Below are 115,343 nucleotides of genomic sequence, written 5' to 3' on the forward strand. Positions count from 1 at the left end.
CAAAGTCACTTTTCCCTTGACAAAGTAGCCCCAGGTACGCGTAGACCACATCCGGGTGAGTGACCGTGGGTTGATGTACACCGGGAAGCGAGGAACGAGTCAAGCGCTTGGCAATCTGGGTATGGGAAAGGAGCAAGCCAATGAGGGCAAGACCGGAATGAGCGGTCAGCATCTCCACGGACTGATCCAGTTGAAAACGTACGGGTTTCATCAATGGCACCTCCGGGGTGAGTTAAAGAAATACGGGAATTCTTCCCTTTTTCCTTATTTTACTTTACCGGCGGCTCATTTTCTAACTTTTCTATGATTTCATTTCACGGATTCAGGCTGTTATTTATGGTAGGATAAAATGGCAAAATCGTATTCGTTTGGAGCGTTCAGGTATGCAATGACGCGATTAAGGGAGGAGCTTTTTCCATGTCAGCATCCACGGTAATACAGCAATGCGAATTGGCGCGGGGCCATGTGGCGCAGGCAGCAGGCCAACTGGAGCAGTTTTTGAACGGGCATACGCTGGCCCAACTGGCCGGCGGGCGGACAGACGAAGAGACATTGGTTTTTTACAAAGGGCTGCTGGCGGATTTCCGGCATTTGCTCGTTTTTTCAGAGGTCAGCTACGAGCGGCTCGGCGTAGCGCTGCGGCGGGCGAATTTCGAACAGCCGTTTGCGGAGAAAGCGCTGTATGAGCTGTATCATCATTGCGTCCATGCCTTCTTCAATCCGAAGCATGAAGCGTATACCGAGGATGGGCGGTATGCGTATACCGGCCGGGAAGCGATCCGCTTCCGCATGACCCCCGACCCTGAGGTGAAGAGGCTGGTGCAGGAACTGTCCCGGCTGTTCGAAGAGCTTCGGGAGGAGCTAAGCTATTACGAGAGCGATTATATGTCAGAGCGGCGAATGCAGCTTGCCCAATGAATGGGCCAAGCTTGGCCGGCGGACAGCCGCACAAATAACGGAATGATAGTCAATGACGCTTCGGGTTGGAACGGAGCGTCTTTTTGTGTTGGAAATGGTATGCCGGCACGGCATAGGGGCGGCGGCGGCAGGACATCCTGTGTAACGGAGGTGACTGACATGAGTGACAAGCCATTGGTGAATTGCAGTGTATCCAACTGCAAGTTCTGGGGAGATTACCGCTGTCAAGCCAGCGAGATTATGATCGAAATCGATAAGCATGCATCCGCCAATTTGAAGTCGGAATTCGGCGAAGAATATGGCCCCCACAAAGATAAGGCTTCCAAATCATCCGCAACCTGCTGCCAAACGTTTGAACCGAAGTAACAGAAGGTACGGGAGGTGCATGGGATGAAAGCGAAAGGCCGCCGCCACAAAAAGAACCGCAACCGTGAACCGATCGCGCGGGATACCGAATTTTCTGCCGAAGCAGGAACTCTGTCGCCTCGGGAGGCGATAAACGCTGACGTTGAGAAGGAACGGGGAGAAGAAGTCGATCATTTTTCGGGAGTGGGCGCTGTCGCCGTAGGGTTTTCTCTTCTATCGGTCATCATGTTTCCATTCGTGCTTGGCCTGAGCGGCATAGCGCTTGGAGGTCTGTCGTTTTTGCAAGGGAGCCGTTCCTTGGGGATGATCGCCATCATCGTTGGTATTTTTGCCATCGTGCTTCGCCTGATGCTGCTGGCATCCATGTAATCACACTCTGTTCAGGGCTTGTAACCGCTGTGGCGGGGACAAGCTCTTTATCATATAGAATGAAAAGTCCAATGCAAAAAAGATGGTGCGATCCGCCGAAAACGTGTAAAATAACAAGTAATGTCGAAGTTGCAAGGGGATCAACAACGGCGGAAGCGGGGATAGTGGCTGCGCTTCCCATGCTGTTTTGATCTTTTTTGTTTAAAGGAGGATTTGCTTGAAAACATCAACGGCGTCAATGCTATATTTTGATCATAGCGCATCCACGCCTCCGCATCCGGACGTCATTCGGACGATGGCGGAAGTGATGGAGCAGATATATGCCAATCCCTCTTCGATTCATCAAATGGGAGGCCAAGCGGAGCAATTGGTCCGGCGGGCCCGCGAAGTCGTGACCGGCGCGTTGAACGCGTCTCCGTACGACGTCATTTTCACGTCCGGGGCGACCGAGAGCAACAACCTCGCCATATTGGGAACGGTGCGCGCTCTTGCCGGGGGCCGCTCGCGGCATATTATCACGTCGGCTGTCGAGCATGCCTCCGTCTACGAATGCTTCCGGGAGCTGGAGCGGGAGGGCGTCGCCATCACCTATTTGCCTGTCGATGATCATGGGCGCATCCGTCCCGAGGAGCTGGAGGCGGCGATCCGGCCGGAGACGGCGCTCATTTCGCTTATGCATGTCAATAATGAGACCGGCTCGGTACAGCCTCTTGCCGAGGCAGGCCGCATCGTGCGCGCCCATCCGGGTATCGTGTTCCACGTGGACGGCGTGCAGGGCCTGGGCAAGCTGCCGGTCGATCTGGAGGGGTGGGGCGTGCATTTGTACAGCCTCTCCGGGCATAAAATCCGGGGACCGAAAGGAGTCGGGGCTTTGCTGCGGCGGGGACATGCTCCGTTGAAGCCATTGTTCGCAGGAGGAGCGCAGGAGCACCGTCTCCGGCCGGGCACCGTCAATGTGCCGGGCGTGATCGCCCTGTCCAAGGCGGTCCGTCTCGCTGTCGAAGAGCAGCAGGCGAATTACGAGCGCTGGTCCGAGCTGCGCGGGCTGCTTCTACGCCGGTTGGAGCAGTTGGAGCCGCTTGTGGTGAACAGCCCGCCGCTTCCCTTTGCCGCGCCGCACATCGTCAATCTGTCGTTCCCCGGCATGAAGTCCGAAGTGGTGGTGCACGCGCTGGAAGAAATGGGCGTTATCGTCTCCACCCAATCGGCTTGCTCTTCCAAGCTGCACCAGCCGAGCCGGGTGCTGATGGCGATGACGAACGATGCGGAACGCGCGGCGAGCGGGCTTCGCATCAGCATGGGCGCCGATACCGATGAGGCAAGCATCGGCCGGCTGGCCGACGCATTGGCGGAAGTGACGAAGCGGCTCGCTCCCATGCGGACAAGCCGAAGATAAACAGGGGAAAGGAAAGGACCGAACCAGCTATGAATTACGATATGATACTTCTCCGATACGGGGAATTGGCCATTAAGGGAAAGAACCGCGGCAGATTTGAAAAAGCCGCTTACCAGCATGTCAAGTTCGTGCTGGCGCCGTTCCCGCAGGCCCAAATTATCCGGGTGTACGGCCGGATGTACGTGGAATTGAACGGTGAGCCGATAGATGAGGTGGTTGGCGCCCTTCGCCGGGTATTCGGCATCGTGTCGCTAAGTCCGGTCAAGAGGGCCCCTTCGGAGCTGGAACCGATTGTGGAGACGGCGCTGCAGCTTATGGCCGAGATGAATCCGGGGGAAAACACGACCTTCAAGGTCACGGCCCGGAGAGCCTGGAAAGACTTCCCGCATGGATCGCAAGAAATGAACCATCTGGTGGGCGCGCCGATTTTGCGCACATATCCGCAGCTTACCGTCGATGTGCGCCAGCCCGATATCGAGCTGCATGTCGAGGTGCGCGAGGAAGGGACCTATCTGTTCAATGAGGTGATTCCGGGCGCGGGGGGCTTCCCGCTGGCATCGAACGGTCGGGCCATGCTGCTGCTGTCCGGCGGAATTGACAGCCCTGTTGCCGGGTACCAGGCGCTGCGCAAAGGTTTGGAAATCGAGGCGATTCATTTCCACAGCTATCCGTTTACGAGCGAACGCGCCAAGCAGAAGGTGCTGGATCTGGCCCAGGTGCTGGCCAACTACGCCGGACGGATGCGGGTGCACCTCGTCCCGTTCACCGAGATTCAGACGCGGCTGCATCAAGATGCGCCGGATAATTTGATGATTACGCTCATGCGGCGGGCGATGATGCGAATCTCGACCCGGTTGGCCGAACAGCGCAAAGCCGGGGCCCTTATCTCGGGGGACAGCCTCGGGCAAGTGGCAAGCCAGACTCTCGGGAGCATGAACGTCATCGGGCGCGTGACCGATTTGCCGCTTCTGCGTCCGCTCGTCACGATGGACAAGACTGAAATTATCCGCATTGCGGAGCAGATCGGAACCTATGATCTGTCCATCCTGCCGTACGAGGATTGCTGCACCTTGTTCGTGCCGAAATCGCCTTCCACGAATCCGAATCTGCGTGTCGTCGAATATGCCGAGCATTCGTTGAAGGATTATGAAGCGCTGCTGGAAGCGGCGGTGGAACAGACAGAATCCCTCGTCCTGCGGGCCGGCGCAAGCCCTGACCAGGCGATTGTCCTCTCCGGGCCGGAACGGCAAGATTCGCCCGAAGCGGAAGCACCCGGCAAGCCGGACAGCGCGCCCGCCCGGGCGGATGATTGGTTCTAACACGCAAGACAGGATTCTCATGCGGTTCACGCGCAGAAAAACGTCATAGCCTGTCTCCTCTGTTCATACATGTAGTAGACAGGGGGGGACGGACTGTGGACTCGTTATGGATTATAGGGGAAATACTGCTGATTAATATGGTGCTGAGCGGAGACAATGCGGTCATTATCGCGATGGCTTCCCGCCATCTTCCCGGCCACTACCGCCGCCAAGCGGTATGGTGGGGCGTGGGGGGCGCCGTGCTGATGCGCTGCGTGCTTACGGTGGCGGCCGTCACGCTGCTGCGAATCCCGCTGCTCCAAGCGGCTGGCGGAGCGATGCTCTTCGCCATCGCCATCCAATTGTCCGCCTCGCCCCGCCAAGAGCCGGATGCGATGAGAGAGGATGGCTCCTTATGGACGGCGATCCGCACCATTTTGATCGCGGATTTCGTAATGAGCCTGGATAACGTGCTGGCTATTGCGGCCATTGCGAAGGGGCGAATGGAATTCGTGATCCTCGGCATTGCCCTCAGCATTCCGCTTATCGTGTGGGGAAGCACGATCATCAGCCGCTGGCTGGAGCGGCTGCCGCTGCTCATGTATGCGGGAGCCGGAATTCTGGCCTACACCGCCGGGGAGATGATTGCGTCCGATACGCAGATCATCGCCTGGTTAGACCGGCCGGGACTTCGCCTGGAAGAGAGTCTTCCTTGGGTAATGGCCGGATTGGCATTGCTTCTCAGTGTATTTTTTCGCGGCAAGGGCAAGATCGGAACAGAATAACACCCGTATGGTGCGATGATGCGGTGCCTGAACACAGCCGCTGCCCTCTTCGGGGAACGGCTGTTTTTTTGCGCCGTTTGCGGATTTTGCAAATTTTCAGGTGATGGTGGTATTTTTCCTGACTTTCATATACACTAGAAAAGATAAAAATGAACCGAACGCCGCACCCTGTTTAATCAAATCGTAACCATGATGCATGGAGGTATTGTCGAATGGGCAAAAATCAACAATTAATCGGCATCGTTATCTTCGCTGCAGGCTTATTTATATTGTTGGGAAAATGGGGAGTCTTTGCTTTTATCGGCGGCACCTTGTGGCCGCTCATCATGTTTCTTGCCGGATTGGGCGCGTACGCTCTCGTTCGGGCCAGAATCGCCCCGCCCGTTACGATGGTGCCTGCCGGCATGCTGACCGTGTACGGCATCCTGTTCATGCTGACCCATTGGATTAGCGCCGGCCTGTTCACGTGGCTGTGGCCTCTGCTTCTGATTGGGGTAGGGATAGGCCTGTACGGTTATTATGTGGAAGATCCGCTCCATCCGCGGAACGCTTGGCTCGGTTCGCTGTTGTTCGGCGGGGTAGGGATCGGCTTTTTTATCCTGATGCTCATGATTACAATCAGCCTCTACATGATTGCGATTGCGCTTATCGTGGTTGGAGCCGGCCTCGTGTTCGGCCGCTTGGGCCGAAGATATTAAGATGCCGCAACATGTAGAACACCATTCCGTCCGAGTAGAAACGCCGCCTCATTCCGGCGTTTTTCTTGATGAATCGCCTTGTTCGCCTCGCCGCGGACGAGGCCGATTCCAATGCTTGTCATTCACATCCAGAAGGGAAAGGTTCAAGTATGCAAGATCGACAAAACATTCGCAATATCGCTATTATCGCCCACGTTGACCATGGCAAGACGACGCTCGTGGACAAGCTTCTCCAGCAGTCCGGAACGTATCGCGAGAATGAAGTGGTGCAGGAACGCGTCATGGACTCCAACGATCTGGAGCGTGAACGCGGCATTACGATTTTGGCCAAAAACACGGCGATTACGTATAAAGATTACTTGATTAATATTGTGGATACTCCGGGTCACGCCGATTTCGGCGGAGAAGTGGAGCGCATTATGAAAATGGTCGACGGGGTGCTGCTGGTCGTCGATGCCTTCGAAGGCTGCATGCCGCAGACGAAGTTCGTGCTCCGCAAAGCGCTGGAGCATAATCTGACGCCGATCGTCGTCGTCAACAAGATTGACCGTCCGAATGCACGGCCGCATGAAGTCATTGACGAAGTGCTTGAATTGTTCATCGAACTCGATGCCAATGACGATCAGCTCGATTTCCCGGTCGTCTACGCATCCGCTCTGAACGGGACGTCGAGCTTGACGCCAGAGCAGCAGGACAGCAACATGCAATCGCTCTATGATACCATTGTGGAGCATATCCCCGCTCCGGCGGAGAACCCGGATGAGCCGCTGCAGTTCCTGGTTACGCTGCTGGACTACAATGAATATATGGGCCGGATTGCGATTGGGCGCGTGAACCGGGGCCGCATCCGCCAGGGGCAGTCCGTCGCCGTCATCAACCGCGAGGGCCAAGTGAAGCAGGCGCGGATTGAGAAGCTGTTCGGCTTCCAAGGATTGAAGCGGATCGAGCGCGATGAGGCCGGGGCCGGTGATATCGTGGCCATTGCCGGAATCAAGGACATCAATATCGGCGAGACGTTGGCCGATCCGGCGCATCCGGAGGCGCTGCCTGTCCTTCATATTGACGAGCCTACGCTGCAGATGACCTTTCTGGTGAACAACAGTCCGTTCGCCGGAAGAGAAGGAAAATGGATTACGTCCCGCAAGCTGCGCGAGCGGCTGATGAAGGAACTGGAGACCGATGTCAGCTTGCGGGTGGAGGATACCGACAGTCCGGAGGCCTTCATCGTCTCCGGGCGGGGCGAGCTTCACCTGGGCATTCTGATCGAGAATATGCGCCGCGAAGGCTATGAACTCCAGGTATCGAAGCCGGAGGTCATCGTAAAGGTGATTGACGGTAAAAAGATGGAGCCGATCGAGCGGCTCGTGATCGACATTCCGGAAGATTGCACCGGTCCGGTCATGGAGAGCTTGGGCACCCGGCGGGCCGAGATGGTCAATATGATCAATCATGGGAACGGCCAGGTCCGCCTGGAATTTCTGATTCCGGCCCGCGGGCTGATTGGATACCGCACCACCTTCCTGACGCTGACTCGCGGCTACGGCATTATGAACCATGCGTTCGACCATTACGGTCCTTATGTCGGCGGCCAGGTCGGCGGACGGCATCAAGGGGTGCTGGTCTCGACGGAGACGGGCACAAGCACCCTGTACGGCATCTTGTCCGTCGAGGATCGAGGCGTGCTGTTCCTGCAGCCGGGCACCGAAGTGTATGAGGGCATGATCGTGGGCGAGCATAACCGCGACAACGACATCGTCGTCAACATCTGCAAAGAGAAGGCCTTGACGAATGTCCGGTCGGCGACGAAGGACGAGACGGTGCGCATGAAGACGCCGCGCCAGTTCTCGCTGGAGCAGGCTCTGGAATATTTGAACGATGATGAATACTGCGAGATTACTCCGTCCACGGTCCGGCTTCGCAAAAAAATTCTGAACAAGAGCGAACGCGAACGGGCAGAAAAAGTGCGCAAAATGTCCGAATCCCATGTATAATGGGATTTGGACAACATTGGAAAAGGAGTGACCCTCGATGCAAGCGTGGCTGGCATCCCATCCATATATAAGCTACGTGCTTATTTTTGCGTTCATGGTGTACATCTTCAATAAAGTGTTCCGTACGCAGCAGAAGCTGCCCTTGCTCAAAGAAATTTTGGTGTATTTGTTTATGGCGGTCGGGGCGTTCATTCTTCTTATTTTCCAGATCGACAAGCTGCCGATCGTGCAGTGTCTGTCCGTGGCTGTCATCTTAATGTTCATGGTGCGCATCCGCTACTTCGTGGAAGAGCGGCGGCGCAAAAAAGAAGCGAATAATCAAGGCTGATTAGGATTGACCCGCTGCCGTGAAGGCAGCGGGCATCTGAACAGAAGGGACGAGGGCGCATATGATGAAGCTGCCGGTTGCGCTGTTCAATTGGCTGCAGATTAAGATCGTGGCGGATGCCCGCCCCGAGGATGGGGCGGCGAAGGAGACGGTTGCTTTTTTTGAAGATATTTTGCGCGAAGATCATCGGCTGGGCTTCGTCGCCGCGGAGTGGAGCGAGGCGGAGGACAGCTATGTCGTAACCTATGAGCGGGACGGGGCCTCGCATTCCGAGCGGTTCGAGCGGGAAGAAGCGGAACGGCTGTGGAAAGACATTGAAGCGAATCCGAAATACAACGAGTAACGATTAACATGATGTGGAGGAACTATGAATTCATCGACACCATTGCCGCCGAGAAAACAACAGAGCGTAAAAGCAGTTTCGGCACGCAAAGGCATGCCGAAATGGGTAAAGGGCATTCTCATTGCGATTATCATTTTATCTCTCGGCGTCATCAGTTACGCCGGATACATATTGCTGTATGCGAACAATAAGCTGGATGAGATCTCCACCGCCAAGGTCGGAGGAGAGGGAACGAGCACGGTTCAGGCCACGCTGACGCCGAAGAGCGAGCCCTTCTCGTTCGTGCTGCTCGGGCTGGATTACCGGCCGGAGCTTCCGGGGAAGCGGACGGATGTGATCATGGTCGGCGCGATTCATCCCGACACCCAGGAAGCGGTGCTCGTGTCGCTGCCGCGGGACACGTACTTCAATATTCCGGGTTACGGACCGGATAAGCTGAATCATTTTTATCCTAACTTCTATGTGATGAAAGAGCGGGGCACCTTGGACAGCGAGACGCCGGAAGACGAGATGAGGGTGATGCTCGGCCAATATTTAGGCATCGATCTCGACTATACGGCCGTCATTAACTTCAAAGGCTTCGTCGACCTGGTCGATGCGGTCGGCGGCGTCGATGTCAATGTCGATCAGGATATGTGCTACGTTGACAAGGAAGACGGCACCAATATTAATTTGAGCAAGGGCTTTCAACATCTGGACGGCAAAAACGCGCTCGACTTTGTCCGTTACCGCAAATCGAACTGGCGATGCAGTCCCCAGACGCCGGGAACGACCGATTTCGACCGCAATAAGCGCCAAAATGCCGTGCTGAAGGAGATCGTCAGCAATATGCAGTCGCTGGGCGGCCTGACGAAGGCGACGGATGTCATTGACGCCTTGGCGGACAATTTCACGATCGATATGCTGCCTTCCCAGATTCGCAGCGCCCTGACCACGTATATTACGATTGATAAGGATAATATCCATTACATCTCGGTCGACGGAGACTGGAAGAGTCCTTATATTTATCCGTTCGAGAATAAATTGGAAGAGGCCAAGCAGGCGCTGAAGGACATTCTGGCGGGCAAATCGCTGAAGGAGCCGGCCGTTCCGGAGGGGACGACGGATCCGGTGGAGACGCCTGCTTCCCCTTCACATGCGGCCTAGCTATACAAGTTGTGTGCAATTTTTGCATCTCAGAATAATACAATAGAATGACAGGGAGCGAACTTGTGTAGGAGGTCGAAGCCATGCCGAAGCAGCCAGCCGCGATGCATAATGGACAGCAGGATAGAATGCCGAACATGCCGGCAAGCGGCATGCTGCCGCCCGAGGCCGACCAAGGCCTCCAGCCGGCGCGCGCCTGTGGATGGGGCGAGATCGGCACCCATGCAAAAAGCCTAGTACATACTAGGCTTTTTGCTGCATTTAGGAACGCTTGGCTCCTGCCCGGTCTGGAACGGCAGCGGACGCGTCCTTATCCAGACTCTGGCCGCTGCGCCTGACGGCTGGCCGTTAACGGGCCTGCTGGGAGCGGGCTCCGTCCGTAGGGCCCGGTTCCGGCGCATTCGACTCGATCTGCTTGACGTCATTCGGAATTTGCGGAACGATGCGTCCCACAATATCGGCGAGCTCGTTCGCGAAGCCGGATATCGGCCGGCCCTGCCGAATATCGGCGGCCATCTCGCGCAGTCTTGCATTAATGTCCATGTCGGCCGTCACCAGCGCGTTGGCGCCATATTTATCCTTGCTCAAGGCTTCGGCCACGGAATATTTCACCGTTCCTACCCGGGAGCGTTCCATCCCGGAATCGACATCAATCCCGACGATCGCCGTGTTTCCGAAGACGACGCAATTCGCGTTCTTGACGCCGGGAACTTTGCGGGCCAGATCGGCCAGATGTTGGCTTACCGCCCCCGCGTCTTGAATGTTGCGCTTGCCGTCCTGGATCGGCTGAGCCTGCCCTCCCGCGTAACCTCCCGGTGTCGCTTGCCTGTTCGCATTGCCGCATCCGGCGAGCATTCCTATGATCACGATAGCAACCAGCAATCTATGCATCACGTATCAACCTTTCCTTTTGTTTGACCCTCAAAGAATGAGATTTCCGATTGAGTATAGTGTGAACGGCCGCGGCATTTTTTATGTAATGCAAAAATGAATCGCCATGCCCTCCCTCTTGGAACGGTCTGTTCGGCGAAAGGAGAATCCAATGAGCAAAATATTTGTATTGGATACTAACGTGCTGCTGCATGATCCGAATGCGCTGTTTGCTTTTGAAGACAATGAAGTGATCATTCCTGCCGTTGTCCTCGAAGAAATGGATTCCAAAAAACGAAATGCCGATGAACTCGGACGCAATGCGAGAACAGTGTCGCGGCTGCTGGACGGCCTGCGGGAACACGGTCATCTGCATCATGGCGTCCGTCTCCCCAACGGAGGCACGCTGAAGGTGGAATTGAATCATCGCAGCTTCGTCAAGGTGCAGGAGATGTTCGGAGAGGTATCGAACGATAACCGCATACTGGCCGTCGCCCTGAATTATCAACTGGAACAAAAGAATGCGGAGCATCCGGCGGAGGTCATTCTCGTCAGCAAGGATGTGCTTGTCCGGATTAAGGCGGATGTGCTTGGATTGCATACCGAAGACTATTTGTCCGACCGGACGGTGCAATCGGAGGATGAGTTATACAGCGGGCTCTTCTCCGTTCATGTTCACCCCAGCATTATCGATGAATTCTACTCCTGCCGCGTGCTTCATTTGAAGCAGCTCGGCCTGCGGCTGCATCCGCATCAATTCGTCATTTTGAAGGACGAGATCGGCACGAGCAAATCGGCCTTGCTCAAGGTAAATGCCGAGGCCACCAAGCTGGAGCCGCTCTATCTGAGCAATGATCCGGTATGGGGAATTACGGCGCGCAACGCCCAGCAGCGGATGGCGCTCGAACTGCTGCTGAGCGACGACATTCCTCTGGTGACGCTGACCGGGAAGGCGGGCACGGGGAAGACGCTTTTGGCGCTGGCCGCCGGGCTGATGAAGGTGGAAGATGAACGGAAGTACAAGAAGCTGCTGATTGCGCGGCCGGTCGTGCCCATGGGGAAGGATATCGGATATTTGCCCGGCGAGAAGGAGGAGAAGCTGCGCCCGTGGATGCAGCCGATTTACGATAATCTGGAGTTCCTGTTTGACACGAAAAAATCCGGGGACATCGACAAAATCCTGGTGGGCATGAACAACATTCAGGTGGAGGCGCTGACCTACATTCGAGGCCGCTCTATTCCGGGACAATTCATTATTATTGACGAGGCGCAAAATTTATCCAAGCATGAGGTCAAGACGATTGTCTCCCGGGTCGGAGAAGGCAGTAAAATCATTCTGATGGGCGATCCGGCGCAAATTGACCATCCGTATCTCGATGCGGCGAGCAATGGCCTGACTTATCTGGTGGAACGCTTCAAAGCCGAGGCGATCAGCGGCCATGTGACGCTTGAGAAAGGGGAACGATCGCGTCTTGCCCAGATTGCGGCCGATTTGCTGTAAATCTTCAAGACCGTTGCAGCCGGCGCGTCACAGGCTGGACAGGAATGGCTCGGAGCCAAATAGTGCTCCGGGCTTATTATTTTTGCCATGAACGCACTCCGGGGTAAGGACAAGGTAGGCCAACGGTGCTACAATAGATATCAGGAGAAGTGAGGTACGGACGGAAGGGAGAGGGCAATGCCGCAATTCAAAAAAACGCTGGTTACGATCATGATGGTCTTCGTCTCGCTGCTGTTGTTGTTCCAGTTCAGCGGCAGCGTCCCGCAGCAGGCGGTGCAGGATGTCTCTCCGGACACTGACGTGAAGCCGTCGCCGGATAACGCGGGCCCCAAGCCGTTGAAGCAATTGAAGGTGGCGGTGCAGCTCCCGCCGATGTCCTTCATCCAGCTTCGGCGCTTGAACCAGATGTTCATGGACGAGACCGGCATTTACGTCGAGCTGGCGAACAGTTCCGCTCAGCAGGTAGAGGAAGAGTGGCCGAAGGCGATGCAGATAGAGCAGAGCGCTGATATTTTGCTGCTCGACAGTGAATCGGTCATCCCGTATGCTCAAAAGGGCTGGATTCTGCCGCTGGATCCGTCGATGAGCGGGGGAGACGCGGTTCCGGCATGGCTAAGCGACCGGGTGCGGTGGAACGGGTACGCCTGGGGCATGCCGGTTCAATTAGATCCTTATGTGCTCGTGTGGAACAAAAATATAGTGAAAACCGCCGGCGGCTCCACCGTTCTGCCCAGCGATTGGAGCGGGTGGAAGCGGCTGTTCGACGAGAATGCGCCGGCAAAGGCCGAGACGCCGGCGGAAGCGCCGGACAATCTGCCTTCGTCCGGCATCATTCCGCCGCCGGCCATCTCGCCGGAGGCGGGCGATCGGCTGCCGCAGCAATGGTTCGCGTGGCACGCGGAGGATCACCGGGCTTTGCTCTCGCTTTTCTGGAGACTTGGCTTGCTTCATCCGGAATTCGTGGCAGCCCCCGGGGGCCCGGAATGGGCCGGGAGGCAGGCAGACAGCACAGAGGCCTCGGAGGTCCGGTGGAAGCAGACGCTGCCGGAGCTCGAGCCGTATCTGGCGCATTTCCAGCCTTGGAGCGCAGAGTCCAGCCACATGGATACGTGGGAGAAGCTGAAGGCGGGAGAGATCGCCTTCGCGATCGTCCCGTATTCGGAAGCGGCGCTGGAAGCGAGCGCCCCGCTGGCCGTCGAGCCGGCCGGGGAGGCTTCGCCGCCGGCGGGACAATGGGTCGCGAGCCGCAGCTATGTTCTCGCGTCGCATACGGAAGCGGAGCAGGAGGCGAGACGCTGGATCGCTTATATGACCCAATGGTCTGTCCAGCAGGAATGGCTTGATACGCTGTCCGTCCTTCCCGTTCATGAGCAAGCGTATCTCTCGCAGAGCGGCGAGCGGCTGCTGCCGGAGCCATTTCGGCCGAAGCAGGAACGGAAACGCCATGTATACAAGGAGGCGGAAGGGCTGGAGCGATGGTCCGGGGCCGCCGGCCGCTGGATGGCCGGGCAGCTCGCGACGAAGCAGCTGCAGCTGGAATGGAGTCGGCATATGAACGCAGAGAGTCAGAGCACCAACAAAACAACCATCAACCGGCAATGAAGGCTGCGGTTGATGGTTGTTTGCGTTGCTTACCATTTCATGGACAGATTGACCGTAATCCGCTTGTCTTCCACGATGACATCGGTGGCTTCGATGAACGAGACCAGCCGCTGCGGATAGAAGCCCAGATCGAATTCCTCTTCCAATTGCAAGCGGGTCGTATCCGGCAGCTCCAGGCCATTGAACATCAGGCGGTCGACATGGAACAGCATCATATTTTCGGGCTCGCTCTCCAGCGTATAATGGCCTTGAACGAAAACGTTCAGTCCGGCGCTCTCCCCTTCGGCGGATACCGAACCATCCTGGAAGCGGAAGGAGAACTGTTCGAAAATCGGATCCTGCTCGCGCAAAAACTGATTCAGTTCTTCTTCTTGGATCGTAATGGTATACTTAGTACCATCGATTTGCAGATTGCCGCCTTTTTTCACGAATTCCGGCAGCTTCTGCATCGCATCGGCCAGGGCGCGGAAATGGCGACGCACCTCATACATGCCGATGTTCTGCCAGTAGGAGGTGAACTCCTGGATAAGCCGGCTCATCGCTTCCGGATCGCTGCTGTTCGCCAGATTGGAATCAAGCTCCCGCTGCAGGGCGTCCACCCTGTCGCGCTGCCGGATAAGCTGTTCCTTGACCTGCGACAATTCCCGTTCCGTGCGGGCTAACGTCTCGCGAAGCCGATTCAGATTTTGCAATTGCTCGGAATACGCCTCCAATATTTCTTGGTCGGTCTTGAAGAGGAACTGATAGTAATCGAACAGCAGCCAGATGGAGTGCTCGTCCGAGGCGGAGAGCAGAGCCTGAAGCAGCATGTCGCGCTCTCCCATATAATAGGCGCGGAGCACGCGGCCCGCCTGCTCCCGTTTCAGATCGAAGGCGGCCGCCTGCTTGCGCAGAGCGTCTTCCGTCTGGCGGCGTTCTCCCGCCGCGGCCGACTCCTTCGCGGCGATGCGCTCGATTTCTTTGTTAAGCTCGGTCACCGACAAGCTCTGCTGGAGCAGCTTGCGCTCCGCTTCGGTCGGTTCCTTGCTCCAGCCTGTATGAACGGTCGGTTCCGCACGAGTGGCACCGGGCACCGCAATGGAGAAGAGAAGTATGAATGCGAGTCCCAACAGCGCATAGCGCGCACGCTGTGCCAGTGACATCGGGTTCCCCCCTTACAAACGGTATGCACAACTCATCGTATGTCTCGTCCGGACGGGATATGACCTCTTTCCCGGCTCCGTATGCGGGGCGGGACAGGAACGGGCCAACGGCCATTCCGCCGCTGCATGACCCTGCATCGGGCCGCCAGCAGGGCCCGGCAGGCACAAATCCCGGTCGAGCATGGTCTATTTTTTGCATGAATAGAAAGGATGGTTGCCATGTCTCATTATCCTTCGAATTCCATTCTCATTCAATATCTAATTGATCGCATCCGCGATTCCGCCAAGGCAGCCATTCCCTTTTCCGCCTTCATGGAAAGCTGCCTGTACCATCCGGAAGGCGGCTATTACATGTCGAATCGCCCCAAAATCGGCAAGGAGGGCGATTTCTATACGAGCTCGGACGTGGGGAGCGCGATGGGGGAGATGATCGCGGTCTATATTCAGCGCCAGGCAGCAGAGAGAGGCTGGACGCCGGACACGTTCACCATCGTCGAGTGGGGAGCGGGCAACGGCCGCCTGGCCGCACACATCAACGAGCGCCTGCGCCGTGATCGCTGCAGCGGCTGCCGGTATGCCATCGTGGAAGCGAGTCCCTATCATGCGCAGTTGGCCAAGGAGCGGCTGAGCGGCGAAGGCTTTCCCGTCTCCTGGTGGACGGAGGCCGATTATCGGCGGGAGGCGGGCAGGAGCCGGCTCTTCGTCCTCGCGAACGAGCTGTTGGATGCGTTCCCGGTCGAGCGCATCCGCGCATCCGGCGGACAGATCGAGCAATGCTTCGTGGTCTGGGAGGAAGCGGAGCATAGCTTCCGTCCTGTCTGGCTTCCGGCAGAACCGGAAGTGCTGCGGTGGCTGAGCCGCTATCGGATCGAGCTGCCGGAAGGCCGGATCTGCGACGCCGGCATCGCCATGAGCGGCTGGCTCGGAACGATGCTGCGTCAGGCCTCCGACGCGGAATTCATCTTCATCGATTATGGCGACATAACGGAGGAATTGACGTCGGAGCATCGCGTCGACGGGACGCTGATGTGCTATCACCGGCACCGCGCTCATGACAATCCGTGGATTCATATCGGCGAGCAGGATATAACGGCCATGGTCGATTTCAGCGTCTGTCAGCAGGCCGCCCTCGAAGCCGGTGCGCTGATCCGGAATTACTTGACCCAGCAAGCCTTCCTCCTGGAGCAAGGTCTGCTGCAGGAACTCGTCGATCATGCGCAGCCCGATCCGTTCAGTCCGGAAGCGCGGCGCAACCGGGCGATCCGGCAGCTTCTCCTGAGCGATCGGCTGAGCGAACGGTTCCGCGTCCTGCTGCTGGCCCGGGAGGCTTCCGCATAGCCGCCGGCGCGGCAGACGGCAGCGGAGGCGGCCTGAACATAAAGAACGGCCGAAGCCCGAAGGCTTCGGCCGTATCTGTTATGTGCTGCTCATCAGCAGATCCTGAATCGTCACCTCGGCGTATCCGCCTTAGAACGGCTTGCCCATTACGAATACGGTCCAGTAAGAGAAGCCGGTGAAGCATACAAGCATGTACCCCCAGAACAGAAGTATATATGTACGCTCGGACAATTTCAGATATCCCAACAACACAAAGAAGGCGGTCTGCATGAAGAAGAGCAGAGCCATCTCGATCATGTCTCCAGCAAACGCCATTAGACCGATGACTAATGTCCAGAAGCCGAGTACGCGATACATTCGTGCCACGATTCATCCTCCTCTCGTTACGATCGGTCCCACTTTTCTAATGATATTATAGCGTTCGCAATTGGTTATGTAAACGATTAACCGTGACGAAAAACCAAATAATTTGTTCAGATCTTCATAAATGTGATATAAAGCATGGACACGCACACGTATGTTTCCTAGGGAAAATGGATATACATTTTAGTATCCGATAGATTCTATGAAATCTAGCATGGGCATAGAGATGGAATAAGCGGTTATTTCAAGCGGCAGTATACTCCGCTCCAATAATCGGATGGCGAACGCGGCGTAGCTGCTTGCGACCGATATGAATGATGGAAGTCGTTAGGAGGTTATTTCATGACAGCAATAAGGCAAGATGCATGGACCGCAGATGATGATTTGATTTTAGCGGAAGTTACACTTCGGCACATCCGGGAAGGCAGTACCCAGTTGGCCGCTTTTGAGGAAGTGGGAGAAAAGATCGGACGCACGTCCGCGGCGTGCGGATTCCGTTGGAACAGCTGCGTCCGCAAAAAGTACGAGGCGGCGATACAGCTGGCCAAAGCGCAGCGGCAGAAGCGCAATTATTTGAAAAAGCAGCCGCTGGGCGCTCAGGTCGCTTCTCTTGCGCTGCAAGAGGGAGAAGACAACGATTTGAAAGGCGAGATGTTGACGGAAGAATCGTTGTCGATGGACATGGTTATCCGCTATTTGCGCCAGATGCGCAACAATGTGCAGGAAATGACCCGCCAAATCAAGCATATGGAAAAAGAGCTGCAAGAAAAGGAAGAATATTGCGCTCGACTGCAGCGGGAAAATGAGGAGCTCTCCAAGCAAGTCAACGTGGTAGAGACCGACTATCGTACGGTGAACGATGATTATAAAGCGCTCATTCAAATTATGGACCGTGCCCGCCGACTGGCTATCCTGAGCGAGGAAGACGATGATGTGAAGACGCGGTTCCGTATGGACGCGAACGGCAATTTGGAGCGAATCGAATAGGAGCCGGCTTCCGTCCCCGGCAAAGGCAGGACGGCGCAAGGAAAGCACCTGGCGAGAGAATTCTCTCACTTGGCGCTTTTTTTGTGTTTTTGGTGATTCTTTGATATAACAAGGACACTGATAGTGCGTGTTCAATCATTCATATATAACGAAAACGAGCCGATAGAGGATCGGAGGAAGGAGAGGGAGGAACATGATTGTCGATATTATCGGGGGAGGCGCGCTTGGCCTCTTGTTCGCGGGACGGCTGCTGGCCGGCAGGAAGGCCGGGGTCCGGCTATGGACGCGAACGGAGGAGCAGGCGGAGAGAATCCGCGCCGAAGGCTTCGAGGTGGTGGAGATGTCGGGGGAGCGATCCCGTTATAAAGGGATAGAAGCGTTCCCGCTCCAGCTGGCGCCAGGCCGGCTGAGCCGCTATGGCTGGGAGGCCGGGATGGTATGGCTGTTCGTGAAGCAGACGCATATCGGGCCCGAGCTGCTCGCCGCGTTGGGGGAGATGCCGCGGCAGCCTAACGCCACCCTCGTCTGCTTCCAGAACGGGGTCGGCCATGCCGAAGCGTTGACAGAGGTATGGCCTTCCCGCTCGCTTGCGGTCGCGGTTACGACGGAGGCCGCCGCCAGAGAGGGTCTGAACCGGATTCGTCATACCGGATCCGGAGCAACCTGGATCGGCCCGGCCGCGGCTGAGGAGGATGCGCGGGCTCAAGCCTTGAATTTTTCCTGCATTTCTGCGAAGAACTTGTTGGAAAAGGCAGGAATTGAGGCGTTTGTGTCGAACAACATCGAAGACATGGTCTATCAAAAGCTGCTCGTCAACGCCGTCATCAATCCGTTGACCGCGCTGCTGCGCGTCAAGAACGGCGAGTTGCTGGACGAGGCGGAACGGATGGAGCTTATGCGCGATTTGTTGGCTGAAGCGGCCAGGGTCTACCGGGCCGCCGGCATCCCGGTAAATGAAGAGGACGCATGGAAGCGGATTTTGGACGTGTGCCGCCTTACGGCCGGCAACACCTCTTCCATGCTGCAAGATATATTGGCCGGCCGCCCGACGGAATGCGAGGCGATTACGGGCGCGATTATTCGGCTCGGCGCGCGCCATGGGGCCGGGACCCCGCTGCATCAGACGATATACCGCCTGATCCGGGCTGGCGAGCCAAGACACCGCTAGCATCTACTTCTTCTGTCCAAAGGAGTGAGTCACACCGCCCATGTATACCATTTTCGTCTTTTTATCGGCATTGCCGTTTTTTCCGTTCATCATCGTGTGGATTGCCGGTTCCTACTGGGTCAGGCCCAAGAAAAAAGCATTCATGCTGGCGATGGACGTGACGACATTCTTCCTTATTGCATCAGTCGGGGGCCTCTTTAATACGGTAACAGGCTCCTCCGCCGGATTCTATTGGATCTGTCTCATGCTGCTCCTTGCCATCGGCTTGCTTGGCGGCCTTCAGCACCGCAAATACGGCCAAATTCATGTCCAGCGGCTGGCGAGGACGATCTGGAGACTGGCCTTCTTCATTCTTAGCATCCTATATATCATCCTGCTGCTCATCGGCATTATTGCATATGTCGCGAGCGTGTAGCCCCTTCGGGAAGCAGGCAGCGCCTCTTTGACGTACCCAAGCCGCATTGTGTACAATCGAGACGATAGACAGAGGAGGCGGCTTACATGACTTGGCCTATATTGAACATACCTGTACAGCAATCATTGGCAAGACGATACATAGATCGGGACGAAGCGATTATCGAATCGCTGTATGAATACCATCCGGATCGCGATTGGGAGGCGCGCGTCCGCTGGGTGGATGAAGCGGCGCATCTGCGGGCGGATCGCAAGCGGCTTGTCTCCGTCCTGCGCCGATATAACAAGGCAAGGAACGATTATCCGGCCGTGACGGAGTCGCTGGATCGGCTGGAGCGGGACGACGCGCTCGTCGTCGTCGGGGGACAGCAGGGCGGCTTGTTTACGGGCCCGCTGCTCGTCGTTTACAAGGCGATATCGATGATCCGCATGGCCAGGGAGGCGGAGGCGAGACTGGCCCGTCCGGTCATTCCGATCTTCTGGATCGCGGGAGAGGATCATGACTTCGATGAAGTGAATCATGCGTACTTCCTCACGCCGGAGCCTTCCGTGACCCGGGTTCGGATCGAGAAAAAGGAGGGAACGCGCGCGCCGGTCAGCAGCATTCGGCTGGATGAGGAGCAATGGGAGGCGGTATTGAACGAGGCAGACGCCCTGCTTCCGCCTACGGAGTTCAAGCCGGCGCTGATGGAGCGGGTGCGGGAAGCTTCCGCCGGCCTCGCGTCGCTAACCGACGCGTGCGCCGTGCTGCTCGGAAGCATGTTCGGAGCATACGGGCTCGTGTTCCTCGATTCGGCCGATCCGGAGCTGCGAGAGGTCGAGGGTCCGATGTTCCGCAGCCTCATCGCGCAGAATGACCGGCTGAGACAGGCCTATGGCGACAGCGAGCGCGAGCTGGCCTCGCGCGGCTTCCCGACTCAGGCGGACCGCGCCGGTAACGGAGCGAATCTGTTCCTGATTCACGAGGGAGAGCGGCATCTGCTGTTCAAGGAAGAGGGAGGCTTTACCGACCGGCACCGAACTCTGTTCCGAAGCGAGGATGAACTGATGGCTGCCGCCGAATCGGCCCCCCATCTGTTGAGCAACAACGTGCTGACCCGCCCGTTGATGCAGGAATATTTGTTCCCGGTGCTGGCCACCGTCCTTGGTCCCGGCGAGATTGCGTACTGGGCGCAGACGAAGGAGGCTTTCCGCGCGCTCGGCATGCGGATGCCGTTGCTTTGGCCGCGTATGGGCTTTACCTGCCTGGAAGGAACCGTGAACAAGCTGCTTGGGAAATATGAATTGACGGCCGAAGAGATCATCGGGCATTATGAGGAGAGGAAGGAAGCGTGGCTGAAGGCTCAGGATGAACTGGGACTCGATGCGCGGTTCGCTTCGCTCCGCCATGATGTCGATACCCGGTACGAAGAACTGCTCGCCCGGCTGAACGAAGCGCTTCCCGCGCTTGGCCGGCTGGGGGATACGAACCGGGCGAAGGTGCTGGAGCAGATCGACTTCCTCCACCACCGGGCGAAGGATGCGCTTCAGAAGCAGCACGAATCGGGGCTTCGCCAGTGGGAGCGGATGAGGCTGACGCTCTATCCGCAGGATCGGCCGCAGGAGCGCGTCTACAATATGCTGATGTACGCCTGCCGCTATGGGGACGGCTGGTTCAAGCCGCTCATGGAAGCTCCTGTGCTGTGGAACGGGGAGAACCGCCTGGTTGTGCTGTAACAATGGCCGCCTATCCGGGTCAACGGGCGCGCCTCTGCTGAATACGATAGCTATAACAGGAAGGGAAGGGTGTAGAGGATGAGTCAGACAAAAGCAGCGGACCAAAGCATCATCCGCGATATTGCATTGGCCCCTGAAGGGCATTTGAAGATCGATTGGGTGCAAGCCCATATGCCGGTGCTGAACCGGATTCGCAAGCAATTCGAAGCGGAACAGCCGTTCAAGGGCTTGAAGGTGGCGATCTCGCTCCATCTGGAAGCGAAGACGGCTTACCTGGCCAAGGTCGTGCAGGCCGGCGGCGCCGATGTGACGATTACCGGCAGCAATCCGTTGTCGACGCAGGACGATGTTTGCGCCGCGCTGGTTGAAGACGGCATTACCGTCTATGCGAAATACAATCCGGAACCGGAAGAGTACAAGCAATTGCTCCTGCGCACGCTGGAGACGAAGCCGGACCTGATTATCGACGACGGCGGCGATCTGATCTCGATTCTGCACTCGGAGCGTCCCGATCTGCGCGAGCAGGTGCGCGGCGGCGCCGAGGAGACGACGACAGGCATTCTCCGTCTGAAGGCGATGGAGAAGGATGGCACGCTCCAATTCCCGATGGTGGCCGTCAATGACGCCTTCTGCAAATACTTGTTCGACAACCGGTACGGCACAGGCCAATCGGTGTGGGACGGCATCAACCGGACAACGAATCTCGTCGTGGCCGGCAAGACGGTCGTCGTCGTCGGTTATGGCTGGTGCGGCAAAGGCGTGGCGTTGCGTGCCAAAGGCCTCGGCGCGAACGTCATCGTGACGGAGATTGACGCCATCAAGGCCGTCGAAGCGTATATGGACGGTTTCACCGTGCTGCCGATGAGCGAAGCGGCCCGCGCAGGCGATATTTTCGTCACGGTCACGGGGAACCGCGATGTCATTCGCGGCGAGCATTACGACGTGATGAAGGATGGCGCGATTTTGTCCAACGCCGGGCACTTCGATGTGGAAGTCAATAAGCCGGAGCTGGAAGCGCGCGCGCAGAACGTGCGCACGGTCCGCAAAAATATCGAAGAATACAAGCTGAAGGACGGACGCAGCATTTATCTGCTGGCGGAAGGCCGTCTCGTCAACCTGGCAGCGGGGGACGGGCATCCGGCAGAGATTATGGACATGACATTCGCCCTGCAGGCCCTGTCGCTGAAATATGTGAACGAGCACTACGAGCGCATCGGCAGCAAGGTTGTCAATGTGCCATACGAACTGGATGAGCAGGTCGCCCGCTTCAAGCTGGAGTCGCTCGGCATTTCGATCGACACGCTGTCGGCTGAACAGCAATCGTATTTGGCGAGCTGGCAAGAGCATTAACAGCCGCATTACGGCCGCCCGCTTCTTTGCTTCACGGAAGGCAAAGAAGCGGGCGGTTTTTTGTATGTATATCAAAGGCCGCACGCCCGCAACATTTCATTTCCATATTCCGTTAGGAAAGGTACAGATTGCGAAGACATCCAGAGCGGTTCGGAAGAAGATGTGCCACATAAAAGGGGGAGTATGGGTGATGGCAAGTATCGGGTTGAGGAAGGCAAGGGAAACCGAAAAGACGCCGGAAGGCCGAATAAGGCGGCTTGCCCGCTTCGGAGCGCTTCTGCTCGGGTCGCTTCTGCTGGCGTTGGCGGCCGGCTGCGGAGCCGTCTCGTCAGATCAAGCCTCCGAGGCCGAAGCAGTCATGAAACAATCGGAAGCGGCAATGGATGAGGCGGAGAGCCCGTCGCCTGCCGGAGCCGGGTTTGCCAAGCAGGGTGAAGCGAGCTTCGTCCCGGCCGACCGGAAGCTGATCTATGAGGCAAATATCCGGATGGAGGTTAAAAACTATGAAGCCGCCAAGCAGCGGCTGCAGCAATTGGTCGACCGCTCGAAGGGATATGTGCTGCAGTTCTCCGATCAACAATCGGAGAGCGAGCGCGGAGGCTCTTTCGTCATTAAGGTGCCTGCATCGGGATTTACGACTTTCCTCGATGAGCTGGGGACATGGGAAGCGCTCGATTATCACCGCGAATATTCGGCCAATGACGTGACCGAAGAGTATGTCGATCTGGAAGCGAGACTGACGGCGCGGCGCGCCATGGAAGCCCGGCTGCTGGCATTCATGGAGAAGGCGACGATTGCGGACGATCTGGTCCAGTTCTCCGGCGAGCTCGGTTCCGTGCAGTCGGAGATCGAGCAGATTGTCGGGCGCAAGCGGTATTTGGATAATCATGTGGCCATGTCGACCATAAATATGAGACTGTATCAGCCGGTCAACGCTCCTGTCGTGCAGGGCTTGAAAAACGCATTTGGAACCCGGATGGCGAATACGCTCGTTCAAAGCTGGGAGACGCTGGTCCAGTTCGTTCAAGTCCTCATCTTATTTTTGACGGCGCTGCTTCCTTTTGCCTGCGCCGCGGCCATCGCCGGCGTTCCGATCTGGCTGCTTGCGAAGCGAAGAAGAGGCCGCCGGCGGCATCCGCACGCGCCCTTCCCCGGACAGGCGGGCGAGCCTGAACGCGCGGGAGCGGGTCCGGAGCCGGCGGAGGGGGCAGACGGCAAGCCGGTAACGGGCGGCCGGACCGCTGCGGAAGCCGCGCTGCCGGGAGCCCCTTCCGAACCGGCGGAAGCGGGGAACAGGGACAAGCGGCCGAGGGAATAAGCGCTGAAGCCGATACCGGGAACAAAAAGTAATATGAAATAAAAATCCTGCTGACAAGCAGGATTTTTTATGTTTACGGCGAAGTATTCTTTTGTTGTGGGGGAAAGTGGGGCATCGTGGTGGATTTAGGGGGAGGAGTGGTGGCAGATGTTCATGGGTGAATATCAACATATCATCGATGACAAAGGCCGCCTGATCATTCCCGCCAAGCTGCGTGACTCCTTGGGCTCCACCTTTATACTCACGCGTGGCCTGGATCAATGTTTGTTCGTCTATCCGATGGAAGAATGGGGGCTGCTCGAACAGAAATTGAAGGCACTGCCCTTGATGAAGGCGGATGCGCGGGCGTTTACCCGCTTTTTCTTCTCCGGCGCCACCGAATGCGAGTGGGACAAGCAGGGCCGGATCAACATTCCCGCCCACCTGCGCCAGCATGCCAAGCTGGACAAGGAATGCATGATTGTCGGCGTGCAGAGCCGGGTGGAGATTTGGAGCAAGGACGCTTGGGAACAATATATGCAGCAGTCCGCGTCCACCTTTGAGGAAATAGCCGAGACATTGGTTGACTTTGATTTTTGAGAGGTTGTTCAAAAAGTCCGCTTTTGAACTTCCATTTCCAGGGGTAGCGAACCGTGAAAAGATGAAAGACAACATAGACGGGAACAGGAAAAACTGGGAGGAATAACATGTGTTTCACCATATAACGGTGTTAAAAGAGGAGGCTGTGAACGGGCTGAATGTGCGCCCTGACGGCATCTATGTCGATTGCACGCTGGGAGGGGCAGGGCACAGTTCGGCCATTGCATCCAAGCTGTCCGCGGACGGCCGGCTTATCGCGCTCGATCAGGACGATTGGGCTTTGGACAATGCCGCGAACGTGCTGGCTCCCTACCTTGATCGGGTAACGATGATCAAGACGAACTTCCGCCATATCGAGGACGCGCTGCGTCAGGCGAAGGCTCCGCTTGTTGATGGCGTGCCGCAGGTGGACGGCATTCTGTTCGACCTCGGGGTATCGTCGCCGCAGCTTGATGAAGGAGAGCGCGGCTTCAGCTATCAGCATGACGCGCCGCTGGACATGCGGATGGATCGGAGCACTTCGCTTACGGCCCGCGAGATTGTGAACGAGTGGTCCGAAGAGGAGATCGCCCGCATCCTGTTCGAGTATGGGGAAGAGAAATTTTCTCGCCGCATCGCCCGCCGCATCGCGGAGGCGAGGGCGGATCATCCGATCGAGACGACCGGCGAGCTGGCCGAGCTGGTCAAGGCCGGGATTCCGGCGGCTACCCGAAGGACCGGAGGCCATCCGGCCAAGCGCAGCTTCCAGGCGCTCCGCATCGCCGTCAACGACGAGCTGGGGGCGTTCGAGCAGGCGCTCCATCAAGCCATCCGTTGCTTGAAGCCGGGCGGAAGGGTCGCTGTCATTACCTTCCATTCCTTGGAGGATCGGATATGCAAGCAGACATTCAACCAATATATGAACCGCTGCACTTGTCCGCCGGATCTGCCGATGTGCGCCTGCGGCAAGCAGGATATTTTGACATTGCCGAAGCGCAAGCCGATTGTTCCGAGCGCGGAAGAGTTGGAGCGCAATCCGCGTTCTCGCTCCGCGAGATTACGGGTTGTCGAGAAATTGTAATGAAGGGGAGAGCAGAAGATGGCTTATACTCGCGGTAATTTGGCCGTCCGGCCGGAGAGACAGCAGCAGCCGAGGCCCAAGGTTCGCCAGACAACGAAGACCGTCGTCCGCAAGAACACATTGCCGACGAGGGAGAAGCTGTTGTATCTGCTGACCATTCTATTGTGCACGGCCGTAGCGCTCGTTCTCATCGGGCGATATGCCCAGATCTACGACATGAACCGGAAGATTCAGAATTTGAAGCGGGAAACGGTATCGCTGCAGGATCAGACCTCCGTGTTGAGAGTAGAAGTCGAAAAGCTGTCGGACTGGAAACGGGTAGAAGAGATCGCGCGGAAGAACGGGCTTGTATTTCCCGAGACGCCGTTAGAGATTCAAGTATACAAACAAGCTATAGGGGATTGAACGAGGGATGAAGATGGTCAAACGAATCAAGTTGCGCACGTTGACAATCGGGGGCTTATTCACCCTCTTTTTTATTGTCATCGTGACTCGTCTGTTTTGGTATCAGGTGTGGAATCAAGATTTCTGGATGGAACTGGCGAAAAATTCGTGGTCGACCGAGAGAACCATCGAGCCGGTGCGCGGAACGATCTATGATCAGAACGGGGAAGTGCTCGTCATGAATGCCCCTGCGTATACGGTCGCGGTCAACCCGGGCTTGATCCAGGAGTTAAAAACACAGGCTAAACTGGTCGAGCAGGATATCGACGTGGAGCGGCTTATCGTCCAGGAGCTTCACAAGGTGCTGGGCAAGCCGGAGAACGAGCTCTATGACATTGTCCGCAAAAAAAATCCGGAGACCGGAAAGTACCTGGTTCATCGCGAGGTGCGGAACGAGGGCTGGAAGATCGAGGAGGAGACCGCGCAGAAGCTGCGCGATTTCACCGAGTCGCTCAAGGAACAGACCAAATTGCAGGATATCGGGCTGTATCTGATGCCGGAGGTAAAGCGGTTCTATGCCAAAAACAACATGGCCGCGCATGTCCTTGGCTATACCGACAAAAACGGAAAACCGGTCGGCGGCATCGAGGAGCTGTATAATGATCAATTGGCCGGCACGGCCGGGGCGATCCAGTACGAGAAGGACCGGATGGGCAACAAGCTCCCGAAGGCGTCCGAGATTTACACGCCGGCCCGGGACGGGGACAATCTCTATTTGACGATCGATCGCACGATCCAACAGTATATCGAAGAAGAGATTCGGAAGGTGTACAATGAATATTCTCCGCATACGATTACGGTTATCGCCGCGGATCCGAAGACGGGCGACATTTTGGGCCTGGCGAACAGGCCGTCGTTCAATCCGAATGCGTACTGGGATTTTGACAATGAGCGCGCCTTTTTCAATCCGGCGGTGCAGGGCGGGTACGAGCCCGGATCGACCTTCAAGATCGTAACGCTCGCGGCGGCGGTTCAGGAAGGCTTGTTCGATCCGGATGCCTATTTCCAATCGGGGAAAATTTATGCGGGCGGACGCCCTATTCACGACGTCAATACGACGTGGGGCACGATCACCTATCTGGAAGGCTTGAAGCGTTCCAGTAACGTCGCCTTCGTCAAGCTCGGCTTCGAGATGCTGAAGGAGGAGCGGTTCAAGTCCTACATAGACAAGTTCGGCTTCGGGCAAAAGACGGGCATCGAGATTCCGTGGGAATACGAGGGCTTCGTTCAGTTCACCTATCCGGCGGACGTCGCTGCCGCGTCATACGGCCACGGCCAGATCAAAGTGACGCCGATTCAGCAGATTATGGCGGTCTCGGCGGTGGCGAACGGCGGCAAGCTGATGAAGCCGCATATCGTGAAGAAGATCGAGGACCCGGTGACCGGCGAAGTGACAGAGCGGGAGCCGGAAGTGGTGCGGCAAGTCATCGAACCGGAGATTGCCAAGCAGGTCAGCGAGTATTTGGAGCAGGTCGTCGCAGACCAGGAGATCGGCACCGGGAAGAACGCGTACATCGAAGGCTACCGGGTCGCGGGCAAGACGGGAACCGCGCTCAAGGTTATTAACGGGGAGTACGACTCTACGCGCGCGGTCGTATCCTTTATTGGCTTTGCCCCGGTGGAGGATCCCCGGATCGCGCTCATCGTGGTCGTCGACGATCCGCAGAAATATTGGGAGGGCGGCGGCTTCGTCTCGCCGATTATTTTCAAAAATATCGTCTCCAAATCGCTGCGCTATATGGGCGTGCCGACGTCCCATGAGATGAAGCCGGGCGAGGCGGGCAAATCCGAAGGCCCAATCCGGCTGGTCAAGGCGCCGAACATCCAGGGGCTGAAGCCCCATGAGGCGAAGAAGCGCCTGGCCGAGCAGGGCATCGTCTTCCAGACGGTCGGCGCTGGCAAGGAAGTGAAGCGCCAATTCCCGGCGCCGGGCGAATATTTGGGCTCCGGCCAGCGGGTCTACCTGCTGACCGATGAGCCGGAAAATCTGAAAATGCCGGATATGAAAGGCAAATCGCTGCGCGATGTCATGGAAATCGCCTCGCTGCTGGGCATCGAGGTGCGGATCGAGGGCGAAGGCTACGTGACCGAGCAAAAGGCCTCGACAGACAACGGCAAGCGCGTCGTCGACCTAAAATTGGAGCCGAGAAGGCCATAGCTTGTTCTATCCCCTGGTTGTCCCGAATAGGTTGGTTATGAACCCAAGTGGGACAAAGGAGGGGTTACCGTGAAATTATCCAGTGTCACGGTCCGCAAGCGGCTGTTCATCGGCACCGGACTCGTGTCTCTTGGCTTTCTAGCGCTCGTCGTTCGTCTTGCCTATGTCCAGCTGTGGGAGGGCGGGGAAATTACGGCCAAGGCGGAGGAACTGTGGCGCAGAGACATCCCGGTTACGGCCAAGCGCGGGGAAGTGCTCGATCGGAACGGGGTGCGTCTCGCCTATAACGTGACTTCGCCGACGATTATGGCCGTTCCCGCCCAGATTCAGGATGCCGCGGCGACGGCTGCCCGGCTGGCGCCGGTGCTGCAAATGAAAACGGAGGATGTCGAACGGATGATTAAGGTACGCAAGTCTATCGTCCATATTAAGCCGGGAGGCCGCAAAATATCGCTTGAAACGGCCCAGCAGGTGCGGGAAATGAACTTGCCCGGCATTGTTGTCGCAGAGGATAATAAAAGATATTATCCCTTCGGGGATCTGGCCTCCCATATTCTCGGCTTCACCGGCATCGACAATCAAGGGCTGACGGGCATCGAGCAGAAGTACAATGACGCTCTTAGCGGGCTGCAGGGAAGCGTGTCTTATCTGTCCGACGCGAAGGGCCGCCAGATGCCGAATTCCTCGGAAACGTACGCTCCGCCGCGGGATGGATTAAATTTGCAATTGACGATTGACAAGCAAATACAGACAATAATGGAGCGGGAACTTGATCAGGCGATGCTCGAATTGAAGCCGAAGCATATCATCTCGATTGCGATGGATCCGAACAACGGCGAGATATTGGCGATGGCGAGCCGCCCGAATTATGAACCGGCGCGGTACAAGGAATATTCCTCGGAGGTGTACAACCGCAACCTGCCGATCTGGATGACGTACGAGCCAGGGTCTACTTTCAAGATCATTACGCTCGCCGCGGCGCTTGAGGAAGGCAAGGTCGATTTGTACAACGAGCATTTTTTTGACCCCGGGAGCATCGAGGTCGGGGGAGCCCGGCTCCGCTGCTGGAAGAGGGGCGGCCATGGGAGCCAGACCTTCCTCGAGGTGGTCGGCAATTCATGCAACCCCGGCTTTGTGACGCTGGGACAGCGGTTAGGCAAGGAGACGCTGTTTGAGTACATACGGAATTTTGGCTTCGGCCAAAAATCGGGCATTGACCTGAGCGGGGAAGCGACGGGAATTCTGTTCAAGCTGAACCGGGTCGGACCGGTCGAATTGGCGACGACCTCGTTCGGACAGGGCGTATCGGTGACGCCGATCCAGCAGATTGCGGCCGTGTCGGCGACGATTAACGGAGGGAAGCTGTACCGTCCGCATGTGGCGAAGTCGTTCGAGCATCCCGAGACGGGGATGATCATCGATGAAGTCGAGCCGGAGATGGTCCGGCAGGTGATCTCTCCCGAGACGTCGGCGAAGGTGCGGGACGCGCTGGAGCATGTCGTCGCCCAAGGCTCGGGACGCAACGCGTTCATCGACGGCTACCGGGTCGGAGGAAAAACGGGCACGGCGCAAAAGGTTGTGAACGGACGTTATTCGCCGAATGAGCATATCGTATCTTTTGTCGGGTTCGCCCCCGCGGACGATCCGAAGATCGTCATCTATACGGCGGTGGACGATCCGCAAGGGATTCAGTTCGGGGGGCTGATTGCCGCTCCTATCGTCAAGCGCATCATGGAGGACGCGCTCCATTATATGGGAGTGGAACCGCGTCAGAAACAAGTACCCCGCGAATATAGATACAATGAGACGCCGATTGTGGCGGTTCCCAATCTGGTCGGCAAGACGTTGACCGATATTTACGAAGACATGAACATGAACTTTCAACTAGCCAAATCCGGCACGGGCAACACGGTCATCCACCAGGCGCCCAAGCCGGGAACCCGTGTGGAGCGGGGATCGACGATCCGCATCTACATGGGCACGGAGACGGAGGAATAACTATGCAGGAAATGCGATTGTCCGAAGCATGCAAACGAATGCTGAATGTGAAATATACAGGAGACGAAGCTGCGGTGGTGACCGGATTGGCGGTCGATTCGCGCCAGGTTCGGCCGGGCGATCTGTTCTTCTGCATCTCGGGCACGGCGGATGACGGCCACCGTTATGCGGAGCAGGCCGTGGACAAGGGAGCGGCGGCGCTGGTCGTGGAGCGGGAGCTGCCGCTTGCGGTTCCCCAGATTATCGTCCGTCAGGCCCGCCATGCGCTGGCGGTGCTGGCTGATGCCTTCTACCGTTCGCCGAGCCGGGACTTGAAGCTGATCGGCGTGACGGGAACGAACGGCAAGACGACGACGACTTATCTGATAGAGCGGATTTTGTCGGATGCCGGCCGCAAAAGCGGCGTGATCGGCACGATCGAGATGCGCTATGACGGACGCAAGCTGCCGATGTCGGGCACGACGCCGAATGCGCTTGAACTCCAGCGTTCGCTGCGGGATATGGCCGACTGCGGCGTGGAGGCGGTCGCCATGGAGGTGTCTTCTCATGCGCTCGACCAGGGCCGCGTGGAAGGCTGCCGCTTCCGGACCGCCGTATTTACGAACCTGACTCAGGATCATCTCGATTACCATGAGACGATGGAATCGTACCGCGACGTCAAGGGCTTGCTGTTCTCCCGGCTCGGGAACACGTTCTCCGAGCAAGAGGCGGAGCGTTCCTATGCCGTGCTGAATGCGGACGATCCGGCATCGGCGCATTTCGCCAAGCTGACCGCCGCAGAGACGCTGACGTACGGCTTGTCGGCGTCCGCCGATATTCGGGCGGAGGACATCCGCATGAACGGCAAGGGAACGAGCTTCCGCGTCCATACGTTCCGCGGATCGGCCGACGTGCAGCTTCGCATGGTCGGCAAGTTCAATGTCTGCAACGCGCTCGCCGCCATCGCGGTTGGGCTGATTGAAGGCATCGCGCTGGACGACATTTGCGCCAGCCTCGAAGCGGTGCCGGGCGTGGCCGGACGTGTCGAGGCCGTGGAGGCCGGGCAGCCGTATACGGTCATCGTCGATTACGCTCATACGCCGGACGGCCTCGAGAATGTGCTGCAGAGCGTCAAGGAATTCGCGGAAGGCCGCATCATTTGCGTATTCGGCTGCGGCGGGGACCGCGATCGGACCAAGCGCCCGATTATGGGCCAGATATCGGCCCGGTATGCCGACTACTCCATTATTACGTCCGACAATCCGCGCACCGAGAATCCGGACCGGATTCTCGAAGATATCGAACGGGGGCTGACGGAGATGGAGGTCAGCCGCGACCGTTATGAATGCATCGTCGATCGAAGAGCCGCCATTGCGAAGGCTATTGATATGGCAAGCCCGAGCGATGTAGTATTGATTGCGGGGAAAGGGCATGAGACCTATCAAATTATCGGCCGCGAAACCTTTGATTTCGATGACCGCTTGGTAGCAAAAGAAGCGATAAGGGGAAAAGTGCAGTGATAGAGACAACCTTGGAACATATAGCGGAGCTGTGCGGCGGCGCGTTGGCGGATCCGTCCGCAGGCTCGGCGGAGGTGCGCGGCGTATTTACCGATTCCCGCTCCGTGCTGCCCGGAGGGCTGTTCGTTCCTCTCGCCGGCGAACGATTCGACGGCCATGCCTATGTCGAGGAGACGCTGCGCGCCGGGGCGGCCGGATCGCTCTGGCAGGCGGATCGGGCGCTTCCCGGCGCTTCCGCGCCGCTTATTATCGTGGAGGATACGTATGCGGCGCTGCAGCGGCTGGCCGCCGCTTATCTCGCGGAAACCCGGGTTCAGGTGGTCGGCGTTACCGGAAGCAACGGCAAGACGACGACCAAGGATCTGGTGGCGTCCGTCTTGTCGCAACGATATCGGGTACATAAGACCGATGGGAACTTCAACAATCATATCGGGCTTCCGCTGACGGTGCTCTCGATGCCGCCGGAGACGGAGATTGCGGTGCTCGAGATGGGCATGAGCGGCCGGGGCGAGATCGAGCTGCTCTCGAAGCTGGCGAGACCGGACGTGGCCGTCATCACCAACATCGGGGACGCTCATCTGCTGCAGCTCGGCAGCAGGGAGGAGATCGCCCGGGCGAAGCTCGAGATTACGGCCGGGCTGCGTGACGGGGGGCTGCTCGTCTGCCACGGGGACGAACCGCTTGTCGATCTGGCGCTGTCCGAACGGGAGCCGGAGGATCGCATCCGCTTGCTCCGCTTCGGGCTGGGCGAACGATGCGAGCTGCGGCTGTCGCGCATGAACGGCGACGGCAGCGGCACCGTATTCGCCGTGCCTTCCGCCGGCGGACAAGGCGAGGCTGTCTTCCGCATCCCGCTGCTGGGGCAGCATAATGTGATGAACGCGATGGCCGCTCTGGCGGTCGGACGCCGCTTCGGCCTGACGGACGAACAGATTGCGGCCGGACTGGCCGGGGCGCGCATCAGCGGCATGCGCTTCGAGCGTCATGTCACGCCGCAAGGCTGGATCGTAATGAATGACGCATACAATGCGAGCCCGACCTCGATGAGGGCGGCCTTGTCCGTGCTGGCCGGCATGAAGGGCGGGCGGCGCATCGCCGTGCTCGGCGACATGCTGGAGCTGGGACCGCAGGAAGCGGCGCTCCATTACGAGATCGGAGCGGAGCTACGCCCGGATAAGGTCGATCTGCTGCTCACGTACGGCGAGTTGGGCAGGCATATCGCCGAAGGAGCCCGCCGCTCGCTGGCTGCCGAGGCCGTGCGCCCGTTCCAGGATAAAATATCCTTGAAATCATATTTGAAGGAAGAAATAAGACCCGGCGATATCGTGCTCGTCAAGGCATCCCGGGGAATGAAACTTGAAGAAGTTGTAAATGACTGGATCCGTAACACGGATTCGTCTGTGGGGCCACGGGAGGTGTAGGGATTGGACTTCAAATTGATGTTAATGACAATGGGCGTATCTTTCATCTTGGCTGTCATCCTCGGTCCGCTAACCATTCCGCTGCTTCGCAGGCTCAAGTTCGGACAGCAGGTCCGCGATGACGGCCCGCAAGGCCATTTGAAAAAAGCAGGCACCCCTACGATGGGCGGCGCCATTATTTTGCTCGCCTTCACGCTTGCTTTTCTGAAATTTTCGGTAACCGACATTGATTTTTATGTGCTGCTCATCGCGACGCTCGGCTTCGGACTGATTGGATTTCTTGACGATTATATCAAAATCGTGTTCAAGCGTTCGCTCGGCCTGACCGCGAGGCAGAAGCTGATCGGGCAGCTGGCGTGCTCCGCCGTCATTTGCGTGCTGCTGTGGCAGTCGGATCACAGCACCGTGCTGGCGGTTCCGGGCACGTCGTGGGGACTCGACCTCGGTTGGTTCTATTATCCGTTCATCATTTTGATGATGCTGGCGATCAGCAATGCGGTCAATTTCACGGACGGCCTGGATGGCCTGCTGTCCGGCACCAGCGCGATCGCGCTGGCGGCCTTCGCGCTGATCGCGATGCAGCTCTCCGAGATCGCGGCCGCGGTATGCGCGGCAGCCATGATCGGCGCCGTGCTCGGCTTCCTCGTCTTCAATGCGCATCCGGCCAAGGTGTTTATGGGCGATACCGGCTCGCTCGGCATCGGAGGCGCCATCGGGGCGATCGCCATTTTGACGAAGACGGAGCTGCTGTTCCTCGTTATCGGCGGCATCTTCGTTATCGAGATGCTGTCGGTCGTGATTCAAGTCGTCTCCTTCAAGACGCGAGGCAAGCGCGTATTCAAAATGAGTCCGATTCATCATCATTTCGAGTTGTCCGGCTGGTCGGAATGGCGCGTCGTCATCACCTTCTGGCTCGCGGGCATCGTGCTCGCCGGACTCGGATTATGGATCAACAAGGGGTTGTAGCAGATGGAACATCCAGATACGTACCAAGGAAAGCGCGTCGTCGTTCTCGGCCTGGCCAAGAGCGGCGTCAGTGTGGCTAAGACGTTTCATGAACGAGGTGCCCTCGTAACCGTCAATGATAAGAAAGAGCGCCACAAATGCCCTGAAGCTTCGGAGTTGGAAGCTTTGGGCATTTGTGTTGTATGCGGCCATCACCCGGATGATCTGCTCGATGCCAGCGTCCGGCTCGTCGTCAAAAATCCGGGCATTCCGTATACGGCGCCGCCCGTCCGCCAGGCGATCGCGCTCGGCATCGAGGTCGTGACCGAGGTGGAGGTCGCTTATCATCTCAGTCCGGCGCCGATTATCGGCATCACGGGCAGCAACGGCAAGACGACGACGACGACCTGGGTCGGCAATATGCTCGAAGCGGCCGGGCTTCGTCCGATCGTCGCCGGCAATATCGGCACGCCGCTCTGCCAGGCGGCCGAAGAAGCGAGCGCGGACAACGTGCTGGTCGCCGAGCTGAGCAGCTTCCAGCTCAAGGGGACATCCGCCTTTCGTCCGCGTGTCGCCAGCTTGCTGAACATGTCGGAGACCCATTTGGATTATCATGGGACGATGGAGGATTATGTCCAGTCCAAGGCCCGCTTGTTCCGCAATATGGCGAACGGGGATGTCGCCGTGCTCAATGCGGACGATGCGGCCTGCCGGACGCTCGCTCCGGAGATCGGGGCCCGAATCTGGTGGGTGTCGTCCACGCAGCGCGTCGAATGCGGCGTATATGTAGAGCCTCCCTATCCGGCAGGGTCCGGGGAAGGGGAGGAGGAAGATCGTCAACTGGTGTACGCGGATGAAGCCGGGCAATTGCATCCGATCATCGGCGTGCGGGAGATCGGCCTGCCCGGGCGTTACAATGTGGACAACGCCTTGGCGGCCGTTGCGATCTCGATTGCGGCGGGCGCCGATCCTGCGGCGCTGGCGGAGCCGCTCCGTTCGTTCCGGGGCGTGGAGCACCGGCTCGAATACGTGGGCGAGGTGAACGGCGCATCGTACTATAACAACTCCAAGGCAACGAATACGAAGGCGACGCTGATGGCGCTGGAGGCGTTCGAAGCGCCGGTCGTCCTGATCGCCGGCGGCCTGGACCGCGGGCTCGATTTCCTGGAGCTCGTTCCGGTGCTGAAGGAGCGGGCCGCCGCCGTCGTCACGATGGGCCAGACGAGAGAGATTTTGGCCGCCATCGCCGCGAAGGCGGGTTTAACGAACGTAGCGGTCGTCGACAATGTAGATAATGCATCGGAAGCCGTATCGGAAGCGGTTCGTCTGGCGGCCGGATATGCCAAGCCTGGCGATGTCGTGCTGCTGTCGCCGGCTTGCGCGAGCTGGGATATGTTCCCTTCCTATGAAGAGCGCGGACGAATGTTTAAGGCGGCGGTGCATAGTCTTTAAGTAGGGGGGTGTTCAAGCCCCTACATTGTCCAATGAGGTGTACCGCAATGGTCAAAGCACGGACCGCTCCCGATTTGTGGCTTATCGGATCCATTCTCTCTTTGCTGGCGATAGGAATTGTCATGGTATACAGTGCCGGCGCCGTCATCGCCTTTCACGATTACGGCGACTCGTTCTATTTCGTCAAGCGGCAGCTGCTGTTCGCCGTACTTGGGCTGGCTGCCATGTTCGTCACGATGAACACCGATTACCGGATATGGGCCCGTTATGCGAAGGTCGGCTTGCTGATCTGCTTCGGGCTGCTCATCATCGTTCTTATTCCGGGCATCGGGGACGTCCGGGGCGGCGCCCGAAGCTGGCTTGGCATCGGATCGTTCGGCATCCAGCCTTCGGAATTCATGAAGCTCGGCATGGTTATCTTTCTGGCTAAAATGCTGTCCGACGAGCAGACAAGGATCGAAAGGTTCATGACCGGTCTGCTGCCGCCGCTTGGGGTCATGGGGGCGGCGTTCGGGCTCATTATGCTTCAGCCCGATCTTGGGACAGGCACGGTCATGATGGGCGCTTCGCTGCTGCTCATTTTTACGGGAGGGGCCCAGATCAAGCATCTGGCCTCGCTGGCCCTCGTCGGGGCGGCCGGGTTCGTCGGCCTGATTCTCGCGGCGCCTTACCGTTTGCAGCGCATCACCGCGTTTCTCGATCCGTGGCAGGACCCGCTCGGCGCGGGGTATCAGTCGATCCAGTCGCTGTATGCGATTGGCCCGGGCGGATTGGTCGGCCTCGGATTGGGGGCAAGCCGCCAGAAATACAATTATGTGCCCGAGCCGCAGACCGATTTTATCTTCTCCATTTTGGCGGAAGAGCTTGGGTTCATTGGCGGCGTTACCGTATTAATGCTATTCTTAATTCTAGTATGGCGCGGCATGCGGGCGGCGATGACGGCCCCGGACACGTTCGGCAGTCTGTTGGCCGTCGGGATCGTCGGCATCGTGGCCGTGCAGGTTCTTATCAATATTGGCGTCGTCATCGGCTTGATGCCGGTGACAGGCATTACGCTGCCATTAATCAGCTATGGCGGCTCTTCCTTGACATTGATGCTGACTTCACTGGGCATCTTGTTGAACATATCACGTTATGCGAGGTGAACGAGATGCGCGTCGTGCTGAGCGGCGGCGGCACGGGAGGTCATATTTATCCGGCTGTCGCCATCGCGAGGGAATGCGAGAAACGCTATCCTGACTGCACTTTTTTATATATTGGAACCGATAGAGGACTGGAGAGCCGGCTTGTTCCCGAGGAAGGTCTCCCTTTTGCCTCCATCGACATCACCGGATTTCGCCGCAAGCTCTCGTTTGACAACGTCAAGACGGTCATGCGCTTCCTGAAGGGCGTGAGCAAGGCGAAGGCGATGCTGGCCGAATTCAAGCCGGATGTCGTCATCGGAACCGGAGGGTATGTATGCGGGCCGGTCGTATACGCGGCCGCCAAAATGGGCATCCCGACGGTCATCCATGAACAGAATGTCATTCCCGGGCTGACCAACAAGTTCCTCAGCCGGTATGTCAGCCTGGTGGCGGTCAGCTTCGAGCAATCGGCCGCCTATTTCAAGAAGGCGAAGCAGGCCGTCTACACCGGCAATCCGCGAGCGACTGCGGTCGCCCAAGCGAACCGGGAGCGGGGCTTCGCCTCGCTCGGCCTGCCGATGGACAGCCGCATCGTGCTGATCGTCGGCGGCAGCCGCGGAGCCCAGGCGGTGAATCAGGCGATGATTGGGATGGTCCCGCTGCTGAAGCAGCTGCCGGACGTTCATTTCGTCTATGTCACCGGCCAGCATTATTATGAGCATACGCGGGCAGCCGTCCTCAAATCGAGCGAGTCCGTGCGCAATCATCTGCATGTGCTTCCCTATATCGGCAATATGCCGGAGGTGCTGGCCGCGACGACGCTTGCGGTAAGCCGCGCGGGGGCCTCCTCGCTGGCGGAGCTGACATCGCTTGGCATCCCGTCGGTGCTCATTCCTTCGCCCAATGTGACGAATAACCACCAGGAGGCTAACGCGCGATCGTTGGCCGGCGCCGGAGCGGCCATCATGATGCTGGAGCGGGAGCTCAGCTCGACCGCGCTCTTCGATATGATCAAGCGGTTGATGACCGACGAGGAGGCGCGAAGCCGGATGTCGGCCCGGGCCAAAGCGTTCGGCCAGCCGGACGCCGCGGAGCGGGTCGCAATTGAATTGGAACGATTGACGGGCAAGTGAACCTTGCCCGATTTGTGCGTCTCCGACCAGATGCAGCGAGAGCGTCCGCTCTCGCTGCGCACAGGTGCTTCCATGACGTTACAGGGCTGCGGCAAGCGGAGTTAGCCGGGGCTGCCCGGCGAAGATCTGGGCGGCCAGCATGGCGAAGCGGCGGGCCCTTTCCGTCTGGGCACCTGTCACACAACGTGTTACGGCTACATAAGATACCCTATACATCGTGACAGCCAGTGCCGCTTGCCGGACATGGACGTTGCATCGTTCTATCGCGGACGACAGGATGAGTTGGGTTAAGGAGGTTCATCATATGCTGCAGCAATTTATTTCCCGTTATTCGGATTTGAACTTGGGCAAGTACAAGGTAAATGAGCCGCTTGCACCGTATACGACCTGGAAAATCGGAGGTCCGGCGGATGTGTTCGTCGAGCCTGCCGGCAAAGAGCAGATCGTTCAGACTGTCCGGCTGCTTCATGACATGCAACTGCCATGGATGGCTTTAGGGCGCGGCTCCAATATGCTCGTGTCCGACAAAGGGGTGCGAGGCGTTGTCATTCATACCGGGCATGCGCTTGATTATGTCCGGCAGGAAGACAATCTGGTGCATGCCGGAGCCGGGCTTTCCTTCATCAAGCTGTCCGTGCTCACCGGCAATATGGGGTTGTCGGGACTGGAATACGCGGGCGGCATTCCCGGCACGGTCGGCGGAGCCGTCTATATGAATGCCGGCGCGCACGGGTCTGACGTGTCACGAATATTTGAATCTGCTGAGATTGTACTGGAGACAGGGGAATTGGTGCGATACAGAACGGAAGATATGAAGTTCGCGTACCGCCATTCCGTGCTGCACGAGATCAGGGGCATCGTACTGGAGGCGACGTTCCGGCTGGAGCACGGAGACCGGCATGAGATTAAAGCCTTGAACGCAGCCAATAAGGAACGGCGTCTGCGGACGCAGCCGCTGCAAGCCGCATGCGCGGGTAGCGTGTTCCGCAACCCGCCGGGAGATTTCTCGGCCCGGCTGGTTGAAGAAGCCGGACTGAAGGGATTCCGAATCGGCGGAGCCGAAGTATCCACGTTACACGCCAATTTCATTGTAAACACCGGGCAAGCAACAGCGTCAGACGTGCTCACCCTGATGGAGCGCATCCAACAAACGATAAAAGACCGATATGGTGTCGAGTTGGTGCCGGAAGTGTTGGTGGTGGGTGAGCGGTAATCACGGAGGTGATACATTGGACAAATTGGTGATTGAGGGTGGGAAGCCTCTATCGGGAACCATTCGTATCCATGGAGCCAAAAATGCCGCTTTACCGATTTTAGCAGCCGCGATCCTGGCCGACGGTGTCGTCAAGCTCGATAATGTTCCGCAATTACTCGACATTGAAGTAATGCTGCACATTTTGCGCCGCTTGGGCTGTCGGGCCGTTCAAGACGGTTATACGGTCACAATGGATGCAGCCGGTACTCATTCGGTCCATGTGCCGGAAGATTTGATGCGACAGATGCGCTCATCCATTTTTTTAATGGGACCGCTGCTTGCGCGTTTTAAGGAAGTTCATATTTATCAGCCGGGCGGCTGCGCCATCGGCGAACGCAAGATCGATTTGCATCTGCGGGGCTTGCAGGCGCTTGGAGCGGAAGTGGAGCAGTGCGGCCACCGCGTCACATGCCGCGCAACGCGGCTCGTCGGAACGGATGTCCATCTTGATTTCCCGAGCGTGGGGGCGACCGAGAACGTCATGATGGCCGCCGTGCTGGCGGAAGGCACGACCGTCATCACGAATGCCGCCCGGGAGCCGGAAATAACCGACCTGCAGAACTTCTTGAATCAGATGGGGGCCAATGTAAGCGGAGCGGGCAGCGGAACGATCGTGATTGAAGGCGTCAGCAATCTGTACGGGTGCCACTATTCGATCATACCGGACCGGATCGTGGCCGGCACGCTGATGATTGCGGCGGCCGCGACCAGGGGAGCGGTGACGCTGACCAATGCGCATGCGGGACATTTGACCTCATTGATTCATATTCTTCGCCGGGCCGGTGTTCAGATCGCCACGAGTGATGGTATAATCAATGTAACCAGCTTCGGCAGGGTGAAGGCCGTTGATCGGATCGTCACATCGCCGTATCCGGCATTCCCGACCGATCTGCAATCGCAGCTGATGGTGTTGATGGCGCTTGCCGACGGAGTCAGCGTGCTGAAGGAGACGATATTCGAGGGCCGCTTCAAGCATGTGGATGAATTGTCCCGCATGGGCGCCGATATCCGCGTCGATCTGAGCACGGCGTTCGTACGCGGCGTGACTACGCTGTACGGCACGACCGTGGAAGCGACCGACCTCCGCGCGGGAGCCGCTCTCGTTATCGCGGGATTGGCCGCGCAGGGCCGAACGATTATTGAAAATGTCCATCATATCGATCGCGGCTATGACCGGATTGAGCATATATTCAGCCGACTTGGCGCGAACATCGAGAGGTTCGCCGCGGTACCCAAGCTTGACCTTGCCAATGGATAAAGCTACAGCGAATCCCCTCCCCTAACAAGGAGGGGATTGTGGGTGTTACGGCGAACTAACATTTAAGGAGAAAGAATGGAGGGGGTGAGCGGTTGCATTTACGTAGTATTCCCCCGCTTCCAGGGAAGCCGCCGAAGAAGAAGCGCGCAGCTGCGAAGCTCATTTGGCTGCTGTCCATTCTATGCATCGTGCTTCTGGTCGTGCTGTTCTTCCGTTCACCGATAAGCAAGGTGACGGAAGTGCGTTGGATCGGAGAGCATTTCGTGACGAAGGCCGAATTGGGCGAAGTCAGCGGGCTGAAGCCTGGCGAACCGTTCTTCGGGACGAGCGAGGCAACGGTCAGCTCGCGAATTCAAGAAAAATTCCCTTATGTCAAATCGGTGAAGATGGTCAAGCATTTCCCTGGCGTGGTCGAAGTATATGTTCATGAGTATGCCGCCGTCGCCTACGAATTGAGTGCCGACGGGCAGGTTCTGGCCTGTCTGGAGAACGGCACCGTCGTGAAGCCGAGCGCGCAGCTGAAGACCGTGCTGGAGAAGCCGGTTCTGACCAAATGGGACGGACACGCCGAGATGAGAGGGAAGTTGAGCGAGCAGCTGGCCAAGATTCCGAAGGGGCTGCTGGCCGACATTTCCGAGATTAGCTTCTATCCGTCTCCCTCGTACCCGGACCGGATCAAGATGTATACGCGCTCCGGATTCGAGGTCGTCACGACGGTATCGGCGCTGCCCGACAAGATCACGTATTTAAGCGGCGTGGTCGAGACGCAGGAGCCCGGCCGCATCACGATGCTCAAGGCCGATTCGTATATTCCGTATTCCAGCCTGCCGGAGGAACCGGGCGAGATAGGCGCAGAAGAGGAACAAACGGATGCAAATGAGCAAGAAATGGAAAATAATGAGAATAACATGCAGGGTGAACAAGATCAACAAAATGTGGATGAAGAAAAAAACTCTACTCAATAAACGGAATAAATGCTAGAATAAAGTTTATGGTATTTCCTGAACTCCCCTTCTTTTTGATCTGCATTTTTCAGAGTGTGGAAGACAAGACGGACCGGAAGTGGCACATGACAAATGGAAGGTTTTTGTCTTTAAAAAAAGTGTAGAAAAAAGAGGGAATGACCAATCCTTTGTTGAATACATAGTGAGTGTCCGGGGATACAAACATACCAATTGACTGGGAAGTAGGAGGTGCCACGGGTTGAGCAGCAATGACATCATTGTGAGTTTGGACATCGGTACATCCAAAGTGCGTGCTATCATTGGAGAAATTAACAACGGAACGCTGCAAATCATCGGCGTTGGATCTGCTGATTCAGAAGGTATTCGCAAAGGTGCGATTGTAGATATTGATCAGACTGTGCAATCCATTCGTAATGCTGTGGAGCATGCGGAACGCATGGTCGGTATAGAGATTACGGAAGTGTACGTTGGCATATCGGGCAATCATATCGGACTTCAGTCCAGTCATGGCGTCGTCGCGGTCTCGAACGAGGACAGAGAGATTGGCGAAGAAGACATCGATCGGGTCCTGAAGGCGGCCGAAGTCATTGCGCTCCCGCCTGAACGGGAGATCATCGACGTCGTTGCGAAGCAATATGTGGTCGACGGACTGGAGGATATCCATGATCCGCGCGGCATGATCGGAGTCCGCCTCGAGGCGGATGCGACCATTATTACAGGGGCGAAGACCGCGATACATAATTTGACCCGATGCGTCGAGAGAGCGGGGCTGCATGTCAAGGAACTGGTTCTGATGTCTTTGGCCGGGGGGCATCTGGCGCTGTCCAAGGATGAGAAGATGATGGGTTCGGTATTGGTCGATGTAGGTGCCGGCGCCACGACGATTGCCGTGTTCCAGGACGGGACGCTAGCAGCTACTTCGACCCTCCCGATCGGGGGCGACTTCGTCACGAACGATATCGCCTACGGCTTGCGGACGATGTCCGATCAGGCGGAGAAGGTCAAGCTCAAGTTCGGCTGCGCCTGGGTGGACGATGCGCTGGAGGACCAAGTGTTCAAAGTCGTCCGCATCGGCAGCAACGTGGAGAAGGAATTCAATCAAGTGTTCCTCGCGAATATTATTGAACCTCGCGTTCAAGAGATTTTTCACCTTGTGAAGAATGAAGTGAAGCGTCTAGGTTTCACAGAGCTTCCTGGTGGGTACATTCTTTCGGGAGGCACCGTCTCTATGGCTGGTGTGTTGAAAGCCGCACAGGCCGAGCTGCAGACATCGGTTCGGATTGCGGTTCCTGATTACATCGGAGTGCGCGATCCAGGATTCGTAAGCGGTGTTGGCGTATTGCATCATGTGATGCGCTCCGTCCGACCACGCAGTGCAGGTGGCACCAAGAAAGCAGCCGCACGAAAGCCGGCTCCTGCAGAATCATCGAACAAGCCTGGTTTTATCGAACGGTTAAAAAATATGTTTAGCGAATTTATTTAAAGTGTCTTTGACTTCATGCCATCCATGCACAATGAAGGGGAGATGGAGAGCTCATGTTGGAATTTGAATTCGAAATGGAAGCATTAGCCCAGATTAAGGTAATCGGCGTCGGCGGCGGGGGGAGCAATGCGGTCAACCGCATGATCGACAACGGTGTCAAGGGCGTTGAATTTATTACGGTAAATACGGATGCGCAGGCGCTTCACTTTGCGAAATCCGAGCACAAGCTGCAGATCGGCGACAAGCTGACGCGCGGCCTCGGGGCGGGCGCGAATCCCGAGGTGGGGAAGAAGGCGGCGGAGGAGTCCCGCGAGCTGATTATGAACACCCTGAAGGGGGCTGACATGGTCTTTGTCACCGCCGGCATGGGTGGAGGCACCGGAACCGGTGCGGCTCCGGTTATCGCCGAGATCGCGAAGGAATGCGGGGCGCTGACGGTAGGAGTCGTTACGAGGCCATTTACGTTCGAAGGCCGCAAGCGTCTGACGCAGGCGGAGATGGGCATTGAAGCCTTGAAGGAGAAGGTGGATACGCTCATCGTCATCCCGAATGATCGCCTCTTGGAGATTGTGGACAAGAAGACGCCGATGCTGGAAGCGTTCCGGGCGGCAGACAACGTGCTGCGGCAGGCAGTCCAAGGCATTTCCGACTTGATTGCCGTGCCGGGATTGATTAACCTCGACTTCGCGGACGTGAAGACGATTATGACCGAACGGGGTTCGGCCTTGATGGGAATCGGCATCGCCAACGGGGAGAACCGGGCGGCAGAAGCCGCGCGCAAGGCGATTATGAGCCCGCTGCTTGAGACGTCGATCGATGGCGCGCGCGGCGTCATCATGAACATTACGGGCGGAGCGAATCTGTCGCTCTACGAGGTCAATGAAGCGGCCGAGATTGTGACCGCTGCCTCGGATCCGGAAGTGAACATGATCTTCGGCGCGATCATCGACGAGAACATGAATGATGACATAAAGGTTACCGTCATTGCGACAGGATTCGAGCATAAGCCGGCTCCGATGATTCCAGGGCGCCGCCCTGCGAGCAGCGGCAGCGAGGCGAGTACAGAATCCCGCGCTCAAGCGCCGCTTCGTCCGTTCGGCAATGCGCCATCCGGCGGAGATCAGCTGGACATCCCGACATTCCTGCGGAACCGTCCGCGCAACAATAATAACGAATGATGCTGGACGCGAGACGTCTGTCTACCGAGGCAGGCGTCTTTTTGCATGCTTGTCCATGATCATGGTTCGCTTCTCCTCGACAAAAAAAGTAACAATCCCCCACCCACCTTTAGACAGACTTCGGATAGCCGCCTCTATATACTTATCCTTATCTCACGATAGATTGGCGGTACAAAAGGAGGGAGCGCTGTGACCGTCATCTATGCCGATCTCGTATTCGGGCTGAATCTAGCACTGGATTGGACAATGCTGACGATGACCGCCTGGATGCGCGGACTCTCTCATTCCCGCTGGAAGGTAGCGGCCGGAGCGGGACTTGGAACGCTCTATGCCCTCGTCTTGTTTATTCCGGCTTTTCCGCTGCTGTATACCTATGCGGGAAAGATACTGATATCCATATTTATGCTGCTCATTGCTTTTGGATTTCGCAATCCCGGATATTTTTTTAAAAATGTCGCCGTTTTTTATTTCTCCGCCTTTGTGCTCGCCGGCGGCGCCATTGGTATTCAATATATGCTGCAGGATGCCAGGCTGTGGTCGATCGCCCACCGGACCTCGGAGTGGCTGTCCGCCAACGGCCAGCGGATGCAGGCCGGCATGGGGCTGGTTATTGCGGCGCTCCCCGCCTCGTATGGGCTGTTCCGCATCGTCTGGAAATGGAGCAAGCGGCAGCAGCAAGTGGCCCGGCAGTTGGTAACTGTCGATATTCGCATCGGTGACATTCGCCGCCAGGTGACCGGATTGGTCGATACAGGCAATCATCTGAATGATCCGCTGAGCGGGGCGCCGGTAATGGTGACGGAAGCGAGGATATGGGAGGGCTGGCTGCCGGCGGACTGGCTGCAGCAGCTTGGCGCCTCGCAATCGCTCGATATGCTGGAATCGCTAAGCGGCGCGATCGATGTATCGAAGCTCCGGCTGCTGCCCTATCGCGGCGTGAATCAAGGAATGCAATGGATGATTGGCTTCAAGCCGGATGAGATCCGGATTACGACAGAGACGGGGACGCTTCTCTGCGACCGGGCGATTATCGGGCTCGACGGGGGCGTTCTGTCACGGGACGGCGCCTTCCAGGCGATTGTCCATCCCGATATGATCGATACCGGGCAGCAGAAGCCGTCCGAGCCGATTCCGTCCCACCGGGCATCTTGACGCAGGGTTGGGCCATGCGCCGCCTTGCGCAGCTATCGGATTCCCGGCAAGAAGGAGAGCTATGCAGCAAATGCGTTCGGTGATTACAACGTATATAGGAGGAGTAGCCATGCGCTTGAAATGGAAATTGATCATGCAGCTATATTATTACCGACTCTTGTTCTTATTGGGATTGAAGCGCGATGAAATCTATTATATTGGCGGCAGCGAAGCGCTTCCTCCCCCGCTGACAAGGGAAGAGGAGGAGTACCTGCTCTCGAAGCTGAGCAGCGGGGAAGCCGCCGTGAGAGCGATGCTGATCGAACGCAATTTGCGGCTGGTCGTCTACATTGCCCGCAAATTCGAGAATACAGGCATCCACATCGAGGATCTCGTCTCCATTGGGGCGATCGGTCTGATCAAAGCCGTCAACACATTCGATCCGGAGAAGAAAATCAAGCTGGCCACGTATGCGTCGCGCTGCATCGAAAATGAGATTCTGATGTATTTGCGCCGCAACAGCAAGACGAGAACGGAAGTATCCTTCGATGAGCCGCTGAACATAGACTGGGACGGCAACGAACTGCTGCTGAGCGATGTGCTTGGCACCGAGAACGATACGATATACAAAAATATCGAGGAGCAGGTCGACCGGAAGCTTCTTCACAAGGCGCTCGACAAGCTGAGCGAGCGGGAGCGGCTCATTATGGAGCTGCGGTTCGGCTTGTCCGACGGAGAGGAGAAAACGCAAAAGGATGTGGCCGATTTGCTCGGCATTTCCCAGTCCTATATTTCCCGATTGGAGAAGCGAATCATAAAGCGTTTGCGCAAGGAATTCAATAAAATGGTGTGACCGCAATTTTTGCTTGATCCATAGCGAGTTTGCGCTTATCCCTCGCTTGCGGGGAGATGGCGAAGGAATAAAATTGCACCCCGGGGAGATAATGTACATTAATGTTTCACCCTGGGAGGTAGTCACGAATGACCCGAAACAAAGTCGAAATTTGCGGTGTCGATACATCGAAGTTGCCCGTCCTCACGAACGCCGAAATGAGAGAATTGTTCGTGGCTCTGCAGCAGCGGAATGAACGTTCCGCACGGGAGAAGCTGGTCAACGGCAACTTGCGTCTTGTCCTTAGCGTGATTCAACGCTTCAACAATCGCGGCGAATTCGTCGATGATTTGTTCCAAGTCGGATGCATTGGCCTGATGAAGGCCATCGATAACTTCGATCTGGGGCAGAACGTTAAGTTTTCCACCTATGCGGTACCGATGATTATCGGCGAGATCCGGAGATATTTGCGGGACAACAACCCGATCCGCGTATCCCGAAGCTTGCGGGACATTGCCTACAAGGCGCTGCAGGTTCGTGATTCCTTGACCAATCAAAATTCGCGGGAGCCTACGATTATGGAAATCTCGGAAGCGTTGAACGTTCCCAAGGAGGATGTCGTCTTCGCATTGGACGCGATACAGGATCCGGTGTCGCTCTTTGAACCGATTTATCATGACGGCGGCGATCCGATATACGTCATGGATCAGATAAGCGACGATAAAAATAAGGACGTGTCCTGGATCGAGGAGATTGTGCTCCGGGAGGGGATGCGGAAATTGAACGAGAGAGAGAAAATGATTTTATCGATGCGTTTTTTTGAAGGGAAAACCCAGATGGAGGTAGCGGATGAAATCGGCATATCTCAAGCGCAGGTATCCCGGTTGGAGAAATCGGCTATCAATCAAATGCAAAAGCATGTGCGAACATAATCCGGTTACGACCATTTTACAGCCGTCCGCCTTGAAGCGGCGGCTTTTTTTGTGCCGGAGCGCCGGGGAGAGGACATTTTGGAGGCTTCGGACATATATCTATATTATGATCCAAAATAAATGCATAGTGGGGATCCCGATGAAAATATCCGATTTTCAAACGAAAGATGTTATCAATATTGTAGACGGGAAAAAATTAGGGCAAGTTAGTGATGTCGAGCTGGATTTGAAGCAAGGGCGGATCGACGCGATCGTCGTGCCCAGCTACAGCAAGTTCCTCGGCTTTTTCGGGGGCGGCACCGAGCTGGTCATTCCGTGGCGGAACATTGTCAAAATCGGCGCCGATGTCGTGCTCGTCAAGATGGAGGAGGCCAAGGCCTCCCAGCAGGCGGAGGAATATGAGACAACGGTTATGCTTCCGAGATCGTAGGCTTCCGGCCGGAGTTTGTGGTACACTGGAGTTTGAGGTGAACGGTATGGAACCTTTTGTACGACGTCTAGGCGAGAAGCCGGATGAACCGGGCGTGCTCGAACTCGCTGGCTGGATGGCCGACACACCCGGGCTGGCGGCCGGGTTCACGACCCGGCAGGGCGGAGTGAGCCAGGGCTGCTTCGATTCGCTCAACTGCGCGCTTCATGTGCGCGATGCGGAGGAGGATGTCATCGCGAACCGCCGGCGAGTCGCCGAGGCTGCCGGCATTCCGTTCGAGCGCTGGGTATGCGGAGAGCAGGTGCACGGCAATCGCGTGCACGCCGTTACGGAGGAAGACCGGGGCCGGGGCTGGTTCGACCGGGCCAGCGCGATTCCGGATGCGGACGCGCTCGTGACCGATGCGGCAGGAGTGATGCTGGCTTCCTTTTACGCCGATTGCGTGCCGCTTATTTTTCTGGATCCGGTGAAGCGGGTCGTGGCGTTGGCGCATGCGGGCTGGAAGGGAACGGTAACCCGGATTGGCCCGGAGACGGTACATATGATGCAGGAGCGTTATCACTGTTCGATCGAACATATAAGAGCGGCCATCGGACCTTCGATCGGTCCGTGCTGCTATGAGGTGGACAACCGGGTACTGGAGCAGGTCCGAGCGGTATGGAACGAAGAGGATGGCGAGGCGGAACGCCCTGTCCTTCGCTCTTCCCGGCCGGGACATGCATGGCTCGATTTGAGAGAATTGAATCGACAATTGTTGAAGCAAGCAGGAATTTTGCCAACAAATATCGAATGTACTACTTTGTGCACCGGCTGCGATACCGGCATGTTTTTTTCCCACCGCAAGGAGGGGGGAGCAACCGGCCGCATGATGAGCTTTATTGGTTGGAAGAAGGGATGACGACATGACGCTGCAGCAGAGAATCGAAGCTGTGGAACGACGGATACAGGAAGCATGCGCCCGATCGGGGCGCAACCGGGAGGACGTCCGGACGATCGCGGTGACCAAGTATGTATCGCTGGATCGGACAGGAGAGGCGATTGCGGCGGGTCTGAAGGACGTCGGGGAGAACCGGTGGCAGGATGCGGAAGCGAAGTGGATGCGGTACGGCAATCAGGCGACCTGGCATTTTATCGGAACGCTGCAGTCGAACAAGGCGAAGGACGTTGTCGGCAAGTTCGCATACATCCATTCGCTGGACCGCCTCTCTCTGGCGAAGGCGATAGAGAAGCGTGCTGCCGAATTGGATCAATTCGTCCGCTGCTTCATTCAGGTTAATATATCAGGAGAAGCTTCGAAGCAAGGGTTGCCGCCGCAGGACGTCGCGCCTTTCCTCGAAGAGTTGAAGGCATACCCGCACATTCAGCCGATCGGGCTGATGACGATGGCCCCGTATGAAGCGGAGCCGGAGGAGACGAGACCGGTATTTCGCGGTCTGCGCCAATTGCGGGATGATTTGAACGGGACGAAGGCTGAACCGCTTGCCCATCTCTCGATGGGCATGTCGAACGACTTCGAGATCGCCATTGAGGAAGGAGCGACGTGGATTCGGCTTGGCTCCATTCTGGTAGGGAAAGAGAGGGATGAATGATGGGCGTAATGAACCGTTTCATGAGTTTTCTCGGATTGCAGGAAGAGGAAGAAGTCATCGAACGAGAGCAGATCACCCATACGGATGACCAGGAGCTGGAAGCGCCTGCCTTCGATCAGCGCAAGGGCGCAAGAGGGTCCAACATCGTGAGCATCCATTCGCAGAAGGCTTCCAAGGTCGTCCTGTACGAGCCGCGATCCTATGATGAAGCGCAGGAGATCGCCGATCATTTGCGTTCCCGGCGGTCTGTCATCATTAATCTGCAGCGCGTCCGCAATGATCAGGCGCTGCGCATCATTGATTTCCTGAGCGGAACGGTGTATGCGCTGAGCGGCAACATTTCCAAGCTTGGAAGCAATATTTTTATCTGCACTCCGGACAATATCGAGATCCAAGGTTCGATAACGGAGATGTTTGCGGAGGATTTCGAATACACACAAACGAGGTGACCTGCTGTTGCTGGAATATACGATTATTCAATATTTGGGCTATCTATATGAAATCTATACGTGGCTCATCATTATTTATGTGTTGATGTCCTGGCTCCCGAATGTCCGCGAGAGCTTTGTCGGCGAGATTTTGGGCAAGATCGTCGAACCGTATTTGAGCCTGTTCCGGCGCATTATTCCGCCGATTGGCGGCATGCTCGATATTTCCCCGATCATCGCCCTGTTCGCGCTCCGCTTCGTGTATATGGGACTGGTCGCTGTCGTGCAGTACCTGTTCTAGACACAATGATGCGCTCGGCACACTCGGCACAGGAGAATGGCAGAAGGCGGAATGAGGAATGAAGGGTAACGAGAAGCTGTATGTCCACTTCCATCCCGACGAGCGGGAGTTCGTCGATCGCGCGTGGGAGTGGGTACGGCGCGCGTCCGAAGGACATGAGATGAAGCGTACGGACTTTCTGGATCCGAGACAGGCTTATATTACGGCGACGCTGGTCAACCGGAGCCGGGATGTTCAGCTTCGGCTGGACGGCGGCTCCGAGGAGGCAGAGCGCAAGCGGGCCTTGATCGCGCCCGACTATGTGTATGCCGAAGGGGAAGATATGGGAATCTCCGTACTCCAGATCACCTCACCCGACCGGAAGTGGGACGAGCTGGAGCATGGTGATTTTCTTGGCGCGCTCCTTGGATTGGGGATCAAGCGGGAGAAGATCGGGGATATTCATGTCTCCCCCGATCGCTGCCATGTGCTGGTAACGGAGGAGATGGCGCCGTTCATCAATACGCATCTGCGCCAGGTTCACCGGGTGAGCGTCTTGACGGATATCCTTCCTCTGTCTGAATTGCAAGCGGCGCACGCGGAGATGAAGACGGCGAAGCTGAGCGTCGCTTCTTTGCGCCTGGACGGAATTGCTAGCGACGTGTTCCGCTTGAGCCGCACGAAGATCGTGGCGCCCATCAAGGCGGGCCGCTGCAAGGTGAATTGGAAGGTGGAAGAGAACCCTTCCGCTCCGCTTCAAGCGGGCGACGTCGTCTCCTTGCAGGGCTTTGGCCGGTTCAAGGTGATCGATGTGGAAGGGTTGACGAAGAAGGGCCGCTATTGGGTTACGGTCGGGACGTTCACCTGATGATCTTGCGGCACGCTTTTGCAGGAATTTTGGCAAGGGATGTCGAATTGCATATTAATCGCTGCAAGGCTTGTAATTATTAGGAGGTGCACAGCATGCCATTGACACCGCTCGATATACATAACAAGGAATTTAGCCGCAAGCTGCGCGGTTATGATGAAGATGAGGTAAATGAATTTTTAGATCAGATTATTAAAGATTTCGAAGCGCTTATCCGGGAGAACAAGGAACTGCAGAACCATGCGCTCAATCTGCAGGAGAAGCTGGATCACTTCGCCAACCTGGAGGAGACGCTCAGCAAGACGATCATTGTCGCTCAGGAAGCGGCCGATGAAGTGAAGAACAACGCGAAGAAGGAAGCTCAGCTCATCCTGAAGGAAGCGGAAAAGAATGCCGATCGGATTATCAACGATTCGCTGGCCAAATCGCGGAAGGTCGCGATCGAGATTGAGGAGCTAAAGAAGCAGGCGTCCATCTACCGCACGCGCTTCCGCACGCTGGTCGAGGCGCAGCTCGAACTGCTGAGTCAGGACGGCTGGGACGGACTGGAGGACGCCGAACGGACCGAAGTGAAGGAGCTCTATTGAGCGTCCGCCGGAATCGTTTGACATTTTGCGCAAAACGCGATATAACTATGTATTATTCCATACGTTTTATGCCCGATACGGACAGGTTGACTTCCGGCCGCATCGTATATCGCATATTCAATGACGGGAACGCGCCGTCACGACTGTTGTTCGACCAGAGAATCGGGATGGGTGGGAACCGATGAACACGACGTGACCGGACATCATCCCGGAGAAGGCAAGCCGAGAACCCGGCGGTGCGCGGCATCGCGGCGGAGGTAAGCTTGTCCGGCAGCCGGCCGTTATCCGGGAGCGCCAGCAGCCTGCTGCGCGCACAGAGCGCCATTGCGCCCGCATTCAGGGGCGGTAATGGAACAAGGGTGGTAACGCGAGAGACCTCGTCCCTTTTGGGATGAGGTTTTTTTATGTTCAATCCGAGATGCATTTGTATGAGAAAGGAAGAGGAACCGTGAAAAAAGTGGATGTAAAAGAGCGCGCCCGCGAGCGGGAGCTGCGGGTGCTGCAGAGATGGAATGAACAGAATACGTTCCAGAAGTCGATCGAACAGCGCGAAGGCAAGCCGAACTATGTGTTCTATGAAGGACCGCCGACGGCGAATGGTGCCCCGCATATCGGGCATATGCTGGGCCGGGTTATCAAGGACTTCGTCGGCCGGTACAAGACGATGTCCGGTTACCGCGTCCTGCGCAAGGCCGGCTGGGATACGCACGGACTGCCTGTCGAGCTGGGCGTGGAGAAGCAACTGGGCATTTCCGGCAAGCAGGAGATCGAGAACTATGGTGTCGAAAAATTCGTCAAGAAATGCAAGGCCAGCGTCTTCGAGTATGAAAAGCAATGGCGGGAGCTGACGGAAGCGATCGGCTACTGGACCAATATGGACGATCCGTATATTACGCTCGACAATCGCTATATCGAAAGCGTGTGGCATATTTTGTCCACGATTCACAACAAAGGCCTGCTCTATCGCGGCCATCGCGTCAGCCCGTACTGCCCGTGCTGCCAGACGACCCTCAGCTCGCATGAGGTGGCGCAAGGATATGAGACGGTCAAGGATCTGTCGGCCACCGTCAAGTTCAAGCTGAAGGACAGCGGGGAGTACGTGCTGGCCTGGACGACGACGCCATGGACGCTGCCGGCCCATACGGCGCTGGCGATGAACCCGGACATGGATTATGTGCGGGTGCAGCAGGAGGACGGCGTCTATATCGTGGCCAAAAATCGCGTGGACGACGTCATGCAGGGCGAGTACACGATTCTGTCGGAGCATAAAGGGGCCGAATTTATCGGCAAGACCTATGATCCGCCGTTCACCTACGTCAAGCCCGAGAAGGGCCATCTTATCGTCGCGGCCGGGTTCGTCACGGATGCGAGCGGAACCGGGATCGTCCATATGGCGCCGGCGCACGGGGAAGATGACTACAAGAGCTGCCGCGACAACGGCATCAGCTTCGTCAGCGTCGTGGATACCCGCGGGCGCTATACGCCGGAAGTGACCGACTTCGCGGGCCGCTTCGTCAAAGATTGCGATATTGACATCGTCAAGGCGCTGTCGGAGCGGAAGACGCTCTACAGCAAAGAAAAATACGAGCACAGCTATCCGTTCTGCTGGCGCTGCAAATCGCCGCTGCTCTATTATGCAACGGAATCCTGGTTCATTAAGACGACAGCGGTTAAAGATCAATTAATTGAAAATAACAGCAAGGTAGACTGGTATCCATCCCATATTCGGGAAGGCCGCTTCGGCAATTTTCTTGAAGATCTCGTCGATTGGAACATCAGCCGGAACCGCTATTGGGGTACGCCGCTCAATGTATGGGTATGCTCCTCCTGCAAGGAAGAATATGCGCCTGGCAGCCGCCAAGATATGATCGACCGCGCGGCAGGGCCTGTATCCGAAGATATCGAGCTTCACAAGCCGTATGTCGACGAAGTGAAGCTGCGCTGCCCGCACTGCGAACATGGCGTGATGGAGCGTACGCCGGAAGTCATCGACGTATGGTTCGACAGCGGCTCTATGCCGTTTGCTCAATTCCATTATCCGTTCGGCAATGAACAGGCGTTCCGGGAGCAGTTTCCTGCCGATATGATCAGCGAAGGGATCGACCAGACGCGCGGCTGGTTCTTCAGCTTGCTCGCCGTATCGACGCTGTTCACGGGTCAGGCGCCATACAAGGCCGTCATTGCGACAGGGCATATTTTGGATGAGAACGGCCAGAAAATGTCCAAATCGAAGGGCAATGTCATCGATCCGTGGGAAATTATTAATGAGTACGGCACGGATGCCTTCCGTTGGGCGCTCCTGTCGGACAGCGCGCCATGGAACTCGAAGCGCTTCTCGAAGCAGATTGTCGCGGAAGCGAAGTCCAAGGTGATCGATACGCTCGTCAATACGCACGCGTTCTATGTGCTCTATGCCAATATCGATCAGTACGATGCGCAAGCTTATGAAGAACGTCCATCCGCCAACAAGCTGGACCGATGGATTCTGTCCCGGCTGCATTCGCTTATCGGGACGGTGAAGAAGGGGCTGGACGCGAACGACTTCCTGAATCCGGCCAAGGCGATTGAAGCTTATGTGGACGAGCTGAGCAACTGGTACATCCGCCGGTCCCGGGACCGCTTCTGGGGCAGCGGCATGACCGACGACAAGCTGTCGGCCTACCAGACGCTGCGCAAGGTGCTCTTGACCTTGGCGAAGCTGGTGGCGCCTTATGCGCCGATGGTTGCCGACGATATCTACGTCAATCTGGGCGGGGAACGCGAGAGCGTGCACCTGGACGACTATCCGCAGGCAGATGCGTCGCTCATTGATTCGGAGCTGGAGCAGGATATGGAGACGGCCCGCCAGATTGTCGAACTGGCCCGCAACGTTCGGAACGAGACCGGAATCAAGACGAGACAGCCGCTCTCCGAGCTGATCATCTCCCTTGACCGTCCGTTCCATCTGGCGGATTATGAGGCCGTCATTCAGGACGAGATCAATGTGAAGCAGATTCGTCTGGAGACGAGCGACAGCGGATTTGTCGATTTCGTCTTGAAGCTCAACCTGAAGGTGGCAGGCAAGAAGTACGGCAAAAACGTCGGCCCGATGCAGAACGCCTTGAAGTCGATGACAGCCGACGAGACGCGGCGGATCGTCGAGCAGGGAGAGTGGGCATTTACGTCAGGGGATGGCGAGGAATTGACGGTGACGCGGGATGAACTGCTCGTGGAGAAGCAGGCGAAGGCCGGCTTTGCGTCGGCTTCGGGCTACCAGATGACGGTGGCGCTCAACACCGAAATTACGCCGGAGCTGGAGCAGGAAGGCTGGGTGCGGGAGGTCGTCCGCGCCATTCAGGATACGCGGAAGAAGCTGGATCTTCCGATTGAGAAGCGGGTCGATCTCGTCATTGACGCCGACGCCGAGCTTACCGCCGCCATTCAGGCGTTCGATGCGACGCTGCGCGATAATGTGCTGGTCAACTCCGTCACCTTCGGCGCAGTCGAAGGCATGGATGCGATCGAAGTCGGTTCCAAGACGATCCGGGTGCGGATATCGTAATCTCCTTCGGGCGGATCGAATCTATGCGGGAATGAGCAGCCTGACTCGTGGCAACAATAAGACAGGCGCTTGAATCCGAAATGTGGGATGGAAGAAGAGCGTGGACCTTGCGGGGAACCGGAAGGTCACGCTCTTTTTTGCCATTCGGCTTGTACGAGGAGGCGTAATTGGCATGCGCAAACAAGAGGAGAAGGAAAAGCAGGACATTCGAACCGAGAAGGAAATAATTTTTACGGAACTTCCTGCCGATGTGCCGCAAAATGAGTGGGAAGAACGAAAAATGATGAAGACGATTCATGATTATACAATCAGTCTGGCTCAGAAAATGGAGAAATCCCGCCTGGACGAGTATACGGCATTGCTCTTCAATCCGCGCAGGCTGATCTGGGTGAATCTGGTGGGCGGCGTCGCGCGGGGAGTCGGGATCGCTATCGGGGTCACGTTGTTCACCGCTCTGATCGCCTATATTTTACAGCTTCTCGGCGCCTTGAATTTGCCGATTATCGGCGACTTCATTGCGGATCTTGTCCGCATCGTGCAGCGCCAGCTGGATACGAAGATCTACTGAGCCGAGCGAACTTTTAATGATAAGCATCGCCGGCATCGTCGGAGCCGTCTTGCGAATAGCCTGTCTCATCCGGCTCGAGCAGCGGCTCTCCTTCCCCGCTGTCCATATAGTGCCGGTAACGCCGATTGCGAACGATGTACACATCGCTGCCGGTCATATCCGTGGCGACGAAGCTTTCGAACGATTCGACGAAGCCGTCCACATCGTCGGACGCTTCAATGTACATATTGTCATAGTCGTCGATATTGCCGTCCTCCTGCATGGCCGGAGTATTCGACGTGCCCCACGATTCGACTATCTGCCAGGCGTCCTCCCCGTCGAAGCCGTTCTGGGTATCCAATTCATCCAGACTGGTGCGCCCGAATGGAGGCATCAGGAATTGCTCCTCCACCGGCCGGCGATCGGAGACTTGGCGCTGCGGCTCATGCTCGATGCAGTACATCGTAAAAGGCACGGCTTCCAGCCGCTCGAAAGGAATCGGACGCCCGCAGACGGCGCAAATCCCGTAAGTGCCCTTTTCGATTTGCTCCAGGGCGCCGTGAATGCGGTTGAGCAGAAACTCATCATGCTCGTTCAAGGCGATGTCCTTGCCCCGTTCGTACAGTTCGGTGGCGACATCCCCCGGGTGATTGTCTATATTGGACAATTCTCCGGTATTTTCGCGAAGCGAACCGGATAGTCCGTAATGATTGTTGTCAGCCAGCTTGCGGCTGAGTTGCGCCTCTTTGTCGCGCAGCCTCTGCCTGAGCGACTCCAATTGCTGTGATGTTAATGAATTCATGGCAGCCGTACTCCTTCCTTAAGGTGTCGTCTGCTTTATAGCATGTGCGATCGGGCGGAAAAACTACGTGGAAAAACGGTGACGGATTGGGTTGTATTGGACGTTATTTTTCAACCTGTGATACAATGAGCGGGGAGTCCGTGACGTTCGGGCCCCATTTTTGAGTGCAGCTTACATCCTGTAAATGAGGTGACAATTGTCTGTGTGGTACTACCTTATCGCTGTGATCGTGTTCCTTATCGATCAAGGCACGAAATGGGTTATCGCGACCCGATTGACGCTCTATGAACAAATCCCGGTAATCGGCAATTTTTTCTTAATCACGTCGCATCGCAATACCGGAGCCGCGTTCAGCATCCTTGAAGATCAGCGCTGGTTTTTTGTTATTGTCACGATCGTTGTCGCTATCGGAATCATTTGGTATATGTACAATATCCGGCATCAGCAAGGGCATATTTTGCCCATCGGCCTGAGCCTTATCCTTGGAGGAGCGCTCGGCAATTTCCTTGATCGGCTGCTGACGGGGGAGGTTGTCGATTTTCTTCAATTTAATTTCGGATCGTATACGTTCCCGATCTTCAATGTCGCCGATATGGGCATTACGATCGGGGTCGGCTTGGTGCTGCTTGACGCGATGCTGTCCGTGAAGCGGGAAAAGGCGCTCGAGGCCGAAATTCAGCGGCATGAAGCCGAGCAAGCCCGTCCAGAAGACGGACAATCGAAGGAAGGATCGACGCAATGACAGACTTACGAACACCATCGTCAGAGGAAGATAACCAAGAAGGCTTGGAACAAGAGGCGCTGCATTGGACGGTAGCCGAAGCGGAAGCCGGGGAGCGCATCGATAAATACATAACCGAATCGTTGGAGGAGCCGGTATCCCGTTCGCAGGTGCAGCTCTGGATTCGGGATGCTCATTTGCTGGTGAACGGGCGGAGCGTCAAGCCGAATTACAAGGTCGGCTCCGGCGACGGGATCGAGCTGCGGATTCCGGATCCGGCTTCGACGGAAATTGTGCCGGAGGCGATTCCGCTCGATATTTATTATGAAGATGCCGATGTTATCGTGATCAACAAACCGCGGGGGATGGTGGTTCATCCCGCGCCGGGTCATCTGTCGGGAACGGTGGTGAACGCCCTTATGCACCACTGCACCGATCTGTCCGGCATTAACGGCGAGCTTCGTCCCGGCATCGTGCATCGCATCGACAAGGATACGTCCGGGCTGCTGATGGCAGCCAAGAACGACCGCGCCCATGCGGAGCTGGCGGCTCAGTTGAAGGCGCACACGGTGCTGCGGAAATATAAGGCGCTCGTTCACGGCAATCTGGCGCATGATCAAGGCACGATTGACGCGCCGATCGGCCGGGATCCGCATGACCGGAAAATGTTCGCGGTGACCGATCGCAACAGCAAGCGGGCCGTGACTCATTTCCAGGTAGCCGAGAGATTCGGAGATGTTACGCTGGTGGAGCTGCAATTGGAGACCGGGAGAACCCACCAGATTCGCGTCCATATGAAATATATCGGGCATCCGCTCGTCGGCGATCCGATGTATACGCGCGGCGTCCGCGGCATTACGATGAACGGCCAGGCCCTGCATGCGGCCACCTTGGGCTTCGTTCATCCTGTCAGCGGTGAATTGCTGCAGTTCGAGGCTCCGCTGCCGGACGATATGGAGCATCTGCTGTACATGCTGCGCAACCGGTAAGACGGAACCGAAGACGATATTCTGCCGGTTCAAGAAAACGTATTGACAAGTCGCGAGCAAAGTGGGATAATTCATAGCGAACCAAATATTGAACCTTTAAATCAGTCCCGAGAGGCTGGCAAGGTAACGTTCGTAACGAGAAGATTCGTGACGCGAGAGAACAGAGGGGTATGGTCTGCCTGGGAGCAGGTACTCTTCATCATGGTCTCTTGCTGGATGTCGCGGCCTTCTGCGCTATCATCGAGTAATGGACTCCTTGCCTGTGGGCAAGGAGTTTTTTTGTGCCCCGCGATGTGAATGGTAATAATAACGCCTCTGTGGAACATGCCAAATGCAACGTATAAGCGAAGGGAGTTATGCATTCATGAGTACGGCGGATTGGAACATCATTATGGACGAGATAGCGATACGAAGAGCCTTGACCCGCATCACACATGAGATTCTGGAACGGAACAAGGGGATAGACAACTGTGTGCTGGTTGGCATTCGCACGCGCGGCATTTACTTGGCGCATCGGATTGCCGAACGTATCCGGCAGATTGAGAATATGGATATCCCGGTCGGCGAGCTGGATATTACGCGTTATCGCGACGACGCCAAGCGCGAGCCGGAACAGAACGGCGAGCTTAGCGCATCCTTCCCGATTCACGACAAGAAAATCATTTTGTGTGATGATGTCCTGTATACGGGTCGAACCATTCGGGCAGCGATGGACGCCTTGATGGACCAGGGCCGGCCGCAAATGATTCAATTGGCTGTCCTGGCAGACCGCGGCCACCGCGAGCTGCCGATACGACCGGATTATGTGGGCAAGAACGTTCCTACCTCTAGAACCGAAGAGATTGTAGTGGCCTTGAAGGAAGTCGATGGTTCAGATGAAGTGAAAATCATACATCACAGGGGGTAATCAACATGGCGGTAGTTCACCTGGAGCGTTCACTGAAAGAACGGAGCTTGCTTGGTTTGAAGGAGATGAGCAAGCAGGAAATGGAGTCCATTTTGGACCGTGCCGATTACTGGAATCGTCAGCCCAACAAAGTAAGCCATGTGCTCAAGGACAAATTCGCCACGAATCTGTTCTTCGAGAGCAGCACCCGAACCCGCTGTTCGTTCGAAGTGGCCGAGAAGCGGCTCGGCGCGGAAGTCATTAATTTCACGGCCCAGGCTTCCAGTGTGGAAAAGGGAGAATCCATCTATGATACGGTGCGGACGCTCGAATCGATGGGGATGGATGCAGGCGTTATCCGCCTGAAGCCGGTAGGTCTCTTGGAACAAATTGCGGAGCGGGTCAAAATGCCGCTGGTCAATGCCGGAGACGGCAACAACGAGCATCCGACGCAGGCGCTCCTGGATATGTACACGATGCGGAAGCATTTCGGAGAGCTGTCGGGGCTGAACGTCGCTATCGTGGGCGATATTCAGCATAGCCGGGTGGCGCGCTCGAATCTGTGGGCGCTGCGGAAGTTCGGAGCGAACGTCAGCTTCTGCGCGCCGGAGCATATGCGGGCGAACGACCTGGATGCCCCGTATATCCCAATAGAAGAAGCGGTGCAAGCCGATGTCGTCATGATGCTGCGCCTCCAACTGGAACGGCACGAAGGGGATAAGGTGGGTCCGGCGGAGCAATATCGGGCCCAGTATGGATTGACACTTGAACGCGTTGCAGGGATGAAGCCGCATAGCATCATTATGCATCCGGCTCCGGTGAACCGCAATGTCGAAATCGACGACGCGGTGGTGGAATGCGAACAGGCGCGCATCTTTGACCAGATGGCAAATGGAGTGCCGGTCCGGATGGCGGTAATGGAGCGAGCCATGGCGTAACCCTGCCGCGGCGCGGGCAGGTTGCTGAGATAGTCGGAGTCAAGTACAGAGATGAGAGGGGATCGTCTTCATGTTAGTGATTGCGAATGCGAACATTTTAAATGAAGCAGGCGAACTTCAGCTTGCGGACTTATGGATAGAGGATGGACAAATTCAAAAAATCGTTCCGGCCGGCTCGGAACCGGCCGGAACGGCGGAAGTACGCGATGTGCAGGGGAAATTCGTCTCGGCGGGCTTCATCGATATGCATGTGCATTTGCGCGAGCCCGGCTTCGAACATAAGGAAACGATCGCTACCGGGACGCGTTCGGCTGCCAAAGGCGGCTTTACGACGATTGCCTGCATGCCGAATACCCGCCCGGTCCTGGGGACTCCCGAGACGATTCGCTCCATCTATGACAAAGCGGAGACGGAGGGCGTCGTGAAGGTGCTTCCGTACGGCTCCATCACGGTCAATGAGCTGGGCCGGGAGCTGACAGACTTCGCCGCCTTGAAGGAAGCCGGCGCGATTGGCTTCACCGATGACGGTGTCGGGGTCCAGAATGCGCAGATGATGAAGGACGCCATGACCTTGGCCAAGGAGCTGGACATGCCTATTATCGCTCATTGCGAGGATGATTCGCTCGTCAAGGGGCGGGCGGTCACCGAAGGAGAATTCGCCCGCAAGCACGGATTGAAGGGGATTCCCAATGAATCGGAAGCGATTCATGTCGGGCGGGATATTCTGCTCGCTGAAGCGACAGGTGTCCATTATCATGTGTGCCATGTGAGCACGGAGCAATCGATTCGCCTTATCCGGCAGGCGAAGCAGTTGGGCATCCGGGTTACTGCGGAAGTGTGTCCGCATCATCTGCTGCTCTCGGACGAAGATATTCCGGGAATGGACGCGAACTGGAAGATGAACCCGCCGCTGCGCTCGCCTCGCGACGTGGCAGCCTGCATCGAAGCGCTTGAGGACGGAACGATTGACATTCTCGTCACGGACCATGCCCCGCATAGCGAAGAAGAGAAGGCCAAAGGAATGGAGCTGGCGCCGTTCGGCATCGTCGGACTGGAGACGGCGTTCCCGCTGCTCTACACCCGCTTCGTCGTTACCGGGAAATGGACGCTGTCCTTCCTCATCCGGCGGATGACGACGGATCCGGCCAGCGTATTCGGACTCTCGGCCGGACGGCTGGAGCCGGGAGCGCCTGCCGATATTACGGTGATTGACCTGGAAGCGGAGCATGAGGTGAACCCGGATGAATTTTTGTCAAAAGGACGGAACACGCCGTTCACGGGGTGGAAGCTGAAGGGATGGCCGGTCATGACGCTGGTAGACGGGCGCATCGTCTGGAGCCAACAATAATGGGGCCTGGAGCTGTATTATATACATCATTTCAAAAGACCTTTACCTTTTGATAATCAAAAATAGAGACATCGTATTCTGGCTGTCAGGATACCGACATAATAGAATGACCGTCCCGCAAGGACCGACAGAGAGCGAGGAGTGAGAGATATGCAGGCTAGATTATTATTGGAGGATGGCACGCTGTTCACGGGGGCCGGATTCGGCGCAGACGGCGAGACGACGGGAGAGGTCGTGTTCAGCACCGGGATGACAGGATACCAGGAGGTGCTGTCCGACCCGTCCTACTGCGGTCAAATCGTGACGATGACCTATCCGCTTATCGGCAATTACGGCATTACCCGGGACGACTTCGAAGCGATTCGCCCGCATGTGCACGGCTTCGTCGTCCGTCGTCATGAGCTGGTGCCGAGCAACTGGCGCGCGGAATATTCGGTCGACCGCCTGCTGAAGGAATACGGCGTCGTCGGCATCAGCGGCATCGATACGCGGATGCTTACCCGCAAGCTGCGCCACTACGGGACGATGAAGGGAATCCTGACGACGGGAAGCGAGCCGGTCGAAGCGCTGATGGAACGGCTTGCCGGCACGGAATCGCGCACGGACCAGGTCGCGATGACTTCAACGAAGCATATATACTCCAGCCCCGGCAATGGCCCGCGCATCGTGCTGGTTGACTACGGCGCGAAGACCGGAATTCTCAGAGAGCTGACGAAGCGCGGCTGCGATGTCGTCGTCGTGCCTCATGATACTACGGCCGATGAGATTCGACGCCTTCGTCCGGACGGCATCCAATTGTCGAACGGGCCTGGGGATCCGAAGAATGTACCGCATGCGGTCGCTACGGTCCGCGAGCTTATCGGCGAGTTCCCGCTGTTCGGCATCTGCCTCGGCCATCAAATCTTCGCGCTCGCTTGCGGAGCCGATACCGGCCGGCTGAAGTTCGGACATCGCGGCGGCAACCACCCGGTCAAAGAGCTGGCGACGAACCGCTGCTATATTACATCGCAAAATCATGGCTATGCCGTATTGGAGGAATCCGTCAAGGGCACGGACCTGCAGGTTACCCATATCAATAATAACGACAAGACGATCGAAGGATTGAAGCATGCGACGGCGCCTGCCTTCTCGGTGCAGTATCATCCGGAAGCTTCGCCGGGACCGTATGACAGCAGCTATCTGTTCGACCAATTCCTCGATATGATTCGCAAGCATCAGAGCAATCGGACATCGGTACCGCGTCAGGCGGAACTGGCCGGACAGCTGAAAGGAGCGCGTTAATATGCCGAAGAACACAGACCTCAAAAAAATACTCGTCATCGGTTCCGGACCGATCGTCATCGGCCAGGCGGCAGAGTTCGACTATGCCGGAACGCAGGCATGCCAGGCATTGAAGGAAGAGGGCATCGAGGTGGTGCTCATCAACAGCAACCCGGCTACGATTATGACCGATACCAATATGGCGGATAAAGTATATATCGAGCCGATTACGCTTGATTTCGTTACGCAAATCATCCGCCAGGAGCGCCCGGACGGCTTGCTGCCGACGCTCGGCGGGCAGACCGGCCTTAACATGGCGGTCGAGCTGGCTCGTGCTGGCGTGCTGGAGCAGGAAAACGTGAAGCTGCTCGGCACGCAGCTCGATGCGATTGAACGCGCCGAGGACCGGGATATGTTCCGCGAGCTGATGCGCGAACTGGAGCAGCCCGTGCCGGAGAGCACGATCGTGACGTCGGTGGAGGAAGCGGTCGAGTTCGCGAACAGCATCGGCTATCCGATTATTGTACGACCTGCCTACACGCTCGGCGGCACAGGCGGAGGCATCTGCGACAATGAAGAGGAACTGCGCGACATCGTCGCCTCCGGCATCCGCTACAGCCCAATCGGCCAATGCCTGATTGAGAAGAGCATCGCCGGGATGAAGGAAATCGAGTACGAGGTCATGCGCGACGCCAATGACAACTGCATTGTCGTCTGCAATATGGAGAACTTCGACCCGGTGGGCGTTCACACGGGCGACAGTATCGTCGTGGCGCCAAGCCAGACGCTGTCGGATCGGGAGTACCAGATGCTCCGTTCCGCCTCGCTCAAAATCATCCGCGCGCTCAACATCGAGGGCGGATGCAACGTGCAGTTCGCACTGGACCCGCACAGCTATCAATACTATGTCATTGAAGTGAATCCGCGGGTAAGCCGTTCGTCGGCGCTTGCGTCCAAGGCGACGGGCTACCCGATTGCGAAGATGGCCGCCAAAATCGCGGTCGGCTACACGCTGGATGAGATTGTGAACCCGGTGACGGGACAGACCTATGCATGCTTCGAGCCAACGCTGGACTATATCGTATCCAAAATCCCGCGCTGGCCGTTCGATAAATTCACGCAAGCGAACCGGAAGCTCGGCACCCAGATGAAGGCGACCGGGGAAGTGATGGCGATTGGCCGGACGTTCGAGGAGTCGATGCACAAAGCGGTGCGCTCGCTCGAAATCGGCCTCCATCGCCTCTGCTTGCCGGAAGCGGCTCAGCTCGAGAATGACGAGCTGGAAGCGCGCCTGAAATCGCCGGACGATGAGCGGCTGTTCCTGCTGGCGGAAGCGTTCCGCCGCGGCTATGAGCTGCAGCGCCTGCATGATATTACGAAGATTGACTGGTGGTTCCTGGATAAAATCGAAGGCATGATCGCCTTTGAAGCGCGGATCCAGGAAGAATCCGCGCTGAGCGAGCAGACGCTGTATGAAGCGAAGCGCATGGGCTTCACGGACCGCGCCATTGCGGAGCTCCGCCACGCGGCGCACCCGGGCGCGGGGCATACGACGGAAGCGGAGGTGTCCGCGCTGCGCAAAGAACTCGGTCTCCGGCCGGTCTATAAAATGGTCGATACCTGCGCGGCGGAATTCGAAGCCTCCACTCCTTACTATTACTCGACCTACGAGACGGAGAATGAAGTCCTCTCTACGGAGAAGGAAAAGATTCTCGTCCTCGGCTCCGGCCCGATTCGGATCGGGCAAGGCATTGAATTCGACTATTCGACCGTGCATGCGGTATGGGCTATCCAGGACGCAGGCTACGAAGCGGTCATCATCAATAATAATCCGGAGACGGTCTCGACGGACTTCAACACATCGGATCGCCTCTACTTCGAACCGCTCTTCTTCGAAGACGTGATGAATGTCATCGAGCAGGAGAAGCCGGTCGGGGTCATCGTCCAGTTCGGCGGCCAGACCGCGATTAACTTGGCGGCTCCGCTGGCGAAGGCAGGGGTGCGGATTCTCGGCTCCAGCCTCGAGAGCATCGATGAAGCGGAAGACCGCAAAAAATTCGAAGCGCTCTTGTCGCGTCTCGGCATCGCCCAGCCGACCGGAAGCACCGTCACTTCGGTCGACGAAGCGGTCGGGACGGCGCAGCGCATCGGGTATCCGGTGCTTGTCCGTCCATCCTATGTCCTCGGCGGACGCGCGATGGAAATCGTCTACTCGGATACCGAGCTGCTCAACTATATGGAATATGCCGTGAAAATCAATCCGGAGCACCCGGTCCTTATCGACCGCTACATGCTGGGCAAGGAAGTCGAGGTCGACGCGATTTGCGACGGCGAGACGGTACTTATTCCGGGCATTATGGAGCATGTCGAGCGGGCCGGGGTGCACTCGGGGGACTCGATTGCGGTCTACCCGCCGCAGCATCTGTCCCGGGAGCTGCAGCAGCAGGTGGTGGAAATTACGATTCGCATCGCCAAGGAATTGAAGACGGTTGGACTTATTAATATCCAGTTCGTAATCTATCAAAATCAAGTCTATGTCATCGAGGTCAATCCGCGCTCTTCCCGCACGGTGCCGTTCCTGAGCAAGGTAACCAACATACCGATGGCCAACGTGGCGACGAAGCTCATTCTTGGCGCGAAGCTGAGCGACCTCGGATATCAGGAAGGACTGTGGCCGGAAGACGACCATGTATCGGTGAAGGTTCCTGTCTTCTCCTTCGCCAAGCTGCGCCGGGTCGAGCCGACGCTCGGACCGGAGATGAAGTCGACCGGGGAAGTGATGGGGCGCGACAAGCAGTATGCCAAGGCGCTGTACAAGGGCCTCATCGGCTCAGGCATGAAAATACCGGCAACCGGCGCGATTATTTGCACGGTGGCGGATAAAGACAAGGAAGAAGCGGTGCAATTGATGAAGGGCTTCGCCGGTCTCGGATATAAGCTGATAGCGACAGGCGGCACCGCCACGGCGTTGGAGGAAGCGGGACTGAACGTCAAGCGCGTCAACAAGCTGACTGAAGGGACTCCGAATATTCTTGACCTTATCCGGAACGGGGAAGCGCACTTCGTGGTCAATACGCTGACGAAGGGCAAGACTCCGGAACGGGACGGCTTCCGGATCCGCCGCGAGGCGGTGGAGAACGGCGTCGTCTGCATGACTTCGCTGGATACGGTGCGCGCGCTGCTCGAGATGCTGGAGCAGATTAACTTCTCCTCGCGTCCGATGCCGGCCATCCGGAAATAACCGAGATAGATAAGATGCGCGACAAGCAATCCGGGAGGCCTGCGGGCCTCCCCGATTGCCGGGATGCGCATGGGACGGAAAGCATGAACGAGAGCGGGAGGAAGAAGATGAGTCATACAGCAGCATTTGAACAGGCGGCGGGCCGGGTTATGGTCGCGCTGGATTATGCCGGGACGGCGGAGGCACGGGGCCTCATAGAAAGGCTGGAGGGCATTCCTTGTTATATGAAGGTAGGCATGCAGTTGTTCTACGCGGGCGGCCCTTCCTTCATTCGCGAGCTCAAGGAGCGCGGGTACAATGTGTTTTTGGATGTGAAAATGCATGACATTCCGAATACGGTCAAGGGCGGGGCGAACAGCATCGCGAAGCTGGGCGTGGACATGTTCAATGTCCATGCGGCCGGGGGCAAGAAGATGATGCAGGCGGCCATCGAAGGGGTCGAGGCGGCGCGCGCGGCCGACCCGTCGCTTCCGCGTCCCGTCATTATCGCCGTCACGCAGCTTACGAGCACCAATAACGAAGTCATGAATGAAGAGATTGGAATTCCCGGGACGGTGGAAGAGACCGTCGTCCGCTATGCGAAGCTGACGCAGGAAGCCGGGCTTGACGGCGTCGTCGCTTCTCCGCATGAGGTGAAGAGCATTAAGGCGGCATGCGGGGATTCGTTCCGCACGGTGACTCCGGGCATCCGGCCGAAGGGCGCTCCGCTTCAGGATCAGTCCCGCGTCATGACGCCGGCGGAAGCGATGCGCCATGGAACTGATTATATCGTCGTCGGCCGGCCGGTTACGGAAGCGGAGGATCCTAGGGCAGCCTTACTATCCATTATCGAGGAGTTGATGTCATGATGACCACGACGAAGAGAGAACGCGAGATTGCCGGACATTTGTTATCCATAGAAGCGGTGGCGCTGCGGCCGCATGAGCCGTTCACCTGGACGTCCGGAATCAAGTCTCCTATCTATTGCGACAATCGCTTGACGATGTCTTACCCCGAGATTCGGGGGGCCATCGCGGAAGGATTCGCTTCCTTGGTCAAGGAATATGCGCCGGATGCGGAAGTCATCGCCGGGACGGCGACCGCCGGGATACCGCACGCGGCCTGGGTCGCGGACAAGCTGGGGCTGCCCATGGCTTACATCCGCGACAAGGCGAAGGGGCACGGGAAGCAGAACCAGATCGAAGGCTTGATTCGGCCGGGACAGAAGGTCGTCGTCATCGAGGATCTGATCTCGACCGGGGGGAGCTCGCTCAAGGCGGCGATGGCCGTCCGGGACGCCGGTGCGGAGCCGCTTGCCGTATTCGCCATCTTCAGCTATGAGCTGGAAAAAGCGGAGCAGGCGTTCCGGGAAGCCGGAATCCCGCTGCACACGCTGTCCCGCTATACCGCCCTCATCGAGACGGCTCTGGACAGAGGCGTCATCCAAGCGGGGGACCTTGATGTACTGGCATCGTGGCGCGTCAACCCGGCAGGCTGGGGCAAATAGCGGAGTAGAGCATCAGTTGAGCCTAACCGACATAATGGTTAGGTTTTTTTCTTTTATGTCAAACATTTAACAGAAAATCTAGTATAACGTAGTAGGTATAAACAGGAAATGAACGGAAGCCGGGAAACCTTCATTTTTAAGGGAAATGACGGAATAGCATTACAAAGATTGTAACTTTTCTTTCTTTCCTATCGTTTATACTTAGAATGAGTTTTTGACGATATGTCCGAGAAAGGGGCGAATAATGCAATGAAATGGCTTCGCAAACGGAAGAAGTCAGACCGTGCCGAGGCATCCCCGGCTCTCGCGGCGAACGAGCAGGAAGAAGTGGCGCAAGAGAAGACGGAATACATACAGGACAAGACACAAGCTGCAGCATGGCCTGCCCGAGCCCATCCGATCTCTCCGGATCAACCGCTCCTTGAAGTTCGCGGGGTGGAGCGGACGTTCCAGGTCGGCAGCCAGAAGCTGCATGTGCTCAAAGGAATCGAGATGGAAGTGCACCCGGGTCAACTGGTCATGCTGAAGGGCCGATCCGGGTCAGGGAAGACGACACTGCTGAACATGCTTGGAGGGCTCGATCTGCCCACGAAGGGAGAGATCCGGTTCCGCGGGGAACCGTTCTCGACATGGAGCGATGACAAGCGCACGATGACGCGGCGCAGTGAAATCGGGTTCATTTTCCAAGCTTATGCGCTTATGCCGCTTTTGTCCGCTTATGAGAACGTTGAATTGTCGCTGCGGATGGCTAACGTGCCCCGCCATTTATGGAAGGAGCGGGTTCAATATTGCCTTGAGATGGTTGGATTGGGCAAGCGCATGAGCCATCGTCCCTTCGAAATGTCGGGGGGAGAGCAGCAACGGGTTGCGATAGCCAAATCGATTGCTCATAAGCCGCTGCTGTTATTGGCCGATGAGCCGACAGCGGAATTGGATTCACAAATGGGGGCCCAGGTCATGGGCGTATTCCGGCAAATCATTCGTTCGGAAAACATCGCCATCTGCATGACTACCCACGATCCCACAATTTTGGAGGTAGCTGATCATGTTTATGAAATGGTCGACGGAAGATTCATCACCTAGAAGCGCGCGCAAATGGCGCCGTGCCGCTCTGGCACTGATGTGCGGGATGCTGCTGTTCACGTCCGCCTGCTCGCTTCTGCCGGATGAAGAGGAAGAGGAAGTGTTGCCGACCATCACCCCGCCTTCGGTATCGAAGAAGCCGGAATATGAAGTGGTTCGAAAAGATTTGAGAGCGGTCGCTTCGATGACAGGGAAATTAATGTCCGATCAAGAGGACATCTTGTTCTTCACGTTAGATAACAAGCCGATCAAGAATATTTATGTCAAGAACGGCGACTCGGTGAAAAAAGGCCAGGTCATCGCGGAGCTTGACGTGGACGATCTGAAAAAGGATCTTCGCCAGAAGCGTCTGCAGCTGCGGGCCGAAGAAGTGAAGATGAAGGAAACGCTGCGCAAAAAAGACGAGATGGATCCAGTCGAATTCGAGGAAGCGCAGATTTTGTTCGAACAGAAGCAGCAGGAGCTGGCGGATCTGCAGACGGATATCGACAAGGCGACGCTTACCGCTCCGTTCACGGGCACGATCGTGTCGGTGACGGCGAAGAAGGGCGCGATGTCGAAGAAGTACGATCCGGTGGCGATCGTCGCGGATACGACCCGGCTGACCGTCGCCGCGCAGCCGTCGAAGGATGATCTGAAGCGCATCACGCCGGGGATGGAAGCCGAGGTCAGCATCAACTCGGTTGAAGGCGTGATTAAGGGCAAGGTCAAGGCGCTTCCGCTGCCATCGAACGATAATAATGGGGGCGGGCAGGGCGAGCAGCCGGAGCAGGACCGGATCGACAAGTATATGACGATCGAGGTGGAGAAGCTGCCGAAGGGAGTCACCCGAGGCACCATGCTTAGCGTCACCGTCGTAACGAACAAGATCAAGGACGCTATCGTCATTCCTCCTTCCGCCTTGCGCACGATCGGTTCGCGGACTTACGTGCAGGTTGTCGACGAGAACGGGAAGCGGGAAGTCGATGTCGAGCTCGGGATGCAGACGCCGACCGAGATACAAATAAAAGCCGGACTTGAACCGGGGCAGAAAGTAGTGGGCCGATAAGATGGGAATTCCGTTACTGCGTTTTTTGTTCCGTAAAATGTGGAATACCCGCTGGCTGACGGTGAGCTCGTTGGTAGGGCTTATCGTCGCTGTCTCTTTTACGGTCAGCATCCCGATGTACTCCGACGGGGCGTTAAAGCGTGTCGTAACGAAGACGCTCCAGGAGAACAGCGGGGGATTGCCGGCGGGTTCGCTGTTAATGAGGTATCAAGGCGCGAGCGGAGCGAAGCTTGATCCGAACGCGCTGCAGGAAGTCGACCGGTATATCCGGGAAGACGTGAAGGATCAGATCGGCTTCCCGGTTCAGGAATTCGTCAACTGGCGCAGTCTCCGCACGACGGAAGTCTATCCGGTCGATCCGACGAAGGTCGATGCGAGCCGGGTCCGTTCGATGACGTTAGGCTCCCTGTCGGATCTGGATGATAAGGTCGAATGGACGAACGGCAAGCTGTATGGAGACGGAGAATCCGGAGGCGTCATCGAAGCGGTGATGCTCGAGGAAGCGATGTACCGGAACGACCTTCATGTCGGCGCGGAGCTGGAATATCCGATCAGTGGTCCTAATCCGACGACGCTGCGCATCAAAATCGTCGGGACCTTCAAGCCGAAGGACGAGACGAGCGCGTATTGGTTCCAGGGACTGGAAGGATTGATGAGCTCCCTCATCGTCTCGCCGGAGACCTTTGACAAGACGATTATGGGCGAGCACAAAGTCGCTCTTCAGCAGTCAAGCTGGTATTATGCTTTTGATTTGCGCGAGGTGCAGACCAGTCACTTGTCGCCGTTGGATCGGACGCTGAATCGTCTCGGCATCGAACTGTATCAGAAGCTGCCCGGGACGCAAGTGGAAATCTCGTTCGCGAAGGTGCTGGACCAATTCCGCAGCCAGAGCATCCAGCTGCAGCTGATGCTGTTCACGCTGGCGGCGCCAATGATCGCCATGGTGTTTTATTACATAGCGATGAATGCCAATCAGGCATTGGAGAAGCAGCAGAGCGACATTGCGGTTCTGCGAAGCCGCGGTGCCAGCACGAGGCAAATTATATGGCTCTATTTGCTGGAGGGCCTCATTCTTGGGGCAGTAGCGCTCGCGGTAGCGCCGCTCATCGGCTGGTTCATGGCCAAATCGATCGGATCGGCCAACGGATTCCTTGAATTCGTCAACCGGAAATCGATTCCGGTCGGGTTCACGACCGACGCGGTCATTTTTGGTACGGTCGCGGTTCTGATTGCGCTCATGGCCAGCGTCATCCCGGCCGTCCTGTTCGCGCGCCAGTCGATCGTCAATTTGAAGCAGAAGCTCGCACGCAAAGACAAGAGCCCGGTCTGGCAAAAATGGTTCCTTGATGTTCTGCTTCTTGCCGCGGCAGGATATGGATATTATATGCTGAACCAGCAGCAGCTTCTGTCGTTCAAGACGGGAATGACTTCGGATCAGCTGCAAGTGCAGCCGTTCCTGTTCTTTATCCCGGCGCTCGCGATATTCGCTTGCGGCCTGTTCTTTTTACGGCTGTTTCCGCTGCTGCTGCGCCTGTTCCAATGGATTGGCGGCAAGCTGCTGCCGGTTCCGCTGTACTTGACGCTGACCCAGCTGTCCCGATCCGCGAAATCATATTATCCGCTTATGATATTGCTTATTTTGACGCTCGGGCTTGGCGTCTATAATGCATCGGCGGCACGGACGATCGACACGAATTCAACGGAACGGACGCTGTATCAATATGGCGCCGATGCCGTCATCGAGACGGTATGGGAAAGCACGCTCGTCGTTGATCGGAAGGATCAGGGGGGCAATCAAGGCGGCAACAAGGGAGGCAATAATGGAGGAGGCGGTGCCGGAGGTCCGGGAAGCCCGGGCGGGCCTGGCGGGCAGCAGCCTCCGAAAGGGAAGCAAATTCTGAACGAACCGCCGTTCGAAGTGTTCCGCAAGCTCCCGGGCGTCGAGGCGGCAGCCAGAGTCATGCAGACGAAGGCCAATGTCGTTGTCTCCGGACGTTCAATCGGCCAGGGGATGGTCGTCGGCATCGATAATGACGAGTTCGCGAAGGTGGCCTGGTTCCGGAACGATTTGTTCCCGCAGCACCCGTTCAAATATTTGGATGCATTAGGGAAGTATTATGAGGGCGCGGCCGTCATTATTCCGACCAATATCGCGAAGACATACGAGTTGAAGCCGGGGGATGTCATTTCTATCTCCCTTCAGGATCAAATGGTGGAGTTCGTCGTCGCGGCGATACTGCCGTATTGGCCGAGTCAATACCCGGATCAGACGCCGTTCTTTATTACGAACCTGGAATACATTTATGATCAGGTGCCGCTTATGAAATACGATGTATGGCTGAAGATGAAGGAGAAAGCGCCGCTTGGGCCGGCGCTCGAAGAGCTTCAGAAGGCAAACATCGAGATCGTCACCTACAAGGATGTGCGGAGCGAACTGGCGAGACTGAGCAAGCATCCGACTCGCGGAGGCATCTTCGGCATTCTGAGCATGGGCTTCCTGATTTCGGTTATCATTTCGCTTATCGGATATTTGCTGTACTGGTTCTTCAACTTATCGAGCCGTGTCGTGCAGTTCGGGATTTTGCGGGCGATGGGTCTGTCGCGCCGGCAGTTGACAGGGATGCTGCTGCTGGAACAAATCTTCACCGCGGGTTTATCGATCGGCATAGGTATTTTGCTTGGCAAGCTGGCTAGCCGGCTGTTCCTCCCGTTCCTGCAATCCGCGGAAAATGCGAAGATGCAGGTGCCGCCGTTCCGAATCATTTTCGATGCGAAAGATACGATGCAGCTTTATGCCGTTGTCGCGGTCATGATTCTGACGGGCGCGACGCTGCTGTTCATGCAGATTCGCAGGCTGCGGGTGCATCAAGCCGTGAAGATGGGAGAGGAGCGTTAAGCGATGATTCATTGTGAAGGCCTTGTCAAAATATACAAGACAGACGATATCGAAGTCGTGGCCCTGCAAGGCTTGAACTTGACCGTCAAGCAAGGAGAGCTGATGGCAATCATCGGGAACAGCGGCAGCGGCAAATCGACATTGCTGAATACGTTGGGCGGCTTGGACCGCCCTTCTGCCGGCACCGTGCGGGTCGGCAAATGGGATCTGCTGAAGATAACCGATGAGCAGTTGGTCGAATACAAGCGGGATACGGTCGGATTCATTTGGCAGAACAATGCCAGAAATCTGCTTCCTTATTTAACCGCTCTCGAAAATGTGGAAGTGCCGATGATGCTCGCCGGGAAGATGGACCGGGCCTATGCGAAGGAGCTGCTGGAGGCGGTCGGCCTGGGCCATCGGATGAACAACAAGCTCCACCAGCTGTCGGGCGGGGAGCAGCAGCGGGTGGCCATCGCGATCTCGCTGGCGAATCGTCCCCAATTATTATTGGCGGATGAACCGACAGGGTCGGTAGACACGCAGACTTCCGATATGATCATGGATATTTTCCGTCGCATGAACCGGGAGATGGGGGTCACGGTTGTCATTGTCACCCACGATCTGGCGCTGGCGGGCAAGGTCGATCGGGTCGTTGCGATTCGCGACGGCTTGACGAGCACCGAGTTCATCAAGCGGAATCCGAATCTGAACGGGGAGGAGGAGCAAGGGTTTGCAGGGCAAGGACTGCAGGATCATCATGAAGCGTATGTCGTCGTCGACCGCGTTGGACGCCTGCAGGTGCCGAAGGAGTACCTGGAGGCTCTCCACATTACAGATAAGGCATCGATGGAAATAGACGGAGATAAAATTATTATCCGCACACCGAAAGAGTTGGAGGGGTAACCAGTGGGTTCAAAAAAATGGGTACGAAAGCTGTTATTGGCGACCATGGCCATAGCGATGATTATTCCGATGCTGGCAGCTTGCACGAAGACAGATGAAGTGAAGCCAGGCCAGGAGCGCGTGCTTCGCATCGGGGTCCTGTACGGGGGGAATGACGACACTTATTTTCGTTCTCAGTATACCGACGTGTACGAGTTTTCGAAGCAGGGGGCCGTTCGCATTGAGATCGTCCCTGCTATCGATCAATCCGACCATTGGGGGTCGAATGGGGAGTATAAGCAGCCGGATTATGTAGAGGCATTGAAGAAGATTATGACCGGAGCGAACCCGGTCGATGTAGTCGTTCTCGACGCCAGCCAGTACCTCCGGCTTTCCCGAGACGGTCTCCTTAAGCAGCTCGATCCGCTCATTCAGCAGGATAAAATCGATACGAACGAATTCGTGCCGACGGTCATTGACGGGTTGAAGGCGATGGGAGACAATAACTTGTACGGCTTAGCCCCTACATTCAGCTCTCAGGCTTTATTCTATAATAGAACATTATTCAATGAAGCAGGGGTCGAGCCGCCGACCGACAATATGACATGGGAGCAAGTGTTCGACAAGGCGAAGCTTGTATCCAAGGGCGAAGGCAAGGATCGCGTCTATGGCTTCTCCTTCAATCATTATTTCGGCAGTGACCCGTTCTGGGATATGGTAAAAACCTATGTTCAGCCGCTTAATCTCCGGTTGATCGATGACAAGGCGGATAATATGACAGTCAATAGTCCGAAGTGGGAGAACGTATGGACGACGATTTCCAAACTGGTCGCTGAAAAGACAATTCCGGGCCCCAACGCGGAAATGCCGGAGACCCCGGATGGTCAATTCAATCCGTTCCAGTATGACAGCTTCCTGTCCGGACGAGTAGCCATGGTGCTCGGCGATTACTCGTTCATCAATTCCGATCTGTCGGATGCGATGAAAAACGCGGACAAAATCAAAGGGTTTACCAAATTTGATTGGGATGTCGTGACGCTTCCTTCCCATGCGGAAGCCCCTGGCGTATCCGGATTAGTCTCTTTGAACTATATTTTTTCCATTAATCAGAAGGCTCCGAATCCGGAGGATGCCTGGGACTTCGTAAAATTCGTGTCAAGCGAGGAATGGGCGAAGCTCCGCTCCCGCAGCAGCTATGAGCTCGTAGCGCGCCAGAAGTATATCCAGCCCAAGGATGGGATCAACTTTAATATTTCCGCCTTCTACACCATAAAGCCAATTTTGCCTTCATCGCACAATGAGGACGAATTATTCGGAAAGTATAGCTTATATGAATTGTACGATATCGGGCGTAACTTGTTCCAGGAGGTTATTGACAACAAGAAGGGCGTAAGCGAAGCATTGCAGGAATGGGAAACGAAGGGCAACCAGATCTTGAAAAAGAAACAGGCCAATCCCGTCTACAGCAAATAAACAAATTCACAAAGACCGGCATGCACTCAATGGCACCGCCGGTCTTTTCTGGTTGTGGGAGCTACTACCGCCACAGCTACTCCCGTCGGAGCCTCTGGCCTCTCTGCCCCCACGGCTGCTGCCGCTGCCCGTCCGCACAATATGGCTGCATGATTGTCGAGCATATCGAACACAATAGTAGCGACCATGAAGAAAGGAGCCGGGATGGCAATGCATTGGATTTATTGGGGAAAGCTGTACAATACGAAGTTCCAGGCTCGCTGCCTGCAGGAACGGCTGGAGCAGGATGCGTGGATATATGGATATGACACGCCATATGAGGTTGAGGTCTTCCGCTCCCGCAAAGGAAAGTACGGAGTCCGCTTCGTTCTCTGAAGCGGAAAGGCAAGAAAATATCATTTTTTTATACATTTATCTTGACTGTTCATGTACTGATATAGTATACTAATACTTGTCGCTGCGAAAGCAAGACCGTAATAAAATGTCGCGGGGTGGAGCAGTCCGGTAGCTCGTCGGGCTCATAACCCGAAGGTCGTAGGTTCAAATCCTGCCCCCGCAACCAATATTTTGCAATAAGCAATGGCGTAGGGGCCCTTAGCTCAGTTGGTCAGAGCGGTCGGCTCATAACCGATTGGTCGTGGGTTCGAGTCCCTCAGGGCCCACCAAAACCGTTGTTTTCAAAGATTCATAGTGTTCGCACACTGCATGTGCCGGGGTGGCGGAATTGGCAGACGCACAGGACTTAAAATCCTGCGGTAGGTGACTACCGTACCGGTTCGATCCCGGTCCTCGGCACCATTAATTGAAATGCCTCTACATAGAGAGTTCTGGATGACAGCAGTCATTGGCAGAGCTTTTTTTATTTTCATCGGTATGGCAAGGAAGCTGCCGTACACTGTCATATTGGTTGACTAACGTAACAGAAGGGGAGGAAGCGGCTGTGGCGGTACAGATTCAAGAGGATTGGGCAGCCTTGCTGCATGACGAGATTAGGCAGCCCTATTTCAAACAGTTATGGGGATGGCTGAAGCAGGAGTATGAGCGTACGGTGGTATATCCGCCTTTCGATCTGATCTTCTCTGCGCTCCATTATACTTCCTATGCGGACACGAAAGTGGTTATCGTTGGACAAGACCCGTATCATGGACCTGGACAGGCGCATGGACTGAGCTTCTCCGTGCAGCCGGGCGTCCGCATTCCGCCTTCGCTCGTGAACATGCTGAAGGAGAGCGCAAGCGATATCGGCACGACAATGCCGCAGCATGGCTGCCTCATCCCTTGGGCGAAGCAGGGCGTATTGATGCTGAACACGGTGCTGACCGTGCGGCAGGGGCAAGCGGCTTCCCATCGCGGGATGGGGTGGGAGCGATTCACCGATCGTATTATTCAGCTGTTGAATGAGCGGGAGAAGCCGGTTGTCTTCGTGCTGTGGGGCTCCTTTGCCCAAGCGAAGCAATCCATGATCGATACGAGACGCCACGGCATTGTCAAAGGCCCGCATCCGAGCCCGCTGTCGGCGCACCGCGGCTTTTTTGGCAGCCGCCCGTTCTCGCAAGTCAATGAGTGGTTGCGCTCACGCGGAGAAACCGAGATCAATTGGCAGCTTCCTCCCATTTCCGATATTCCTGTGGAAGAATTGCCGCAGATGGATAAGAACGCCTAGAAGTGATGGAAGGAAGCCCTCTGTCTGTGCCGGTCGCGGAATTCAACGGACAGAGAGGCTTCCCGCCGTGGCGGCAGCACCTCAGCGGCCTTATGGAAGGAACTGACGGGGCTGGTGCTAATAATGTGTTGACAAGACTACTGCCCGATGGTATAGTATATCTATCGATGTGTTCTGATAGCTCAGTAGGGAGAGCACCATCTTGACAGGGTGGGGGTCGGCGGTTCGAGCCCGTCTCAGAACACCATACTATTTACCTATGACGTCCTTGAATTTTCAAGGGCTTTTTTATATTTTTTATCCTTCCAGCCAACCACAAACCTTCCGGGAATACTCGTACATTGGCATGGATGTGTTACAACGCAGGTGAGTGAATTCCATTGACTGCCTCTTGCTCGCTATCCCACTAACGCAGGTGGGTGAATACTACTGTCTGCCCCTTATGCTCAATATCCCAACAACGCAGGTAATCGGAGTACTCCATTTCAAAGTTATAATCAGTATTCCCTGTGCAAAGGGAAGGCGGTTGTTGGGCGCCGTGGTTCGGGAGTATGGTTCAGTGGAAAACTGACTCATTGGGAGTTCGAACCTAAAGATTTTAGCCAATGTAATGTAAGGAAGCTGGACAGATGCAAAGGGGAATTAGAGATTTGTGAGACTGCACTGAGCCAAAGGGAGAATGCACAAAAGAGCGGGAGTCTGGTTCTCACGGAGCCGACGAGAGAATGAACAAAGGAATGAGAAGGCGTAACGAGAAAATATGAAGCGAAGGGGAGAGTACTTAAAAAGGCGGAGAGCAGCTTTTCAAGTCAGTGAGGGAAAATGTGCTCGAATCCTAAGTCATGCGAGAGTGAATGCAAGGCGCGCTTTCTGGACGATCAGGTTTAAAAGCAGAGGGTTCAGGGGAAAATGCCAATAGTGATTTTTCAAGTTGCGGAGCATTCGGAGGGATTACGGATGAATAATCGCATGCAGTGGCTGATCTTTATAGCTGCGATGGTGAGTGTCCTATTGGTTGCTGTCGGGTGTACCGCCTTGGCTCATGGCGCGGCGCCATTCCCACAGCCGGATCGTCTTGGACCGTCTTCTCCCGTGATTCAACAGGATGTATACGGCACCGGCGTCCCGGCCCGTGTATACTCGCCATAATCGAGAGCCTGACAGAAGGCCTTGTTCCGGTCTCAGAAGTTCACTTCTGCGGTGCGGGAACAAGGCCGTTATTATGATGATTAGGGCTTCGCGACGGCGCCGTTGCCCTGTTCTTCTTCACGGGCTTGATCGGTGTCAAGGAATGTCGTCTCCTCTTCCCATCTGCGGGAATAGGCCTTCTTGGTGACGAACAGACATAGCCAAATCGTTAGAATGAAGAAAATGACCGATACAATAATGGTGACCATTATTGAATTCAATGCGTTCCCTCCTTCAAGTCGCTGTGAGATGGATCACATCTAACTATACATGAAATCTAATTTTTTGTATAATGATATCTTATCAAAACCGAAAAAATGTGCATAATTTTGACAATTGGTTGACAAGGAAGGTGCAGCAAAATGGCAGCAGAAGTGATTGAAGTCAAAACCGAAGGACAACTTCAGCAATGTTTGGAGATTCGCAAGGAAGTCTTTGTGGAAGAGCAGCACGTACCGCTAGAAGAAGAGATTGATGAGTTGGATAACCTGGATGCGGAAAGCAATCATATTCTTATCACGGTAGACGGACAAGTCGCAGCGACCGGTCGCATTAAATGGCTGGATGAGACGACGGCGAAAATGCAGCGCATTGCTGTATTGAAGCCGTTCCGCGGGAGCGGGATCGGCCGTTCGCTCATGGTTGCGCTCGAGCAGCTTGCCCGCTCCATGGGAGCGGAGAAGAGCGTGCTGGACGGGCAGTGTCAGGCGGAAGGATTTTACCACTCGCTTGGCTATACGACTGTGTCGGAAGAGCCCTTCTATGATGCCGGCATTCTGCATGTCCGCATGGAGAAGAAGCTGTAATATTCCCTAGCACTCCGGGCAAGCTAAGAGGGTCTGCTTGATGCAGAACATCTTCTTCAGGAGGCGCAGCAAATGGACAACCGAGAGACGATCGTGGCAGTGCAGAAAAACGGGGATGGGGATTTGACCGCATTCCAGACAAGCACAGGAAGACAGCTGTCCTACGACCAAGCTCTGAATGAGGTTCAGGCGGGGAACATTGCTGGAGTCAATGTTTTCAAAGGCAGAGACGGAGGGATGTATCTGCGCGGCGACGCAGACGGAGACCCGACGAACAATTTGGATAATCTGCCGCTCTTCTGACAAGAGGAATGGCCCGGCAATAGATCACCGGCAAGCGGCCGCGGATGCGCTGCTTGCCGGTGTTGTGTCTGCTAGTGAATCTCCATCTGTTCTTGCTGCTTGACGAACCTCATTCGGCCCGTCCGGCCTTCGAAGTCCTCCCGTTCATCCCCATAATGCATCAGCCACAATTTCTCTTGAATGAAATCCGGCAGAGTGAGCAGATCGTCAAGCCCCGCATGCACTTCGGCTTTACCGCGCAATTGGCAATCGTGGAAGATGATCGTTACGCCTTGCTCTTGAACGAGCCAATGGAGCAGCTCGGGCTGGAACTGCATATCTGCGCTGTAGAAGAACGTATCATTGAACAAAAACGAAAAGCTTCGTTTCCCCGGAATATGGGGGGTTTCCAGCAGCTTCACCTTCAGGCCGGGCAGCGGCTCCGAAGTCTGCCCAGGCTCTAGCGGATGCACCTCGAAGGCATCGTCCAGGCAAGTCAAGCCTTCTTGCGTCAGCCCGCCCTTGAGCGTATGCTCCCAGAGCGGAACAACCAGGGGGGCGGCGATGAACAGCTTCGGCTTGCGATGGTACCGGAATTTCATCTGGAATGCGTATTCCTCCAGCCCGCCCACATGATCGCCATGTATATGACTGATTAGGACGCCGTCCAATTCATCGAAGGATATGCCCAACTGGTATAGAGCTTGCGGTGCAGTGATGCCGCAGTCCACGAGCAGCTTGCCGATTTTCGTATATATTAACGCATTATTATTGAAATATTTTTTGGCGAAGGCACTTCCTGTGCCAATCATTTGTACGCGCAGTGTCATCCAATCCCTCCGTCACGGTTCGTCAACAAATTGTCGGCATGATTTTGCTTTTACTCTAACACCTGCATCCCGAATTCACAAGTCAACGGGCGGGGGGAACAGAGCGTGCGGGAAGGAAGCGCCGCAAAAACACCGGAAACGAAAGGTTTTTTCCGCAACTCTCCTGGCTTAGCTGAGTATAACTTTACAACTAAGCAGTTGGAGGTATCGCGATGAGAAGCAGAAGAAGAATCGCAGCACTGGCTCTGCTCGGTACCATCATGAGCGGAACGTTCGCAACGGTACAAGTCTCGGCGCAAGAGGCAGCATCGACGGCTACAGCAGGTGAAAAAGTACAGGTCGTCGTCAACGGAACCACGATCCAGGACGGGGGGCTTATGGTCGATGGACGAGCGTTTTTGTCCGTTCGCCAATTGAGCGATACGCTGCAAGCGTTCGTCACATGGGATGATGCCAAAAAAAAAGTAATTATCGAGAAGCCTAACGTAGATATCCTTTTATCCAAAGACAACTCCCCGTTCGGTAAGGTTCAGACGGGCAAGGCTTCGTTCTCCATATTTGCGCAAGTCGATAATTTTCCTTCTTCCTTAGAGGCCGTAAAATTTACGATTACCGACCCGAAAGGGAATGCGACGCAGATTCAGCAGTTCAACGTCGAGGAGAAAAAAGATGATCCTCTCTGGCTGCGTACGGACGATTTCAAGTACGATTTCAAGTCGAAGGGCGACTACCTAATCTCTTGTTATCTCAAGCAAAAGGATGGGGAATTTACACTGGTGTCGCAGAAGAAGCTTCCGGCCATCTGATTGCGTACAGCCCATCCGTTTCAGAAATATGTGAACCTATGAACGGATCATCCGCCGCCTACATACCAGACATCGCTCCTGCTTCGTTGACCTGCCCTTCATAAAGTGGTACGATACGGAAGTGTAACCAACACATTACCTGAAAACAAAGGAGATTCACGCATGAGCGAACATCAACATAACCATGACCATGACTGTGGCTGCGGACATGATCACGAACATGACGAATTGGTCGTCACACTGGTAGATGAAGAGGGAAATGAGATCGATATGGCTCTCGTTGAGACGTTCAATGTAGGCGAGCAAGTATACGCTCTGTTGCTGGAACGCAACAATCCGGAAGCGGACGGGATCATTGTGCGCGTAGACGAAGAGGATGAAGATATGGTTCTGAATCCAATTGAAGACGACGAAGAATGGGAGCGCGTCCAGCAAGCCTACGATCAACTGGTTTCTTCCCAGGAAGACTAATCTGAACAAAGCAGAGCTTCAATGGCAGATCCGTTGAAGACGATGAAGCTCCGAGCGGCCGCTCGGAGCTTTTTTGCTGCTGTCGCGTATGTAAACTGCCGTTGCCGCTCGAATTATTTCCGCGGATTGAAGTACATGATCCTGCCATTGAACAAAGTCAATTCAGCCTTCCATTTCTTCGCTAAATATTTGCACAGCTCGTTGCCTTTTGCTTTGTCGCCATGGGTCGATCCTTCCGGGAGGACGACCTGCACGCGGGAACGGGGCGGAGCTCCCTCCTTCGTCCCGGTGCCGAAGACGATATAATGATATTGGGGAGAGGTTCCCTTCAGGTAGAACCATTGCTCTTCCTGTTCGGGCTTCGTCTCGATCGTATACGGGAACGCGGCGTCTGCGTATTCCCATCCCAATTGTTCTCCGGTCAAGCTGGTCTGGTGTCGGTAACTGAGGAGCTGTTCTTTCAGTTCATCCAGTGTGACGGATGGTACGGCCGATCCTTCCACAAATGTAATGAATGCGCTTTGGCTCATCCTTGCACCTCCATGCAACCTCGGATCATCCCCATCATATCATTGCGCCCACCCGTTGGCAATATTTTCATGACCCATCAAAGTCAGGCGTCGGTTCCTGTACATACAGGAAGGCCGCCCATAGCTGGACGGCCTGCTGCTTTAAAAGATCGCGGTTTCTTCCACGATGACTTTGACGTATTCGATATTCCGATCTTCCGGACCTTTGACCGGCAATCCGATGTCGACGTGGTCCCGAATGTAATCGATATTTTGCTGCGAAATGACCTCGCCCGGCAGGAGAATCGGAATTCCGGGCGGATAAACATAAATAAACTCGGCAATAATGCGTCCAGCAGACTCCTTGAACGGGACGACTTCCGTATCGGCGTAGAACGCATCCCGCGGAATGAGCGAGAGCTGCGGGATTTCCGGTATTTTAACGATAAGCTCCTGCACCTCGTTTTTCTCGAAATGCATTGCGGATAGCTCCCGCAGAGCTTCCAGAAGCGTCTCTATCGTTTCCCGGGTATCGCCCGGCGTGACGAGGCACAAAATATTGTACATATCGCTGAGCTCGACTTCGAGCTGGTAATGATCCCGGAGCCAATTTTCGGTCTCATAGCCCGTGATGCCGAGATGGCGCACGTGAATGGTCAGCTTGGTCGGATCGAAGTCATAGGTCGCTTCGCCGCCAAGAATGTCCTCCCCGAAGCAGTACAAGCCCGGAATCGCGTTAATCTGCACTCTCGCTTCCTCGGCCAGCTCAATGGTGCGCTCCGCGATCGCGTGGCCGTTCAGCGCCAGATTGCGGCGGGACGTATCCAGTGAAGCGAGCAGCAAGTAGGAAGTCGAGGTCGTTGTCAGCATGCTGAATATGGTCTGGACCCGGTACGGATTGACAAGCCCGTTCTTGACGTTGACATTGAGAACCGAGCTCTGGGTCATGGAGCCTCCCAGCTTGTGAACGCTGGTGGCCGCCATATCCGCGCCCGCTTCCATCGCCGATATCGGCAGCTTCTCATGGAAGTGGATCAGGACGCCGTGGGCTTCATCGACCAGCACCGGCACGCCGTAGGAATGGGCCAGGTCGACAATCTCCTTCAAATTGGCGCAAATGCCAAAATAGGTTGGATTGATGACCAGGACCGCCTTCGCATCCGGGTGCTTCTCCAGCGCCCGGCGGACCGATCGGGTCGTGATGCCGTGATCGATGCCGAGATTGGCGTCCCTTGCGGGCGATACGAACACCGGGCGCGCGCCGGCGAAAATAATAGCCGTCATAATCGATTTATGGATATTGCGAGGCACGATTATTTTGTCGCCGGGTGAACAGACGGACATAATCATCGTCATGATGGCCCCGCTTGTGCCCTGTACGCTGAAAAACGTATAATCTGCGCCGAAGGCATCCGCAGCCAAGGCTTGCGCTTCGGCGATGACGGCTGTCGGCTGGTGCAGATCGTCCAGCGGAGCAATGTTGATCAGATCTATGGAGAAGGCATTATCTCCGAGGAAATCCCGGAATTCGGCATCGCTGCCGGCGCCTTTTTTGTGTCCCGGAATATGAAATTGAACCGGATTCCGGGCGGCATGCTCCTTCAAAGCGGTAAAAAGAGGCGTCCGATGGTGGTTCATCGCCGTAATCACAACCTTTCTTGCTGAAAATGCAGATACGTCTGCGCACCTTGACGCAAACAATGATAAGTTTAACAAAAACGTTTCGGAATGCAAGCAGTTTTTCGGGACCTCGGCAGAGTGTGACATTTGTCGCATTTTAGTCATTTTCGTTGATAATCAATTATGTTAGGATGAACGTATACATAGGAGGGAACTGTGTCATGAAAAAACAAATGACTGTCGTCGTGCTTATGCTGATGATGGTATTTATCGGATTCGGCATCGTCATCCCGGTTCTGCCGATGATGATTACCGATGCCGGCGCGAACGAAGTGCATCTGGGACTGATGCTCTCGTTGTATTCGCTCGTATCCTTTATTCTGTCCCCATTGTGGGGAGCGCTATCAGAAAAAGTCGGCAGACGCCCGATCATCCTCATCGGAACGCTCGGCTTCAGCGCCAGTTACGCGCTGTTCGGACTGGCGGACGGCTCGCTGTGGATGATGTATGCCTCGCGCTTGCTCGGAGGCTTGTTCTCCGGTGCGGTGACCGCCGTCATCGTCGCGTATGTAGCCGACATTACGCCGCCGGAGCGGCGGACGAAGGGGATGGCGATGGTCGGCATGGCGATTGGTCTCGGCTTCACGTTCGGGCCGGCATTCGGGGGCATTATCAGCAAGCTCGGCCATAACGCGCCCTTTTTTGCCGCGTCGGCGCTGACGCTGCTGACCTGCTTGCTCGGCTTCGCTCTGCTGCAGGAATCGCTGCCGAAGGAGAAGCGGATGCAGCCGCGCGAGGCGGCGCCTTCCCGCTGGACTGCCTTTACCGGCATGATGAAATATTTGTACGTGCTGTCCTTCTTCGTGACCTTTACGCTTGCCGGGCTGGAGTCTACCTTGCTCTATTTCCAGGCGGTTCGGATTCCGGATATTACGGCCGTGGACATCGGCTTCATGTTCTTTTACTGCGGCCTCGCCGGCGCGCTTGTGCAGGGCGGAATCGTCAGACGCTATATTAAGAACGGAGCGGAAAAGAAGACGATTGGCGCCGGGCTGGTCATTTCCGCGCTCGGCTTTTTCCTCCTGCTGCTGTCATCGAATATGGTGAACGCGACGATATTTTTATGCGTCTTCGGAATCGGCAACGCGCTGATCCGGCCATGCGTCACATCCCTCATCACACAGAAGACGACAGTCAGCCAGGGGGTCGCTTCAGGCCTCAATTCATCCATGGACAGCTTCGGCCGGATCGCCGGTCCGCTGCTAGCCGTGGCCATCTTCAAATGGAACGCCAATCTGCCTTATATCGTTGGCGGCATTCTATGCCTGGCGGCCATCGGCCTGCTCGTTCGCTTCTCGGTGGCGGAACGGGCGAAGGCTTCGGCCGGAACTTCCATTTAGTCCCTCTATCTTGGACGGCTCATAATATTGGACGCAAGGACAAAATAAGGGTGATTCTCCGGCATAAGCGCGGGGAATCACCCTTTTGTCTGTGCTGCGGCTTGTCCGGTTAGCCGCTGCGCCGGGCTGGCGAAGCCGGGCGGAGGGGCTACGCTTCCAAGGCCAGCTTGTACAGCGGCATCAGCGAATCCAGCGTGCGGCGGGCCAGTGCCATGAACGCTTCGCCGTCGGACAGCACCGGATCGTGGGCAGCGATGTTCCGCCCGACGAGCCATTCCGCATGCTTGACGTCGCGGAAGCGGACAAGCATCTTTTTCAATTCCTCATCGTTGATATCGCCGAGGCGGACGTTGTCTTTCTTCATATGATCCATCGAGATCACGAAGTCGGCCGGCACAAGCGAGCGGAACCGATTCGTATCGTTCAGCATCAGGCTTGCGATATTGCGCTTGTTCGCCACTTCATAGATGAAGGCCAGCCAGATGAACACATGGTCATCGAACAACCCGACCTGGAAATGGGGCAACGACTTGTAGCCGCGTTTGTTCGGGCCGATGGCGAGCCACGTGTCCTTCGGCGGATTGACCGTGCGCCGGGCATGCTTCGCAATATGTAAAAACATCTCTTGGCCGCTCTGCACAGCGGCATCGCCCACAAGCTCTTCGCCTATCGCTCGGAACTTGGGCTGGATATGTTCGCGGATTCCTTCCATGCGGGCTTCCAGTCCTTCGGTAAGGAAAACCTGGAAGTCGGCTGCGTCAAATCCGGTAAATGATGTGCTCATCGTTATCGTTCCTTTCGTGCCGTTTGTAAGCCGATTATACCATAATCTGCACCAACTCGAGCGGCGCGCGCAATTCGAGTCAATAACCAAGTTACCGAATCATATGATGGAGTATACGATATCGTAAGGAGGGATTGCCGTGAACCGCAGTGATGAGGTCGAATACCGCAATCTGGAGCTGCGCTTTGACCGCCGGCAAATCCAAAACCTCATTCGGGATCTGATACAGGAGGGATATTCCTTGTATTGGAGCGAGAATGAGACATTGTTTATCGTGTCTATCCGAACGGGGCGGAAGCTGGTCAAATTGCGTTTTCAACGCTTGCAGGATCGGTTCAAGCTGGTAGGCGACTATACGATACGCGACGAGAAATTATCCGAGTTCATGGAGCGAATGATCGGGCATGTGCGCGGCCATGCGGTCGTGCGCCGGTGCAAGGACAGACAGGTGCTGGTCGAAAATATTATGTTCGGGGAACGGATTCGCCTCGTGGAAATATGCGGACCCGAGCAGCGGGTGCTGTATCAGAAGCGGCCCATTATTACAATAGAGGAGATGGCACAGGCCTTCGCGTCCACGCAGGCGGAGGAGCGGATAGGCGAGCTTCGGCTTGAGATTGATTATGCTCTGTCGGAGCTGCATGAAGCGATGCGAATGAATGATGGGGAGAAGGCGGCAGAGTGCAAGAAGAGACTCGAGCTTCTGCGCCGGGAAATGATTCAGCTCGAATGGTAAGGATGCGCTGCAGCCTTCGGCGGCCGGAAACCCAATACCCATATACACCCTTCCTTCCGCAGGATTTATGTGGGGCGGAATGTTGCAGGGTGTATTCCTGTGCGGTACAATAGGCGTAATGTTACGCTATATCAAATTATAGATAAAGGGTGGAAGGACCATATGACGAAGAATCAAATTGGTGTCATCGGCCTTGCCGTAATGGGCAAAAACTTGGCGCTTAATATCGAAAGCCGCGGGTTCGCCGTATCTGTCTACAACCGTTCGCGCGAGAAGACGGATGCGCTGCTGCAAGAGGCGGCAGGCAAGCAGTTGACGGGTACATATACGATTGAAGAATTCGTTGCCTCCCTGGCTGTGCCGCGCAAGATCCTGATTATGGTTCAAGCGGGACAAGCTACGGATGCGACGATCGAACAGCTTCTGCCTCACCTGGACCAAGGGGATATTATTATTGACGGCGGGAATGCCCACTTCCCGGATACTCAGCGCCGCAGCAAATATTTAGAAGAAAAAGGCATTCGCTTCATTGGAGCGGGCGTATCCGGCGGGGAAGAAGGAGCGCTGAAGGGGCCAGCGATTATGCCGGGCGGCCAGGAGAGTGCTTACAAGCTGGTAGAGCCGATTCTGACCTCGATCTCGGCCAAGGTTAACGGAGATCCTTGCTGCACGTATATCGGTCCGGACGGAGCGGGCCACTATGTGAAGATGGTTCACAACGGCATCGAGTACGGCGACATGCAGTTGATCTGCGAAGCGTACCATCTGTTGACGACCGTGCTTGGCGTCGATACGAAGGAGCTTCATTCGATCTTCACGGAATGGAACAACGGGGAGCTTGACAGCTATCTGATTGAGATAACGGCCGACATCTTCTCGAAGTATGACGAAGAGACAGGCAAGCCGATGGTGGACGTCATTCTTGACTCCGCCGGGCAAAAGGGAACGGGCAAATGGACAAGCCAAAGCGCCCTCGATCTTGGCGTGCCGCTGTCGATGATTACGGAATCGGTATTTTCCCGCTTCCTGTCCGCCTTGAAGGACGAGCGCGTCGCCGCGAGCAAGGTGCTGCAAGGTCCGGCGACCAAGCCGTTCGCGGGCGACAAGGCCGAATTTATCAAGAATGTGCGCAAGGCGCTCTATGCGAGCAAGATCGTATCGTACGCGCAGGGCTTTGCCCAAATGCGCGCCGCATCCGACGAGTTCGGCTGGAACTTGCGCTACGGCGATATCGCGATGATATTCCGCGGCGGCTGCATCATCCGCTCCCGCTTCCTGCATAACATCAAGGAAGCGTATGACCGGGATCCGGAGCTGAAAAATCTGCTGCTTGATCCTTATTTCAAAAATATTGTGGAAACCTACCAGGATGCTTGGCGTCAAGTGGTTGCCGCGGCAGTCGCTTACGGCGTGCCGGTGCCGGGCTTCGCGAGCGCGCTCGCTTACTTCGACAGCTACCGCACAGAGCGGCTGCCTGCGAACCTGCTTCAAGCCCAGCGCGATTATTTCGGGGCCCATACGTTCAAGCGCGTCGATAAGGAAGGCACCTTCCACTATAACTGGTTGTCCGAATAAGGCATCATAACGCCGGGCCCGCGTGGGCCCGGCGTTATTTACGGATTGCCTTCCTGGTCCAGAAGCCCGTATGTTGCTTCGGCCAAATATTGGCGGATATGTTCCGATTTCTCGCTGAAGCTTGCACCGCGAATGAGAAGCAGGGAGATTTCAGCGAAATAGCGGAAGTTTTGCAGAATCCGTTCCGGACCGAGACGGGCCCAGGCTTCATCCTTCTCGGTAAGCTTGCTTTTGACGAAGTTCAATACCCACACGATGTCTTCTCTGCACAGAGGATGCTGCGTGTCCATAATACGGGCCATACGGGCGGATACGCTGCGCTGTGCGGAATGGAAATCCGGGGAGGGCAAGGTGGACATGCCGATTCACTCCTACGCGGCCTCATGGATGCCGATGATGCTTGTACCTTCTTATCAGGCGATAGGCATCGCACCGGCTCAAGGCGCATAACATTCTTATAATCATCATCTTTATGTCGAAGGCGGCGTTTTTATACATGGCGCCATTGTCGAACGGAAGACTCGTATGCTATCATATGGGAAGTTTACGCCAGCAGGACGGGGGATACCAGCATGAGCAACCGCTCGATTGTACTTATCGGATTTATGGGAACCGGCAAATCAACCGTCGGCGCACGGTTGGCCGAACGGTTACAGCTTCGCTTCCGCGATCTGGACGAGGAGATTGTCCGCCGGACGGGACAGTCGATTCCCGAGATTTTCGCGGAGCGGGGGGAGGCTTATTTCCGGGAACAGGAGGGACAAATTCTTTCTCTGCTGCTGGAAGAGGAGGTTCCTCAGATTATCGCTACCGGCGGCGGGGCCGTCTTGAGGGAAGAGAACCGGAAGCTTATGCAGGAGCAGGCCACCGTGATTCATCTCACAGCACAGGAGGCGACTATCGTGGACCGGGTCCGTCAGGACCGGAACCGTCCGCTGCTGCAGGGCGGTGTGGAGGAGCGGGTCCGCCGCTTGATGGCGGAGCGCCGCGGGCTGTACGACTTCGCTCATCTATGCGTGCCGACGGACAGTGAGTCCGTGGAACAAGTATGCGCCCGAATCCTCGCTTATATGGAACGGACTTAGTCCTCGGATTCCAGCTCGATCCAGGAGAGCATGCCGCCTTCCAGGTTCACGGCATTGTCCCTGCCAAGGTGCTGCAAATATTCGCACACACGCTCGCTGCGGTAGCCGCTGCGGCAGATGAAGATGGTCTCTTCCGCCGGATCGATCTCTTGAAGCCGTTCCGGGATCTGGTTCATCGGAATATGCTTGGCGCCGGGAATCATGCCTAGGGCAACTTCCTCATCCTCGCGCACATCGATCATGTTTAACGCTTCGCCGCGCTGCAGCCGGCTTTTCAGCTCCGCGGCTTCAATCGTCTTGACGGGTGTCATTCGGGAACAAGCATCCTTTCTCAATGGGAATGATTGAGTCGTCCGGCTCTGGAAGCCGGCGCTCAGTGAAAGTGAATATATTCAATATTATACGTTTAAATTTAAAGGAGTGGAAGCGCATGGACGTTATCGTAAGGCCGACATCCCGGCTGCAAGGTGAGATTCAGGCATTGTCATCCAAAAATTATACGACCCGGTATTTGCTTGCCGCCGGATTGGCGGAAGGGACGAGCACGATATACTATCCGGCCCATAGTGAAGATAGCGATGCCATGCGCCGCTGTCTGCGCGATCTTGGCGCGGTGCTGGAGGAGGACGACGAGAAGCTGGTCATTACGGGCTTCGGACGCCGTCCGCAGATCGCGGGTCCGGCACATGAACTGAATGTGGGCAATGCCGGAGCGGTGCTGCGGTTTTTGATGGCCGTTGCCGCTTTGCTGCCGGAGGTCAATTTCATCAATGCTTATCCGGACTCGCTTGGGAAGCGGCCGCATGACGATCTGATTGCGGCGCTCACGCAGATGGGCGTGGAAGTGTCGCATCGGGAGGGCAAGCTGCCGATCACCATTCGCGGAGGCCAGCCGAAGGGCGGACATATCCGCGTATCGGGAAGCGTCAGCTCGCAGTTCCTTAGCGCCTTGCTCTTCCTCACCCCGCTCCTGAGCGAGGACAGCGTCATCGAGGTCGTGGATGATCTGAAATCCAAGGTTGTCGTCGGCCAGACGCTGGAGGTGCTGGCCCAGGCGGGCATTCGCATCGACGCCCGCGAAGATTTGATGTATTTCCGGGTGCCGGGCAACCAAAGCTATGAAGCGAAGACCTATGTCGTGCAGGGGGATTATCCGGGCTCGGCCGCGGTGCTGGCGGCGGCGGCCGTCGTTCCTTCCGACATCGTCGTCAAAGGCTTGACCGAGGACAGCAAGCAGGGAGAGCGCGCGATTGTCGATGTGCTGCGCATGATGAACGTGCCGCTGAAGCATGCGGACGCGACGGTTTGCATCCAGGGGGGCGGTTCGCTGAAGGCGGTGGAGTTCGACGGAGACGCGGCGACCGATGCCGTGCTCGCGATGGTGGCGGCCGCCGTCTTCGCCGACGGAACCTCGCGCTTCTACAATGTAGAGAACTTGCGTTACAAGGAATGCGACCGCATCACCGACTATGTTGCCGAGCTGCGGAAGGCCGGCGCGGATGTGGAGGAGCGGCAGGCGGAGATTATCGTGCACGGGAAGCCGCAAGGCGTAGCCGGCGGCGTCGAGATCAACGCGCATTACGATCACCGGGTCATTATGGCGCTCACGGTGGTCGGGCTGCGTGCGCAGCAGCCGATTCGCATTCGCGACGCCCATCATGTCGCCAAATCGTATCCTCAATATTTTGACCATTTGCGGGCATTGGGCGCGCAGGTGGAATGGGTGGAAGGATAACCGAACCGATGCCATCCCGCTTAGGACAGTGAAAGGAGTGAATGTAAATGAGCTACGAGCACCCGCCCCAAGAAGAGATCCGCAAGCTGCTGAACGAGAGCGGCACGATAGCCGTGGTCGGTTTGTCCGATGACCCGACGCGGGTATCCTATATGGTGGCCGAAGCGATGCAGAAGAAGGGCTACCGGATCATTCCGGTCAACCCGAAGGCAGACAAGATTCTTGGCGAGACCTGCTACCCTTCGCTGAAGGACGTGCCGATTCCGATCGATATCGTGAACGTGTTCCGCCGCAGCGAATATTGCGCCGACGTTGCGCGGGAGGCGGCGGAGGTCAAGGCGAAGGCCCTTTGGCTGCAGCAGGGGATCGTCAATGAGGAAGCAGCGCGTATCGCCGCGGACAACGGCATGTTCTGCGTCATGGACTTGTGCATCAAAGTGCTGGATTCGATTCTGCTCCCGCATGGGAAGACCGAATCATAGCCAATACCGGGCAGCGCGGCCGGGACTTCTTGTCTGACGATGAACGAGAACTCCCGGCTTCTGCCTTTTTTTATTTTGACAAAGCTCCGCGAAGCCCTTACCATTCTTGGTAGAAGGAGAGGATGTCCTTGAATCAGTTAGGGATTCTTCAGCAGTTATCGCGGGCGCTTATGCAGCCGCTGATTGCGCTGCCTGCGGCGGCGCTGGCGCTGGCGTTCGGCCATCTTCTGGCGGGCGCCGGCTTCCAGGATACGGCGGCGCTGTTCGAGCTGACCGGCCGGACGATTTTTTATGTGCTGCCCTACATTTTCGCGGTCGGGGTTGCGCTTGGCCTGGCCAATAATGCCGGAGTCGCCGCCATGTCGGCGCTGCTCGGCATCATTATTTTCCGCCAGCTGCTGAATCAATGGGGCGGCTCGGCCTTCGAGCCGACCGTGTTGAACGGCATCATCTTCGGGATATTGGCGGGACTCGTCCATCAACGCTTCAAGGATGTGCGCTTTCCGGAATATTTGCAATTTTTCGGAGGCCAGCGATTTGCGGTGCTCCTTACGACCCTGTGCTCGATCGCCCTTTCCTGGGTGATGATTATGCTGGCTCCCTTCATGCAGCAAGGCATACAGTTTTTGGGACAGGAAATATTGGCTATGGGCGGATTCGGCGTCTTTTTGTACGGCGTTCTGCATCGGGTGCTGATCGCTTTCGGCCTTCATCACCTCCTGAATAATCTGTATTGGTTCCAGGTAGGTACATTTACCGATGCCGAAGGGATGACGTACACCGGCGATTTGCCCCGTTTTTTTGCGGGAGATCCGGCGGCGGGCGTCTATATGGCCGGCCTGTATCCGATTATGATGTTCGCGCTGCCGGCCGTGGCGCTGGCCATTGTGCATGAATCGCGGGAGGACCTGCGCCCCAAGGTGCGCAAGACGTACATGACGGCGGCGTTGGTCTCGCTGCTGACGGGAATTACCGAGCCGATTGAATTCGCCTTCCTGTTCGCGGCGCCGTATTTGTTCATCGTCCATGCGCTGTTGAGCGGGGCCGCGATGTGGATTACGGCTGAGCTTGGCGTGCGGCACGGCTTCTCGTTCTCGGCCGGAGCGATAGATTATGTCGTCAATTTTCACCAGTCGAAGGGAGCGCTGTGGATTATTCCTGTCGGCATCGCGTTCGCGCTCATCTATTACGTCGTCTTCCGCTTCGCCATCCAGAAGTTCCAGATTCCGACCCCAGGCCGGGTCGAAGGCTCCCTGCTTGACGATATGGCAAGCGACTTGCTGCACCGGGTGCCACTTATCATGCAGGCGCTCGGCGGCAAGGATAATATTGCCGACATTCAGGCCTGCATTACCCGGCTCAGGCTTCGCGTCAACAATGACAAGCTGGTCGATCGCCACACGCTCCGCAAGCTTGGAGCGGCGGGCGTCATTCGTCTGGGCGGGGGGCATTTGCAGGTCGTCTTCGGCACCTATTCGGAGCTGATCAAGGATGAGATGGTCAAGCGGCTGCAGCGCAACACGAAGCAAGTCTGGTTTGTCGCTCCGGTGCAAGGGAAAATGATCCCGATCGAAGAGGTGCCGGACCGCATTTTCGCGCAAAAGCTTGTCGGACAGGGAGTCGCCTTCTTGCCCGACAAAGGCGAGCTCGTCTCGCCCGTACATGGCCGGGTGCGCCATGTCTACCCTACTATGCACGCGCTAGGCATCGAGACGCCGGAAGGTTTGGAAGTCCTCCTTCACATCGGAATCGAGACGTCATCGTTGAATGGCGCCGGTTTTCAGGCAGTTGTACAGGAAGGTGATGAAGTGAGACCGGGACAGCTTATGATTAAATTCGACTACAACGAAGTGAAGAAGCGCTGCGCATCGCTGGCGACCCCGATGGTCATTACGAATTCGGATGCGGTCGCTTCCTGGAGCTTCGCGCCGTTCGCGGCGGTCAAGCGGGGACAGACTTCCGTCATGTCCGTGGTGCTGAAGGAGCATGCTAACGGGGGTGGTAGAAGATGACGCAGAAGGTGCAGGGAATCGGGGCTTCCAGCGGGATCGCCATAGGCAAAGCGTTCGTGCTTCCGACATGGGAATGGGACGTGCCGGAGGAAAAGATGGATCCGTCCGATCTGGCCCGCGAATTCGAGCGGCTGTACGAAGGCATCCGTTCGTCGAAGGATGAGATCGAGTTCATTAAGAGCGAGATCCGCGAGATGGTGGGAAATGAAGAGTCCTCGATATTTGACGCGCATTTGGCTATATTGGACGATCCGATTTTTATGAATGAGATTCAAGGCATTATTCAGCGGCAGTACAAGGCGGCCGAAGTGGCGGTCAAGGAGGCTATCGATCACTTCGTCACGATGTTCGACTTGCTGGACGATGAGTATATGAAGGAACGGGCGCTGGATATCAAGGATGTCGGGAACCGTTTGCTCAAGCATTTGCTCGGCGCGCCGGAGATTACGCTGCCGACCGATACGCAGCCGTATATTCTGGTCGCGAAGGAGCTGTCGCCGTCGCAGCTTGTCCATCTTAATCCGAAAAATGTGCTCGGCATCGTCATGCTGATGGGGGGAAAGACGTCGCATTCGGCGATTATGGCCCGGGCGCTCGGCATTCCGCTCGTGCTCGGACTGGAGGGGAAAATCACAAAGCCTGTCCAGACCGGCGATCTGGTCATTGTGGACGGGGAGCATGGCATCGTCTATATCGAGCCCCCGGAGCAGGTGGTGAAGCAGTACGAGGCCCGGCACGAAGCGTATGCGCGGGAGATGGACGAGCTGAAGAAGCTGGTCAAGCTTCCTGCCGTCACTCAGGATGGGCTGACGATCAGCTTGTCGGCCAATATCAGCTCCACGCGCGAGCTGGAGATCGCCGATCAGAACGGAGCAGAGGGCGTCGGGCTGTTCCGGACGGAATTCATGTATATGGATCGTTCCTATCCGCCGTCCGAAGCAGAGCAATTGGCGGTCTACCGGGATGCCGCCGAGCATTACAAAGATTCGCAGGTCATTATCCGCACGCTCGATATCGGCGGCGACAAGCCGATGGAATATTTGAATCTTCCGGAAGAGGATAATCCGTTTCTCGGCTATCGGGCGATTCGCATCTGCCTCGACCAGCAGGAGTTGTTCAAGTCGCAGCTCCGCGCCATTCTCCGGGCGAGCGCGTCAGGCCCGATCGCGATTATGATCCCGATGATCTCGTCCGTGGAAGAGATCATCGCGGCCAAGGCGGTGCTGGAAGAGGCGAAGGCGGAGCTGCGGGACGAAGGGCTGCCATTTGACGAGAAGCTGCCTGTAGGCATTATGATCGAGGTTCCGGCTGCGGCCTTGATCGCCGATCGCCTTGCGGAGGAGGTTGACTTCTTCAGCATCGGCACGAACGATCTGGTGCAGTATACCCTTGCTGTCGACCGGATGAACGAGCAGATTGCGCATATGTATGATCCGTTCCATCCCGCGGTGCTGCGTCTCATCCGCCATACGATCGAGGCGGCCAAGGCCCGCGGCATCGGCATCAGCGTCTGCGGCGAGATGGCGGGGGACACGCGGGCGGTGCCGCTCTGGATCGCGCTGGGCGTCACCAAGCTGAGCATGTCCTCGCGCTTCATTCCGCGGGTGAAGGCGGCTGTCCACCGCGCAACCCGAACCGGGAGCGAGCGGCTGGCGGAACGCATATTCGCGGCCCGCTCCAAGGCCGAGATCGACGAGCTGCTCGAACGGCATTTTACGTCGTGACCTCAATTCGGTAAGGTCTCCCGGCCTCTTCCTATGGAGATGGATCTGTCTCCAAACCAGAAAAGGCATGGTCCCCGGATAACGGGGCCATGCCTGAGATTGAAGACAAACTCCCGCGAAATACTGCAACCGAGGGCGTACTTTTCATTTTTATCCATATTTACAAATTAGGAGATGGGCGGCCGGTTTTCCATGTCCCGCAAATCATCCGGATTCGGAGAGATCCGCATGAACCCCACCAAAATTCGGTGGTACGGATGCAACGGGAGCCGTAGCGGAGCGGCCAGTTCGGCGTGAAGCACCTTCTCGATATAGTCATGCGGATAGAAATGAAGCGGAATGAAGTCCGGCAAAGACGGTGCTGCGGAGAACCCAAATAATTCATCATTCAACCGCAGCGAGCCAATGGCGATGATCCGCCCGGGCGCGCCGATGCGCAGCCGCTCCAAGACGCCGTTCAAGGTCTGATAGGCTCGGTTCGCCAATACATCTTTATATATTCTTCTGTCGTTCCCGGCCAGAACGTCTGCAGCTCCGGGTCATTCACTCCGCCTAAGCTGCAGTATCACCCACCACTCTAGTTCCTTGCTCCACAAAAGCTCCAACATTTCTCGCACCTCTGATTATCTTACTCTACCAATCCTGCAAGAATGCAGCAATTCTATTGACACGAGGTTGCGAAAAATAGGATTGCTGCAAAAATACAGCAATTCCTCTACGGCAAGGCGTAGAGAGCGTTTAAAGTGGCGAAATGCTGCAGTTTTGCAGGATTTTCTTGAAATTCGCCTCTTGAGGCTAAAAATGCTGCGCCTGTGCAGCATTTTCATGCGGGACCAGCTCATGCGGGACCAGCTCGCTGCAAGCGCAGAACAGCTTGCCCTAACCTAAGCTGTCCTGCCTTCCCCACCCCCGCCATTCCTAACAAAAAGACTGTCGACAGGACTTTGTCGACAGTCTGAAGCATGGCCGGGTCCATGTCTTTCTGCTTGTTCTGCGCTTGTTCAGCTTTCCGCCAGCTTGTCGCAAAATGCTTTCCCGTAAGCGGGAAGATCGGGCGGTCTGCGGGCCGATACGAGATGGCCGTCGACGACGACCTCCTGGTCGAGCCACGTCGCGCCCGCATTCTCCATGTCGTCGCGGATGCCCGGCGTCGATGTCACGGTCCGGCCCTGAAGAATTTTGGCGGAGATAAGCACCCAGCCTGCGTGGCAGATCTGGCCGATCGGCTTGCCCGCCTTGTCCATGTCGCGGATAATGGAGAGGACGCCTTCATAGCGGCGGAGCTTGTCGGGAGCCCAGCCACCCGGTACGAGCACGCCGTCGTACGTGCCGGCATCGATATCCTCGAAAGCAAAGTCGGACGTGGCGGGAACGCCGTACTTCCCGGTATACGTCTTGCCGGCCTTATCGCCAACCAAATGCACCTCCGCTCCCTCTTCGCGAACGCGGTGAACCGGATACCATAATTCCAAATCCTCGAATTCTTCATCAACGAGCGCGATGACGCGCTTGCCGCTTAAACGCATAAATATCTCAACTCCTTCGTACGGTGTATCGAAGAACAAACTTCCTGCGCCATGGAACGCGATCCGCCTTATTGCATCTTAACGGCTGTATTTCCATAATGAAGCCTCTTGAGTCTTGGGGCGGAATCGCCTACGATTTTAACAGGGAGATTTGTTCTGCGGATGGAACTGTTCCTTATCTATTCATTACCATAACGTCAGTCGGATGAAGCTGTCAAATGATATCGGCCCTCCGGCAGCGGCCTGCTTTCCGCTAGGCTCGGCTCGCAGGGGGAGAGGCTGAACAGCCCAGACGGAACCGTAAGGGCGGACAGCGTCCAGATGATACATATCGGAGCGTATTCGATGCGATATGGCACCAGGTCCGGCGTAGGGGTCAGACAGAGAGAAACTGTGATGTAGGGGTGGTTGTATGACGAAACAATGTAACTGTGGCCACGAGATGCGGCTTGCTTTGCGCACGGTTATCCACGACCGGACAATACACATTCACCATGTGCCTGTGTTGACTTGTCCGCATTGTGAACGCTCGGAGCTGTACCCGGCGATTAAGCAGGAGATAACGGATATGGTTCGCTGCCGCAGGGCTGGACAGAGCAAGGAGCCGCATGGCGGGGAGCAGGCGGGCGATACCGTGCCGCAGCACTATTTTTTCGAGGAGATGAACGAGGCGGCCAGCGTGCTGGCCGAATGCGCGGACGCGATCGGGCCCGGCGATCTGCTTCCGCACGCAGAGAAAGTGATGAATGAGCGGATTAATAAGCTTCTGGACATGTACCTGCTGGCGAAGACGCTGGAGGATGAGGAGTGGATGTGTGAGCTGCAAGAGCGCTTAAAACAGATTTCCGGTTTTAGTTTCTATCCGGATCGGGTTAAAATAAGTTAAGAGGCTCTTTGCCTACTGCACTCCCTCGGAATACAGATTCCGCGGGAACAAGGAGGATTCCCGATTGAGATCGATAGATACGGAGCAAGCGCTGCAGGACTGGATAGATTCAACCAAAGAGCAGACCGCCGTCTTATTCAAGCACAGCACCCGCTGTCCGATTAGCGCCCGGGCGAACGAAGAGATGGGCAAGGTGGCGGAGGAATTCGAGCCCCGGGGAATAGCCATGGGGCAAATTCTTGTCGTCGAGCACCCCGATGTGTCGCTTGCCTGCGCGGACAAGCTGGGCATCCGGCATGAATCGCCTCAAGTCATCCTGATGAAAGAGGGCCAGGTCGTCTGGCACGACTCCCATCATGCGATAACATTTGACAATTTAAGTTCGGAGTTGACGTCCTCCTCCCGCTAAATGACTCATTTTCAGACGATTGCAGTTGTAACATTGCGAATTTTCTGAAAATATCGTATCATGAAATGTAATAAAAGGGTCGTAACAAATTTTCGGTAATTGGAGAGAAGATTCGTGACGGTAACTATTTATGATGTAGCGAGAGAAGCGGGCGTCTCGATGGCCACCGTTTCCCGGGTTGTGAACAACAATCCGAACGTGAAGCCGCAAACGCGAAAAAAGGTGTATGAAGCGATTGAGCGTTTAGGTTATCGCCCGAATGCAGTCGCGCGCGGACTTGCGAGCAAAAAGACGACAACGGTTGGGGTCGTCATTCCCGATATTTCCAATTCTATTTTTGCTGAGGTCGCACGAGGAATTGAAGATATTGCGAACATGTACCACTACAATATCATTTTGTGCAACGCAGACAAGAAGAAAGAGAAGGAAATTCGCGTCATCAATACGCTGCTGGAGAAGCAAGTGGACGGGCTCGTGTTCATGGGCGGTGTCGTAACGGAGGATCATATCCAGGCCTTCCGTACCGCATCCGTTCCGATCGTGTTGTGCGCGACGACGGACGAGCATGGCTCCATTCCTTCGGTAGACATTGATCATGAAGGGGCCGCATTCGATGCGGTTAACACCCTCATTCGCCACGGTCACCGCGATATTGCGATGATTAGCGGCACGCTTCAGGATCCGGCGAACGGATTCGCGCGCTTCCAGGGCTATAAGAAGGCTTTGGAGGGCGCAGGCATCGAATATAAGGAAGATCTGGTCCGTATCGGGAATTACCGGTACGAATCCGGCGTGGAAGCCATGAAATATTTCCTCGGTCTGAAGAAGCGCCCGACGGCGATTTTTGCGGCAACCGACGAAATGGCGATCGGTGCGATTCATTGCATTCAGGACGCCGGGTTGAAGGTGCCTGACGACTTCTCGGTCATCAGCGTTGACAATATCCGCATGGCTTCGATGGTCCGTCCTCAGTTGACGACGGTAGCCCAGCCGATGTATGATATCGGCGCCGTGGCGATGCGCTTGCTGACCAAGCTGATGAAGAAGGAGAATGTCGAGAACTCGCAGGTCGTTCTGCCGCACGAGACGATTCTTCGCTTGTCGGTCAGCCAGGTGAATGAGTAAGGCCGCAGCATGCCGGCGGCATATGAAGAGCCCCTATTTTTGGGGCTTTTTGTGTGTCGAGCCTGCCGTGGTGCAACATCATCCGATCATGAAGGAATGAAGGAGGAAGGCGATATGGCACACGAAGCCGTAATCGGAATTATTGGCGCGATGGACGAGGAGATTGAGCGCCTGCTGCAGGCTGCGCAGGAAGTGGAGGAAGTGAAGGTAACGGGAATGACTTTTTACAGGGGGCTGCTGGCGGGACGTCCGGTCGTCATATGCAAATCGGGCGTCGGCAAAGTCAATGCCGCCGTCACGACGCAAGTGCTGATTGACCGCTTCGGGGCCAAGCAGGTGCTCTTTACGGGGGTGGCCGGGGCGATCCACCCGGAGCTCAATATCGGCGATATCGTCATCTCGACGTACTGCATGCATCATGATATGGATGTGACCGCGCTTGGCTTCGAGCCCGGGGTCATCCCATTCCAGGAGACCTCCCGGTTCGAGGCGGATGGCGCCCTGATTCGGCAGGCCGAGCAGGTATGCGCCGAGCTGTTCCCGGGGCGTTATCTGAAGGGCGGGGTGTTGTCCGGGGATCAGTTCATCGCCAGCCGCGACAAGGTCAAAGCGCTGTACGAGACGTTCCCGGGTTCGGCCTGCACGGAAATGGAGGGCGCGGCCGTGGCGCAAGTCTGCCATATCCATGCGATCCCGTTCGTCATCATCCGATCGATGTCAGACAAGGCAGACGGATCGGCCCATGTCAATTTCGCGGAATTCACGGTCGAAGCCGCGCTGCACTCGTACCAAATCATCGAACGGATGGTCAGTCAATCCGCGTAATCATGCATGTCCGCGGCGAGGTCCCGGGCGGGAAGGCGGCGCGCCCCCGTCCGGATTCCTGCCGCGGCATCATCTTACATACTCCAGCGCCAGCTCCTTCACTTGCGCGTTCTTCGCTTCGATAATGGAGCGCCGGGGCATCGGAGCCCACCGCGCCACGTCATCGAGCCAGGTGGAAGGCAGCGGAACCGGAGCCTCCCCAGACCACCGCGCAATCCAGCCCTCCGGCAGTCCGGTCAGCGGCTGCCGCTCCAGCTCGTCCTTCATCGGATGCTCGCTCATCTCCAGCCACAGCATGCTCCAGGCGCGCGGCACGACTCTCCAGATGTCATAGCCGCCCCCGCCGAGAGCCACCCATCTTCCTTCGCAGCTCGCGTGCGCGAGCCGGTGAATCAGCTTCGGCATCTCCGCATAAATACGCATGCTGCAATGCATGTGAGACAGCGGATCGAACGCATGCGCGTCGCAGCCGTGCTGGCTGATGATGACGTCCGGGCGGAAGCTTCGCGCGACCTGGCCGATCGTCTCCTCGAAGCAGCGCAGCCACGATTCGTCCTCTGTATACGGTTCCAAAGGCACGTTCACGCAAGAGCCGAAGCCTTCCCCGGCGCCGCGCTCGTTCACGAAGCCGGTTCCCGGGAACAGGAATTTGCCCGTCTCGTGAATGGAATAGGTGAACACATTCGGGTCGGTATAGAAGCACCATTGGACGCCGTCGCCGTGATGGACGTCGGTATCGATATAGAGAATGCGGGCATTATAGTGCCTCCGCAGCCAGGAAATGGCGATAGAGGCGTCGTTGTATACGCAGAAGCCGGCCCCTTTCTCGCCGAAGGCGTGGTGCAGCCCGCCGCCCAGATGCAGAGCGTGGAGAGTGCGGCCGCTCATGACGGCCTCGCAGGCGGCGACGGAGCCCCCTACGATCGCGCTGGCCGCCTGGTGCATGCCCGCGAAGTAGGGGGTGTCTTCCGTATGGAGGCCGTATTGATCCGAGCGGGCGACCCATTCCTCCGCGGGAGCGGGTTCGCTTAACCGCTTCACGGCTTCGATGTAATCCTCCCTGTGTATGTATCGTATCCACGCCTCCCAATCTGCCATCGACGTGGCAGGCCGAACGATGATATCGTCGGAGAGGGCGCCGATGCGCGTCAATAAATCGTTGGTCATGACGAGGCGGCGCTGATCGAACGGGTGATCGGCGTTGAACCGGTAACGCAGCGCATCGTCATGCATGAAATATAGGGCTGTGTCGGCCATTCGGGCACCATCCCTCCCTTTTTCCGTATTGAAAAGATTATTCAGTACATAAACCGCTGGCGGAAGCGCACGCGATCGAACTGCTCCCGCGAGGCGAGCGGAACGTCCTTGCCGATGCGGACCATCAGGCAGTTGGCGGGATGCGAGCAGATCTCCGGATCGTCCGTCGCATACCATATCATGTCGACCGATTCCATCAGCCGCTCCATCATTTTCCGGTAATCCCACACATTGAGCCGGGTGCCTTCCAAATCCCAATGCCAATAATATTCGGTCGTAAATACGATATAGCTCTCCATCTGATCGTCTTCAAACGCGGTAGTAATCATTTTTTTGCCGAGCCCCAGCGAACGATACTCGTTGGCGACCTCGATGGCGCCCAGCTCGATGAGATCCTCCATGCCGCCCTCCGACCAGCGCTCCAGTTCGTCCGGATAGTGAAAGGTCACGTATCCGACGATGATCTGGCCGTCCCGGGCCACAATAATTCGCCCTTCCGGCAGCCCGGCGATCTCGATTAGCGCTTCCTGCTGTTCCTTCGGCCTTCGGAACGCGTCCAGGTTCGGGTGCATGTCCCATGTGCCCAGCAGCTCCGGCTTGACGGGCCCTTCCACGACGATGACGCGATCTTCGTAAGGGATGATTTGCGCGTGATAACATTTTCGATGCTCCACACCCAGCAGCTCCTTTCGTCTCTTCCTTGGTTATAGCAAAAAAAGACCGTTTTGAAAAGGAAAAGAATAGGCTAAAAGAAAAACATATGCTATAATAAATCAAGCTTTAAATAATTCATGAAATCTCCCCTTGACAGCACGATTCACATCAAAGTCAAAATTTTTTTGCAAGCTCCTGAAAACGGTTTTATTTGCGAATGAGGCAAATGCTGGCATGACCAAGCAACCAATCATGAACATTCATGAAGTTAGAAACAGGAGGATGAAGCGACAATGAGTAACGTGCAAGGAGAAATCATTACCCCATCAGCAACCAACCCGAACATGAAAAATTACGAAGAGGCGGTTGCCAATTTCAATTGGGAGAGCGTGGAGCAGAACTTCTCCTGGGCGGAGACGGGCCGGATCAATATGGCGTACGAGGCCATTGACCGGCATGTCGATCAGGGCCGCGGAGACAAGGTGGCTTTGCTCTATAGCGACGCGCAGCGAGACGAGTCATACACGTTCGCGGACCTGAAGCGCAAGTCCAACCAATTCGCCAATGTGCTTCGCTCGCTCGGCATTCAGAAGGGGGAGCGGGTCTTTATTTTTATGCCGCGGACGCCGGAGCTCTATGTGAGCGTATTCGGCATCCTGAAGGCGGGAGCGGTCGTGGGACCGCTGTTCGAAGCGTTCATGGAGACCGCGGTCAGGGATCGCTTGCAGGACAGCGAGGCTGTAGCGATCGTGACGACGCCGGCGCTGGCCCACCGGGTTCCGCGCGCAGAGCTTCCGAAGCTGAAGCATGTCATTCTCGTCGGCGAAGACGTGAACACGCAGGAAGGCTATATCGATTTCCACGCCGAGATGGCGGAAGCGTCCGAGGAAGCGGAGATTGAATGGCTGGGGCGCGAAGACGGTCTCATTATCCACTACACATCCGGATCGACCGGGAAGCCCAAGGGCGTCTATCATGTTCAAAATGCAATGATCCAACATTATCATACAGGCAATGTCGTGCTGGATTTGAAGGAAGATGACATCTACTGGTGCACGGCCGATCCGGGCTGGGTTACCGGTACATCGTACGGCATATTTGCGCCGTGGCTGCACGGCGCAACGAATGTGATCCGGGGGGGACGGTTCAGTCCGCAGGATTGGTACAGCACGATTCAGAAATATAAAGTGACGGTATGGTACAGCGCGCCGACCGCGTTCCGCATGCTGATGAGCGCGGGGAACGATGTCATCGCCCAATACGACCTGTCCAGCCTCCGGCACGTCTTGTCCGTCGGCGAGCCGCTGAATCCGGAAGTCGTTCGCTGGGGCATGAAAGTATACGGTCAGCGCATTCATGATACATGGTGGATGACGGAGACGGGGGGACAACTGATCTGCAATTATCCGGCGATGCCGCTGAAGCCGGGGTCGATGGGACGTCCGGTGCCGGGCGTAGAGGCTTCGATTATCGACGATCAGGGGAACGAGCTGCCGCCATACCGGATGGGGAATCTGGCCATCCGTACGCCTTGGCCTTCGATGATGCGCCAAGTATGGAACAACCCGGCCAAGTTCCAGGAGTATTTCCGCGTTGACGGATGGTATATTTCAGGCGACTCGGCCTATCGGGATGAGGATGGTTATTTCTGGTTCCAGGGGCGCATCGACGACGTCATCAATACGTCCGGCGAGCGGGTCGGGCCGTTCGAGGTCGAGAGCAAGCTGGTCGAGCATCCGGCTGTGGCGGAAGCCGGCGTCATCGGCAAGCCGGATCCGGTACGCGGCGAGATCATTAAGGCGTTCATCTCTTTGCGGGAAGGATACAGCCCGTCGGATGAATTGAAAGCCGATATTTCCAGATACGTGAAGGAGAACTTGTCCGCGCATGCCGCGCCGCGCGAGATCGAATTCAAGGATAAGCTGCCGAAGACGCGCTCAGGGAAAATTATGCGGCGTGTCTTGAAGGCATGGGAGCTGAATCTGCCGACAGGCGATTTGTCGACAATTGAAGACTGATGCCGCACAGCGAAGAGGAGGCCTTAGGAGGGCCTCCTTTTTTGATGGCGGAGCATATAAGACAACAGCGATGGCTCAGAATGCCATCGCTGTTGTTCGTTCGATCGCGCAAAGGTTCGCGCGATGCGTTATGGGTTTTTGACTTGAACGGTGGAGGTCGGGCTCGATTCTCCGGCGCTGTTCACGGCCGTGACCCGGTACCATCCTGCCGGCGAGATCGTGATCAGCTCGAATTGTGCCGTCGGCGTAGTGCCGATGCGTTCATACGATCCGCCGTCGGAGCTGTAGTAAATCACATACTCGCTCGGATTGTTGGACGAGGCGCTCCAGGTCAGCTTCAAGCCCATTTCCGTCAAGGAAGCTTGCGGATTGCCCGGCGTGCTCGGCGGACTGTCTGCCTCATCCGGAGCATCCGTCTCCGATCCTTGATCCTGTCCGTCCTCGCCCGCGCTGCCGTCTCCCGTTGAACCGGGGTTCTGCGCATCCGGGCCGTCAGTGCCGGAACCATCCGGATCAGGCTCCACGTTAGCGCCTCCCAGCGTCACGGTCTGGGATGGGGCCGATTCATTGCCGGCCACATCGACCGCCGTTACATAGTAAGCGTACTGATGCGAATTGGAGAAATACGTCTTGAACTGAGTCTCTTCTCCCGTCAGCACCGTTCCTTCTTCCCGCTTGAATGGACCGCCATCCAAGGAGCGGTACAGACGATAACCGACGACATCCGCTTCACCGTTCCGCGAGAAGGAAATGCGCAGCGTCGTGTCGCCCGACTCCTCCAGGCTTACGCCGGACGGCGGAGCCGGCGGTTTGCCGTCATCCTTGCGCGGATCGACCTTCGCAGGCGCGTCGGTGTTGGCGTCCTCCGGCAAATAGGAGGACAGCGAGCGCCGCTGGCTGCTGGAAGACAGATGGCCCAGCGCTTGCTTCAGCTCCTCGATCAGCTCTTGGATCGGCTTCTCGCGCTTCATGACCACTTTTTCGCGGGTCATATCGTCAGGCGTCGTATCCTGCGGGATATAATTGACACCGTCATACGTAATGTATTTCATCTTTTGCAGCGCATCTTCGGTCTCTGTCGGCACGAATTTGCGATTGAAGATATCCGTTACGTAACGGCCGGCCTGCTTCGTCAGCTCGTTCGGAAGCTTCCCGCTTAATCCGGAGACGGTCATCCGCACGATGCCGTCAGGCTGGCTGAATTTCTTCGTCTCGAACAATTCCGGCTTCAGCTTGTTCACTTCGTTCATGACTTTGGACCAGATCTGGGTTGAGCGGGAATAGGCGTCCCGATTCAATACGTGAATCTGCTGGTCATACCCGACCCATACGCCCATCGTCACGTCCGGGGTATAGCCGATGAACCAGGTGTCGGCGTAGTTCTGGGTCGAACCCGTCTTGGCGGCCACTTCCACTTGGCCGAACAGATCGAACTCGGACTGCACCCGGCGTCCGGTACCGCGCGGATCGGTAATGACGGTTTTGAGCATATCCGTCATCAGATATGCGCTTTGCTCGGACACGACCGGCTTCGGATCGACTTTGTGCTGATATATGATTTTGCCGTTCGAATCCACGATCTTGGATATCATGTACGGATCGTTATACTTCCCGCCGTTGGCGATAACACCGAATGCATTGGTAATCTCCTCAACGGTAACGCCATAGCGCAGGCCGCCGATTACCCCGGTCTGGGCGTAATAATCCTCCGGCTGAATCGTCGTGATTCCGAGCTTCTGGACGAAGTCAAGCGCCTGCTTGACGCCCAGCTTCTCTATGTAGATCTTGAGCGCCGGCAAGTTAAGCGATTCATTGAGCGCCTTTCTAGCGGTTACGAGCCCCTGGTATCTCATATTCGCGTTGCCGGGAATATGGTAGCCCTTGGAGCCGTCCTTCAACACCATCGGCGCGTCGTCCAGGATGGAGGCCGGCTGAATCAAGCCTTGATCCAGAGCTGGCAAATAAGCGGCCAACGGCTTCATTGTCGAGCCCGGCTGGCGCAGCATTTGCGTGGCGAAGTTCATCTGCTCCTCATAGAAATCGCGGCCTTCAATCATGCCGAGGATCGCCCCGGTATGATGATTAATCATCATCGCGGCGACTTGCTCCAAGCCCTTCGTCTCGCTGTACGGAGAGAAGTTGCTCGCGTCATTGGCTACATTTTTCATGGCCTTGTAAATCTTCTTGTCGATCGTGGTGTAGACCTTGTATCCGCCGTGGAGCAGCTGCTCCCGGGCATTCTGCAGCAATTCCGCATTCTCTCGCTTGCGCAGATCGGCCCGCGTGAATTCCGGGTACTTCTGCAGAACAAGCACTTCGGCGGCAGCCCGTTCGGCTTCCAGCATCAGGTATGGATAGATCGCATATGCCTTCGCATTTGGCTTGGCGATGGAGCCCCGGATGTCAAATGCCAATGCTTCGTCATATTGCTGCTGCGTAATTTTATGCTCCTCGAGCATGCGTTTCAGAACCAGCTTCTGGCGCTTGATGGCTCTTTCGATGCCTTCCTCATTGATTTCTCCTTTGCCCGTGAAGGCGGAGTAGGCGGAAGGGAGCTGGGGAAGACCGGCCAAATACGCCGATTGGGCGATATTCAGCTTATCAAGCTTGTCGATATTGAAGATTCCTTTGGCCGCTGCCTTGATGCCGTACAGATTATAACCGCTCGAGCCGTTGCCGAACGAAACCTTGTTCAAGTAGGCGGTCAATATTTCTTCCTTCGACAGCATGCGCTCGATGCGCAGAGAGAGAAAGATCTCTTTGGCTTTCCGGCTGTCGGTTCGATCCAAGGTCAAAAACACTTGTCTCGCCAACTGCTGGGTCAGGGTGCTCCCGCCTGTCTGCACCGGCTTATTCAGCACTTTTTGCATAACAGCCCGGGACAGGCCCCGGATATCAATGCCCATATGCTCGAAAAAACGGTTGTCTTCCGTTGCGATAAGCGCGTCGATAACGGTCTGCGGAATCTCGTCCATCGTAACCGGCCGCCTGTCTTCATCGGTGCGAAGCTGGCCGATAGGAGAGCCGTCATTAAAATATACAAAACCTGTGAATGCATTTTCCTGAATCTTCTGCTCGATGTATTCCCGGGAACGAATCGGTTCATCCTTCACAAGGGAAGTGACGTAGCCGATGCCAGCACCGCCTACGAATAAGCAACATAGAATACCGAGCAGCATGAGCCACTTCGTGACGGTCCAGATTCGACGTCCAACCGACTTTTTCGGCCTCGGCTTGTCGTCCTTTTCCGTCAGTTTCTCATCTACCATGCATTTTTTCCTCCTTATATTGCAGCGCTTTCCATTATACCATAAAAGTTGATTTGGTAGATGTTACTTTCCTTAGCAACTTACAAAATGAATGCAGGCAAGAGGAAGGCGAAGCAAATGATTTTGACGACCGGGATCGGTTGTGTTATTAGTTAATTTATCTCGCCAAAACACGAATATGATAAAACGATGACAGAATCAGTAGATGGCCGGCATTGTATAAGCCAGAGAGCCGGTAGGTGGCGCGAATCGGCCGATGCGGACATTGAACTATTGAATTACAGTCTGTAGCATGAAATCAAAATCGATGACCGAATGCCGGGCTGGCGCTTGGCGATGGAGATGCCGTACAAGCAGGCAAGCGCAAATTCACCAAAGCAAGGCTTAGATAAACAGGTAAGCATTTGCACAAGAAACCTCCGGCCCCGCGATGAGAGTAGCGTTGGAGGCTTTTTTCTTAATCCTCCAAGGAATGAGGTTCCCATCTTCTATAGGTTAGGCGCAATCCTGCGTTTATACAGTATTTTCTGCCTGCCGGGATCATTTTAGATGAATTGATGCGGCTTCGATGGGCAAATCCGCAGCGCCAAGAAAAAAAGACAACAAAAAATCGCCGTCCATACGGAACGGCGATTCGCTGCCTCAAGATGAGAATCTTAACGGCTGTAGAACTCGACGATTTGCTTCTCGTCGATCTCTTGGGACAATTCTCCGCGCTCTGGCAGGCGGATGTACTTGCCTTCAAGAGCAGCTTCGTTGAATTCCAAGTAGTTCGGAAGGTGATGACGGCCTTCCATCGCTTCTTTGATTACTTTCAGGCCGCGGCTTCTCTCGCGAAGACCGATAACGTCGCCTGGAGTAACAATGTAGGATGGGATATCGACTTTCTTGCCATTCACCGTAACGTGGCCGTGAGCAACCAATTGGCGCGCGCCTGCGCGGGAATTCGAGAACCCGAGGCGGTATACCAGGTTGTCCAGACGGCTCTCCAGCAGGAACATGAAGTTCTCACCGGCGATGCCTTGCATTTTCGTTGCACGGTCGAACAAGGTGCGGAATTGCTTCTCGCCCAAGCCGTACATGTGGCGAAGCTTTTGCTTCTCTTGCAATTGAACAGCGTAGCCGCTCAATTTTTTGCGCATTCCCGGACCATGTTGTCCTGGAGGATAAGCGCGGTTTTTCAATTCTTTGCCTGTGCCGCTCAGAGAGATGCCGAGACGGCGGCTCAATTTGAACTTAGGACCTGTGTAACGTGCCATATGAAAGTTGACTCCTTCTCAAACGAAATGTTAGATAATGGGTCGCTTTGCGCCGATTCCCATCCTTATGCTGATATATGGATCAGCTCCGGCCCGGGGTTTCAGCCGCTGCCCGTCCGGCGATGGAAATACGTGAGGGTGACACAACAGTTCTCCCCTTATACATCTAACAATTCTATAAGATCGTTGGGCCGAATGTCAAGACGGTATGCGGCAAATCTCGCGCTTTTCAATATTTCTCGCTTATCATAGAAAAGCGGCAACCATTCGACAAGATGCGGCTTACAAAACAGTAGATCTTTCGACATAGTTCTTATGGCCTAAAAAGCTTTTAAAGGTTGTGTGGAAGTAGTACATTTTAGTAGAAAAATATTGTATGATAGTAGGAGACCACCCTTTATATAGAAGGAGAAGAGCATGACGGAACGTCTAGTCCATCACCAGCCAATCGAATCGGACAAGAAGGTTGCAGGGACGAACGATCCAGTTCCGGACGGAACCTGGGATCCGCAGCCTCTGCCACGGGACAGCTGGGTGCTGCAGCGGGATGTGAACGTTCACGACTTCCCTTATTTGCAGCCGCTTCTGCAAGCCGCCTGCAAGGAATGGACGGAAGAGCTGCCTGCCCGCGCCTGTGTCCTGCGAGGCCGCTTGGCGTTAGTCGACTATGCGGGCGAGTGGATGGCGGGCGACCCCGAATTAGCCGGCGACGCTGCAAGCAATCGTGCGGCCGCAGCCGCGCTCCAGGAACGCAAGCTGGCCGTTCAGGCGGGATTCGGCTTTTTCTATGCCGCCTGTCCGCTTCTGAACAAGCGGGATGAGAGCTTCGCGGCGGTCGTGTGCCGATTGGACGGGGAACCGGATGAATCGTTCTCCGCAGGCATGGAGGCATGGGTTTATGGACTTCGAACGCATTTTTACCGGCAATTCGAGCTGGTCTTTGTGGACGAGCTGGCGCGATCGCTGAGAACGGCCGAACGGGAGCTGAAGCGCCGCGATGTGCTGCATGGGGCTATCCGGCATATGCATGACCGCATCAATGTCGATTCCGTATTGTCCCAGATCATGTCCAGTGTCGAGCAGCTTGTACCGGAAGCGCGTATCGAGGTCTTTTTGTCGCAGGATCACACCAGTTCGAATCCGAAGGTGAAGCCTTTGCTGTTCCAGCCGGGAAACGACGGCGTCGTGCGTCAAGCCTTCATGAAGGGAGAAGTATGTTATGAACGTGACGGAGCGGACAGCGATACGGAAGTAGGGTTTGCGCTGTGCGGCAAGCAGGGAGCCTATGGCGTCATTAAGGTCAGCTTCCCCGGAATGGCGCCGGATCCTTCCGATGTGCAGCTTATTCAGCTTATTGTGGAGACGGCCGGCACGGCCTTCGAGAATGCCCGTCTTCACGAGCAGGCGAATGAAGTCATACAGGAGCTGCGGTTCATCAATGACTTGACGAAGCGCATCAATCAGAGCTTGCGGCTGCGGGATGTGTTCCATGACGCGACCCACGAGCTGCTGCGCGTGTTTCGGGCCGACTTTTGCATGCTCCTTCAATTGAACGAGGAACGGCAGTGCTATGAAGTGGTGTCCTGCAACATGGACGAATTCGATGATGCGTATCTGTGCTTCGAGGAAGGATTGTTCGGTCATATGTATTTGGAAAAGGAGCCCGTCATCGTATCCGATATTGCGGTGGACGTGCCCGCTTCCATGCAGTTTTTCGAGAAGCTGAATTATCATTCCGTCATCGCCGCGCCCTTATTCGGCAGCGGGGAGATGGTGGGCATTGTCGTTCTTGCCGATCGGCGCAAGCAATTCTTCACTTACGACAATTTCAAGCTGCTGCAGATGCTGGCTACCCACATCGGATTGGCGATTGCGAATGCGGCGCTCCATAGCAGGGTCAAGCATCTCGCCAACAAAGATCAGTTGACCGGGTTGTATGCGCGCCATTATTTGGACAAGCAGATCCAGCGCCAGCAAAAGAACGATTTCTGCGGTTCGCTTATCGTCGTGGACATCGATTATTTCAAGCAAATCAATGACCGTTACGGCCATCAGGTGGGCGATAAAATATTGAATCAGGTCAGTCAAATTATACGGAGTTCGATACGCGAATCCGATATCGCGGCCCGTTGGGGCGGCGAGGAGCTGGCGGTCTATTTCCCGCAGCTCAGCATCAGCCAGACGATCCGGATTGCGGAACGGATTCGGACCCGGGTAGCCAACGAGACGGAACCGCAGGTCACCGTCTCCTGCGGCATTGCCGACTGGAGCTGGCAGGACGATGTGGTCAGTGTCGAATCGCTGTTCTACCGTGCCGATATGGCGCTCTATGAAGCGAAGGACAGCGGCCGCAATCAGATCCGCATCAGCACCTAGCATACGTGCTGCCTGATGAATAATCCCAATTCAAGCGTGAGACGATAGAAGAGATGGGCCATCAATGCCCATCTCTTTCTATTTCGGTAAATCGCCTCCTTTTTTTTAGGGGTATTTGCAAATTTTTATGGCGATAAAAGAAGGGGAGGATTCGTTATGGGCGGGACGATGGGCCGGGGGCGAAGTTGCGCCTTGCTGTCCGCTGTGTTAGCCGCATTCGTTATTCTGCTTCATGGGTGCGGAGTAACCGCCAATCCCGATGACATGCTGAACCGTGCCTTAAGCGGAATCGGGGGCCAGGATCAGGTGCGGTTCGAAGGCTTGGCCGAGATCCGCGTCGGCGAGGACATGCTGTTGACCAAGCAATTCCGGTATGAAGGAGAGATGAAGCAGCACAAAGGCGTCCATATGAAGCTGAGCGCCGACATGGATCAGCGGACGACCGCCAAGCGCTGGAATCCGGTAGCGCAGATGGAGCAATTGCTGCGAATGGCGAATAAGCAGGTATCCTTCGTGCCTCAAGCGGACGCGCTTGCCGGGGCGAAGGGAACCGGACAGGAGAACAAGACGGAGCAAGAAGAAAGAGATCTGGTACCGCTGCAAGTCACATTGTCCAACGAGGGAGCGAAGCGACTCTATATCAACCAGTTGGAGGAGGATTATAAACGGATCATTATTCCTTCGGAGCCGTACCAGAAAATACGCCGATCGCTGAGCGAGCAGGAACGGAACAAATTGGATGCGGAGCTGAAGGCGATCGTGGACCGCAGCCGGGCCGACCTGGATCAAAAGCTGAAGGACGCCAGCATCGCCGGACGTTACGTCGTCTGGGTGGAACGGCGCCATTCCCTGCCTGTCATCCTGGAAGGATGGTTAACGGCCGGCTACAATGACAACGGCAAGGAACGCCGGGAGACCGTTCATACGAAGACGCGGTTCTCTTATAAGTGAGCCCGCAGCACCCCGAGGCTTCCGGCCGATCCGCTGGCCGCCAATCGCGAGCCGGCGCTGACTTCGATAACCGCTCATGTTACAATGGGTAAGGTTTCACCAATTTATCGGCCGACCGAGGAGGAACATGACATGAAAGACCCAAGATTGCAGAAGCTGGCCCAGAACTTGGTTGGATATTCCATCAATGTGCAGCCAGGCGAAAATGTGCTGATTGAGATGATCGGCTCCGAGCGCGAGCTGGTGACGATGCTGGTAGATGAAGTCGCCGCGCGGGGCGGCCGCCCGTTCGTGCAGTTGACCGATCGGAAAGTGCTGCGCTCGCTGATCAAGAACGCGTCTGAGGAACAGATGAAGACGTGGCGGGAGTATGATTTGCTCCGGATGCAGAACATGCAGGGTTATATCGGGATTCGCGCCGGAGAGAACGCGAACGAAATGTCCGATGTTCCGGAAGACAAAATGAAGCTGTATGACGCTATCTATTCGCATCCGGTACATATGGAAGAGCGCGTCAAGCGCACGAAGTGGGTCGTGCTTCGTTATCCGAACGCTTCGATGGCCCAGTTGGCCAACACGTCAACGGAAGCGTTCGAAGATTTTTACTTCGATGTGTGCAATCTCGATTACTCCAAGATGGACAAGGCGATGGAGTCGCTGAAGGCGCTGATGGACCGCACGGACAAGGTCCGCCTTACCGGTCCGGGAACCGACTTGACGTTCTCGATCCGTGGCATCGGGTCTGTCAAATGCTCCGGACAGAACAATATTCCGGATGGCGAGGTCTATACCGCGCCGGTCCGCGACTCCGTCAATGGCACGTTGACCTACAATACGCCATCGATTTATAACGGCTTCACTTTTGAGAATATCTCGTTCCGGTTCGAGAACGGCAAAATTGTGGAAGCGACGAGCAATGATACGGCCCGGATCAACCATATTCTCAATTCGGACGAAGGCGCGCGCCACATCGGGGAGTTCGCGATCGGCGTCAATCCGTACATTTTGCATCCGATGAAGGATACGCTGTTCGATGAGAAGATTGCGGGCAGCATCCACTTTACGCCGGGGCAAGCTTATGAGACGGCGGATAACGGCAACCGTTCCTCTATCCATTGGGACCTGGTGCTGATCCAGCGTCCGGAGTATGGCGGAGGGGAAATGTATTTCGACGATGTTCTTGTGCGCAAAGACGGCCGATTTGTCATCCCTGAGCTGGAATGCTTGAATCCGGAGCACCTCAAATAAGAGGAATCCGTTGATTCGCCGCATGTTTTTGCGGATTTATTATTGCGTCAAGCGTCTCATTCACGGTATGATGGAAACGTAAGGAGACCGACCGAACTAATTGATGACGGAGGGATTTCGATGTCCAATAACACGGCAATTGTGGAAATCTCACAAGCAGCGAACAAATTCAGATCTTCGATAGTCTTGCAGGCTGACAACAAATACATTGATGTTAAGAGCATTTTGGGCCTGTTCACGACCTTGGTGGGCAACCAGAAGTACGAGCTTCACGTCCATGGGCCGGATGCGGATGAAGCGAAGGCAGCGATGGCGGAAGTATTCAAGAAGCATGGATTGGATGTTTCCGTGGTAGCGGAATAACAGCGAGAGCCGGAGCAGAATGTTCCGGCTCTTTCTATATCTATATTGACATACAGCGGCTTGCGCAGGCTGCACGGCATGGAGAGAAGTTCGTCATGCATCTTGTGTTACCCGTCATGATCGTCTAATATTAGAGTTAGAACAATCGTGACTTCGAGTCATAGGGGGGAAACCAGGCATGTCTTCGTCGAATGTGTTGCAACAGCTAAGTGACAGGGCGCTCACTCTGCTAGAAGCGGATGCGCATCAAATAGAGAAACTCATCCAGGTCCAGATGGAGAACTTGGCGACGCGTTACTGCCCTCTCTATGAGGAAGTATTGGATACGCAAATGTACGGTTTTTCTCGGCAGGTTGACTTCGCCGTTCGAGCCGGACTGGTGGAGGAGAGCGTTGGCAAGCAGCTCGTCAGCAAGCTGGAACGCAATCTGGCTACCTTGTATGAGGCGTTGAACAAGGCTACTCAATAATCGCTTATCGCGGAACGGCGGAATCCGCGAACACGGGAAGGCCCGGGATGTTATAATCCCGGGCCTTTTGAGTGCAGGCGCCGCGCCCCAGCCTAGACCAGGTAGAAGGATACCCCCAGAATGACATAGACGGCGAGCAGCAGCAGACCTTCATACCAGTTTGTTTGTCCGTCCTGGGAGATCGATTTGGCGATGAATACCGCTACCCCGATCGCGATCATCTCCAGCGTGGTGAACACGATGTCCATCGTCTGCCCGAACAGCGCGCTCACGAATACAAGCACGGGAGCGACAAAGAGCGCGATTTGCAGACTGCTGCCGATCGCGATCTCCACGGCGGCCCCGATCTTGTTCTTCATGGCCATCATGACGGCGGCGCTGTGCTCTGCGGCATTGCCGACAATGGCGATGACGAAGGCTCCGACGAACAGCTCCGACAAGCCGAATTGCGCCGTAAACGTATCCAGCGTCCCGACTAACCATTCACTGACGAAAGCAACCATCACCGTAGAGATGACGAGGCAGAGCACGGACTTCCCTTTTGACCATTGCGGCTCCTCTTCCGCCTGTTCCTCCGACCGCTCCGATTCTTCGGTCAGCATCTCCTTATGCGTGACCATGGAGAACAGAAGCCAGAGCAAGTAAGCGGCGATGAGAATTCCGGCCACGACCAGGCTCAAGACTACGGTACCCGTCTCGCTGAGGGAATGGGTCGTGAAGAAGGCGGCAGGGACGAACAGCGCGATCACGGCCAATATCATCAGCGAGCCGTTCATACCGGCTAGGTTGGCGTTGAACGTCTGCACCTTATACTTGATGCCTCCGACAAGCACGCTCAGGCCAAGCACAAGCAGGAGGTTGCCGATGATGGCGCCGGTCAGGCTCGCCTTGACCATGTCGAACAGCCCTTCACGCACGAGGAAAATCGCGATGATGAGTTCAGCCGCATTGCCGAAGGTCGCATTCAGGAATCCGCCCAGGCGCTGGCCCGCATAATGCGAGACGGCCTCTGTCGACCGGCCGAGGAATCCGGCCACGAACACGATCGCCACGGCGGACAGGGCGAATTGAAGCGTCATGTTCCAGGACAAGTAATGTCCGGCTGCGCTTAGGATGAAGGTCAGCCCGAGTATAATGAAGAACAGCCGTTTTCCCAAAACATCACCCCTACGAAATTCATAATAACGTGAAATCTTCCGATATTTAATATAACCAACCGCATCGAGATCGTAAACAAAAATTACTGTCGTTGCTTGTCATCAGGTGTTTGCTTTCAAGATTGGGGATCGGTACAATAAAGATAAGAGAGAAAGGAGGATGACGATGGCAGAGGAGCAACTGAATACCCATGAAGGGAATATTCGCATATCGGACGATGTCGTCGCCACAATCGCAGGTCTCGCTGCGCTGGAAACTCCAGGTGTTGCCGCTATGTCCGGAGGGCTGTCCGAAGGATGGGCGAAGCGCTTGAGCGGCCGCAACGTGCAAAAGGGTGTCTCCGTGGAAGTGGGCCAAGTGGAAGCGGCCATAGATTTGAGAGTTATCATTATGTACGGAATGCCGATACAGGAAGTATGCCGCCAGCTGCAGATGAATGTGCGGGAAGCGGTGCAGAACATGACGGGCTTGAATGTGGTAGAAGTCAACGTCAAAGTGGAAGGCGTCGCATTCAAGGATGAGGAATTGGACGAAATGCCGCGCATCAAATAGTCATTAGGAATGTATGGGCATCAATGCATGGGAACAAAAAAGACTACACGGACCGAAGCGGCCGGTAGTCTTTTTTGTTGGAACGGCGGGGGATCGATTGACCGGTCTCCTTCTTCTGCTGCACGCGGTTGTATTCCCGCGAGACGCTGAGGAGTATTCCGACGCTGACCATCGTAATGAACAGGGAAGAGCCTCCGTAACTAATGAACGGCAGGGTGACTCCCGTAATTGGAATCGTCCGCGTGACGCCGCCGATATTGATGAAGGCCTGGACGGCGATGATGCCGACAATGCCTATGCTTACGAGCGTTCCGTAAATATCCGGGCAGCGCAGCGCGATCAGGATGCCGCGCCAGATGAAGCAAATATAGACGAGCAAAAAGATGACGGTTCCGATAAAGCCCAATTCCTCCGCGATGATCGCGAAGATAAAGTCATTATACGGATAAGGCAGGTACAACAGCTTCTGAATGCTCTGCCCGAAGCCCGCTCCCGTCCAGCCGCCGTGCGCGATCGCCTTCAAGGAATGAAGCAGGTTGTAGCTGGCCGCCTGCGAATCGTGGAACGGATCGAGCCAGGACTGCACCCGGGCCATCTTGTAGCCGCCGGACAGCTTGTCCGGCATGAACAGCATGCTCAATCCGAGCACGACGAGCACGCCGACGATGCCGACGAGCAGGCAATTCATAATATGCTTCAGGTTCGCTCCTCCGGCAATGACGATAACCCCGGCGCACGCCGTCAGTATCATCGCGCCGCCCATATCGGGCTGGAGCATAATCAGGCCGACGACGAATCCGACAATGATCATGACCGGGAACAGCCCGGTGCGGAAGTCGCGGAATTTCTCCCCCTTCTTGGCGATCAAGGCCGACAAATACAGCACGACCGCGATCTTCGCCAATTCGGTAGGCTGAATGCCTAGGCCGCCAATATTTAACCAGCTTCGCGCTCCGTTCACATCCTCCGCCGTGAACGGGACGATGAGAAGCAGAAGGACAGTGACTATGAATAACGGAATGAACAGTATTTTGTAGGCCGTATAACGGATGTTCATGGCGAACAGCATAGCCACGAAGCCTAACCCAGCCCACATCAGCTGCCGCTTGGCGAAGTAGAAGGAATCATAATCATACCTCGAGGATACGGCAGCCAGACTTGAGCTTGAACTGAATACCATCACGACGCCGAACCCGACAAGCAGCAGGGTCAGCACCAACAGAATAAAATCAGGCGATCCCTTGCCCGTGCTAGGCGGGTTCTTCGATTGACTGGGTCTGTGCGGTCTGTTCAAGGGAACGTACCTTTAGGCGCTAAGAAGCGCTTGCTTCAGCTCATTCAGCTTCTGGGTGGCATTATTCACGATCGGCTGCGGGATCGGAGTGTCGTAATCCAGTCCATGCGGGAAGGAAGCGCGGCCCATGTATACCGCCTCGATGGCGAGGATCGTATCGGGCTTCTCCAGCTTCCCTTCCTTCACGCGGGTATTGATGCGCAGAAAGTAGTCTTCGCCGTTCTTTTTATCTTCAATTTTCAAATCGTATGTAGCCCGGTAATATTCCCACTGCCAGCGGATAAAACCGAGATTCTCCGTCACCTCATCCAGGTAGGCCAGATCCGATTCGAGGCCGATGAGGCCGCTGTTCTCAATAATCATGCATCTATTCCTCCTTCATATCGTTCCTATTCATCTTCGTCATGTGCAATCGGTTACCTCTTTCTCATGATAGT

The 115,343-nt window shown here is 56.1% G+C and carries 110 protein-coding genes, 4 tRNA genes and 1 pseudogene; 93 read left to right on the top strand and 22 right to left on the bottom strand.

The annotated features are described in order from the left end of the window. Positions 1-211, bottom strand: a pseudogene (locus ABD76_RS15660) (IS1380 family transposase); the annotation flags it as partial. A 206-nt stretch (positions 212-417) separates the two neighbouring features. On the opposite strand from ABD76_RS15660, the gene ABD76_RS15665 reads away from it, so the two are divergent. The 12 genes from ABD76_RS15665 to ABD76_RS15720 all read left to right on the top strand — a co-directional run bounded on the left by ABD76_RS15665 (position 418) and on the right by ABD76_RS15720 (position 9,976). Then, positions 418-918: a DUF3907 family protein gene (locus ABD76_RS15665; protein ID WP_197258184.1), complete on the top strand. Its 501-nt coding sequence runs from the start codon at positions 418-420 to the stop codon at positions 916-918. Between the two features lie 159 nt (positions 919-1,077). After that, entirely contained in the window at positions 1,078-1,284 is a 207-nt protein-coding gene (locus tag ABD76_RS15670; protein ID WP_197258185.1) for a DUF1540 domain-containing protein, read from the top strand. Positions 1,285-1,308: 24 nt separating this feature from the next. Further along, entirely contained in the window at positions 1,309-1,653 is a 345-nt protein-coding gene (locus tag ABD76_RS15675) for a hypothetical protein (protein WP_197258186.1), read from the top strand. Between the two features lie 238 nt (positions 1,654-1,891). Beyond that, on the top strand, positions 1,892-3,049 hold the full coding sequence (locus ABD76_RS15680) for a cysteine desulfurase family protein (protein ID WP_197258308.1): 1,158 nt from the start codon (positions 1,892-1,894) through the stop codon (positions 3,047-3,049). A 29-nt stretch (positions 3,050-3,078) separates the two neighbouring features. Continuing rightward, on the top strand, positions 3,079-4,368 hold the full coding sequence (thiI, locus tag ABD76_RS15685; protein ID WP_197258187.1) for a tRNA uracil 4-sulfurtransferase ThiI: 1,290 nt from the start codon (positions 3,079-3,081) through the stop codon (positions 4,366-4,368). Between the two features lie 95 nt (positions 4,369-4,463). Next, a complete protein-coding gene (locus tag ABD76_RS15690; RefSeq protein WP_197258188.1) occupies positions 4,464-5,132 on the top strand; it encodes a YjbE family putative metal transport protein in 669 nt (222 codons plus the stop codon). A gap of 212 nt (positions 5,133-5,344) precedes the next feature. Then, entirely contained in the window at positions 5,345-5,830 is a 486-nt protein-coding gene (locus tag ABD76_RS15695) for a glutamate synthase (protein WP_197258189.1), read from the top strand. A 149-nt stretch (positions 5,831-5,979) separates the two neighbouring features. Continuing rightward, complete coding sequence (typA, locus tag ABD76_RS15700; protein WP_197258190.1) at positions 5,980-7,821, top strand: translational GTPase TypA; 1,842 nt, start codon at positions 5,980-5,982, stop codon at positions 7,819-7,821. 37 nt (positions 7,822-7,858) lie between these two features. After that, positions 7,859-8,149 (top strand): YlaH-like family protein, encoded by a 291-nt coding sequence (locus tag ABD76_RS15705; protein WP_006675609.1) that lies wholly within the window; start codon positions 7,859-7,861, stop codon positions 8,147-8,149. A 61-nt stretch (positions 8,150-8,210) separates the two neighbouring features. Next, positions 8,211-8,492, top strand: coding sequence for a hypothetical protein (locus ABD76_RS15710; RefSeq protein ID WP_197258191.1), 282 nt, complete (start codon positions 8,211-8,213; stop codon positions 8,490-8,492). A gap of 93 nt (positions 8,493-8,585) precedes the next feature. Next, positions 8,586-9,638 carry an LCP family protein gene (locus tag ABD76_RS15715; protein ID WP_242069596.1) on the top strand — a complete coding sequence of 351 codons (1,053 nt, stop codon included), beginning with the start codon at positions 8,586-8,588 and terminating at the stop codon, positions 9,636-9,638. An 83-nt stretch (positions 9,639-9,721) separates the two neighbouring features. Continuing rightward, complete coding sequence (locus ABD76_RS15720; protein WP_197258193.1) at positions 9,722-9,976, top strand: hypothetical protein; 255 nt, start codon at positions 9,722-9,724, stop codon at positions 9,974-9,976. A gap of 10 nt (positions 9,977-9,986) precedes the next feature. Here ABD76_RS15720 and ABD76_RS15725 read toward each other — a convergent pair whose 3' ends face one another. After that, positions 9,987-10,529: a YhcN/YlaJ family sporulation lipoprotein gene (locus tag ABD76_RS15725; RefSeq protein WP_197258309.1), complete on the bottom strand. Its 543-nt coding sequence runs from the start codon at positions 10,527-10,529 to the stop codon at positions 9,987-9,989. Positions 10,530-10,680: 151 nt separating this feature from the next. On the opposite strand from ABD76_RS15725, the gene ABD76_RS15730 reads away from it, so the two are divergent. Together ABD76_RS15730 and ABD76_RS15735 are read left to right on the top strand one after the other, a co-directional pair. Continuing rightward, complete coding sequence (locus tag ABD76_RS15730) at positions 10,681-12,009, top strand: PhoH family protein (RefSeq protein ID WP_197258194.1); 1,329 nt, start codon at positions 10,681-10,683, stop codon at positions 12,007-12,009. Between the two features lie 177 nt (positions 12,010-12,186). After that, positions 12,187-13,611: an extracellular solute-binding protein gene (locus ABD76_RS15735; RefSeq protein ID WP_197258195.1), complete on the top strand. Its 1,425-nt coding sequence runs from the start codon at positions 12,187-12,189 to the stop codon at positions 13,609-13,611. Between the two features lie 29 nt (positions 13,612-13,640). Here the strand turns inward: ABD76_RS15735 and ABD76_RS15740 are convergent, their stop codons facing one another. Continuing rightward, positions 13,641-14,753, bottom strand: a complete 1,113-nt coding sequence (locus ABD76_RS15740) for a hypothetical protein (RefSeq protein ID WP_197258196.1) — start codon at positions 14,751-14,753, stop codon at positions 13,641-13,643. A gap of 219 nt (positions 14,754-14,972) precedes the next feature. Between ABD76_RS15740 and ABD76_RS15745 the strand changes: the two genes are divergently transcribed. Then, positions 14,973-16,091: a class I SAM-dependent methyltransferase gene (locus ABD76_RS15745; RefSeq protein WP_197258197.1), complete on the top strand. Its 1,119-nt coding sequence runs from the start codon at positions 14,973-14,975 to the stop codon at positions 16,089-16,091. A gap of 129 nt (positions 16,092-16,220) precedes the next feature. Here the strand turns inward: ABD76_RS15745 and ABD76_RS15750 are convergent, their stop codons facing one another. Beyond that, positions 16,221-16,457 carry a DUF2626 domain-containing protein gene (locus ABD76_RS15750; protein WP_040730274.1) on the bottom strand — a complete coding sequence of 79 codons (237 nt, stop codon included), beginning with the start codon at positions 16,455-16,457 and terminating at the stop codon, positions 16,221-16,223. A 339-nt stretch (positions 16,458-16,796) separates the two neighbouring features. On the opposite strand from ABD76_RS15750, the gene ABD76_RS15755 reads away from it, so the two are divergent. From ABD76_RS15755 to ABD76_RS15910, 32 genes are all read left to right on the top strand, one after another. Further along, positions 16,797-17,441, top strand: coding sequence for an RsfA family transcriptional regulator (locus ABD76_RS15755; RefSeq protein WP_197258198.1), 645 nt, complete (start codon positions 16,797-16,799; stop codon positions 17,439-17,441). A gap of 193 nt (positions 17,442-17,634) precedes the next feature. Next, positions 17,635-18,609: a ketopantoate reductase family protein gene (locus ABD76_RS15760; protein ID WP_197258199.1), complete on the top strand. Its 975-nt coding sequence runs from the start codon at positions 17,635-17,637 to the stop codon at positions 18,607-18,609. A 40-nt stretch (positions 18,610-18,649) separates the two neighbouring features. Continuing rightward, positions 18,650-19,024, top strand: a complete 375-nt coding sequence (locus ABD76_RS15765; protein ID WP_197258200.1) for a DUF3397 domain-containing protein — start codon at positions 18,650-18,652, stop codon at positions 19,022-19,024. 86 nt (positions 19,025-19,110) lie between these two features. Beyond that, entirely contained in the window at positions 19,111-20,739 is a 1,629-nt protein-coding gene (bshC, locus tag ABD76_RS15770; protein ID WP_197258201.1) for a bacillithiol biosynthesis cysteine-adding enzyme BshC, read from the top strand. Positions 20,740-20,817: 78 nt separating this feature from the next. Beyond that, a complete protein-coding gene (locus tag ABD76_RS15775) occupies positions 20,818-22,089 on the top strand; it encodes an adenosylhomocysteinase (protein WP_197258202.1) in 1,272 nt (423 codons plus the stop codon). 190 nt (positions 22,090-22,279) lie between these two features. Next, positions 22,280-23,407, top strand: a complete 1,128-nt coding sequence (locus tag ABD76_RS15780; protein WP_197258310.1) for a DUF4349 domain-containing protein — start codon at positions 22,280-22,282, stop codon at positions 23,405-23,407. A 147-nt stretch (positions 23,408-23,554) separates the two neighbouring features. Beyond that, positions 23,555-23,986: a division/cell wall cluster transcriptional repressor MraZ gene (gene mraZ / locus ABD76_RS15785; protein ID WP_197258203.1), complete on the top strand. Its 432-nt coding sequence runs from the start codon at positions 23,555-23,557 to the stop codon at positions 23,984-23,986. Between the two features lie 109 nt (positions 23,987-24,095). Continuing rightward, positions 24,096-25,046, top strand: coding sequence for a 16S rRNA (cytosine(1402)-N(4))-methyltransferase RsmH (rsmH, locus tag ABD76_RS15790; protein ID WP_197258204.1), 951 nt, complete (start codon positions 24,096-24,098; stop codon positions 25,044-25,046). A gap of 18 nt (positions 25,047-25,064) precedes the next feature. After that, positions 25,065-25,451 (top strand): cell division protein FtsL, encoded by a 387-nt coding sequence (gene ftsL / locus ABD76_RS15795; RefSeq protein WP_197258205.1) that lies wholly within the window; start codon positions 25,065-25,067, stop codon positions 25,449-25,451. Positions 25,452-25,464: 13 nt separating this feature from the next. Continuing rightward, entirely contained in the window at positions 25,465-27,648 is a 2,184-nt protein-coding gene (locus ABD76_RS15800; RefSeq protein WP_197258206.1) for a penicillin-binding protein, read from the top strand. Positions 27,649-27,717: 69 nt separating this feature from the next. Further along, entirely contained in the window at positions 27,718-29,646 is a 1,929-nt protein-coding gene (locus ABD76_RS15805; RefSeq protein ID WP_197258207.1) for a stage V sporulation protein D, read from the top strand. 2 nt (positions 29,647-29,648) lie between these two features. Further along, positions 29,649-31,145 carry a UDP-N-acetylmuramoyl-L-alanyl-D-glutamate--2,6-diaminopimelate ligase gene (locus tag ABD76_RS15810; protein ID WP_197258208.1) on the top strand — a complete coding sequence of 499 codons (1,497 nt, stop codon included), beginning with the start codon at positions 29,649-29,651 and terminating at the stop codon, positions 31,143-31,145. Beyond that, positions 31,142-32,566 carry a UDP-N-acetylmuramoyl-tripeptide--D-alanyl-D-alanine ligase gene (locus ABD76_RS15815; protein WP_197258209.1) on the top strand — a complete coding sequence of 475 codons (1,425 nt, stop codon included), beginning with the start codon at positions 31,142-31,144 and terminating at the stop codon, positions 32,564-32,566. The genes ABD76_RS15810 and ABD76_RS15815 overlap by 4 nt, the downstream gene beginning before the upstream one ends. A gap of 3 nt (positions 32,567-32,569) precedes the next feature. Continuing rightward, entirely contained in the window at positions 32,570-33,532 is a 963-nt protein-coding gene (mraY, locus tag ABD76_RS15820; RefSeq protein WP_197258210.1) for a phospho-N-acetylmuramoyl-pentapeptide-transferase, read from the top strand. Between the two features lie 3 nt (positions 33,533-33,535). Further along, the gene (murD, locus tag ABD76_RS15825; RefSeq protein WP_197258211.1) at positions 33,536-34,963 is read left to right on the top strand and encodes a UDP-N-acetylmuramoyl-L-alanine--D-glutamate ligase; all 1,428 of its coding nucleotides are present in this window, start codon (positions 33,536-33,538) and stop codon (positions 34,961-34,963) included. A gap of 47 nt (positions 34,964-35,010) precedes the next feature. After that, positions 35,011-36,108 carry a stage V sporulation protein E gene (gene spoVE / locus ABD76_RS15830; RefSeq protein ID WP_197258212.1) on the top strand — a complete coding sequence of 366 codons (1,098 nt, stop codon included), beginning with the start codon at positions 35,011-35,013 and terminating at the stop codon, positions 36,106-36,108. A gap of 5 nt (positions 36,109-36,113) precedes the next feature. Beyond that, on the top strand, positions 36,114-37,220 hold the full coding sequence (murG, locus tag ABD76_RS15835) for an undecaprenyldiphospho-muramoylpentapeptide beta-N-acetylglucosaminyltransferase (protein WP_197258213.1): 1,107 nt from the start codon (positions 36,114-36,116) through the stop codon (positions 37,218-37,220). 304 nt (positions 37,221-37,524) lie between these two features. Further along, a complete protein-coding gene (gene murB, locus ABD76_RS15840) occupies positions 37,525-38,433 on the top strand; it encodes a UDP-N-acetylmuramate dehydrogenase (protein WP_197258214.1) in 909 nt (302 codons plus the stop codon). 16 nt (positions 38,434-38,449) lie between these two features. Next, complete coding sequence (murA, locus tag ABD76_RS15845; protein ID WP_197258215.1) at positions 38,450-39,733, top strand: UDP-N-acetylglucosamine 1-carboxyvinyltransferase; 1,284 nt, start codon at positions 38,450-38,452, stop codon at positions 39,731-39,733. A gap of 92 nt (positions 39,734-39,825) precedes the next feature. After that, positions 39,826-40,698 carry a cell division protein FtsQ/DivIB gene (locus ABD76_RS15850; protein ID WP_197258216.1) on the top strand — a complete coding sequence of 291 codons (873 nt, stop codon included), beginning with the start codon at positions 39,826-39,828 and terminating at the stop codon, positions 40,696-40,698. A gap of 238 nt (positions 40,699-40,936) precedes the next feature. Next, positions 40,937-42,181, top strand: a complete 1,245-nt coding sequence (gene ftsA / locus ABD76_RS15855; RefSeq protein WP_197258217.1) for a cell division protein FtsA — start codon at positions 40,937-40,939, stop codon at positions 42,179-42,181. Between the two features lie 53 nt (positions 42,182-42,234). Beyond that, positions 42,235-43,359: a cell division protein FtsZ gene (gene ftsZ, locus ABD76_RS15860; protein WP_197258218.1), complete on the top strand. Its 1,125-nt coding sequence runs from the start codon at positions 42,235-42,237 to the stop codon at positions 43,357-43,359. Between the two features lie 189 nt (positions 43,360-43,548). Next, positions 43,549-44,511, top strand: coding sequence for a sigma-E processing peptidase SpoIIGA (locus tag ABD76_RS15865; RefSeq protein WP_197258219.1), 963 nt, complete (start codon positions 43,549-43,551; stop codon positions 44,509-44,511). Positions 44,512-44,620: 109 nt separating this feature from the next. After that, positions 44,621-45,343 (top strand): RNA polymerase sporulation sigma factor SigE, encoded by a 723-nt coding sequence (sigE, locus tag ABD76_RS15870; protein WP_006675641.1) that lies wholly within the window; start codon positions 44,621-44,623, stop codon positions 45,341-45,343. A gap of 128 nt (positions 45,344-45,471) precedes the next feature. Further along, positions 45,472-46,254 carry an RNA polymerase sporulation sigma factor SigG gene (sigG, locus tag ABD76_RS15875; RefSeq protein ID WP_197258220.1) on the top strand — a complete coding sequence of 261 codons (783 nt, stop codon included), beginning with the start codon at positions 45,472-45,474 and terminating at the stop codon, positions 46,252-46,254. A gap of 139 nt (positions 46,255-46,393) precedes the next feature. Further along, on the top strand, positions 46,394-46,684 hold the full coding sequence (locus ABD76_RS15880) for a YlmC/YmxH family sporulation protein (protein ID WP_197258221.1): 291 nt from the start codon (positions 46,394-46,396) through the stop codon (positions 46,682-46,684). 46 nt (positions 46,685-46,730) lie between these two features. Further along, complete coding sequence (pgeF, locus tag ABD76_RS15885; protein ID WP_197258222.1) at positions 46,731-47,582, top strand: peptidoglycan editing factor PgeF; 852 nt, start codon at positions 46,731-46,733, stop codon at positions 47,580-47,582. A gap of 4 nt (positions 47,583-47,586) precedes the next feature. Then, the gene (locus ABD76_RS15890) at positions 47,587-48,273 is read left to right on the top strand and encodes a YggS family pyridoxal phosphate-dependent enzyme (protein WP_197258223.1); all 687 of its coding nucleotides are present in this window, start codon (positions 47,587-47,589) and stop codon (positions 48,271-48,273) included. Continuing rightward, complete coding sequence (locus tag ABD76_RS15895) at positions 48,273-48,722, top strand: cell division protein SepF (RefSeq protein WP_197258311.1); 450 nt, start codon at positions 48,273-48,275, stop codon at positions 48,720-48,722. The genes ABD76_RS15890 and ABD76_RS15895 overlap by 1 nt, the downstream gene beginning before the upstream one ends. Positions 48,723-48,729: 7 nt before the next feature. Further along, the gene (locus tag ABD76_RS15900) at positions 48,730-49,002 is read left to right on the top strand and encodes a YggT family protein (RefSeq protein WP_168178934.1); all 273 of its coding nucleotides are present in this window, start codon (positions 48,730-48,732) and stop codon (positions 49,000-49,002) included. A 58-nt stretch (positions 49,003-49,060) separates the two neighbouring features. Further along, complete coding sequence (locus ABD76_RS15905) at positions 49,061-49,849, top strand: YlmH family RNA-binding protein (protein ID WP_197258224.1); 789 nt, start codon at positions 49,061-49,063, stop codon at positions 49,847-49,849. A 95-nt stretch (positions 49,850-49,944) separates the two neighbouring features. Next, positions 49,945-50,436, top strand: a complete 492-nt coding sequence (locus tag ABD76_RS15910) for a DivIVA domain-containing protein (RefSeq protein ID WP_197258225.1) — start codon at positions 49,945-49,947, stop codon at positions 50,434-50,436. Between the two features lie 52 nt (positions 50,437-50,488). Here ABD76_RS15910 and ABD76_RS15915 read toward each other — a convergent pair whose 3' ends face one another. Further along, positions 50,489-50,761: a hypothetical protein gene (locus ABD76_RS15915; RefSeq protein WP_197258226.1), complete on the bottom strand. Its 273-nt coding sequence runs from the start codon at positions 50,759-50,761 to the stop codon at positions 50,489-50,491. 123 nt (positions 50,762-50,884) lie between these two features. Here ABD76_RS15915 and ileS point away from each other — a divergent pair, with 123 nt between their 5' ends. Next, entirely contained in the window at positions 50,885-53,977 is a 3,093-nt protein-coding gene (gene ileS / locus ABD76_RS15920; RefSeq protein WP_197258227.1) for an isoleucine--tRNA ligase, read from the top strand. Positions 53,978-54,149: 172 nt separating this feature from the next. Continuing rightward, positions 54,150-54,545, top strand: coding sequence for a DUF5665 domain-containing protein (locus ABD76_RS15925; RefSeq protein WP_197258228.1), 396 nt, complete (start codon positions 54,150-54,152; stop codon positions 54,543-54,545). Positions 54,546-54,558: 13 nt separating this feature from the next. Here the strand turns inward: ABD76_RS15925 and ABD76_RS15930 are convergent, their stop codons facing one another. Beyond that, positions 54,559-55,326, bottom strand: coding sequence for a TraR/DksA C4-type zinc finger protein (locus ABD76_RS15930; protein ID WP_197258229.1), 768 nt, complete (start codon positions 55,324-55,326; stop codon positions 54,559-54,561). A gap of 202 nt (positions 55,327-55,528) precedes the next feature. Here ABD76_RS15930 and lspA point away from each other — a divergent pair, with 202 nt between their 5' ends. The 21 genes from lspA (at position 55,529) to ABD76_RS16035 (ending at position 76,371) form a co-directional block, all read left to right on the top strand. Beyond that, positions 55,529-56,068 (top strand): signal peptidase II, encoded by a 540-nt coding sequence (gene lspA, locus ABD76_RS15935; RefSeq protein ID WP_197258312.1) that lies wholly within the window; start codon positions 55,529-55,531, stop codon positions 56,066-56,068. After that, on the top strand, positions 56,065-57,036 hold the full coding sequence (locus ABD76_RS15940; protein WP_197258230.1) for an RluA family pseudouridine synthase: 972 nt from the start codon (positions 56,065-56,067) through the stop codon (positions 57,034-57,036). The genes lspA and ABD76_RS15940 overlap by 4 nt, the downstream gene beginning before the upstream one ends. Positions 57,037-57,400: 364 nt before the next feature. Then, entirely contained in the window at positions 57,401-57,943 is a 543-nt protein-coding gene (gene pyrR, locus ABD76_RS15945; RefSeq protein WP_006675656.1) for a bifunctional pyr operon transcriptional regulator/uracil phosphoribosyltransferase PyrR, read from the top strand. 5 nt (positions 57,944-57,948) lie between these two features. Further along, positions 57,949-58,860: an aspartate carbamoyltransferase catalytic subunit gene (locus ABD76_RS15950; protein WP_197258231.1), complete on the top strand. Its 912-nt coding sequence runs from the start codon at positions 57,949-57,951 to the stop codon at positions 58,858-58,860. Between the two features lie 70 nt (positions 58,861-58,930). Then, on the top strand, positions 58,931-60,208 hold the full coding sequence (locus ABD76_RS15955; RefSeq protein ID WP_197258232.1) for a dihydroorotase: 1,278 nt from the start codon (positions 58,931-58,933) through the stop codon (positions 60,206-60,208). A gap of 150 nt (positions 60,209-60,358) precedes the next feature. Continuing rightward, the gene (locus ABD76_RS15960) at positions 60,359-61,489 is read left to right on the top strand and encodes a carbamoyl phosphate synthase small subunit (RefSeq protein WP_197258233.1); all 1,131 of its coding nucleotides are present in this window, start codon (positions 60,359-60,361) and stop codon (positions 61,487-61,489) included. A gap of 1 nt (position 61,490) precedes the next feature. Continuing rightward, a complete protein-coding gene (gene carB, locus ABD76_RS15965; RefSeq protein ID WP_197258234.1) occupies positions 61,491-64,709 on the top strand; it encodes a carbamoyl-phosphate synthase large subunit in 3,219 nt (1,072 codons plus the stop codon). Positions 64,710-64,816: 107 nt separating this feature from the next. Next, positions 64,817-65,557: an orotidine-5'-phosphate decarboxylase gene (pyrF, locus tag ABD76_RS15970; protein ID WP_197258235.1), complete on the top strand. Its 741-nt coding sequence runs from the start codon at positions 64,817-64,819 to the stop codon at positions 65,555-65,557. Then, positions 65,557-66,195 (top strand): orotate phosphoribosyltransferase, encoded by a 639-nt coding sequence (gene pyrE / locus ABD76_RS15975; RefSeq protein WP_197258313.1) that lies wholly within the window; start codon positions 65,557-65,559, stop codon positions 66,193-66,195. Before pyrF ends, pyrE begins: the two co-directional genes overlap by 1 nt. Before the next feature lie 249 nt (positions 66,196-66,444). Next, positions 66,445-67,278, top strand: coding sequence for an ABC transporter ATP-binding protein (locus tag ABD76_RS15980; RefSeq protein ID WP_242069597.1), 834 nt, complete (start codon positions 66,445-66,447; stop codon positions 67,276-67,278). Continuing rightward, positions 67,241-68,326, top strand: a complete 1,086-nt coding sequence (locus ABD76_RS15985; RefSeq protein WP_197258237.1) for an efflux RND transporter periplasmic adaptor subunit — start codon at positions 67,241-67,243, stop codon at positions 68,324-68,326. Before ABD76_RS15980 ends, ABD76_RS15985 begins: the two co-directional genes overlap by 38 nt. Position 68,327: 1 nt before the next feature. Then, positions 68,328-71,222, top strand: coding sequence for an ABC transporter permease (locus ABD76_RS15990; RefSeq protein ID WP_197258238.1), 2,895 nt, complete (start codon positions 68,328-68,330; stop codon positions 71,220-71,222). A 3-nt stretch (positions 71,223-71,225) separates the two neighbouring features. Then, positions 71,226-72,107, top strand: coding sequence for an ABC transporter ATP-binding protein (locus ABD76_RS15995; RefSeq protein ID WP_197258239.1), 882 nt, complete (start codon positions 71,226-71,228; stop codon positions 72,105-72,107). A 3-nt stretch (positions 72,108-72,110) separates the two neighbouring features. Continuing rightward, positions 72,111-73,559, top strand: a complete 1,449-nt coding sequence (locus ABD76_RS16000; protein WP_197258240.1) for an extracellular solute-binding protein — start codon at positions 72,111-72,113, stop codon at positions 73,557-73,559. A gap of 210 nt (positions 73,560-73,769) precedes the next feature. Further along, positions 73,770-73,934, top strand: a complete 165-nt coding sequence (locus ABD76_RS16005; RefSeq protein WP_164776213.1) for a hypothetical protein — start codon at positions 73,770-73,772, stop codon at positions 73,932-73,934. 110 nt (positions 73,935-74,044) lie between these two features. Next, positions 74,045-74,121 (top strand) — tRNA-Met (locus tag ABD76_RS16010). 26 nt (positions 74,122-74,147) lie between these two features. After that, a tRNA-Ile gene (locus ABD76_RS16015) sits at positions 74,148-74,224 on the top strand. A 44-nt stretch (positions 74,225-74,268) separates the two neighbouring features. Next, positions 74,269-74,357 (top strand) — tRNA-Leu (locus tag ABD76_RS16020). 142 nt (positions 74,358-74,499) lie between these two features. Further along, the gene (ung, locus tag ABD76_RS16025; RefSeq protein ID WP_197258241.1) at positions 74,500-75,222 is read left to right on the top strand and encodes a uracil-DNA glycosylase; all 723 of its coding nucleotides are present in this window, start codon (positions 74,500-74,502) and stop codon (positions 75,220-75,222) included. A gap of 171 nt (positions 75,223-75,393) precedes the next feature. Further along, positions 75,394-75,469, top strand: a tRNA-Val gene (locus tag ABD76_RS16030). Positions 75,470-76,179: 710 nt separating this feature from the next. Beyond that, on the top strand, positions 76,180-76,371 hold the full coding sequence (locus ABD76_RS16035) for a hypothetical protein (protein ID WP_197258242.1): 192 nt from the start codon (positions 76,180-76,182) through the stop codon (positions 76,369-76,371). Between the two features lie 80 nt (positions 76,372-76,451). Here ABD76_RS16035 and ABD76_RS16040 read toward each other — a convergent pair whose 3' ends face one another. Next, entirely contained in the window at positions 76,452-76,631 is a 180-nt protein-coding gene (locus tag ABD76_RS16040; RefSeq protein ID WP_197258243.1) for a hypothetical protein, read from the bottom strand. A gap of 141 nt (positions 76,632-76,772) precedes the next feature. On the opposite strand from ABD76_RS16040, the gene ABD76_RS16045 reads away from it, so the two are divergent. Continuing rightward, complete coding sequence (locus ABD76_RS16045) at positions 76,773-77,216, top strand: GNAT family N-acetyltransferase (protein ID WP_197258244.1); 444 nt, start codon at positions 76,773-76,775, stop codon at positions 77,214-77,216. Between the two features lie 72 nt (positions 77,217-77,288). Beyond that, positions 77,289-77,519, top strand: a complete 231-nt coding sequence (locus ABD76_RS16050) for a DUF3892 domain-containing protein (protein WP_197258245.1) — start codon at positions 77,289-77,291, stop codon at positions 77,517-77,519. Positions 77,520-77,590: 71 nt separating this feature from the next. Here ABD76_RS16050 and ABD76_RS16055 read toward each other — a convergent pair whose 3' ends face one another. Next, positions 77,591-78,328, bottom strand: coding sequence for an MBL fold metallo-hydrolase (locus ABD76_RS16055; RefSeq protein WP_197258246.1), 738 nt, complete (start codon positions 78,326-78,328; stop codon positions 77,591-77,593). Positions 78,329-78,540: 212 nt separating this feature from the next. On the opposite strand from ABD76_RS16055, the gene ABD76_RS16060 reads away from it, so the two are divergent. Together ABD76_RS16060 and ABD76_RS16065 are read left to right on the top strand one after the other, a co-directional pair. Beyond that, positions 78,541-79,134 carry a stalk domain-containing protein gene (locus ABD76_RS16060; protein ID WP_197258247.1) on the top strand — a complete coding sequence of 198 codons (594 nt, stop codon included), beginning with the start codon at positions 78,541-78,543 and terminating at the stop codon, positions 79,132-79,134. Positions 79,135-79,296: 162 nt separating this feature from the next. Then, positions 79,297-79,605, top strand: coding sequence for a DUF1292 domain-containing protein (locus ABD76_RS16065; RefSeq protein ID WP_197258248.1), 309 nt, complete (start codon positions 79,297-79,299; stop codon positions 79,603-79,605). A 113-nt stretch (positions 79,606-79,718) separates the two neighbouring features. Here the strand turns inward: ABD76_RS16065 and ABD76_RS16070 are convergent, their stop codons facing one another. Together ABD76_RS16070 and ABD76_RS16075 are read right to left on the bottom strand one after the other, a co-directional pair. Next, a complete protein-coding gene (locus tag ABD76_RS16070) occupies positions 79,719-80,135 on the bottom strand; it encodes a DUF1885 family protein (protein ID WP_197258249.1) in 417 nt (138 codons plus the stop codon). 141 nt (positions 80,136-80,276) lie between these two features. Then, on the bottom strand, positions 80,277-81,752 hold the full coding sequence (locus tag ABD76_RS16075) for an aminotransferase class I/II-fold pyridoxal phosphate-dependent enzyme (RefSeq protein ID WP_197258314.1): 1,476 nt from the start codon (positions 81,750-81,752) through the stop codon (positions 80,277-80,279). A gap of 203 nt (positions 81,753-81,955) precedes the next feature. On the opposite strand from ABD76_RS16075, the gene ABD76_RS16080 reads away from it, so the two are divergent. Continuing rightward, positions 81,956-83,134 carry an MFS transporter gene (locus ABD76_RS16080; protein ID WP_197258250.1) on the top strand — a complete coding sequence of 393 codons (1,179 nt, stop codon included), beginning with the start codon at positions 81,956-81,958 and terminating at the stop codon, positions 83,132-83,134. Between the two features lie 148 nt (positions 83,135-83,282). On the opposite strand, the gene ABD76_RS16085 is transcribed toward ABD76_RS16080, so the two are convergent. Beyond that, positions 83,283-83,918: a YktB family protein gene (locus tag ABD76_RS16085; RefSeq protein WP_197258251.1), complete on the bottom strand. Its 636-nt coding sequence runs from the start codon at positions 83,916-83,918 to the stop codon at positions 83,283-83,285. Between the two features lie 139 nt (positions 83,919-84,057). Between ABD76_RS16085 and ABD76_RS16090 the strand changes: the two genes are divergently transcribed. Continuing rightward, on the top strand, positions 84,058-84,654 hold the full coding sequence (locus tag ABD76_RS16090; protein ID WP_197258252.1) for a hypothetical protein: 597 nt from the start codon (positions 84,058-84,060) through the stop codon (positions 84,652-84,654). A 162-nt stretch (positions 84,655-84,816) separates the two neighbouring features. After that, positions 84,817-86,229: an NADP-dependent phosphogluconate dehydrogenase gene (gene gndA / locus ABD76_RS16095; RefSeq protein WP_197258253.1), complete on the top strand. Its 1,413-nt coding sequence runs from the start codon at positions 84,817-84,819 to the stop codon at positions 86,227-86,229. A gap of 38 nt (positions 86,230-86,267) precedes the next feature. On the opposite strand, the gene ABD76_RS16100 is transcribed toward gndA, so the two are convergent. Beyond that, positions 86,268-86,588: a methyltransferase gene (locus ABD76_RS16100; protein ID WP_197258254.1), complete on the bottom strand. Its 321-nt coding sequence runs from the start codon at positions 86,586-86,588 to the stop codon at positions 86,268-86,270. A 213-nt stretch (positions 86,589-86,801) separates the two neighbouring features. On the opposite strand from ABD76_RS16100, the gene ABD76_RS16105 reads away from it, so the two are divergent. Further along, on the top strand, positions 86,802-87,314 hold the full coding sequence (locus ABD76_RS16105; RefSeq protein WP_197258255.1) for a shikimate kinase: 513 nt from the start codon (positions 86,802-86,804) through the stop codon (positions 87,312-87,314). Here ABD76_RS16105 and ABD76_RS16110 read toward each other — a convergent pair. After that, the gene (locus ABD76_RS16110) at positions 87,311-87,625 is read right to left on the bottom strand and encodes a rhodanese-like domain-containing protein (RefSeq protein ID WP_197258256.1); all 315 of its coding nucleotides are present in this window, start codon (positions 87,623-87,625) and stop codon (positions 87,311-87,313) included. The two genes, ABD76_RS16105 and ABD76_RS16110, sit on opposite strands and share 4 nt — an antisense overlap. A 119-nt stretch (positions 87,626-87,744) precedes the next feature. On the opposite strand from ABD76_RS16110, the gene aroA reads away from it, so the two are divergent. The 4 genes from aroA to ptsP all read left to right on the top strand — a co-directional run bounded on the left by aroA (position 87,745) and on the right by ptsP (position 93,267). Next, positions 87,745-89,049, top strand: coding sequence for a 3-phosphoshikimate 1-carboxyvinyltransferase (gene aroA / locus ABD76_RS16115; protein ID WP_197258257.1), 1,305 nt, complete (start codon positions 87,745-87,747; stop codon positions 89,047-89,049). Positions 89,050-89,096: 47 nt separating this feature from the next. Further along, the gene (locus tag ABD76_RS16120) at positions 89,097-89,531 is read left to right on the top strand and encodes a CoA-binding protein (RefSeq protein WP_197258258.1); all 435 of its coding nucleotides are present in this window, start codon (positions 89,097-89,099) and stop codon (positions 89,529-89,531) included. Between the two features lie 122 nt (positions 89,532-89,653). Next, positions 89,654-91,543 (top strand): glucose PTS transporter subunit IIA, encoded by a 1,890-nt coding sequence (locus ABD76_RS16125; protein ID WP_197258259.1) that lies wholly within the window; start codon positions 89,654-89,656, stop codon positions 91,541-91,543. Further along, complete coding sequence (ptsP, locus tag ABD76_RS16130) at positions 91,540-93,267, top strand: phosphoenolpyruvate--protein phosphotransferase (RefSeq protein ID WP_197258260.1); 1,728 nt, start codon at positions 91,540-91,542, stop codon at positions 93,265-93,267. The genes ABD76_RS16125 and ptsP overlap by 4 nt, the downstream gene beginning before the upstream one ends. 167 nt (positions 93,268-93,434) lie before the next feature. On the opposite strand, the gene ABD76_RS16135 is transcribed toward ptsP, so the two are convergent. Beyond that, positions 93,435-93,752, bottom strand: coding sequence for a hypothetical protein (locus ABD76_RS16135; RefSeq protein WP_197258261.1), 318 nt, complete (start codon positions 93,750-93,752; stop codon positions 93,435-93,437). A gap of 516 nt (positions 93,753-94,268) precedes the next feature. Beyond that, on the bottom strand, positions 94,269-94,793 hold the full coding sequence (locus ABD76_RS16140) for a type 1 glutamine amidotransferase domain-containing protein (RefSeq protein WP_197258262.1): 525 nt from the start codon (positions 94,791-94,793) through the stop codon (positions 94,269-94,271). A 412-nt stretch (positions 94,794-95,205) separates the two neighbouring features. Here ABD76_RS16140 and ABD76_RS16145 point away from each other — a divergent pair, with 412 nt between their 5' ends. From ABD76_RS16145 to ABD76_RS16160, 4 genes are all read left to right on the top strand, one after another. Next, positions 95,206-95,679, top strand: coding sequence for a hypothetical protein (locus ABD76_RS16145; protein ID WP_242069598.1), 474 nt, complete (start codon positions 95,206-95,208; stop codon positions 95,677-95,679). A 64-nt stretch (positions 95,680-95,743) separates the two neighbouring features. After that, positions 95,744-96,088 carry a bacillithiol system redox-active protein YtxJ gene (gene ytxJ, locus ABD76_RS16150; RefSeq protein WP_197258263.1) on the top strand — a complete coding sequence of 115 codons (345 nt, stop codon included), beginning with the start codon at positions 95,744-95,746 and terminating at the stop codon, positions 96,086-96,088. A 114-nt stretch (positions 96,089-96,202) separates the two neighbouring features. After that, positions 96,203-97,213: a catabolite control protein A gene (gene ccpA / locus ABD76_RS16155; protein ID WP_197258264.1), complete on the top strand. Its 1,011-nt coding sequence runs from the start codon at positions 96,203-96,205 to the stop codon at positions 97,211-97,213. Between the two features lie 114 nt (positions 97,214-97,327). Then, entirely contained in the window at positions 97,328-98,038 is a 711-nt protein-coding gene (locus tag ABD76_RS16160; RefSeq protein WP_197258265.1) for a 5'-methylthioadenosine/adenosylhomocysteine nucleosidase, read from the top strand. 69 nt (positions 98,039-98,107) lie between these two features. Here ABD76_RS16160 and ABD76_RS16165 read toward each other — a convergent pair whose 3' ends face one another. Continuing rightward, positions 98,108-99,295 carry an acetoin utilization protein AcuC gene (locus tag ABD76_RS16165; RefSeq protein WP_197258266.1) on the bottom strand — a complete coding sequence of 396 codons (1,188 nt, stop codon included), beginning with the start codon at positions 99,293-99,295 and terminating at the stop codon, positions 98,108-98,110. A gap of 41 nt (positions 99,296-99,336) precedes the next feature. Beyond that, the gene (locus ABD76_RS16170; protein ID WP_197258267.1) at positions 99,337-99,969 is read right to left on the bottom strand and encodes a GNAT family N-acetyltransferase; all 633 of its coding nucleotides are present in this window, start codon (positions 99,967-99,969) and stop codon (positions 99,337-99,339) included. Between the two features lie 273 nt (positions 99,970-100,242). Here ABD76_RS16170 and acsA point away from each other — a divergent pair, with 273 nt between their 5' ends. Continuing rightward, positions 100,243-101,967 (top strand): acetate--CoA ligase, encoded by a 1,725-nt coding sequence (gene acsA, locus ABD76_RS16175; RefSeq protein ID WP_197258268.1) that lies wholly within the window; start codon positions 100,243-100,245, stop codon positions 101,965-101,967. A 128-nt stretch (positions 101,968-102,095) separates the two neighbouring features. Here acsA and ABD76_RS16180 read toward each other — a convergent pair whose 3' ends face one another. Both ABD76_RS16180 and rpsD read right to left on the bottom strand, forming a co-directional pair. Continuing rightward, positions 102,096-105,236 carry a transglycosylase domain-containing protein gene (locus ABD76_RS16180; protein WP_197258269.1) on the bottom strand — a complete coding sequence of 1,047 codons (3,141 nt, stop codon included), beginning with the start codon at positions 105,234-105,236 and terminating at the stop codon, positions 102,096-102,098. 656 nt (positions 105,237-105,892) lie between these two features. Then, positions 105,893-106,495 carry a 30S ribosomal protein S4 gene (gene rpsD, locus ABD76_RS16185; RefSeq protein ID WP_168182818.1) on the bottom strand — a complete coding sequence of 201 codons (603 nt, stop codon included), beginning with the start codon at positions 106,493-106,495 and terminating at the stop codon, positions 105,893-105,895. 417 nt (positions 106,496-106,912) lie between these two features. On the opposite strand from rpsD, the gene ABD76_RS16190 reads away from it, so the two are divergent. The 5 genes from ABD76_RS16190 to ABD76_RS16210 all read left to right on the top strand — a co-directional run bounded on the left by ABD76_RS16190 (position 106,913) and on the right by ABD76_RS16210 (position 111,902). Further along, positions 106,913-108,871: a sensor domain-containing diguanylate cyclase gene (locus tag ABD76_RS16190; protein ID WP_197258270.1), complete on the top strand. Its 1,959-nt coding sequence runs from the start codon at positions 106,913-106,915 to the stop codon at positions 108,869-108,871. 156 nt (positions 108,872-109,027) lie between these two features. Next, entirely contained in the window at positions 109,028-109,822 is a 795-nt protein-coding gene (locus tag ABD76_RS16195; protein WP_197258271.1) for a hypothetical protein, read from the top strand. A 132-nt stretch (positions 109,823-109,954) separates the two neighbouring features. Continuing rightward, positions 109,955-111,070, top strand: a complete 1,116-nt coding sequence (locus ABD76_RS16200; protein WP_197258272.1) for an aminopeptidase — start codon at positions 109,955-109,957, stop codon at positions 111,068-111,070. Positions 111,071-111,190: 120 nt separating this feature from the next. Then, a complete protein-coding gene (locus ABD76_RS16205) occupies positions 111,191-111,433 on the top strand; it encodes an HPr family phosphocarrier protein (RefSeq protein ID WP_006680016.1) in 243 nt (80 codons plus the stop codon). Between the two features lie 178 nt (positions 111,434-111,611). Continuing rightward, complete coding sequence (locus ABD76_RS16210) at positions 111,612-111,902, top strand: Fpa/YlaN family protein (protein WP_087442899.1); 291 nt, start codon at positions 111,612-111,614, stop codon at positions 111,900-111,902. Between the two features lie 92 nt (positions 111,903-111,994). Here ABD76_RS16210 and cax read toward each other — a convergent pair whose 3' ends face one another. Continuing rightward, positions 111,995-113,059, bottom strand: coding sequence for a calcium/proton exchanger (gene cax / locus ABD76_RS16215; protein WP_197258273.1), 1,065 nt, complete (start codon positions 113,057-113,059; stop codon positions 111,995-111,997). A gap of 166 nt (positions 113,060-113,225) precedes the next feature. Between cax and ABD76_RS16220 the strand changes: the two genes are divergently transcribed. Then, a complete protein-coding gene (locus ABD76_RS16220; protein ID WP_168182823.1) occupies positions 113,226-113,612 on the top strand; it encodes an Asp23/Gls24 family envelope stress response protein in 387 nt (128 codons plus the stop codon). Positions 113,613-113,655: 43 nt separating this feature from the next. Here the strand turns inward: ABD76_RS16220 and ftsW are convergent, their stop codons facing one another. Next, positions 113,656-114,906 (bottom strand): putative lipid II flippase FtsW, encoded by a 1,251-nt coding sequence (gene ftsW, locus ABD76_RS16225; protein ID WP_197258274.1) that lies wholly within the window; start codon positions 114,904-114,906, stop codon positions 113,656-113,658. Positions 114,907-114,918: 12 nt separating this feature from the next. Continuing rightward, positions 114,919-115,269 carry a YugN family protein gene (locus tag ABD76_RS16230; RefSeq protein ID WP_197258275.1) on the bottom strand — a complete coding sequence of 117 codons (351 nt, stop codon included), beginning with the start codon at positions 115,267-115,269 and terminating at the stop codon, positions 114,919-114,921. Positions 115,270-115,343 lie beyond the last annotated feature (74 nt).

The organism is Paenibacillus dendritiformis, from assembly GCF_015845845.1.
Lineage (GTDB): Bacteria > Bacillota > Bacilli > Paenibacillales > Paenibacillaceae > Paenibacillus_B > Paenibacillus_B dendritiformis_C.

Coding starts and splice junctions, on each gene's coding strand:
- murG (WP_197258213.1), top strand. CDS start 36,114: ATGCGCGTCGTGCTGAGCGGCGGCGGCACGGGAGGTCATATTTATCCG.
- ABD76_RS16060 (WP_197258247.1), top strand. CDS start 78,541: ATGAGAAGCAGAAGAAGAATCGCAGCACTGGCTCTGCTCGGTACCATC.
- ptsP (WP_197258260.1), top strand. CDS start 91,540: ATGACGCAGAAGGTGCAGGGAATCGGGGCTTCCAGCGGGATCGCCATA.
- ftsL (WP_197258205.1), top strand. CDS start 25,065: ATGGCTTATACTCGCGGTAATTTGGCCGTCCGGCCGGAGAGACAGCAG.
- ABD76_RS16180 (WP_197258269.1), bottom strand. CDS start 105,236: ATGGTAGATGAGAAACTGACGGAAAAGGACGACAAGCCGAGGCCGAAA.
- ABD76_RS15895 (WP_197258311.1), top strand. CDS start 48,273: ATGGGCGTAATGAACCGTTTCATGAGTTTTCTCGGATTGCAGGAAGAG.
- ABD76_RS16125 (WP_197258259.1), top strand. CDS start 89,654: ATGTCCTTGAATCAGTTAGGGATTCTTCAGCAGTTATCGCGGGCGCTT.
- ABD76_RS15890 (WP_197258223.1), top strand. CDS start 47,587: ATGACGCTGCAGCAGAGAATCGAAGCTGTGGAACGACGGATACAGGAA.
- ABD76_RS15880 (WP_197258221.1), top strand. CDS start 46,394: ATGAAAATATCCGATTTTCAAACGAAAGATGTTATCAATATTGTAGAC.
- mraZ (WP_197258203.1), top strand. CDS start 23,555: ATGTTCATGGGTGAATATCAACATATCATCGATGACAAAGGCCGCCTG.
- bshC (WP_197258201.1), top strand. CDS start 19,111: ATGACTTGGCCTATATTGAACATACCTGTACAGCAATCATTGGCAAGA.
- ABD76_RS15760 (WP_197258199.1), top strand. CDS start 17,635: ATGATTGTCGATATTATCGGGGGAGGCGCGCTTGGCCTCTTGTTCGCG.
- ABD76_RS15670 (WP_197258185.1), top strand. CDS start 1,078: ATGAGTGACAAGCCATTGGTGAATTGCAGTGTATCCAACTGCAAGTTC.
- ABD76_RS16195 (WP_197258271.1), top strand. CDS start 109,028: ATGGGCGGGACGATGGGCCGGGGGCGAAGTTGCGCCTTGCTGTCCGCT.
- ABD76_RS16205 (WP_006680016.1), top strand. CDS start 111,191: ATGTCCAATAACACGGCAATTGTGGAAATCTCACAAGCAGCGAACAAA.
- ABD76_RS15675 (WP_197258186.1), top strand. CDS start 1,309: ATGAAAGCGAAAGGCCGCCGCCACAAAAAGAACCGCAACCGTGAACCG.
- ftsZ (WP_197258218.1), top strand. CDS start 42,235: ATGTTGGAATTTGAATTCGAAATGGAAGCATTAGCCCAGATTAAGGTA.
- ABD76_RS15960 (WP_197258233.1), top strand. CDS start 60,359: ATGCAGGCTAGATTATTATTGGAGGATGGCACGCTGTTCACGGGGGCC.
- ABD76_RS16145 (WP_242069598.1), top strand. CDS start 95,206: ATGACGAAACAATGTAACTGTGGCCACGAGATGCGGCTTGCTTTGCGC.
- ABD76_RS16165 (WP_197258266.1), bottom strand. CDS start 99,295: ATGGCCGACACAGCCCTATATTTCATGCATGACGATGCGCTGCGTTAC.
- ABD76_RS16085 (WP_197258251.1), bottom strand. CDS start 83,918: ATGAGCACATCATTTACCGGATTTGACGCAGCCGACTTCCAGGTTTTC.
- ABD76_RS15915 (WP_197258226.1), bottom strand. CDS start 50,761: ATGGCGCTCTGTGCGCGCAGCAGGCTGCTGGCGCTCCCGGATAACGGC.
- ABD76_RS16110 (WP_197258256.1), bottom strand. CDS start 87,625: ATGACACCCGTCAAGACGATTGAAGCCGCGGAGCTGAAAAGCCGGCTG.
- ABD76_RS15950 (WP_197258231.1), top strand. CDS start 57,949: ATGGCGGTAGTTCACCTGGAGCGTTCACTGAAAGAACGGAGCTTGCTT.
- ABD76_RS16075 (WP_197258314.1), bottom strand. CDS start 81,752: ATGAACCACCATCGGACGCCTCTTTTTACCGCTTTGAAGGAGCATGCC.
- ABD76_RS15775 (WP_197258202.1), top strand. CDS start 20,818: ATGAGTCAGACAAAAGCAGCGGACCAAAGCATCATCCGCGATATTGCA.
- ABD76_RS16045 (WP_197258244.1), top strand. CDS start 76,773: ATGGCAGCAGAAGTGATTGAAGTCAAAACCGAAGGACAACTTCAGCAA.
- ABD76_RS16190 (WP_197258270.1), top strand. CDS start 106,913: ATGACGGAACGTCTAGTCCATCACCAGCCAATCGAATCGGACAAGAAG.
- ABD76_RS15990 (WP_197258238.1), top strand. CDS start 68,328: ATGGGAATTCCGTTACTGCGTTTTTTGTTCCGTAAAATGTGGAATACC.
- ABD76_RS15740 (WP_197258196.1), bottom strand. CDS start 14,753: ATGTCACTGGCACAGCGTGCGCGCTATGCGCTGTTGGGACTCGCATTC.
- ABD76_RS15745 (WP_197258197.1), top strand. CDS start 14,973: ATGTCTCATTATCCTTCGAATTCCATTCTCATTCAATATCTAATTGAT.
- rpsD (WP_168182818.1), bottom strand. CDS start 106,495: ATGGCACGTTACACAGGTCCTAAGTTCAAATTGAGCCGCCGTCTCGGC.
- ABD76_RS15755 (WP_197258198.1), top strand. CDS start 16,797: ATGACAGCAATAAGGCAAGATGCATGGACCGCAGATGATGATTTGATT.
- ABD76_RS16005 (WP_164776213.1), top strand. CDS start 73,770: ATGCATTGGATTTATTGGGGAAAGCTGTACAATACGAAGTTCCAGGCT.
- ABD76_RS16230 (WP_197258275.1), bottom strand. CDS start 115,269: ATGATTATTGAGAACAGCGGCCTCATCGGCCTCGAATCGGATCTGGCC.
- ABD76_RS15705 (WP_006675609.1), top strand. CDS start 7,859: ATGCAAGCGTGGCTGGCATCCCATCCATATATAAGCTACGTGCTTATT.
- ABD76_RS16105 (WP_197258255.1), top strand. CDS start 86,802: ATGAGCAACCGCTCGATTGTACTTATCGGATTTATGGGAACCGGCAAA.
- sigE (WP_006675641.1), top strand. CDS start 44,621: ATGCGCTTGAAATGGAAATTGATCATGCAGCTATATTATTACCGACTC.
- ABD76_RS16065 (WP_197258248.1), top strand. CDS start 79,297: ATGAGCGAACATCAACATAACCATGACCATGACTGTGGCTGCGGACAT.
- murD (WP_197258211.1), top strand. CDS start 33,536: ATGGAACATCCAGATACGTACCAAGGAAAGCGCGTCGTCGTTCTCGGC.
- ABD76_RS15695 (WP_197258189.1), top strand. CDS start 5,345: ATGGGCAAAAATCAACAATTAATCGGCATCGTTATCTTCGCTGCAGGC.
- ABD76_RS15710 (WP_197258191.1), top strand. CDS start 8,211: ATGATGAAGCTGCCGGTTGCGCTGTTCAATTGGCTGCAGATTAAGATC.
- gndA (WP_197258253.1), top strand. CDS start 84,817: ATGACGAAGAATCAAATTGGTGTCATCGGCCTTGCCGTAATGGGCAAA.
- carB (WP_197258234.1), top strand. CDS start 61,491: ATGCCGAAGAACACAGACCTCAAAAAAATACTCGTCATCGGTTCCGGA.
- pyrF (WP_197258235.1), top strand. CDS start 64,817: ATGAGTCATACAGCAGCATTTGAACAGGCGGCGGGCCGGGTTATGGTC.
- ABD76_RS15720 (WP_197258193.1), top strand. CDS start 9,722: ATGCCGAAGCAGCCAGCCGCGATGCATAATGGACAGCAGGATAGAATG.
- sigG (WP_197258220.1), top strand. CDS start 45,472: ATGACCCGAAACAAAGTCGAAATTTGCGGTGTCGATACATCGAAGTTG.
- ABD76_RS15980 (WP_242069597.1), top strand. CDS start 66,445: ATGAAATGGCTTCGCAAACGGAAGAAGTCAGACCGTGCCGAGGCATCC.
- ABD76_RS15730 (WP_197258194.1), top strand. CDS start 10,681: ATGAGCAAAATATTTGTATTGGATACTAACGTGCTGCTGCATGATCCG.
- acsA (WP_197258268.1), top strand. CDS start 100,243: ATGAGTAACGTGCAAGGAGAAATCATTACCCCATCAGCAACCAACCCG.
- ABD76_RS16080 (WP_197258250.1), top strand. CDS start 81,956: ATGAAAAAACAAATGACTGTCGTCGTGCTTATGCTGATGATGGTATTT.
- ABD76_RS15665 (WP_197258184.1), top strand. CDS start 418: ATGTCAGCATCCACGGTAATACAGCAATGCGAATTGGCGCGGGGCCAT.
- ABD76_RS15725 (WP_197258309.1), bottom strand. CDS start 10,529: ATGCATAGATTGCTGGTTGCTATCGTGATCATAGGAATGCTCGCCGGA.
- ABD76_RS16200 (WP_197258272.1), top strand. CDS start 109,955: ATGAAAGACCCAAGATTGCAGAAGCTGGCCCAGAACTTGGTTGGATAT.
- ABD76_RS15940 (WP_197258230.1), top strand. CDS start 56,065: ATGACAGACTTACGAACACCATCGTCAGAGGAAGATAACCAAGAAGGC.
- ABD76_RS16120 (WP_197258258.1), top strand. CDS start 89,097: ATGAGCTACGAGCACCCGCCCCAAGAAGAGATCCGCAAGCTGCTGAAC.
- ABD76_RS15910 (WP_197258225.1), top strand. CDS start 49,945: ATGCCATTGACACCGCTCGATATACATAACAAGGAATTTAGCCGCAAG.
- ABD76_RS16140 (WP_197258262.1), bottom strand. CDS start 94,793: ATGCGTTTAAGCGGCAAGCGCGTCATCGCGCTCGTTGATGAAGAATTC.
- ABD76_RS16050 (WP_197258245.1), top strand. CDS start 77,289: ATGGACAACCGAGAGACGATCGTGGCAGTGCAGAAAAACGGGGATGGG.
- ABD76_RS15800 (WP_197258206.1), top strand. CDS start 25,465: ATGGTCAAACGAATCAAGTTGCGCACGTTGACAATCGGGGGCTTATTC.
- ABD76_RS15925 (WP_197258228.1), top strand. CDS start 54,150: ATGCGCAAACAAGAGGAGAAGGAAAAGCAGGACATTCGAACCGAGAAG.
- ABD76_RS16160 (WP_197258265.1), top strand. CDS start 97,328: ATGGCACACGAAGCCGTAATCGGAATTATTGGCGCGATGGACGAGGAG.
- aroA (WP_197258257.1), top strand. CDS start 87,745: ATGGACGTTATCGTAAGGCCGACATCCCGGCTGCAAGGTGAGATTCAG.
- murB (WP_197258214.1), top strand. CDS start 37,525: ATGCTGCAGCAATTTATTTCCCGTTATTCGGATTTGAACTTGGGCAAG.
- pyrE (WP_197258313.1), top strand. CDS start 65,557: ATGACCACGACGAAGAGAGAACGCGAGATTGCCGGACATTTGTTATCC.
- typA (WP_197258190.1), top strand. CDS start 5,980: ATGCAAGATCGACAAAACATTCGCAATATCGCTATTATCGCCCACGTT.
- thiI (WP_197258187.1), top strand. CDS start 3,079: ATGAATTACGATATGATACTTCTCCGATACGGGGAATTGGCCATTAAG.
- ABD76_RS15810 (WP_197258208.1), top strand. CDS start 29,649: ATGCAGGAAATGCGATTGTCCGAAGCATGCAAACGAATGCTGAATGTG.
- ABD76_RS15930 (WP_197258229.1), bottom strand. CDS start 55,326: ATGAATTCATTAACATCACAGCAATTGGAGTCGCTCAGGCAGAGGCTG.
- ABD76_RS16035 (WP_197258242.1), top strand. CDS start 76,180: ATGAATAATCGCATGCAGTGGCTGATCTTTATAGCTGCGATGGTGAGT.
- ABD76_RS15735 (WP_197258195.1), top strand. CDS start 12,187: ATGCCGCAATTCAAAAAAACGCTGGTTACGATCATGATGGTCTTCGTC.
- spoVE (WP_197258212.1), top strand. CDS start 35,011: ATGGTCAAAGCACGGACCGCTCCCGATTTGTGGCTTATCGGATCCATT.
- ABD76_RS15715 (WP_242069596.1), top strand. CDS start 8,586: ATGCCGAAATGGGTAAAGGGCATTCTCATTGCGATTATCATTTTATCT.
- ABD76_RS15765 (WP_197258200.1), top strand. CDS start 18,650: ATGTATACCATTTTCGTCTTTTTATCGGCATTGCCGTTTTTTCCGTTC.
- ABD76_RS15780 (WP_197258310.1), top strand. CDS start 22,280: ATGGCAAGTATCGGGTTGAGGAAGGCAAGGGAAACCGAAAAGACGCCG.
- ABD76_RS16070 (WP_197258249.1), bottom strand. CDS start 80,135: ATGAGCCAAAGCGCATTCATTACATTTGTGGAAGGATCGGCCGTACCA.
- pgeF (WP_197258222.1), top strand. CDS start 46,731: ATGGAACCTTTTGTACGACGTCTAGGCGAGAAGCCGGATGAACCGGGC.
- ABD76_RS16100 (WP_197258254.1), bottom strand. CDS start 86,588: ATGTCCACCTTGCCCTCCCCGGATTTCCATTCCGCACAGCGCAGCGTA.
- pyrR (WP_006675656.1), top strand. CDS start 57,401: ATGAGTACGGCGGATTGGAACATCATTATGGACGAGATAGCGATACGA.
- ABD76_RS16210 (WP_087442899.1), top strand. CDS start 111,612: ATGTCTTCGTCGAATGTGTTGCAACAGCTAAGTGACAGGGCGCTCACT.
- ABD76_RS15985 (WP_197258237.1), top strand. CDS start 67,241: ATGTTTATGAAATGGTCGACGGAAGATTCATCACCTAGAAGCGCGCGC.
- ABD76_RS15905 (WP_197258224.1), top strand. CDS start 49,061: ATGAAGGGTAACGAGAAGCTGTATGTCCACTTCCATCCCGACGAGCGG.
- ABD76_RS15955 (WP_197258232.1), top strand. CDS start 58,931: ATGTTAGTGATTGCGAATGCGAACATTTTAAATGAAGCAGGCGAACTT.
- ABD76_RS15680 (WP_197258308.1), top strand. CDS start 1,892: ATGCTATATTTTGATCATAGCGCATCCACGCCTCCGCATCCGGACGTC.
- ABD76_RS15995 (WP_197258239.1), top strand. CDS start 71,226: ATGATTCATTGTGAAGGCCTTGTCAAAATATACAAGACAGACGATATC.
- ABD76_RS16220 (WP_168182823.1), top strand. CDS start 113,226: ATGGCAGAGGAGCAACTGAATACCCATGAAGGGAATATTCGCATATCG.
- ABD76_RS16055 (WP_197258246.1), bottom strand. CDS start 78,328: ATGACACTGCGCGTACAAATGATTGGCACAGGAAGTGCCTTCGCCAAA.